Source organism: Desertivirga arenae, assembly GCF_017355785.1.
Lineage (GTDB): Bacteria > Bacteroidota > Bacteroidia > Sphingobacteriales > Sphingobacteriaceae > Desertivirga > Desertivirga arenae.
Genome location: NZ_JAFEWE010000001.1, coordinates 1 through 115,343, shown reverse-complemented (window position 1 = coordinate 115,343; position 115,343 = coordinate 1). Strand labels below are relative to the sequence as shown.

109 protein-coding genes, 3 tRNA genes and 2 riboswitches are annotated in these 115,343 nt (G+C 41.5%); of the genes, 68 read left to right on the top strand and 44 right to left on the bottom strand.

Annotation, left to right across the window (positions count from 1 at the left end; genetic code table 11):
• Positions 1-58 precede the first annotated feature (58 nt).
• The 4 genes from J4N24_RS00560 (at position 59) to J4N24_RS00545 (ending at position 4,705) form a co-directional block, all read left to right on the top strand.
• Positions 59-613, top strand: coding sequence for an HD domain-containing protein (locus J4N24_RS00560; protein ID WP_207531692.1), 555 nt, complete (start codon positions 59-61; stop codon positions 611-613).
• Positions 614-759: 146 nt separating this feature from the next.
• On the top strand, positions 760-2,703 hold the full coding sequence (locus J4N24_RS00555; RefSeq protein ID WP_207531691.1) for a DUF4914 family protein: 1,944 nt from the start codon (positions 760-762) through the stop codon (positions 2,701-2,703).
• Between the two features lie 187 nt (positions 2,704-2,890).
• Positions 2,891-4,117: an acyltransferase family protein gene (locus tag J4N24_RS00550; protein WP_207531690.1), complete on the top strand. Its 1,227-nt coding sequence runs from the start codon at positions 2,891-2,893 to the stop codon at positions 4,115-4,117.
• Positions 4,118-4,288: 171 nt separating this feature from the next.
• Positions 4,289-4,705, top strand: a complete 417-nt coding sequence (locus tag J4N24_RS00545; RefSeq protein ID WP_207531689.1) for a DUF6799 domain-containing protein — start codon at positions 4,289-4,291, stop codon at positions 4,703-4,705.
• 2 nt (positions 4,706-4,707) lie between these two features.
• Here J4N24_RS00545 and cobC read toward each other — a convergent pair whose 3' ends face one another.
• The 4 genes from cobC to J4N24_RS00525 are packed head-to-tail and all read right to left on the bottom strand — an operon-like array spanning position 4,708 to position 8,190.
• Positions 4,708-5,229, bottom strand: coding sequence for an alpha-ribazole phosphatase (gene cobC / locus J4N24_RS00540; RefSeq protein ID WP_207531688.1), 522 nt, complete (start codon positions 5,227-5,229; stop codon positions 4,708-4,710).
• Positions 5,211-5,999, bottom strand: a complete 789-nt coding sequence (cobS, locus tag J4N24_RS00535; protein WP_207531687.1) for an adenosylcobinamide-GDP ribazoletransferase — start codon at positions 5,997-5,999, stop codon at positions 5,211-5,213. The genes cobC and cobS overlap by 19 nt, the downstream gene beginning before the upstream one ends.
• Positions 5,999-7,678 (bottom strand): nicotinate-nucleotide--dimethylbenzimidazole phosphoribosyltransferase, encoded by a 1,680-nt coding sequence (gene cobT, locus J4N24_RS00530; protein WP_207531686.1) that lies wholly within the window; start codon positions 7,676-7,678, stop codon positions 5,999-6,001. Before cobT ends, cobS begins: the two co-directional genes overlap by 1 nt.
• On the bottom strand, positions 7,672-8,190 hold the full coding sequence (locus J4N24_RS00525; protein ID WP_207531685.1) for a bifunctional adenosylcobinamide kinase/adenosylcobinamide-phosphate guanylyltransferase: 519 nt from the start codon (positions 8,188-8,190) through the stop codon (positions 7,672-7,674). The genes cobT and J4N24_RS00525 overlap by 7 nt, the downstream gene beginning before the upstream one ends.
• A gap of 197 nt (positions 8,191-8,387) precedes the next feature.
• Positions 8,388-8,559: riboswitch (cobalamin riboswitch) on the top strand.
• 185 nt (positions 8,560-8,744) lie between these two features.
• Between J4N24_RS00525 and J4N24_RS00520 the strand changes: the two genes are divergently transcribed.
• Genes J4N24_RS00520 through J4N24_RS00505 form a run of 4 tightly spaced genes read left to right on the top strand, consistent with a single transcriptional unit; the run spans position 8,745 to position 12,294 of the window.
• Positions 8,745-9,560 carry an SDR family oxidoreductase gene (locus tag J4N24_RS00520; protein WP_207531684.1) on the top strand — a complete coding sequence of 272 codons (816 nt, stop codon included), beginning with the start codon at positions 8,745-8,747 and terminating at the stop codon, positions 9,558-9,560.
• 34 nt (positions 9,561-9,594) lie between these two features.
• Positions 9,595-10,191: a cob(I)yrinic acid a,c-diamide adenosyltransferase gene (locus J4N24_RS00515; RefSeq protein WP_207531683.1), complete on the top strand. Its 597-nt coding sequence runs from the start codon at positions 9,595-9,597 to the stop codon at positions 10,189-10,191.
• 22 nt (positions 10,192-10,213) lie between these two features.
• Complete coding sequence (locus J4N24_RS00510) at positions 10,214-11,293, top strand: FecCD family ABC transporter permease (RefSeq protein ID WP_207531682.1); 1,080 nt, start codon at positions 10,214-10,216, stop codon at positions 11,291-11,293.
• Complete coding sequence (locus tag J4N24_RS00505; RefSeq protein ID WP_207531681.1) at positions 11,293-12,294, top strand: ABC transporter ATP-binding protein; 1,002 nt, start codon at positions 11,293-11,295, stop codon at positions 12,292-12,294. Before J4N24_RS00510 ends, J4N24_RS00505 begins: the two co-directional genes overlap by 1 nt.
• A gap of 160 nt (positions 12,295-12,454) precedes the next feature.
• On the opposite strand, the gene J4N24_RS00500 is transcribed toward J4N24_RS00505, so the two are convergent.
• Positions 12,455-14,635: a TonB-dependent receptor gene (locus tag J4N24_RS00500; protein ID WP_207531680.1), complete on the bottom strand. Its 2,181-nt coding sequence runs from the start codon at positions 14,633-14,635 to the stop codon at positions 12,455-12,457.
• 42 nt (positions 14,636-14,677) lie between these two features.
• Complete coding sequence (locus tag J4N24_RS00495) at positions 14,678-15,862, bottom strand: ABC transporter substrate-binding protein (protein WP_207531679.1); 1,185 nt, start codon at positions 15,860-15,862, stop codon at positions 14,678-14,680.
• 27 nt (positions 15,863-15,889) lie between these two features.
• Positions 15,890-16,087, bottom strand: a riboswitch (cobalamin riboswitch).
• 101 nt (positions 16,088-16,188) lie between these two features.
• Between J4N24_RS00495 and J4N24_RS00490 the strand changes: the two genes are divergently transcribed.
• On the top strand, positions 16,189-16,893 hold the full coding sequence (locus J4N24_RS00490) for a hypothetical protein (protein WP_207531678.1): 705 nt from the start codon (positions 16,189-16,191) through the stop codon (positions 16,891-16,893).
• A 2-nt stretch (positions 16,894-16,895) separates the two neighbouring features.
• On the opposite strand, the gene J4N24_RS00485 is transcribed toward J4N24_RS00490, so the two are convergent.
• The 7 genes from J4N24_RS00485 to J4N24_RS00455 all read right to left on the bottom strand — a co-directional run bounded on the left by J4N24_RS00485 (position 16,896) and on the right by J4N24_RS00455 (position 28,631).
• Positions 16,896-18,809, bottom strand: a complete 1,914-nt coding sequence (locus J4N24_RS00485) for a magnesium chelatase subunit D family protein (protein ID WP_207531677.1) — start codon at positions 18,807-18,809, stop codon at positions 16,896-16,898.
• A gap of 108 nt (positions 18,810-18,917) precedes the next feature.
• Positions 18,918-23,198: a cobaltochelatase subunit CobN gene (gene cobN, locus J4N24_RS00480; protein WP_207531676.1), complete on the bottom strand. Its 4,281-nt coding sequence runs from the start codon at positions 23,196-23,198 to the stop codon at positions 18,918-18,920.
• Between the two features lie 146 nt (positions 23,199-23,344).
• The gene (locus J4N24_RS00475; protein WP_207531675.1) at positions 23,345-24,676 is read right to left on the bottom strand and encodes a cobyrinic acid a,c-diamide synthase CobB; all 1,332 of its coding nucleotides are present in this window, start codon (positions 24,674-24,676) and stop codon (positions 23,345-23,347) included.
• On the bottom strand, positions 24,676-25,224 hold the full coding sequence (locus J4N24_RS00470; protein WP_207531674.1) for an AAA family ATPase: 549 nt from the start codon (positions 25,222-25,224) through the stop codon (positions 24,676-24,678). Before J4N24_RS00470 ends, J4N24_RS00475 begins: the two co-directional genes overlap by 1 nt.
• Positions 25,217-26,158, bottom strand: coding sequence for an adenosylcobinamide-phosphate synthase CbiB (gene cbiB / locus J4N24_RS00465; RefSeq protein ID WP_207531673.1), 942 nt, complete (start codon positions 26,156-26,158; stop codon positions 25,217-25,219). Before cbiB ends, J4N24_RS00470 begins: the two co-directional genes overlap by 8 nt.
• Positions 26,137-27,156: a pyridoxal phosphate-dependent aminotransferase gene (locus tag J4N24_RS00460; RefSeq protein ID WP_207531672.1), complete on the bottom strand. Its 1,020-nt coding sequence runs from the start codon at positions 27,154-27,156 to the stop codon at positions 26,137-26,139. The genes cbiB and J4N24_RS00460 overlap by 22 nt, the downstream gene beginning before the upstream one ends.
• 2 nt (positions 27,157-27,158) lie before the next feature.
• Entirely contained in the window at positions 27,159-28,631 is a 1,473-nt protein-coding gene (locus J4N24_RS00455; protein WP_207531671.1) for a cobyric acid synthase, read from the bottom strand.
• Positions 28,632-29,330: 699 nt separating this feature from the next.
• Between J4N24_RS00455 and J4N24_RS00450 the strand changes: the two genes are divergently transcribed.
• Positions 29,331-30,158, top strand: coding sequence for a helix-turn-helix domain-containing protein (locus J4N24_RS00450; protein WP_207531670.1), 828 nt, complete (start codon positions 29,331-29,333; stop codon positions 30,156-30,158).
• A gap of 118 nt (positions 30,159-30,276) precedes the next feature.
• Positions 30,277-30,852 carry a DUF1572 family protein gene (locus J4N24_RS00445; protein WP_207531669.1) on the top strand — a complete coding sequence of 192 codons (576 nt, stop codon included), beginning with the start codon at positions 30,277-30,279 and terminating at the stop codon, positions 30,850-30,852.
• 169 nt (positions 30,853-31,021) lie between these two features.
• On the opposite strand, the gene J4N24_RS00440 is transcribed toward J4N24_RS00445, so the two are convergent.
• The gene (locus J4N24_RS00440; protein WP_207531668.1) at positions 31,022-31,663 is read right to left on the bottom strand and encodes a response regulator transcription factor; all 642 of its coding nucleotides are present in this window, start codon (positions 31,661-31,663) and stop codon (positions 31,022-31,024) included.
• Positions 31,664-32,263: 600 nt separating this feature from the next.
• A tRNA-Ser gene (locus tag J4N24_RS00435) sits at positions 32,264-32,348 on the bottom strand.
• Between the two features lie 278 nt (positions 32,349-32,626).
• Here J4N24_RS00435 and J4N24_RS00430 point away from each other — a divergent pair.
• A complete protein-coding gene (locus J4N24_RS00430; RefSeq protein WP_207531667.1) occupies positions 32,627-32,797 on the top strand; it encodes a hypothetical protein in 171 nt (56 codons plus the stop codon).
• Positions 32,798-32,843: 46 nt separating this feature from the next.
• On the opposite strand, the gene J4N24_RS00425 is transcribed toward J4N24_RS00430, so the two are convergent.
• The 9 genes from J4N24_RS00425 to J4N24_RS00385 form a co-directional block, all read right to left on the bottom strand.
• Positions 32,844-34,058: a GAF domain-containing sensor histidine kinase gene (locus J4N24_RS00425; RefSeq protein WP_207531666.1), complete on the bottom strand. Its 1,215-nt coding sequence runs from the start codon at positions 34,056-34,058 to the stop codon at positions 32,844-32,846.
• A 64-nt stretch (positions 34,059-34,122) separates the two neighbouring features.
• Positions 34,123-35,289, bottom strand: a complete 1,167-nt coding sequence (locus J4N24_RS00420; protein WP_207531665.1) for a hypothetical protein — start codon at positions 35,287-35,289, stop codon at positions 34,123-34,125.
• Positions 35,289-36,530, bottom strand: coding sequence for a YaiO family outer membrane beta-barrel protein (locus J4N24_RS00415; protein ID WP_207531664.1), 1,242 nt, complete (start codon positions 36,528-36,530; stop codon positions 35,289-35,291). Before J4N24_RS00415 ends, J4N24_RS00420 begins: the two co-directional genes overlap by 1 nt.
• 10 nt (positions 36,531-36,540) lie before the next feature.
• A complete protein-coding gene (locus tag J4N24_RS00410; RefSeq protein WP_207531663.1) occupies positions 36,541-38,592 on the bottom strand; it encodes an LTA synthase family protein in 2,052 nt (683 codons plus the stop codon).
• Between the two features lies 1 nt (position 38,593).
• Positions 38,594-40,021: a glycosyltransferase family 2 protein gene (locus J4N24_RS00405; RefSeq protein ID WP_207531662.1), complete on the bottom strand. Its 1,428-nt coding sequence runs from the start codon at positions 40,019-40,021 to the stop codon at positions 38,594-38,596.
• The gene (locus J4N24_RS00400; RefSeq protein WP_207531661.1) at positions 40,018-41,130 is read right to left on the bottom strand and encodes a HEAT repeat domain-containing protein; all 1,113 of its coding nucleotides are present in this window, start codon (positions 41,128-41,130) and stop codon (positions 40,018-40,020) included. Before J4N24_RS00400 ends, J4N24_RS00405 begins: the two co-directional genes overlap by 4 nt.
• A gap of 13 nt (positions 41,131-41,143) precedes the next feature.
• Positions 41,144-41,509, bottom strand: coding sequence for a response regulator transcription factor (locus J4N24_RS00395; RefSeq protein WP_207531660.1), 366 nt, complete (start codon positions 41,507-41,509; stop codon positions 41,144-41,146).
• Positions 41,510-41,717: 208 nt separating this feature from the next.
• Positions 41,718-42,992, bottom strand: coding sequence for a NupC/NupG family nucleoside CNT transporter (locus J4N24_RS00390; RefSeq protein WP_207531659.1), 1,275 nt, complete (start codon positions 42,990-42,992; stop codon positions 41,718-41,720).
• A gap of 74 nt (positions 42,993-43,066) precedes the next feature.
• Positions 43,067-43,663 (bottom strand): bifunctional nuclease family protein, encoded by a 597-nt coding sequence (locus tag J4N24_RS00385; protein ID WP_207531658.1) that lies wholly within the window; start codon positions 43,661-43,663, stop codon positions 43,067-43,069.
• A gap of 431 nt (positions 43,664-44,094) precedes the next feature.
• Between J4N24_RS00385 and J4N24_RS00380 the strand changes: the two genes are divergently transcribed.
• Together J4N24_RS00380 and chrA are read left to right on the top strand one after the other, a co-directional pair.
• Entirely contained in the window at positions 44,095-44,430 is a 336-nt protein-coding gene (locus J4N24_RS00380; RefSeq protein ID WP_207531657.1) for a CDC27 family protein, read from the top strand.
• Positions 44,430-45,629 (top strand): chromate efflux transporter, encoded by a 1,200-nt coding sequence (chrA, locus tag J4N24_RS00375; protein ID WP_369806181.1) that lies wholly within the window; start codon positions 44,430-44,432, stop codon positions 45,627-45,629. Before J4N24_RS00380 ends, chrA begins: the two co-directional genes overlap by 1 nt.
• A 62-nt stretch (positions 45,630-45,691) precedes the next feature.
• On the opposite strand, the gene dnaB is transcribed toward chrA, so the two are convergent.
• Positions 45,692-47,281, bottom strand: a complete 1,590-nt coding sequence (gene dnaB / locus J4N24_RS00370) for a replicative DNA helicase (RefSeq protein ID WP_207531656.1) — start codon at positions 47,279-47,281, stop codon at positions 45,692-45,694.
• A gap of 266 nt (positions 47,282-47,547) precedes the next feature.
• On the opposite strand from dnaB, the gene rlmB reads away from it, so the two are divergent.
• Positions 47,548-48,315, top strand: a complete 768-nt coding sequence (gene rlmB / locus J4N24_RS00365; protein ID WP_207531655.1) for a 23S rRNA (guanosine(2251)-2'-O)-methyltransferase RlmB — start codon at positions 47,548-47,550, stop codon at positions 48,313-48,315.
• Positions 48,316-48,317: 2 nt separating this feature from the next.
• Positions 48,318-48,884 carry a UbiX family flavin prenyltransferase gene (locus tag J4N24_RS00360; RefSeq protein WP_207531654.1) on the top strand — a complete coding sequence of 189 codons (567 nt, stop codon included), beginning with the start codon at positions 48,318-48,320 and terminating at the stop codon, positions 48,882-48,884.
• Positions 48,885-49,146: 262 nt separating this feature from the next.
• Here the strand turns inward: J4N24_RS00360 and J4N24_RS00355 are convergent, their stop codons facing one another.
• On the bottom strand, positions 49,147-50,373 hold the full coding sequence (locus J4N24_RS00355) for a CHASE3 domain-containing protein (protein WP_207531653.1): 1,227 nt from the start codon (positions 50,371-50,373) through the stop codon (positions 49,147-49,149).
• A gap of 189 nt (positions 50,374-50,562) precedes the next feature.
• Between J4N24_RS00355 and J4N24_RS00350 the strand changes: the two genes are divergently transcribed.
• Complete coding sequence (locus J4N24_RS00350; RefSeq protein WP_207531652.1) at positions 50,563-51,477, top strand: pirin family protein; 915 nt, start codon at positions 50,563-50,565, stop codon at positions 51,475-51,477.
• 71 nt (positions 51,478-51,548) lie between these two features.
• Here J4N24_RS00350 and J4N24_RS00345 read toward each other — a convergent pair whose 3' ends face one another.
• Positions 51,549-52,547, bottom strand: a complete 999-nt coding sequence (locus tag J4N24_RS00345; protein WP_207531651.1) for a YihY/virulence factor BrkB family protein — start codon at positions 52,545-52,547, stop codon at positions 51,549-51,551.
• A gap of 128 nt (positions 52,548-52,675) precedes the next feature.
• Here J4N24_RS00345 and J4N24_RS00340 point away from each other — a divergent pair, with 128 nt between their 5' ends.
• On the top strand, positions 52,676-54,157 hold the full coding sequence (locus J4N24_RS00340; RefSeq protein ID WP_207531650.1) for a sodium:solute symporter: 1,482 nt from the start codon (positions 52,676-52,678) through the stop codon (positions 54,155-54,157).
• Between the two features lie 8 nt (positions 54,158-54,165).
• Complete coding sequence (locus J4N24_RS00335; RefSeq protein ID WP_207531649.1) at positions 54,166-54,870, top strand: LOG family protein; 705 nt, start codon at positions 54,166-54,168, stop codon at positions 54,868-54,870.
• A gap of 81 nt (positions 54,871-54,951) precedes the next feature.
• Here the strand turns inward: J4N24_RS00335 and J4N24_RS00330 are convergent, their stop codons facing one another.
• Both J4N24_RS00330 and J4N24_RS00325 read right to left on the bottom strand, forming a co-directional pair.
• Positions 54,952-55,386 carry a nuclear transport factor 2 family protein gene (locus J4N24_RS00330; RefSeq protein ID WP_242691448.1) on the bottom strand — a complete coding sequence of 145 codons (435 nt, stop codon included), beginning with the start codon at positions 55,384-55,386 and terminating at the stop codon, positions 54,952-54,954.
• Between the two features lie 298 nt (positions 55,387-55,684).
• Positions 55,685-55,831: a hypothetical protein gene (locus J4N24_RS00325; RefSeq protein ID WP_207531648.1), complete on the bottom strand. Its 147-nt coding sequence runs from the start codon at positions 55,829-55,831 to the stop codon at positions 55,685-55,687.
• Between the two features lie 156 nt (positions 55,832-55,987).
• On the opposite strand from J4N24_RS00325, the gene J4N24_RS00320 reads away from it, so the two are divergent.
• Positions 55,988-57,478 carry an FAD-dependent oxidoreductase gene (locus J4N24_RS00320; protein WP_207531647.1) on the top strand — a complete coding sequence of 497 codons (1,491 nt, stop codon included), beginning with the start codon at positions 55,988-55,990 and terminating at the stop codon, positions 57,476-57,478.
• A 37-nt stretch (positions 57,479-57,515) separates the two neighbouring features.
• Here the strand turns inward: J4N24_RS00320 and J4N24_RS00315 are convergent, their stop codons facing one another.
• Entirely contained in the window at positions 57,516-58,874 is a 1,359-nt protein-coding gene (locus J4N24_RS00315) for an MATE family efflux transporter (RefSeq protein ID WP_242691447.1), read from the bottom strand.
• Between the two features lie 126 nt (positions 58,875-59,000).
• Here J4N24_RS00315 and J4N24_RS00310 point away from each other — a divergent pair, with 126 nt between their 5' ends.
• The 4 genes from J4N24_RS00310 to J4N24_RS00295 all read left to right on the top strand — a co-directional run bounded on the left by J4N24_RS00310 (position 59,001) and on the right by J4N24_RS00295 (position 61,609).
• The gene (locus tag J4N24_RS00310; protein WP_207531645.1) at positions 59,001-59,204 is read left to right on the top strand and encodes a hypothetical protein; all 204 of its coding nucleotides are present in this window, start codon (positions 59,001-59,003) and stop codon (positions 59,202-59,204) included.
• Between the two features lie 192 nt (positions 59,205-59,396).
• Positions 59,397-59,588 (top strand): hypothetical protein, encoded by a 192-nt coding sequence (locus J4N24_RS00305; protein ID WP_207531644.1) that lies wholly within the window; start codon positions 59,397-59,399, stop codon positions 59,586-59,588.
• A gap of 179 nt (positions 59,589-59,767) precedes the next feature.
• Positions 59,768-61,099, top strand: coding sequence for a M23 family metallopeptidase (locus J4N24_RS00300; RefSeq protein WP_207531643.1), 1,332 nt, complete (start codon positions 59,768-59,770; stop codon positions 61,097-61,099).
• Positions 61,100-61,102: 3 nt separating this feature from the next.
• Positions 61,103-61,609, top strand: a complete 507-nt coding sequence (locus J4N24_RS00295; RefSeq protein WP_207531642.1) for a 2'-5' RNA ligase family protein — start codon at positions 61,103-61,105, stop codon at positions 61,607-61,609.
• 86 nt (positions 61,610-61,695) lie between these two features.
• Here J4N24_RS00295 and J4N24_RS00290 read toward each other — a convergent pair whose 3' ends face one another.
• The gene (locus J4N24_RS00290) at positions 61,696-61,857 is read right to left on the bottom strand and encodes a hypothetical protein (protein ID WP_207531641.1); all 162 of its coding nucleotides are present in this window, start codon (positions 61,855-61,857) and stop codon (positions 61,696-61,698) included.
• A 278-nt stretch (positions 61,858-62,135) separates the two neighbouring features.
• On the opposite strand from J4N24_RS00290, the gene J4N24_RS00285 reads away from it, so the two are divergent.
• A complete protein-coding gene (locus J4N24_RS00285; protein ID WP_207531640.1) occupies positions 62,136-65,072 on the top strand; it encodes a glycosyl hydrolase 115 family protein in 2,937 nt (978 codons plus the stop codon).
• A gap of 62 nt (positions 65,073-65,134) precedes the next feature.
• Here J4N24_RS00285 and ribB read toward each other — a convergent pair whose 3' ends face one another.
• Complete coding sequence (gene ribB, locus J4N24_RS00280) at positions 65,135-66,271, bottom strand: 3,4-dihydroxy-2-butanone-4-phosphate synthase (RefSeq protein WP_207531639.1); 1,137 nt, start codon at positions 66,269-66,271, stop codon at positions 65,135-65,137.
• A 240-nt stretch (positions 66,272-66,511) separates the two neighbouring features.
• Here ribB and J4N24_RS00275 point away from each other — a divergent pair, with 240 nt between their 5' ends.
• Genes J4N24_RS00275 through J4N24_RS00265 form a run of 3 tightly spaced genes read left to right on the top strand, consistent with a single transcriptional unit; the run spans position 66,512 to position 69,511 of the window.
• Positions 66,512-67,516 carry a pectinesterase family protein gene (locus J4N24_RS00275; protein ID WP_207531638.1) on the top strand — a complete coding sequence of 335 codons (1,005 nt, stop codon included), beginning with the start codon at positions 66,512-66,514 and terminating at the stop codon, positions 67,514-67,516.
• 15 nt (positions 67,517-67,531) lie between these two features.
• Positions 67,532-68,458, top strand: a complete 927-nt coding sequence (locus tag J4N24_RS00270; protein ID WP_207531637.1) for an alpha/beta hydrolase — start codon at positions 67,532-67,534, stop codon at positions 68,456-68,458.
• Between the two features lie 30 nt (positions 68,459-68,488).
• Positions 68,489-69,511, top strand: a complete 1,023-nt coding sequence (locus J4N24_RS00265; RefSeq protein WP_207531636.1) for an alpha/beta hydrolase — start codon at positions 68,489-68,491, stop codon at positions 69,509-69,511.
• A gap of 4 nt (positions 69,512-69,515) precedes the next feature.
• On the opposite strand, the gene J4N24_RS00260 is transcribed toward J4N24_RS00265, so the two are convergent.
• Positions 69,516-69,695: a hypothetical protein gene (locus J4N24_RS00260; protein WP_207531635.1), complete on the bottom strand. Its 180-nt coding sequence runs from the start codon at positions 69,693-69,695 to the stop codon at positions 69,516-69,518.
• Between the two features lie 217 nt (positions 69,696-69,912).
• Here J4N24_RS00260 and J4N24_RS00255 point away from each other — a divergent pair, with 217 nt between their 5' ends.
• The 7 genes from J4N24_RS00255 to J4N24_RS00225 all read left to right on the top strand — a co-directional run bounded on the left by J4N24_RS00255 (position 69,913) and on the right by J4N24_RS00225 (position 74,508).
• A complete protein-coding gene (locus J4N24_RS00255; protein ID WP_207531634.1) occupies positions 69,913-70,464 on the top strand; it encodes an NADPH-dependent FMN reductase in 552 nt (183 codons plus the stop codon).
• A gap of 317 nt (positions 70,465-70,781) precedes the next feature.
• Positions 70,782-71,555, top strand: a complete 774-nt coding sequence (locus tag J4N24_RS00250; RefSeq protein ID WP_207531633.1) for a PASTA domain-containing protein — start codon at positions 70,782-70,784, stop codon at positions 71,553-71,555.
• Entirely contained in the window at positions 71,536-71,850 is a 315-nt protein-coding gene (locus tag J4N24_RS00245) for a rhodanese-like domain-containing protein (protein ID WP_207531632.1), read from the top strand. Before J4N24_RS00250 ends, J4N24_RS00245 begins: the two co-directional genes overlap by 20 nt.
• Positions 71,851-71,865: 15 nt before the next feature.
• On the top strand, positions 71,866-72,921 hold the full coding sequence (gene mltG / locus J4N24_RS00240) for an endolytic transglycosylase MltG (protein WP_207531631.1): 1,056 nt from the start codon (positions 71,866-71,868) through the stop codon (positions 72,919-72,921).
• Complete coding sequence (locus J4N24_RS00235; RefSeq protein ID WP_207531630.1) at positions 72,921-73,328, top strand: acyl-CoA thioesterase; 408 nt, start codon at positions 72,921-72,923, stop codon at positions 73,326-73,328. Before mltG ends, J4N24_RS00235 begins: the two co-directional genes overlap by 1 nt.
• A 3-nt stretch (positions 73,329-73,331) precedes the next feature.
• The gene (locus tag J4N24_RS00230) at positions 73,332-74,327 is read left to right on the top strand and encodes a YihY/virulence factor BrkB family protein (RefSeq protein WP_207531629.1); all 996 of its coding nucleotides are present in this window, start codon (positions 73,332-73,334) and stop codon (positions 74,325-74,327) included.
• A 96-nt stretch (positions 74,328-74,423) separates the two neighbouring features.
• A tRNA-Ser gene (locus J4N24_RS00225) sits at positions 74,424-74,508 on the top strand.
• Positions 74,509-75,065: 557 nt separating this feature from the next.
• Here J4N24_RS00225 and yiaA read toward each other — a convergent pair.
• A complete protein-coding gene (gene yiaA / locus J4N24_RS00220; RefSeq protein ID WP_207531628.1) occupies positions 75,066-75,533 on the bottom strand; it encodes an inner membrane protein YiaA in 468 nt (155 codons plus the stop codon).
• 127 nt (positions 75,534-75,660) lie between these two features.
• Here yiaA and J4N24_RS00215 point away from each other — a divergent pair, with 127 nt between their 5' ends.
• The 18 genes from J4N24_RS00215 to J4N24_RS00130 all read left to right on the top strand — a co-directional run bounded on the left by J4N24_RS00215 (position 75,661) and on the right by J4N24_RS00130 (position 97,606).
• Positions 75,661-77,163 (top strand): hypothetical protein, encoded by a 1,503-nt coding sequence (locus J4N24_RS00215; protein WP_207531627.1) that lies wholly within the window; start codon positions 75,661-75,663, stop codon positions 77,161-77,163.
• A 130-nt stretch (positions 77,164-77,293) separates the two neighbouring features.
• On the top strand, positions 77,294-78,982 hold the full coding sequence (gene ilvD, locus J4N24_RS00210) for a dihydroxy-acid dehydratase (protein WP_207531626.1): 1,689 nt from the start codon (positions 77,294-77,296) through the stop codon (positions 78,980-78,982).
• A 136-nt stretch (positions 78,983-79,118) separates the two neighbouring features.
• The gene (locus tag J4N24_RS00205; protein WP_207531625.1) at positions 79,119-81,539 is read left to right on the top strand and encodes a DUF4982 domain-containing protein; all 2,421 of its coding nucleotides are present in this window, start codon (positions 79,119-79,121) and stop codon (positions 81,537-81,539) included.
• Between the two features lie 113 nt (positions 81,540-81,652).
• Positions 81,653-83,704 (top strand): BatA domain-containing protein, encoded by a 2,052-nt coding sequence (locus tag J4N24_RS00200; RefSeq protein WP_207531624.1) that lies wholly within the window; start codon positions 81,653-81,655, stop codon positions 83,702-83,704.
• A 136-nt stretch (positions 83,705-83,840) separates the two neighbouring features.
• On the top strand, positions 83,841-85,109 hold the full coding sequence (locus J4N24_RS00195) for a dihydroorotase (RefSeq protein ID WP_207531623.1): 1,269 nt from the start codon (positions 83,841-83,843) through the stop codon (positions 85,107-85,109).
• A 2-nt stretch (positions 85,110-85,111) separates the two neighbouring features.
• Positions 85,112-85,771: a hypothetical protein gene (locus J4N24_RS00190; RefSeq protein ID WP_207531622.1), complete on the top strand. Its 660-nt coding sequence runs from the start codon at positions 85,112-85,114 to the stop codon at positions 85,769-85,771.
• Positions 85,772-85,775: 4 nt separating this feature from the next.
• Positions 85,776-86,351 carry a DUF4199 domain-containing protein gene (locus tag J4N24_RS00185; protein ID WP_207531621.1) on the top strand — a complete coding sequence of 192 codons (576 nt, stop codon included), beginning with the start codon at positions 85,776-85,778 and terminating at the stop codon, positions 86,349-86,351.
• A 27-nt stretch (positions 86,352-86,378) separates the two neighbouring features.
• Positions 86,379-87,347, top strand: coding sequence for a glycosyltransferase (locus tag J4N24_RS00180; protein ID WP_207531620.1), 969 nt, complete (start codon positions 86,379-86,381; stop codon positions 87,345-87,347).
• Positions 87,340-88,320 (top strand): glycosyltransferase family 2 protein, encoded by a 981-nt coding sequence (locus J4N24_RS00175; RefSeq protein WP_207531619.1) that lies wholly within the window; start codon positions 87,340-87,342, stop codon positions 88,318-88,320. Before J4N24_RS00180 ends, J4N24_RS00175 begins: the two co-directional genes overlap by 8 nt.
• Positions 88,317-89,114 carry a hypothetical protein gene (locus tag J4N24_RS00170; RefSeq protein ID WP_207531618.1) on the top strand — a complete coding sequence of 266 codons (798 nt, stop codon included), beginning with the start codon at positions 88,317-88,319 and terminating at the stop codon, positions 89,112-89,114. Before J4N24_RS00175 ends, J4N24_RS00170 begins: the two co-directional genes overlap by 4 nt.
• Positions 89,115-89,123: 9 nt before the next feature.
• Entirely contained in the window at positions 89,124-90,626 is a 1,503-nt protein-coding gene (locus J4N24_RS00165; protein ID WP_207531617.1) for a GH3 auxin-responsive promoter family protein, read from the top strand.
• A gap of 31 nt (positions 90,627-90,657) precedes the next feature.
• Complete coding sequence (locus tag J4N24_RS00160) at positions 90,658-91,824, top strand: 1-deoxy-D-xylulose-5-phosphate reductoisomerase (protein ID WP_207531616.1); 1,167 nt, start codon at positions 90,658-90,660, stop codon at positions 91,822-91,824.
• A gap of 77 nt (positions 91,825-91,901) precedes the next feature.
• A complete protein-coding gene (gene rseP, locus J4N24_RS00155; protein WP_207531615.1) occupies positions 91,902-93,224 on the top strand; it encodes an RIP metalloprotease RseP in 1,323 nt (440 codons plus the stop codon).
• On the top strand, positions 93,224-93,757 hold the full coding sequence (gene hscB, locus J4N24_RS00150) for a Fe-S protein assembly co-chaperone HscB (protein ID WP_207531614.1): 534 nt from the start codon (positions 93,224-93,226) through the stop codon (positions 93,755-93,757). The genes rseP and hscB overlap by 1 nt, the downstream gene beginning before the upstream one ends.
• A 12-nt stretch (positions 93,758-93,769) precedes the next feature.
• Positions 93,770-93,849: transfer RNA gene (locus J4N24_RS00145), tRNA-Leu, on the top strand.
• 1,112 nt (positions 93,850-94,961) lie between these two features.
• Positions 94,962-95,732, top strand: coding sequence for a hypothetical protein (locus J4N24_RS00140; RefSeq protein WP_207531613.1), 771 nt, complete (start codon positions 94,962-94,964; stop codon positions 95,730-95,732).
• A gap of 364 nt (positions 95,733-96,096) precedes the next feature.
• Positions 96,097-96,741 (top strand): hypothetical protein, encoded by a 645-nt coding sequence (locus tag J4N24_RS00135; protein ID WP_207531612.1) that lies wholly within the window; start codon positions 96,097-96,099, stop codon positions 96,739-96,741.
• A gap of 148 nt (positions 96,742-96,889) precedes the next feature.
• On the top strand, positions 96,890-97,606 hold the full coding sequence (locus tag J4N24_RS00130; protein WP_207531611.1) for a hypothetical protein: 717 nt from the start codon (positions 96,890-96,892) through the stop codon (positions 97,604-97,606).
• Between the two features lie 767 nt (positions 97,607-98,373).
• Here the strand turns inward: J4N24_RS00130 and J4N24_RS00125 are convergent.
• Positions 98,374-98,637, bottom strand: coding sequence for a DUF5675 family protein (locus tag J4N24_RS00125; RefSeq protein ID WP_207531610.1), 264 nt, complete (start codon positions 98,635-98,637; stop codon positions 98,374-98,376).
• A gap of 464 nt (positions 98,638-99,101) precedes the next feature.
• On the opposite strand from J4N24_RS00125, the gene J4N24_RS00120 reads away from it, so the two are divergent.
• The 4 genes from J4N24_RS00120 (at position 99,102) to J4N24_RS00105 (ending at position 101,309) form a co-directional block, all read left to right on the top strand.
• Positions 99,102-99,428, top strand: a complete 327-nt coding sequence (locus tag J4N24_RS00120; protein WP_207531609.1) for a hypothetical protein — start codon at positions 99,102-99,104, stop codon at positions 99,426-99,428.
• Between the two features lie 61 nt (positions 99,429-99,489).
• Positions 99,490-100,086, top strand: a complete 597-nt coding sequence (locus J4N24_RS00115; protein WP_207531608.1) for a hypothetical protein — start codon at positions 99,490-99,492, stop codon at positions 100,084-100,086.
• Between the two features lie 150 nt (positions 100,087-100,236).
• Complete coding sequence (locus J4N24_RS00110; protein WP_207531607.1) at positions 100,237-100,701, top strand: hypothetical protein; 465 nt, start codon at positions 100,237-100,239, stop codon at positions 100,699-100,701.
• Between the two features lie 134 nt (positions 100,702-100,835).
• A complete protein-coding gene (locus tag J4N24_RS00105) occupies positions 100,836-101,309 on the top strand; it encodes a hypothetical protein (protein ID WP_207531606.1) in 474 nt (157 codons plus the stop codon).
• Between the two features lie 183 nt (positions 101,310-101,492).
• On the opposite strand, the gene J4N24_RS00100 is transcribed toward J4N24_RS00105, so the two are convergent.
• The 3 genes from J4N24_RS00100 to J4N24_RS00090 form a co-directional block, all read right to left on the bottom strand.
• Positions 101,493-101,714: a hypothetical protein gene (locus J4N24_RS00100; RefSeq protein WP_242691446.1), complete on the bottom strand. Its 222-nt coding sequence runs from the start codon at positions 101,712-101,714 to the stop codon at positions 101,493-101,495.
• Positions 101,711-102,163 carry a DUF5675 family protein gene (locus tag J4N24_RS00095; protein WP_207531605.1) on the bottom strand — a complete coding sequence of 151 codons (453 nt, stop codon included), beginning with the start codon at positions 102,161-102,163 and terminating at the stop codon, positions 101,711-101,713. Before J4N24_RS00095 ends, J4N24_RS00100 begins: the two co-directional genes overlap by 4 nt.
• A 61-nt stretch (positions 102,164-102,224) precedes the next feature.
• Entirely contained in the window at positions 102,225-102,383 is a 159-nt protein-coding gene (locus J4N24_RS00090) for a hypothetical protein (protein ID WP_207531604.1), read from the bottom strand.
• 346 nt (positions 102,384-102,729) lie between these two features.
• On the opposite strand from J4N24_RS00090, the gene J4N24_RS00085 reads away from it, so the two are divergent.
• Positions 102,730-102,990 carry a type II toxin-antitoxin system RelE/ParE family toxin gene (locus tag J4N24_RS00085; protein ID WP_242691445.1) on the top strand — a complete coding sequence of 87 codons (261 nt, stop codon included), beginning with the start codon at positions 102,730-102,732 and terminating at the stop codon, positions 102,988-102,990.
• Positions 102,980-103,270 carry a helix-turn-helix domain-containing protein gene (locus J4N24_RS00080; RefSeq protein ID WP_207531603.1) on the top strand — a complete coding sequence of 97 codons (291 nt, stop codon included), beginning with the start codon at positions 102,980-102,982 and terminating at the stop codon, positions 103,268-103,270. The genes J4N24_RS00085 and J4N24_RS00080 overlap by 11 nt, the downstream gene beginning before the upstream one ends.
• 186 nt (positions 103,271-103,456) lie before the next feature.
• Here the strand turns inward: J4N24_RS00080 and J4N24_RS00075 are convergent, their stop codons facing one another.
• Complete coding sequence (locus tag J4N24_RS00075) at positions 103,457-104,389, bottom strand: hypothetical protein (RefSeq protein ID WP_207531602.1); 933 nt, start codon at positions 104,387-104,389, stop codon at positions 103,457-103,459.
• Between the two features lie 622 nt (positions 104,390-105,011).
• Positions 105,012-105,413, bottom strand: coding sequence for a helix-turn-helix transcriptional regulator (locus J4N24_RS00070; RefSeq protein ID WP_207531601.1), 402 nt, complete (start codon positions 105,411-105,413; stop codon positions 105,012-105,014).
• A gap of 168 nt (positions 105,414-105,581) precedes the next feature.
• On the opposite strand from J4N24_RS00070, the gene J4N24_RS00065 reads away from it, so the two are divergent.
• Together J4N24_RS00065 and J4N24_RS00060 are read left to right on the top strand one after the other, a co-directional pair.
• Positions 105,582-105,755: a hypothetical protein gene (locus J4N24_RS00065; protein WP_207531600.1), complete on the top strand. Its 174-nt coding sequence runs from the start codon at positions 105,582-105,584 to the stop codon at positions 105,753-105,755.
• 212 nt (positions 105,756-105,967) lie between these two features.
• A complete protein-coding gene (locus J4N24_RS00060; RefSeq protein ID WP_207531599.1) occupies positions 105,968-106,429 on the top strand; it encodes a YdeI/OmpD-associated family protein in 462 nt (153 codons plus the stop codon).
• Positions 106,430-106,726: 297 nt separating this feature from the next.
• On the opposite strand, the gene J4N24_RS00055 is transcribed toward J4N24_RS00060, so the two are convergent.
• From J4N24_RS00055 to J4N24_RS00045, 3 genes are all read right to left on the bottom strand, one after another.
• Positions 106,727-107,731, bottom strand: a complete 1,005-nt coding sequence (locus tag J4N24_RS00055; protein WP_207531598.1) for a VOC family protein — start codon at positions 107,729-107,731, stop codon at positions 106,727-106,729.
• Positions 107,732-107,822: 91 nt separating this feature from the next.
• Positions 107,823-108,680, bottom strand: a complete 858-nt coding sequence (locus J4N24_RS00050) for an SDR family oxidoreductase (protein ID WP_207531597.1) — start codon at positions 108,678-108,680, stop codon at positions 107,823-107,825.
• 250 nt (positions 108,681-108,930) lie between these two features.
• Entirely contained in the window at positions 108,931-109,515 is a 585-nt protein-coding gene (locus tag J4N24_RS00045) for a Crp/Fnr family transcriptional regulator (RefSeq protein ID WP_207531596.1), read from the bottom strand.
• A 163-nt stretch (positions 109,516-109,678) separates the two neighbouring features.
• Between J4N24_RS00045 and J4N24_RS00040 the strand changes: the two genes are divergently transcribed.
• The 6 genes from J4N24_RS00040 to J4N24_RS00015 all read left to right on the top strand — a co-directional run bounded on the left by J4N24_RS00040 (position 109,679) and on the right by J4N24_RS00015 (position 113,678).
• A complete protein-coding gene (locus J4N24_RS00040; RefSeq protein WP_207531595.1) occupies positions 109,679-110,209 on the top strand; it encodes a GNAT family N-acetyltransferase in 531 nt (176 codons plus the stop codon).
• Complete coding sequence (locus J4N24_RS00035) at positions 110,199-111,143, top strand: hypothetical protein (RefSeq protein ID WP_207531594.1); 945 nt, start codon at positions 110,199-110,201, stop codon at positions 111,141-111,143. Before J4N24_RS00040 ends, J4N24_RS00035 begins: the two co-directional genes overlap by 11 nt.
• Positions 111,140-111,931, top strand: coding sequence for a DUF6597 domain-containing transcriptional factor (locus J4N24_RS00030; protein WP_207531593.1), 792 nt, complete (start codon positions 111,140-111,142; stop codon positions 111,929-111,931). Before J4N24_RS00035 ends, J4N24_RS00030 begins: the two co-directional genes overlap by 4 nt.
• 245 nt (positions 111,932-112,176) lie before the next feature.
• Entirely contained in the window at positions 112,177-112,515 is a 339-nt protein-coding gene (locus tag J4N24_RS00025; RefSeq protein ID WP_207531592.1) for a hypothetical protein, read from the top strand.
• Positions 112,516-112,525: 10 nt separating this feature from the next.
• Positions 112,526-112,996 (top strand): hypothetical protein, encoded by a 471-nt coding sequence (locus J4N24_RS00020; RefSeq protein ID WP_207531591.1) that lies wholly within the window; start codon positions 112,526-112,528, stop codon positions 112,994-112,996.
• Positions 112,997-113,279: 283 nt separating this feature from the next.
• Positions 113,280-113,678, top strand: a complete 399-nt coding sequence (locus J4N24_RS00015) for a hypothetical protein (RefSeq protein ID WP_207531590.1) — start codon at positions 113,280-113,282, stop codon at positions 113,676-113,678.
• A 201-nt stretch (positions 113,679-113,879) separates the two neighbouring features.
• On the opposite strand, the gene J4N24_RS00010 is transcribed toward J4N24_RS00015, so the two are convergent.
• Positions 113,880-114,344, bottom strand: a complete 465-nt coding sequence (locus J4N24_RS00010) for a hypothetical protein (protein ID WP_207531589.1) — start codon at positions 114,342-114,344, stop codon at positions 113,880-113,882.
• Positions 114,345-114,726: 382 nt separating this feature from the next.
• On the opposite strand from J4N24_RS00010, the gene J4N24_RS00005 reads away from it, so the two are divergent.
• The coding region (locus tag J4N24_RS00005; RefSeq protein ID WP_207531588.1) for a recombinase family protein at positions 114,727-115,343 on the top strand (617 nt) is incomplete at its 3' end.

Genomic DNA, 115,343 nt, shown 5'->3' with positions numbered 1-115,343 from the left:
TTTTTGATGTTTTTACCCTTTAAATCGAAGGAGAGATCTGATATGCCTCCATACTTCTATGGAAGAAATACTTGAACAAGTACGCCGGTTTGCTGAGAGAGCACACGGAGAACAAACGCGAAAATACTCTCCTGAACGATATATCTTTCATCTTGTTAGGGTGACGGAGATGTGCAGGGAGTACAATCATAAATTGCCAGTCCTGGCAGCCGCTCTTCTGCATGATGTTCTGGAAGACACCCCTGTCAAAAAGGAGGAGATCAGGGTTTTCCTAAATGGCGTAATGGAAAAAAATGAAGTTGACTATACCCTGAAACTGGTGATGGAACTCACAGATATTTTTGTTAAAAAGGACTACCCTAAGTGGAACCGGCGATTAAGAAAGGCAAGAGAGGCTGAACGCATAGAGAAAACAAGTGCTGATGCCCAAACCATCAAATATGCCGACATCATCGATAATTGCCGGGAAATAACAGAGAAAGACCCTGAATTTGCTGCTGTCTTTTTAAGAGAGTGCAAGAATTTGCTGGCAAAGATCACTAAAGGAAATAGAGCACTGTATAACAAGGCTGTTAAAACCGTTAACGACTGTCTATGGGTGCTCTTAAGGTAAACAGAGGCAAGCCCTTCTATCATCCCTTTTAAAGTCACAACTATCGGTGATACAAATCATTTCCTAAACCTGAGTTCTTTCTTAAAATTGGAGTATTGAAGAGCAGTGTAAATCCTGACTTCCAGCCTGATCAATAATCTCTAATAATGGAAAAATCAATTTTTAAGAAACTTGTCTTACCCGATGAACTAAGTGCGATCCTTGAGTCTAAAGAGGTAATCCTGGCCGAAAGCAGGGAAGATTTGATTGATCTTTCCCTTGGGAGGATTAATGGAAATATTTATGAAGTTGTTTATGATACACCGGGCATCGGTAAGGTGATCGAAGCAACAGTTGTAAGGTGTAAAAACGGAATTTCAGTAAACTATACTGATCCATATCTTAGGAGACGCGATCCGGATTGTATGGTGATCGCCGACGACAGGCCAACGGATAAGCCAAAGTTTGTTGACCGGTATGGCTTTCCATTTGATGGTTTAAGAAAGGAAACATTTGACTGGCTTGACCAACAGGAAGAACTGATCATTGTGCCTTTTATGGCGGGGGGAGAAGAGTCTGGATATCCTGCTTTGATGGTTGGTCCGGCTAATGCAGGCTTTTTCGCTGCTGGATTGGCTGATCTTCAGGGTTTCATTCCAAGAAGTAAGATCACCTTTGAATTTAAGCCAAGGGCCATTATATATGTAGCTCCTCCTTTTAGACATACTCACTTTGCAGGGAAACAGGTTGTTGTTCATAATCGCCTTCATAAAATGCATGAGATGTTCGCCTATAACCTTTATCCCGGACCAAGTGCAAAGAAAGGTGTTTATGGAGTGCTGCTGAATATCGGCGAAGAAGAGGGTTGGACAACCTTACATGCCTCTGCAGTAAAAGTGATCACCCCTTATGAAAATGATTTCACGATCATGCACGAAGGAGCAAGCGGGGGTGGCAAAAGTGAAATGACAGCGGCTTCACACCGTGAACCGGACGGTCGATTATTATTAGGGGTGAACATAAAAAGCAAGGAGAAGTATTACATAGAAATCAAAGAGGAGTCTGAATTGCATCCCGTAACGGATGATATGGCTCTTGCCCTTCCATCTTTGCAGAATAATAAAAAGCTAGTGATCAAGGATGCTGAATATGGCTGGTTCCTAAGGATCAATCATATCACACAATACGGAACAGATCCGGAAATAGAACGGGCTACCATCCATCCGAAAGAACCATTAGTTTTCCTGAGTATGGACGGAAAACCTGATTCCACTTGTCTGATCTGGGAACATACGTTGGACGCGCCTGGTAAACCCTGCCCAAATCCAAGAGTGATCCTGCCAAGAAAGTCTGTTGAGAATACGATCGACGAACCAGTTGAAATAGATATTCGGAGCTTCGGGATACGTACTCCCCCTTGTACCAGGGAGAATCCCAGCTATGGTATCATAGGAATTTTTCACATTCTTCCCCCGGCACTAGCCTGGCTATGGAGATTGGTAGCGCCGCGAGGTCATGCTAACCCGAGTGTTACCAGTACAACAGGAGGAATGGTAAGTGAAGGTGTTGGGTCTTACTGGCCTTTTGCTACAGGTTTGATGGTGGATCAGGCTAATATACTGCTTGATCAGATCCTGAATACGCCATTGACACGTTACATCCTTATCCCTAACCAATACATCGGTGCTTATAAAGTAGGATTTAGTGGCCAATGGATCGCCAGGGAATACTTGTCAAGAAGAGGCAATGTGAGTTTTAAAAAAGAACCGCTTGTTGCTTCCAGATGTCCATTGCTAGGTTATGCGTTGGAATCGTTAAAAATTGATGGACAGATTGTGCCAAAGCATTTCCTTCAGATCGATCAGCAGAAAGATAACGGAGTTGAGGGATTTGATGCAGGAGCTGCAATTCTTACAGAGTTCTTCAAAAAGGAACTTGAGCAGTATTTAGTTCCCGACCTTCATCCTCTTGGCAGGAAGATTATTGAGACCTGCCTGAATGATGGAACATTACAGGACTACGTCGACCTGATTCAGCATCCGCTGGAAACTAAAAAAGTAGAAACGCCCTTGGATGGGCGTATTAATGAGACGATGGAGGTGAATTTATAATAATTTGGTAGTTTAATTGGGCGCCGGCTGTTTGCATTGCAGACAGCCGGTTTTTTTATTTCTCTGTTCATTGTTAACCGATGTTCCAACAGATATTGTAAAGGATAATGTGAAGTAAGTGCTGGTATAGAAGTCTTATCTTGGTAATAATAAAAATTGACCGATTTTTCTACCTATAATCAAATTTATGAATCAGAACTCCACTTTATCGGCTTCTCCGCGTCTTTATTATTTTGATTGGCTAAGGGGCATTGCATTTTTAATATTACTATTTGTTCATTGTGCAGAAGTATTTGTTAACTGGAACTTTTGGATCAAAAATGAGGAGACTTCGGATCTTGTAAGTTTCTTTACGGCTTTTTTCCTACCATGGCGTATGCCACTGCTTTTTATAATATCAGGAGCAGTGGTTTCATCTTCTTTCAAACGGAAGACTGTTGAAAATTTTCTTCAGGAAAGGTTTAAGCGCTTAATGGTTCCACTACTCTTTGCCATCTTTGTTGTGATTCCTCCGCAGATATACTTCATTAAAAAGTATCGGGGAAGTACAGAGTCCTTCGTCGAATTTTATCAAAGCATCCTCCAATTCAATTGGCATTTCTCTCCAAAAGGAAACCTGCATTTTATTCATTTATGGTATCTAGCTTACCTATTGGTTTACAGCCTTGTGTTTTTGCCTGTTCTTCTCTTTATGCGGACAGATAAGGGCAAGTATTATCTTAATCGAGTTGCCGGCATTTTCTCAAGGCCCTACATTATATTATTTCTGGGCGTACTGGTAAATCTTCCATACTATCTGTTCACCGCCTTTCAACCGCTTCCAGACTACCCGGCCCTGTTCCTGTATTATTTCCCTATTTTCATCTGCGGCGGTATACTTTGGTCGAATGATACTTTTCGTGGCAGTCTTTCAGGAAATGCTTATCTGGCGCTTCCCTTGGCTTGCGTTAGTACATTCATCCTCTACTACTTGTCTTATAGATCGGGCAACCCGGAGTTTTATTTCCAAAATCTGATACGAACAGATAACTTCCTTCTTTTCGCTCTCAAATCTTCAAATCAATGGTTTTGGATACTAACTTTTTTTGGTTTAGCTAAACGCTTTCTAAATTTTAATTCTTCTTCGCTGAGTTTTACTACTTCTGCCGTCTATCCCTTCTATATCCTTCATCAAACTTTTATTGTGGCATTCGGCTATTACATTATAAAAATGAATAGCTCTATTTTTTCGAAGCTTGCATTGCTGACGATTTTAACCTTTTTCTGTATGATAAGCATCCATCTACTTCTCTTGAAACGGATTAAATGGCTGGGTATGATGTTCGGGGTAAAGCCTGAAAAAAAGGAAAAACCTAGGGGAGTTATTGTTACGAAACGGGCATCGGCGAAACAGTGGGTTGTGTTTGAAGAATGAATGAGAGAAGGAGAGAAGGAGAGAAGGAGAGAAGGAGTGAATGAATGAATGAATGAATGAATGAATGAATGAATGAATGAATGGATGAATGAATGGATGAGAGAAGGAGTGACATTCATCATAGTGGGATCAACAAAGATTTCGTAAATTGGATGCATAGATTCTTTTGTCATGAAAAAGGTTGTTGCATTTATCATTCCTGTAATGTTTTTAGTTTACAATGCTGGAGCGACCGGGCTCGCTGTTCCTGGAGTAGAAACAATTGTAACAAATCTGGCAGGGTGTATCAGATTTCAGGAAACCCATTTGTTGTTTAAGGATGGAAAGGTTCATAAGGTCGAGAATGGAGAGTCGAAGGAGCTGCAGAAAGAGCAACAGCTAAACAACGGGACTGTGGTTTTTCCTGATGGAGCATACGAGTTGAAAGATAAAAAGCGATACATGTTATCAGATGGGGAATGTTTGGATATGAATGGAAGCCATTATTTGAATCAGAGGATGCTGAATCAAAAGAGGCCCATGTCTGCAGATGAATTGCAAAAGAGCAGGAATCAGAATGGAGAAAAGGGTGGGAGAGATAAACAATAATATCAGGTGCTGATGCAGACTACTTCCCCAAAGGAAATAACTCGCTCCCACATGTTTTCAATGGCTATCTGTCCCTCAATAGCTAGCAGGAGACGTATTACCCCACCATGTGTCACTACCGCAATTCTTTGCTTACCTGTAGCTTTGATCTCATCCCAAAAAGATTTCACCCGCTCTTTCATTTCAAGCATTGTTTCTCCTGCAGGAGGACGTCTGTTCATATAATCTTCCATCCAGATTTCACTCGCCATGCGATCAATCGTGTCCCATGTTTTGCCTTCCCATTCCCCAAAATGCAATTCGTATAGTCGCTCATCCAGGAGAGGCTTTGCTGAAATAGCGTGTGCAAGGTGGGAACACCGTTGTGAGGGGCTGGAGTAAACAGCTTCAATGTCTTCAGGGAGAATTGATCGTACGTTTATCATTTCCTCTTCGAAGGATTCAGCTAAAGGCAGGTCTGTCCTTCCGTAAATAAGTCCTTTTGTCAGCTGCGGTCGTGTGTGTCTTATAAGGTAAATTTCCATAAGGGAATAAGAAACAAATAGAAGCTAACTTCTGTGATCAATTGAACAGCTCCCAGGCAATCTCCTGTATATCCTCCGATCCATTTTCTGAAAAAATTTCTGAGGTAGGTTCTGATCAGGAAAAGAACCGGGATAAGTAGGAGCAGAAGGGGCTTTTCTGCAAGCCTTAGCAATAGTATAAACGGCAAGGCTGCCATGGTAGATGCTACCGTAAGATCTTTTAAAATATTCTTCTGCGAAACAAAGGAGGCTTTGCTATTCTCAGTCTCTCGCACATAATTATTCTTATAAATAAGGGTTGATGCGTTAAACCGACTGAAACTATGAGCGGAGACAATAATACTCAATTCGATAGACGGTTGATTTGAGCACAAATTTAAAATCCCTTCCAGTGCAAGGAACCTTAGAAGAAGGATAAGGCAAACTCCCAAAACACCATAAGCCCCAACCCTGCTATCTTTCATTATTGCCAATATTTTTTCTCTTGTCCATCCCCCGCCGAAACCGTCACATACATCGGCAAACCCATCTTCATGGATTGCACCGGTTAACAAAACAGAACTTACAATAGCTAAAATAACGGCAATAGGTCTGTCAAAGAGATAGTTACCGGCCCAAAATACTAAAGCACTGCTTATACCAGTTATCCATCCTATCATGGGGAAATACCGGATGGAGCCCGACAAATGGCTTTCTTCCAGCTGAACCTTACAAGGGATGCGGGTGTAATAAGAGATCGCTGCAAGAAAAGTCTTCAACTGTTTTTTCATCAACTTTTGTTAGAGACTGATGCACTTTCGAAGCTTGCCATTTCATTAAGGAATGCCACTGCACTTTTTAGTATTGGAAATGCAATGGCTGCTCCACTAGCTTCGCCAAGGCGCATAGATAAATGCAATAATGGCCTGGCTTGCAGATAATCCAATAAAAGCTTATGTCCTTTTTCGTCTGATTGGTGGGCAAAGATTGCATTTCTTTTTACTTCAGGGTCTATCAGGCAGGCACAAAGGAATGCACTGCTGCAGATAAAACCATCTACCAGTATGATCATTCCTCGTTTACTGGCTTCGATCATTGCTCCGGCAATTTGCATGATCTCAAATCCACCAAAATGCGCCATAAGGCTTTCTGCTTTGTCTTCACCTGAATAATTCTGTATTGCCGCCTCTAGTATCTCGATCTTTCTTTTTAGTTGTTCATCCAGAAGTCCTGTTCCTTTACCTACACAATCAGAGACCGGAATATGGCAAAGTACACTCATTAATACTGATGCGCTGGAGGTATTTCCAATTCCCATCTCTCCAAAGCCCACAGTATTGCAACCTTCGTCATAAAGGCTCTTAATTACTTCAGCACCTTTATGAAAACAAAGCTGCAGCTCTTCCTGACTCATAGCCGGGCCATGGAGAAAGGTTTGGGTTCCTTTTGCTATTTTATTGTCAATTATGCCCTTATTGCCAGGAAAGTCATAATTAACTCCGGCATCAACCACCTTTAAGGTGATTTGGTGCTGACGGCAAAACACGCTTACAGCAGCTCCCCCGGTGAGGAAGTTATTTACCATCTGGCTTGTTACTTCCGGTGGAAAGGCACTAACGCCGTGCTGGGCAATACCATGATCTGCAGCAAAAACGATAATGTGCGGGCGACTGATCTGTGGTTTGGTAGTATTTTGAATGAGTCCTATTTGTTTGGCCAGATCTTCCAATAATCCCAACGATCCTAAAGGCTTTGTTTTATTATCGATGAGATGTTGGAGCTCTTCTTCCAGGCTTCTTGAAGTTTCTGGTTTGTCTAAAGCTGATTCTCTGTAAAGTTCGGTTATTGGGCTTGTTGAATTGATTTCTACAACTACCGGCTGTGCCGACTTCATCTTCCAGCCCAATTGCTGCAGCATCGGCTGCTTGTCATAATCGGTTGCAGGCTTGCCAACGCAGAAATATCCCAGGGCTTCGATTTCGTCAGGCAGGTTAAGGATCTTTTTGAAATTATAGTAGTTCAATATGGAAACCCAGCCCATTGAGTACCCTTGTTCCGTAAGGGACAGCCAGATATTCTGGACCGCACATACTGCGCTGAACTTAATAGTTTCATTACTGGCAATAGTACCAATGGTAAAGTTGTTTAATACTGACCGGTCATATCCCACAACTAAACCAAGAGGAGCATCAAGAATACCCTCAAGCTTTAAAGAGGAATAGCTGGATTTTTGGCCCGGATCTGTGATGAGCTCAACGGCTTTCTGATTGTATTCTTCGAATAGTTTTTTGATCTCTTGCTTAACCTTGGCCGACCTGATCAGGTAAAATCTTGTAGCATCCGTTAATCCCACAGAAGGAGCGGCATGACCTGCTTCAAGGGCTTTACGTATAACTTCTTCCGGAACTTCTTCACTGCAGAAATGCCGGGTGTCTCTTCTTGAATGGAAAATTTCCTCTAAACTTAACATGGTTGCCTTCTTTTTAAATACAAGGGTAGTCCAGATACCATGAAAATAGCTTCCTCTGCTTTAGATGCTACATACTGATTAGCCCATCCCTGCAGATCTGCGAACTTTCTTCCAACTTCAGTATCCGCATGCAATCCCATTCCAAGCTCGTTAGAAATAATGATAAAAGTACCTTGTAGTTTGTCCAGTTGATCGATCTCGTTTTTAAAAGCTACAAGCGAATCGTCTATAGAATTATTAAAATCCATAAAAAAATTAGTGAGCCACAGTGTAACGCAATCTATAACCACCACTCTATCTTTGATAGGGAGATCTGCTATATTCTGGTAGCCCTCAAAGTTGATCCACTCTGATCCCCTTTCCAGCTGGTGACGTTCCACCCGCTTCCTGAAATCCTCGTCCCAGATCTTTGCCGTAGCAACGTAAACAGGATGGTCAGAAAGGCCAAGTGCAGTCTGTTGAGCAAAGGCACTTTTACCGCTTCGCACGCCTCCGCTGATATAAATGATCATGTCAAAACTGGTCTAATAGGTGAAAACTCCATTGTATCTTACTTTGATTGAACGAAGGTTAGATTTTCAAAGATAGAAAAGTATGACCCAGATTATGAAAGCAACATTTTTTTGATGTCTCTTTTATGTTGTATTGCAAGGCAGGTCGGTGCTGGTCCCCCTGATATATTCTTTCTGGTTTTAAGCTAAGTTTAAGTACCTTTACAGCCGTTATAGGTTTCCAAGAAGGAATTAATAGGGAATCCGGTGCAAGTCCGGAACAGTTCCCGCTGCTGTAAGCTTTATCAAATTTGCCATAATGCCACTGTTTAAACGGGAAGGCGGCAAGTAAAAGCAAGTCAGAAGACCTGCCATTAACGCAAAATTCATAGCTTTCGGGTAAAAAGCTGATGAGTAGATGCTTTTGCATCTATTGATGCCCCTGGTTATGAATGATTTTCAAATTTAAAATCATTCGATGAAAAGAATATTTTTTTCGTTTTCCACTCAGGCTTGTTTCACTAAAGTCAACCCGCCTGCGGTTCACGCTTGCAGCTATTTAAATCATCAGTTTTATGACCATTAGTCTTTTAGGCTGCGGTTGGCTTGGCCTTCCTTTAGGCGCCTTTTTAGTTGAGAAGGGCTATAAAATCAAGGGATCTGTTACTGATCCAATGAAATTTGAAAGTTTAAGGCGGGCAGGTATAGATCCTTTCAGGGTCGCTCTGACTCCTGAACTTGAAGCCGATCATCCTTCGATGTTTTTCAATTGCGATGTATTGATTGTAAACTTTCCACCCCGGAGGAGGGAGGATATCGAAGAATATCATCCGGAACAGATAAGGAACTTAATTAAGGCAATCCGGGAACACGGTATTCGGAAAGTATTGTTTGTCAGCTCTACTTCTGTATATCCTGATATAAACAGGGAAGTATTCGAAGCCGACGAGCTGGAACCTGTGAAAGGAAGCGGTAGAGCCTTGAAGATTGCAGAAGATTTATTGCAGCAGCAGAAAGATTTTGAAACAACTGTTCTGCGTTTTGCTGGACTGGTAGGGCCTGAAAGATTACCGGGAAGATTTCTTGCCGGGAAGAAGGATGTGCCGAATGGTACTTCTCCAGTCAATCTGATCCATCGGGAGGACTGTATTGAAATAATATATCAGATCATTAAACAAGAGGCATGGGGAGAGCTTTTTAACGCTTGTTCAGATATACATCCAACAAGGGCAGATTTTTACTCTTTGGCTGCTTTAACTATAGGTCTTGCGCCACCTCAATTTGCTGTTAATCCTCAAACCAGTTTCAAGATCATCAATTCAAACAAGTTGAAACAGCGATTAGGGTATGTGTTTAAATTTCCGGATCCTATGACGATGTTACAGGCGTAGCTCTTATCAATTAAAAAATAAGAAAATAGATATAATGAAGATTTATACCAGAAAAGGCGATAAAGGAACTACCGGGGTTTTCGGTGGCAAGAGAGAAGATAAAGATTCTCCCAGAATTGAATGTAACGGCGCTTTAGATGAAGCAAATTCGACTATAGGATTGCTTAGAGCTAAATTAGGCGCTGAACACGAATGGCAGCCAAACCTGCACCGTATACAAAAAGATCTGATGGATATGATGTCTCACCTTGCCCGTCCTTCTGATTCCACCAAGGAAAATACAAATCCGAAACCAGTGGATGGAGCAAGTTTTTGTGAACAATGGCTCGATGAACTTGAAGCAGGTATTACTTCTCCTTCAGACTATTTCCTTTTGCCAGGAGGTAATGAGATCTCTGCTCTTTGTCATGTTTGCAGAACGCAGATAAGACGAGGAGAAAGAAGGCTGGTTACTTTGATGAAGACAGATCCCGCTTGTGTAGAAGAATACATTATTTCGTATGTTAACCGTCTGTCTGATCTGTTCTTTACCCTTGCGAGGGCAGAAATGGACAAAGCAGGGGTTGCTGAAGAAAAATGGCAGTTGTTTTTATATAAAAGGAAGAAGAAAGCTGTAACAGAAGAAGGTTAGCGGTTAGATTGTAAAAAGATAAATGTCGGGCAAATTTACAGTAGATGAAGAGGTGCGAAGAAGTTCGAAAATCCGAAGCAGCCTTTTAGTTCCTCTTCTTATTCTTGCTTTAGCAATCTGTTTTATTGCAGATATTGCTTTTGGTACTATTTCTATTCCGTTCAGGGAAGTAGTAAGGATCCTATTCTCCGAAAAATCTCAAGACGAAGCCTGGTTATTCATTGTGCAGGAGATACGTCTACCGAAGGCGATAACTGCTGTATTAGTTGGCTGCGGACTCTCCGTTAGCGGTTTGCAGATGCAAACCTTGTTCCGGAATCCTCTTGCGGGTCCTTCCATTTTGGGTATCACTGCAGGAGCAAGTTTGGGCGTTGCCCTGATCATGCTGTCTGCCGGCACCATTACAAGTATTTATACGATCAAGGAAATGGGACTCTCGGGAAGCTGGCTTTTGATAACAGCGTCGACAGTAGGGGCAGCTGTTATAATGCTTGTTATCCTTGCTATTTCTGCTTCCTTGCGGGATAATGTTGTTATGCTGATTGTTGGCGTGATGATTGGTAATATTACCCTTGCGATTATAAGTATATGGCAATATTTCAGCTCGCCTGAACAGATCAAAGAATACCTGTTATGGACTTTCGGATCACTGGGAGGAGTAACTAAGCAACACCTTATTGTATTGGCTGTCGCGGTAGCAATTGGGCTTATTGTATCTTTTGCCTCCTCCAAATTGCTCGACGCTCTGCTGCTGGGAGAAAATTACGCGCGCAGTATGGGATTAACGGTAAATCGTGCCCGTTTACTAATTATTTGCAGTACCAGTCTGCTTGCGGGAAGTATCACTGCATTTTGCGGCCCGATAGGCTTTATTGGTATCGCTGTACCCCATTTGGCACGTGCCTTATTTAATACCTCCAACCACCGGATCTTGATCCCAGCCTGTTGCTTAATAGGCGTAGGCTTAATGCTTATTTGCGACATCGCATCTCAAATCGCAGGAAGTCAAACTGCTCTCCCGATAAATGTAATCACTTCCCTTATTGGCTCTCCGGTAGTAATCTGGGTGATTGTAAGGAATAAGAATTTAAGAGGGTTTTAATGGGAACGCTGCTGAACATAGATGGTCTTACTATCGGGTATAGGAACGGTAGTAAAAAAGTTAAGGTTGCGGGGCCTCTTAATATTGCAATGAAGGCGGGTGAATTGGTTTGTCTGCTAGGCCCAAATGGTGCGGGAAAGTCAACGTTAATCAGAACCATAGCAGGTTTGCAGGACCCCTTCGAAGGAACTGTTAAGATTGATGGAAAACTCCTGTCCGATCTCAAACCAATGGAGATTGCTACTAAACTAAGTGTGGTCCTCACAGATTCTGTAAGGTCATCCAACCTGGATGTTTACTCCCTTATTTCCCTGGGGAGAAATCCCTATTCCGGCTGGCTTGGACGATTGGGGAGAAAGGACCGGGAGGTTATTCAGAACGCTATCTCTGCTACTCATTTGGAGAACTTCCTGGATCGGAAGATGGGGCAGTTAAGCGATGGCGAATCCCAGAAAGTGATGTTAGCAAGAGCCCTTGCGCAGGATACGCCGCTTATTATTCTCGATGAACCTACCGCACACCTGGATTTGCCAAGCCGGATTGAGATGATGCGCTTATTACACCGTCTTGCCAAGGAAACTAATAAAGCTATCTTGGTATCCACCCATGAACTGGATCTGGCCTTACAGGTTGCCGATAAGATCTGGTTGCTGAAAAAGGACGGTAATGTTGATGCAGGGTTGCCGGAAGATCTGGTTTTAAACGAGGTGTTCGAAAAAGCTTTTGAGAAAAATGGAATCTTGTTCGACCGTGAAAGCGGAACTTTCAGCATTCACGAAGAAGGGCAAAGGAGTATCAATCTCAAAGGAAGCGGCGCCGCGGCCTTCTGGACCAAACGCGCCCTGATTAGGAACGGATTTGTGGTTGCAGAGAACCCTCAACTTCCGCTTATCGAAGTTGCAGCTCATGGCAATAGCTGGTTAATCAGAACCAATACCAGCAGTAGTGAATGCTCCTCTATAGAACAACTAATTGGGGAACTAAGAAAACTGGCTTTATAAATGCGCTTAAGTCTCAGCGGCTCGTTTTTAAAATAGGACCCGTAGAGACACTATAGTGATACTCTACCGATAGTTAAAACCCATCGGTAGAGCAATCCTGTTCTTCACGTTAAGCAAAGCGTCACAATGGCTGGATTAATGAACGAGAATCTTAGACTCTTTAAAAACTTAAACCGTACCTTAACGAAAAGCTTCTTCCCTGAAGGTTATAGCCTCTCTTTTCATAGTAATTCTCGTCGGTGATATTGTTTAAAAGTAAGGTGAAAGTATGCTTCCTCGCATAAGTGTAGCTGCCAGACAGGTCTACTGTCATGAAGGGTGGGTAGACAATCACTGGTGCTTTGCTATCACTGAAGATATCTGTACGTTTCCCTACGTACCGGTTGTTTAAGCGGAATGCTAAGCCTTTCAACGTGTTGTACTCGATACCAAAGTTTCCGGTGAACTTGGCCACATTGTTGATATCCTTATAGGTTGATCCGTTAGATCCTGCCGTTATTTCGGTTGCTTTGAAGTTATGCGTTGCATCCGCGTAGAAGCGTAAGGCGTAAGCGTTATTATGTAATGCACCTAAATCATATGAAACCTCCCATTCCAAGCCCCGGATAAAGGCCTTGTCAGCATTCACATAAGTAGTAATATTAGTGATTTGAGCCCCATCGGGTGTCTTTTCTCCCGCCGCCGCTGCAGAAACACTTTTTGTAATCCTATTCTTTACGTCTGTAAAGAAATAAGTGATATCTGCAGATAGTCCGAAATCAGTTTTGAAAACACGAACTCCGGCATCCCATGATACAGAACTTTCATTCTTCAGGTTTGGGTTGCCACGTGTCACATCTGTTTTACCAGCATTTGTATTTTCCGAATAGCCTGCTACATTATAAGCATCAGGGGTTACGAAAGCCCTGCCGAAGGTACCATGAACAGCAAGAGTTTTGAAGATGTTGAACTGCGTTGCTAAACTCGGACTAAAGAATGGATTAGTTTCTTTACCGGGACTATAATTTGTTAAAAACGGGGTGGATTTTACATCGTAAGTGATCAGGTCGTAACGGGCACCGGGGTTTATCAATAGTCTGTTGTTGAGGAAGCTTAGCTGAGCCTGTAAGTAGGCTGCAACTGATTGTAATTCATAGTTTGGAGAGTATGTTCCAATTTCCGTCTTATCTGTAAATCTTCTCGACTCGGTAGTGGCGCTCATATAATCAATGCCGGCTATCAGACTATGCTGATCCAGGGTATATATATCTTTCAACTGAAGCCCGTTCCATTTCGAAGTAGCCATGTAGGAAACATAAGGAGGGATAGAAACTCCGTTATTTTGAAGATCTTTGTTGGCACTATCTTCGGTGGTTAGATATCCTCTTATAGAAACCTGGTGATTGGCTACTTTTCCTGATACCGAAGCTTCTCCCATATACTTGTTGATGTCTTTACTGGAAGGCCGGGCATTGATGTAAGTGATATCGCTTGGAGCTTCAACATTTACCGCTGCAAATCGCTCTGCTTTCACATCAGCTCTCCAGTTATCAGAAAGTTTATAGCCAAAACGGATGTTCTCATTGTTATAGTTTACCCTTGTATATTCACGTTTTAATCCATCCGAACGTCTGTCGTCTATGTGCGCCGTGTCGCCTGTAAGGAAATTTTTGACAGCGACGTCGTATCCAAACCAATCCCGAAGCAGGTTATTCTTCCCAAGCTCCATATTCTTGTTACGGTCAAAAATATTGAAAGATAAGTCATAATCCAGGCGCTTATTAATTGAGCCTCCTGTACTTCCACCTGCTTTGAAAGTTTCATAAGAACCATATTCTGCAAACAAACTAGTCTTCGGTGCTCCCGTAGATTTTTTGGTGATCACATTTACCACACCACCCATTGCTTGAGAGCCATATAATGCAGAGGCAGGACCTTTTAGAATCTCCACACGCTCAACGTCAGAAGTGTTTATGGTTGCTATATTAGCTGTTCCAGCCGGTCTTCCATCTACCAGTAAGAGTGTTCTTTGATTTAGTCCGCTGAATTGAGGTCGGAACCCGCGTATACTAACACCCGCAGATAGGCCGGGATATTGGATGACGTTTACAGAAGAATTCTTTTTAATAATATCCGTCAGCTCTGACGAAGGTGTTAATGCAATTGCAGCTTTGCTGATAACAGTAATGTTTTGCGGGACCCTGTTCCTGTTGACCGGGTTTCTGGTCGAACTTACGATTACAGTGTCTAGTTGTTGCCTTGAGGATAAGATCTCTGAGGGATGATCCTGAGCCAGGGAATAGTTGAATTGACCACAGCCAAGAGCCAGCACAGCCAAAGACGAACGAAATTTGAACTTCATTGAATTGAATTAAAAAGTGGGTAACCCCAATAATTGAAATACTTATTGCAATTGTTTGTAATAGAAAAGCTTGTAGTTTGGCAGTAATTCGGGGTGAAGGATCTTAATAAGATCGGCAAGGATCAAATGAGGGTTCACACCTCCAGATTCCCAGTAATCGTTAGAGCCAACATCGTTAATTCTTTTGTTGTAATTGAACATTTTGCCGGATTTGAAAGGCCTGAACGAAGCAAAACGCTCGTCTTTAGCTATAATGTCCAGTTTAGAATTAACGTAGCCGATATTTAACCAGTAATCAGCCTTTAGTGCTACGGGAGCAACTGCCTCAAATGTTAAGGGTAAACTGCCTGTTCCTTTTTGTTTCGACCAGTGGTATGAGGCTGCTGCATCCAGGAACAGTTTAGTATTATAGCTATCAGCGTCAGGAACATTCCAGGTCCCCTTAAAAGGCATTCCTGTAATAACCAGTGGTCGCGTTTTAGCCTTTTTAGCTACCTGAACAAGTCTTGCATACTCTTTTTCTACCTTTTCGAACTTTTGGTTAACAACAGCCTCATTATTGGTGAGCGCTGCTACCAACTTTACCCATTCCATTCGCCCCAGGGGAGTGGTTTCTAGCCACTCATTCATTGCTAAAACAGCAACCTTAGCGTTCATCAAAGTTTGGTACTTGCTGAAACGAGCCGAAGGATTACCCATAACCATGAGAACGTCAGGGCGCATTGAAATGATCATTTCCTGGTTTAAGTCTCCATCCAAACCCACCTCTTTAACCTTTCCGGTTTTTATGTTCTTTCTGACCAGGGGAGAGGAAACATATTTGAAATTACCCTGACCGGTGATCAGATTAGCGGCTCCTGCAAATTCGGTGAGTGCGATGTGCATAGAAGACATCGTGATAAGACTTTTAACAGGGGTACGGATGATCTGTGTGTTTGAAAAGCCTTTTGGAACAGGGGCTTTACGATCGAGCAACAAATAACGAAGGGTATCGACCTGATCGTTATAATAATTAAGAATGCTTAATACCTTGTAATTGCCCCGATAGCTCAGTGCAAAGCCCTTAGCATATTTAATAGTGCTTTTTGGGGTGGCTTTTCCTGATTGGGCAAATAATGACAAAGGAGATAGCAGTACTAAAATAACCCCTGTTTTTACTGTCTGAATTGCGCCTTTCAGAAAAATCCCTTCCCTGACTGACTTGAAATGATTTTTGATTTCTAGCATATTCTCTGCCTTTCTTCCGAAAGCATTTATGAGTAATTATTCAAGGCAGGTCTTCTGACTTCCCCGAACTCTGCGCCTTCCCGTTGTACATTAGGATGTTTCAATAGTGGCATTTTTGCAGGTTCTTTCTGGGGGTTACAGCAGCGGAGACTGTTCCGGATTCTCACCGGTATTCCCTATTAAAGCGTTCTATATAGAACTGCTACCTTTTGCGCTGCAAATGTATGGTAATTTACCGGATAATTTAATATTAAAAAAAACGGTTATCTTGCCAGCCTTTTCAAAGCTGGATTCGACTTGCGTTTTTACGCTCTAACCTATAGAAAATGAGTTTATTAAGTATCAGCAGGCCTCTACTAGCCGGCGTTCTTCATTCTTTTGAGCCAGATCATGTTACGGCTGTTTCTGTGCTTGCCGCAGAAAACGCAGCAAGCAGGAAAAGGCTTTCATGGAGCGTTATGCTTCGTGCTTCGCAATGGGCCCTGGGGCATTCTGTTACCCTGCTCATTTTTGGTGGTATAGCTTTAATCTTCAAATCTTCCCTGCATTTTTTTGTTAGTGATATTTCTCAATGGGCGCAGATCAGTATAGGTCCCATTATGATCATCCTTGGCTTTCAGGCTATAAAGCGAAACAAGAAGATCGACCTGATGATGACCAGATATCAGGAGCAAAACCCTGGTTATGATAAGTCGTTCCATCACGTCCAAAAGGCTGATGATCAGGAGAAAAAGAAAGGACCTTTTAACCGGTCCTTTTGGGTAGGAATGCTTCATGGATTGGCTGGAACAGGAGGCGTTTTAACCTCTGCTTTAGTGATCGGTGCCTCCACTATGCAGGAATCAATCATGGTTTTAGTGATCGAATCCATCGGAATAATTATCACTATGGGAATATATAGTTATGCCCTTATCTCAACGATGAGCCGCTTTCTGCAAAAGAATATGATATTATTTAAATGGATGAACGGGATTGCCGGTATTGCATCTGCCGCCTTAGGCAGCTTCTTCATTTACGAGCTTTTTCGTTAACTTTATAAAACCTTTTTCACCACCGGAGTAAGATTGTCTGAATCAATATCGGCTAAAGAAATATATTCCAGGCCTAACGCTTCCGCCATTTGTTGAGCCCGGCCAAGCTGCAGGTAGTCAATGTCTGTATTAATTACCAAACCTGGTATTTCATCATTCTTAATACCCGCAGAAATAGTTAAAGTTTCTTCCCAGGGATCACCACCCGCCACCGGTACATTTGCTTTCCCATCACTTAGAATAACCAGTATCGGTTTTAATTCTTCTGCGGTACCAACCTTCTTCATTAATTGAAAAGCTGTTTGTAAGGCATGGGGGAGAGGTGTCCGGCCTCCGGTAGGCAGTTTCTGCAATGCTACTTCAGCTAGTTCAACGCTGCGGGTAGGTTGTAGTAATACTTTTGACTCTATTCCCCGGAACGCAATAACGGCTACTTCATCCCTTCTCTGATAGGCATCTTTCAAAAGGTTCAATACGGTGCCTTTTACTGCTTCCATTCGCTTATTTGCTGCCATAGATCCGGAAGCGTCAACAACAAAAAGGATTAAGTTTCCTGTTTTTCCGTTTCGTACCTTTTGTTGAAGGTCTTCCTTTCGCAATTCGAAGTTTTCGGGATCGCGATGGATTGCATGATAAATGGTAGGGTCAATTGCGATTTCTGTTAATGTTCCTGATCGTTCTGCTCTTGTATACTTTCCTTTTTTTGCACGGTCAACTAGACTTCGCTTACCTTCCTTAAGTTCATCCAGGCTGGTATTGATCTTTAATTCTATCCTTGGTATTGATTGTTGCTGTTGCGCATTGAAGGTGTGTTCCTCCGAACTGTCCTGATATGATCCAGAATCGTCCAACTCCGCTTCCTCAGATTGGGTATTCGTTTGGTGTTCGTCTTCGTGCCCGTTATCTTGTTTCGACTGCGACCGGCTGATCATATCGTCAAGTTTATCTTTGTTAAAGCCTGGGTCAGAAAAAGGTCTTTGGTGACTTCTATGTGCCAGCACTAGCTCTGCAGCTTCGCGGATGTCTTCTGCTGTTACTTCAGTACGACCATCTAATGCAGCTATCGTTTGTGCTGTCTTATACATCACTATATCTGCTCTAAGGCTTTTTACACCCATTCCCATAGAAAGTTCACTAATCAGTGTTAAAAGGTCGTCTTTTAGCTGCACCTGGGGTAGAAGTTCTTTAGCAGTAATAAGTTTACTGCGTAATGTTTCCTGTTCTTCTCTCCACCGCGAAATAAAGGTTGCAGGGTCACTTTCATAGGCCACACGCCGGCGAACAACTTCTGTGCGCTCTTCAATGCTTGCAGGGGCCTCTACATCCACCATTAATCCAAAGCGATCGAGCAGTTGAGGTCGAAGGTTCCCTTCTTCAATGTTCATAGTCCCGATCAGCGTAAATCGCGAAGGGTGACTAATCGATAGACCTTCACGTTCGATAGTATTAACCCCCATGGCTGCTGCATCAAGGAGTACATCCACCAGATGATCTGAAAGCAGGTTAACCTCGTCTATATAAAGAATCCCTTGATGGGCCGATGCAAGCAAGCCTGGTTGAAGCTTTTTTTTCTTTTCAATCAGGATGCCTTCCAGATCCAGCTGTCCCAAAACCCGTTCCTCTGATGCTCCCAGAGGTAGGTTGACAAAAGGGACCTGAACCAGTTCAAGCTCTTTTTCTATTTGCATACAGGCTTCACAAATGCTTAAAGGAGCGTAGTCGGGACAGTTAAACCTGCAACCAACGGTTTTGGAGATAGGAGGAACGATCTTCGCCAGTGCTCTTGCCGCTGTACTTTTAGCCGTCCCTTTATCGCCTCTAATCAAAACTCCCCCTATAGAGGGATTTACCGCACATAATAGAAGTGCTTTTTTTAATTTTTCCTGCCCTACTATTGCCGTAAAAGGATATATCATGTGCCTATTGCTTTTTAATGAGAGTTTAATTTGTTTTTACTTAACATAAAAATCTTACGGCTACTTCATCCTCCGTTTCGGAATTTGCTCTTGAAATTTTTATATTAGTTATGCTTCATTTTTCTCTTCCAGTATATTTTCGCTTTGAAGATAGATCTCCTGTAGCGATTTCAGGGTATCAGGATCAGGAGATTTCCACATGTTGCGTTGTGCCGCCTCCAGCAGGCGTTCTGCAATAGCATTCAGGGCCCAGGGATTATTCTGTTCAAAGAAGCCTTGCATGTCTTTATCTAGAGCATAGGTTTCTGCTACTTTTTCGTACATCCAATCGTCTGCAACCTGCGCGGTGGCATCGTAGCCGAAAAGGTAATCAACGGTAGCGGTCAGTTCCAAACCTCCTTTGTACCCATGCTTTTTAATACTCTCCAGCCACTTCGGATTTACGACCCTTGACCGGAAAACCCGTAATGCTTCTTCCCTGATGTCTCTGACAACCGCCCTTGAAGGGTCCTGGCTGTCGCCAAAATAGGCTCTCGGCCGGTGACCGGTTAAGCTGCGGATAGAAGCAATCATACCTCCGTGGAACTGCAGGTAATCATCACTATCGAAAATGTCGTGTTCCCGGTTATCCTGATTATGGAGAGCTACTTCGACCCCGGATAAACGCTGCTTAAACTCGTTCCTTGCGTCGGCTCCACTTACAGAAGAAGAATAAGCATATCCTCCCCAATTAATATAAGTTTGAGCAAAATCAGCGTCTGATTGCCAGTTACGTTCCTGTATCAAAGGGAGTATTCCTGCACCATAGCTTCCAGGTGGTGAACCGAAAATGCGGTAAGAGGCTCTTTGTTCAGCTTCTTCCAAACTGATATCCTCCTGCTGCAGTTCTTCCAGATCTTTCAAATAGTGTTTCCGGACAAAGTTCTGATCCAAGGGCTCGTCGATATTAATAACCAGTTGAACAGCCTGATCAATAAGTTCTATCAAGTGCGGGAATGCGTCCCGGAAGAAACCACTTATTCTCGTTGTAACATCTATTCTTGGCCGTTTCAATTCATCCAGTGGTATTACCTCAAGGCTTGTAACCCTTCTGCTTTCAGTTTGCCATACCGGACGAACTCCCAAAAGAGCCAGGATTTCAGCCACATCATCGCCTTGTGTACGCATTGCGCTTGTTCCCCAAATGCTTATTCCTACATTCTCCGGAAAGCGGTTGGTTTCTCTCAGGTGCCTGTCAAGCACTTCTCTCGCAAGCTGTTGACCTACTTCCCATGCTGTTTGAGAGGGAAGAGCTCTTGGGTCGGAGGTGTAAAAGTTTTTACCCGTTGGAAGGATATGCGCCATACCCCGTGTAGGAGCACCGCTTGGTCCGGCCGGGACGTAGCCACCGGAAAGGGCATGCAAAAGATTGCTGATCTCATCATAGGTCTGATCCAGGTTAGGAAGTATCTTTTCACAAATATACACCAGGATATGATGGATATCAGCAAGTCTTTCCGCTGTGGATTCGCCGAATGTTTCTTTTAGTACTATTGCAATCGCGTTTCTTCTAAAACCATGTTTTTTTAATAGAAGTAATAGGTGCTTTCCTGATTCATCTATTACTTCCAGGGCATCCGCAGCCGATGTAACCGGACGGCCGGCAAATCTTTTGAAACTTTCCGATAGCTCATCCAAACGTTTCCCTTTATCTGACTGCAATCTCTGAAAGTCAAGGTCAAAAAAGGATGCTATGGAAGCAGGAAGACTTGGGATACCGGGATTTGGTAGCCTGGTTAAGGCCAGAAGCATATCAACAAGAGCTTCATCTTGTGGCATTTCCCCTAAAACATGCAGTCCGCTCCGAATCTGCGCTGCACCTAATTCACATAAATATCCATCGATATCTTCGATCAAATGCGAGACGTCTTTTCCTTCCATTTCCGCCAGACTAACCGGTACACCTTCCGGTGTTAACTCATCATCCCACTCGTGAACATGGTCGCCATGATCCTTTCGAAGCAGCAGGGCAAGATCTTTATCCAGGTTTGCCTTCTGTATCAGCTCCCAGATCTGTCTTTGCAGAAGAGGTAGTTTTGATGGATCCAGTGTTTCCACCTGGTAGTATTCATCCACCAGCTGAGTGAGTTGAGCCAGTTCACCATAGGTATCTGCTGTTGTCATAGGCGGGGTAAGGTGGTCAATAACAACGGCATGTGCACGTCGTTTTGCCTGCGAACCCTCGCCGGGATCATTTATAATGAAGGGATAAAACAAAGGTAGATCTGCTAAAAACGCATCAGGAAAGCAGTTTTCGGATAGCCCGAGGCCTTTTCCGGGTAACCATTCCAAGGTCCCGTGCTTACCCACATGTACGATGGCATCTGCACCCCAGCCATCTCTCAACCAACGGTAGAAGGCATGGTAATGATGGGTGGGGGGTAAGTCGGGTTGATGATAGATCGCGTCGGCATCCATTCCATATCCTCGTGGAGGCTGAAGCGCGACAAGTGCATTTCCGTAATTAATGCCCGCAAAACAGATGTTATTATGATGTACATAGGTCTCACCCGGAGGGTTACCCCAATGTTTTTTCATTTTAATTCGCAAGGATTCCGGTAACTCCGAAAACCATTTGTTGTACGTTTCTGCATTTACTTTCCCAACCGCATTCCCAAGTTGTTCTGCAGAGAGGTAGTTCTCGTCGTACGAACAGCGATTGATCAATTCATGGATGATCTCCGTTCCTGTTTCTGGTAGTTCATCAATATCATAGCCTTCTGCCTGCATTGCCTGCAAAATAGACAGGAGGGATGCCGGTGCGTCAAGACCGACAGCATTACCGATCTGGGAAGCTTTGGAGCTTGAATTTGTAAACACAAAAGCAATTCTCTTTTCAGAATTTTTAAGATGTTTCAAACGGGCGAAGCGATAAGCGATACCGGCAACACGCTCAATCCGGTCATCGTGTGCTTCGTATCCTTTTGTTTCCCTTTCCTTTTCTTTAAATGAGATAGGTACAGTAATTATCCTTCCATCAAATTCGGGAATAGCAACATTCATTGCAGTATCAAGAGGGTTAAGTCCCCTTGTCGAGTTTTCCCAGGACCCTTTTGTCATCCCGCTACTAATAGCTTGCAGGATGGGAACATCAAGTCTGTTTAGGGGACTATCAGAACTACTAGAGTATTGGTCAGAATTCTGCATGGCGAAAGAAACCGTATTGATTAGGATATCAATTAGGGTTTCATCATCCCTGCGGAAGAAGTTAAAGGCTGAAGGCCAGTCGCTTTCCTGATCCTTAGCTTTCAGGGAGGAAGTGAAGACAGGCAATACATTCATACCCTTCTCTTCCAGGCTTTCTACAAGCTTGTCGATGAACGCCGTGTTCCCACTTAAGAAATGTGCACGGTAAAATGTAATTCCGGCCGTTGGGAGATCTGGATCGCAAATTTTTTCCCAATCTTCCCGGCTTGCATTTTCTGGAAGAGCAGGATGGTATATTCCATGATCGGGGAGCTCAACCGGAGCATCATATCCAAATCCTGTCAGCAATAAATGGTCGGATAGGAAATGAAGCAGGTTTGCCAGATTGATATGTCCACTCGCCTGCAGGTAGAGGAGCGTATCCTGGAGAATTGCAGGCGAAACTGTTGATATAGCGGCATATTCAGGATTAAGTTCGCCTGTTCCGCTAACAACAATTAATTGTTGGTTCCTTTCGTTAGCCCTTTTTACCAGTTCATTAAAACCCGGTATACTGCTTGGGCGACCCAGGATCCTCAAAATAATGATTTGCGCTGCTGCCAGTTCCCTTTCAAGCAATTGTGCCATATGCGCTTCTGTTTTGACAGCCTGCAGGTTCATACCTAGTGTTTTAGGGAAGTCGTCAGGTAACACCTGTATAGCACGGTGCAACGTTAGAAGATCTGTATCGGCATGGGTGAGGAATACGATGCCTTCTGACGGATCGGGTGCTTCTCCGGCAAGGGTATCAGTCTCGGATCCTTTCCAGGTATAAAACTGAAAAACATATTCATTCAGTTCAGCAGGAGGAACAAGGAAGCAATCCGCTTCTACCATGCTCTGGATATAATCAAAAATAGCTGTTACTTGCCAATCGCTGTTAATTGAGTGAAACCAGACCGAATTTCCGTCGAAAAGTAGAGTTGCAACGTTTGCCAGGGTGCAGGGACCAAGACAACCACCCTTGGTAAGATGCACAACGTTCCTAAGTTTTCGTTTCAGCCATTCATTCTTATAAAGATCAACTGGAACTGCTGCATATCCCCGGTCTGTCCTGCCGCAACAACAGGCATTATAGCAATAGGACAGGTGTCCTCTTCGTTGTACCAGATTTATAGATTTACCATCTGGACGGGTAATCCTTTGTCGCTTTATTTCTCTCATTGCGGATGTGTAAGCACCTTCTGTAAGAGCTGTTCAATTACAGAAGAGAGCAAAGGTATTAAGATTTACGATTTTAGATTTACGAATTACAATTGAGTAAGTGCTGGGTACTCTAGGTTTACGATTTTAAATAGGATTGATAAAGGTTAAAACGCAAACAAGTTATTTAGGAAGCCAGGATTTTCAGCCCAATAGAAATGGATGTAAGATGCAATTGTGGAATTTCTTCTGTAGATCTTAGAATCTACTTGAGCTCCTTTTGCATTTAGAATTTTGCAATTGGTAACTATAGCTTCGTTTGCAGCACTACAGTTGGAATAATGGAATTCATGACCTTTTATGGTTAAACCTTTTATTTCAATTTGCCTGTATCCTAAATGCAATTTCGGTACAGCCATAGAGGTCGTCAAAGGTAAGAATCCTACCATAGGGAGAACTTTACTTTCCTGATCAGTAATGGATTGACCTAAATACATCATCCCACCGCATTCAGCAAGTGTTCTTCCCCCAGCCTCACAGTAGGCTCTGATAGTAGAAAGCATTTCCTGATTCTGACTCAATCGTTCTAAATGAAGCTCTGGATATCCCCCGGCAAGGTATAAGAGATCACATTTAGGGAGGCGTTTATCATGTATGGGACTGAAAAAGCTCAGCTCACCCAAAGCTTTCAAGGCTTCCAGGTTCTCCTGATAGGTAAAATTAAAGGCTTCGTCCTTTGCCACAGCAATACGTATCCTTTCTTTGCTTTCTGAAACTGACAAGGCCCTCTCTGCAAATGCTGCAGGAGCAGGTTTTGATGTTAATTCAACAAGTCGCGCCAGATTAACTGTTTTCTCAAGTGATTCAGCAATCCTGCCGCATATTGCTGCAATGTCAACCTGGGTATCTATGCTCAACCCTAAATGTCTGGAAGGAATTTCAATGTTCTCCTGAGGGGGGAGATATCCTAAAGCTTCAACACCTGCATCTGTACAGGCATCAACCAGAAAGCTGTAATGAGAACTTGTTTTAACCCGGTTAAAAATAACTCCCGCCAGGTTGATGTCTTTACAGAAATTTTTAAAGCCATAGATAAGAGCCGCTGCTGAATAGGCCATTGCTTTTGCATCAACCACTAAAACCACCGGGATATCCAACATAATAGCTACTTCAGCTCCGCTTCCCTTCATTTTGTACGCCCCATCGAAAAGTCCCATTACCCCTTCTACAACAGCAGCATCAGCATTAGTTGTATACCTGGCATACAGGCCCTTTGCATGCTCAGCAGAAGCCATAAACATGTCAATGTTGATAGAATGCTGTCCGCTCGCTCTCCTATGCAGGATGGGGTCGATATAATCGGGACCACATTTGAAGGCTTGAACTTTTAGTCCCATATTAGAAAGAGCTTTAATCAGACCTAGTGTAAGTGTGGTTTTGCCAGAATTACTGGAAGGCGCGGCTATCAGAAATTGCGGTATCGATCGATCTTGTTCCATTACCTGGTTGCTGAAACAAAATTTTCAATATGTGACACTACAAGTTCTGCTCGTTCTTTAATACTTGCAGAAGGTAGCTCAATTAATTCGAACCCAAGCTCTTCATAGGTTTCCTTGATTGACTGGTACAACTGGCTTGCCTCTTCAAACGTTTGCCAGCGTTCGGTATCATTCACGTAGATACCTTCCCAGGGGGGTAGGATAAATACCTGAGGATGATATTGGCATTTGAACAAAGCCTGATAATACTTCGCATCAGGATCAATAGATGCCGCTTTGAGATAGGCAATAATATCAGGTATCCCACGATCAAAAAATGTGGCCTGCCCTTTCGGAGCTGCATGATACAGTGACTGCATTCTTTCCAGCGCTTTTTCGGCAAAGGCAGGAAGGTTAATCCATGGGAGGCATTCAGATCCTTTGGCCACTTCTTCGATGATCAGTTGTCTAGAAGCTTCTTCGGATACAGAAAATCCCTTCTCCTCTAATGCGTTGAGTAAACTCGTTTTTCCCGCTCCGGGGCCTCCCGTTATAATATATTTAGGCATGTAAAGCAAAACTTAATGCTGCTATGAGAATAATCATAAGTAAAGTACTGGTATGATTAATTCTTGCAGCGATATTAAAATCTCCGTGATCTATCTCTCTGTTATTTGAACCAATGAAGGGCTTTTCAACTAAAACACCATGATAAACATTCGGACCGCCAAAACGTATGTTCAATATCCCTGCAAGGGCAGCTTCCGGATAGCCCGAATTAGGGCTTTTATGCTTGCTCCCATATTTCAGTGCAAATTGAATAGCTCGCATACTCAGGGCTGAAAGCGCCATTAACACTGCAGTAAGGCGTGCCGGAATAAGATTGGCGACATCATCAAGCCGGGCAGAGAATTTCCCAAATTTTTCATAACGATCAGTCCTGTATCCAAGCATAGAATCCAGGGTATTGATCATTTTGTAAGTCATAAGCCCAGGTACTCCAGCAATTGCAAAATAAAAAAGGGGGGCAATTACCCCATCGCTTAAATTTTCGGACACTGTTTCAAGTACAGCTGTTCTTATTTGCTGAGGACTTAACCTGCTTGTATCGCGACCAACAATCCTTGAAAGCTGTTTTCGGCCTGCTTCGAGTCCCTCAAATTCCAAAACATGAAAAACATTTCTGCCTTCCTGGATTAATCCTTTATTAGCGAGCCCGTAAAAAACAAAAACACTGGCACTGATAAAATAAGCAATAGGATGGAGCTGAAATAACAGTTTTTGAAGGAAATAGAAGGATAGAAAACAAAGAGTGCAAAGGGATATTGCTAACAAGCACCCCTTTATGAATCTTCCTTTGCCTTTATTCAGGAGCTTTTCAGCTCTGTATATGGCATTTCCATAAACCCTTACCGGATGCGGAAGTTGCTCAGGATCGCCAAAGATGAGATCAAGAAGGTAGCCTGTAAATAGCGAGAAAACTAATAACCGGAACTCATCCATTCTTTCATTGCCTTGATTAAAAGTTCATTTTTATCTGCTTCTAAAGTCGCAAGCCGGAAATGTTTCGCTTCTAGAGTTTTGAAATTGCTGGCATCACGAATAAGAATGCCAAAATTATCAATTAAAAAGCGTTTTAAGTCGGCCGCTGTGTACTTTGGTGTTTCTGCAATGAAGAAATGGGTGCTGCTATCAAATACATTTATCCCCGTAGTTCGGAGCAACTCAGAGAACCGTATTTTCTCTTCTAATAATTGGTTTAAGGGAATCTGAATAGAATTGTAGTTGTCAAAGATAAATTTTCCGGCTTCTACAGCCAGTGTGTTTACAGACCAGGGATATTTCAAAGATCTCAATTTCTCAATGATCTCCTTTGCTGCGACAATATACCCTAGCCGTAACCCTGGTATAGCATAAGCTTTGGTCAGAGATCTTAATATGATGAGATTTTCAAGATGACTGGCCAATGAGATGAGTGAATCTATCGCAAGTGTAAATTCAATGAAAGCTTCATCTACAACAAATAGAACACCAGGATTTGCTCTGATTATAGCCTCCATATTTTGAATTGCATAACCAGTAGGATTATTTGGATTACAGATAAAAAGGATATCAGCGTTGATTATAAGATCTGCTCTCAGCTCCTCCCATCTGATAAAACTTATCTGATGTTCGTACATTTTGCAGGCATCCTGGTATTCAGCAAAGGCAGGAATCGTAATTGCCGTCTTTCTTCCTTCAAAAGCTTGTGCTACCAGGTAAATGCTTTCTGTACTGCCGTTATTGATTAGAAATGAATCAGCAGGAAGTTGATGGTGGTGACTTAACTTTTCTACCAGGCCCTCTGCTACCACCTCAGGATACTTGTTGATACTTGGCCATATAGAAAAGAGGTGTTCCTTAAGTCCCGCAGGTTCTCCGCCATACCACACGTTAGTACTAAAATCTGCCTGGATCTGCTTTTGATACAGGTATCCGTCGTCGCCGTGGCCGTGCAGCATGGTTAGCTTTCTAAAGTTTGATAAATGAACTTCATGTCGAGATGATTCCTGATCAGATCAGCCAGCCGGTTATATTGCAGATCTTTGAATTCCTGGTAGTCCATGATGTTTTCTAAGTCGGTGTATGGTTTTAGCAGATGATTAATTACTGCAGGATTATCAAGGATGCCATGCATATACGTTCCCCAGCATCGCTCGTTAAGAAAGTAGCCATCTACTCTGCCATCGCTGAGAAAATTAAGGGGACGTGCCTTCTCTGTGCTTGTTTCTCCCATATGGATCTCATACCCCAAACATTCATTATTCAGCTCTTGAAATCTGAAAGTAGACTGTTTAGTTACTTTTTCCGAATGCAGAATAGTCTTAACAGGAAGTATTCCAAGTCCTGCGGTAGAACTAATACTGCTTTCTATCCCGTAAGGGTCGTCTATAGATTCCCCTAGCATTTGGTACCCTCCGCAAATCCCTATAATGGTTTTACCATCTTTAAAGCCCTGCATAACAGCCTGTGCAACGCCATTATTTTTAATAGCTATCGTATCCTCAATGGTGTTTTTGCTTCCTGGCAGGATAATGATATCTGCCTTGCCTATTTCTTCAGGATCAATGGTATAGTAAACGCTAGCTCTCGGATCATTTTCAAGGCGACTGAAGTCAGTAAAGTTAGAGAGACGGTTTAAGAGAATAACAGCAATATTTACTTTATCCCCGGAGGCTTTATTCAGTTTCTGTTTTAGGGATACTGAGTCTTCCTCTTCAATCACAATATCCTTGAAGTAGGGAAGGATCCCGACCACAGGTACTCCGCAAAGCTTTTCGATCATAACCCTTCCTTCTTCAAACAAGGCACTATCGCCGCGGAATTTATTGATTATGATTCCCTTTATCAATGCTTTTTCCTCGGGTTCGAGTAATGCCATAGTTCCATATAAGCTCGCAAAAACTCCACCTCGCTCAATGTCTGTAACCAGGAAAGTGGCGGCGCCTGCTTCCTTTGCCATTCTCATATTGGTGATGTCACGATGCTTTAGGTTCAATTCTGAAATGCTTCCTGCACCTTCAAGTACTATAGGCATGTAATCAGAAGCTAAACGCCTAAAAGAGGCGGTGACTTCCTGGAAAAGCTTTTCGCGCCCTTCAGCCTTAAAATAGTCCCTGGCCGACATGTTTCCAACCGGTTTTCCATGCAGCACTACCTGCGAACTGGAATCAGATGTTGGTTTAAGTAGCACCGGATTCATATCAGTATGGCAAGAAATGCCTGCAGCTTCTGCTTGTACAGCCTGCGCTCTTCCAATTTCAAAGCCATCTGGAGTGGCGAAGCTGTTAAGCGACATGTTTTGTGCCTTAAAAGGAGCAGGAGAGAAGCCATCCTGCTTAAAGATGCGGCAGAAGCCCGCCGTGATCACACTTTTTCCAACATCGGAAGAAGTACCAACAAACATAATGGGTTTTAAGACTACCTTTTTTTCCATTTAAAGCTTTAGCTAAGCTGCGGCAAAAATAGAAAATTGAGCGCCGGTATCAGAATCAGGGGTGTTAAAAGTAAACTGTTTTTTGTTTTATCCTCTGACTCCTTGCAACTTACCAGATTTTTCTTCTGAAAATGTTTGTCCCAGGACCAGATCCTCTGTTTTGTTTTACAAAATGGTTATTTAAAATCGTTTCAAATTTTACTTTTAGTTAATTGATAGTTCCATCTACTTCGTACTTTCAGCCTTTATTTTCAGCTGTGAAGCCCATTTTAGACATAAATACCGTGCAAGAGGGGGATCTTTTGTACTATGGAGAAAGCTTATTTGTTGTATCATCACTCGATTATCAGGCTAATCTTATTTACATAAAATTCGAGGATGGCCAGGTTTTACCGAAAACTATTAGTGATTGGGAAAATTGCAAATTCTTTAGAGTAGGCTCTCAATAATATACCGGGTTCTTTGTACTAAAAATACTCCTTGCATTACCTGCATGAGAAATTTTAATAGCAATACTTTGACAATCTGGGCCGACTTTGTTGGCTTACGTTTTTTTATATTTGTACAAATTGTGATAAGGTTTAGGTTGCCCTGCTGCTCTCATAGCTACAGGGCTTTTTATTGCGATCAATTTTCTTTCAATAACAAATTCAAATAGCAGTTCCGGAAGGTTTCTATAATACTTAGCTTTACATTGCTATGGATAAAGACATCTTTACCTTACCTCAGGATTTCGGAATAGAAGTTACCGACTGCCGGATCTATTTTTATTCCAATAACAGGTCTTCCATAAGGAACAAAGTAATCTTTACCACAAATATGTTTTGCCTGTTGCAGATTGGAGTCAAAGAAGTTCAAACAGCAGAAGGTAAAGAATTGATCACAGATCGGGATATTCTACTGCTAAGCAGTGGAAGTACTTTAATGTCTGAGAGGGTTGCCGAGAATAAGGAATATGAAGCTATTCTTATTTTTTTTAGTAACAAGGTATTGTCTGACTATGCAGCAACAAGTCTGTGTTCAAAAACTAATCTTGATCAAGCCAAAGGGATCTGCAAATTCGAAAAGGATCCGTTCATCAATAACTTCTGTGAATCTTTGCAATTGTTGCGCAGACAGGGTAATTCAGAAATGGATGAATTAAAAGCTCGTGAACTTCTCATGTATGTGAGTGTAAGATACCCTGATCAGTTCAAAGCTTTCGTTCTCCAGGCCTTTAATGATAAGACGGAAATTAAGCTTCGACAGGTGGTAAGCCTGAATTTAAATAAAGGTTTAAGTATTGATGAGTTGGCGTTTTTATGCGATATGAGCGTCTCCACCTTTAAAAGACATTTCATGAGTACCTATAAAATGTCCCCTCAAAGATATTTTCAGCAGATGAAAATGGATAAAGCCCGCTTTCTGCTTTCCCTTCAGAAGCGACCTTCTGAGATTTATACAGAATTGGGATACGCCAACCTTGCAGCCTTTAGCAACGAATTTAAAAAGTATTTTGGCTGTTCTCCCAGTCAGTTTCCTGTTTAAATGAGCGACTAGAGAAAGTTGTTGACCTATTACAGTAACTATTTTTCTAAGTATTCCTGCAACTTTGAAAAGACTTCTGCGAGATAATTAAGACATGTTAAACTTGTTAAAAATCGTTATGGATAGCGGATACCTTGAGAGCGTAATAAAACAGTTCGAATATTATAAAATGCTTGGAGAGAAAACTTTTTCCCAGGTACCGGAAGAGAAATTGTTCTGGCAATACAATGAAGAGAGCAATAGTATTGCCACCATCGTAAAACACCTTTGGGGGAATATGTTAAGTCGCTGGACAGATTTTCTAACAAGTGATGGTGAGAAAGAATGGCGTGATCGTGAAGCTGAATTTTTTAATGATGTAATGAACAAGGATGATATGATCACGAAGTGGAATGAAGGGTGGAAAGTGTTTTTTGACACCTTGTACTCTTTAAGCAATGAAAATCTTGCACAGCTGATCTACATACGTAATCAGGGACATACAGTTATGGAGGCAATCAACCGCCAGCTCGCCCATTACAGTTATCATATTGGTCAGATTGTGTTTATTGGTAAGATGTGCGCGTCGTCCTGGAGTTCTCTTTCTATTCCTAAGGGGCAATCGGCAATGTATAACTCAGAGAGGTTCTCAGAGCCGAAGCAAAAAAAGCACTTCACCGACGAATATCTGGAAGATAAAAAAAAGGAAGAATAAAAGCCTTATGGAATTTTCTATACAAAAGTCTCTGCAAATACTACATAGTCCGGCTTTGAAGATTGGGAGTTAAGTTTACCCATTCACCTGAAAAGATACCGCTACAAGGAGTATTATTTCAATCACCTTATAGCAGTATTTTCAATTGCTGTAAAAGGGTACCCTTATTTTAAGCTGCCTCGATTAAGCCGCTTTTATACGCTACTTTGATCATCTGTGCTGAGTTTTTTACCCCAAGCTTACGGCTTAGGCTTAGTCTATGACCTTCTACAGTTCTACGACTTGTGAATAACTTGTCTGCTATCTGGTAATTAGTATAACCCTCTGCAATAAGAGTAAGAACCTCAAGCTCCCTGCTGGTCAGGTTTACCGCTGTATCTTCCGAATTTGCTAGCGGGCTCGTCTGCTTCATAAATTTAAGCCCGAGGACAGAACAAACATAAATCCGTCCTTTAGCAACCTGATCTACTGCGAAATGAAGTTCTTCAACGCTACAATCTTTTAGCAGATAGGCTTTTACACCTATTTCAAAAGCTTTTTTAACGGTTTGTTGATGATCATTATCCGATACTACTATTGCTTGTAGGTCCGGATGGCGGTAGTGTAGTTTCCGTAATCTCAAAATTTCGTCTTCCTGACTTAGGTCGCTTTCAATTACCGCAATACCTGCTATTCCTGTTTCTGCCATCAATATAACGTCTTCCAAAGAATTAGCATCTCTGATTATTCCAAGGTTTGTGTTTGTTTCCAGCAATCTTCTTAAAAGGTCTCTTTCCTCCTTTGGATTAATTGCTATTATTATGTTTTTCATGGTTTTGGTATGTATAGTTTTGCGTTTTTAATTCGGATGTACGAACTTCCATCTGGCTTTGAAGCTCTTCGATTGTGATCTGTTTTCCTTATTGCTTTTCAAGATTAGGGTGGTCTTAGCAAGTAAGAGATTATTGGGGATCATATTTTTAAAAAGTGCATTATTCATAGGGAATAGCTTTGTAGCAACAACTTGTAAGCTACCTTTCTGTTTCTGAAATGATCTAAACAGGTAGTTAAACGGTAGGGGTGGGGGTTTATACTTGTTTTGGGTACTTAGGAGAGTAGGAATGAGGAGATAAGGCTTTTGTTGCAGGGATTAACTTCGTTGATCCCTTAGAGGGGGTGGCTTCAAATCAAATGCTGGTCGCTACGCTCCCTGGCATTTTTTGTTTATCTGCTCGCCCGAGTAAACTCGGCTCACCGTAAACAAAAAATGCCACCCTTCGGGCAGCATTTTATTTGGCGGAGAGTGAGTGATTTCTCACTCGCTCGATGCCTGGCTATACCCGTTCGAGAGATAGTTCGAACCCAGGCCTACCCTTCTGGTTCGAATCCCTCCTAACGCACGAAAGGCATCCCATAAGGATGCCTTTCTTCGCGGAGAGTGAGGGATTCGAACCCCCGGACCTGTTACAGTCAACAGTTTTCAAGACTGCCGCAATCGACCACTCTGCCAACTCTCCGGGGGCAAAAGTACAAAAAAGGTGTTCACCTCCAAATTGAAAAATGCTTTTCTGCTTATTTAACACTGTGTTTTTCCCTAAATGCTTTAGGATCAATGTTAAATTTTTTTTAAATTATTCCTTCATCAACCTTATTTCCCGCATTATTGAACAAAGACCATTAGAACGGAATGCGATGAGCGCTTATGAAATAGTATTTTGAAGAGAACTTATTTTAAAAATTGAATTAATGTCCCCATCTTAAAGACAAGATCGTCATTGGGTAAATTATTAATATCATGAAAGAATTTGTTTTAATCTTTAGAAACAGTGCTAACCCTGGCGGTCAGCCTTCACCTGAGCAGATGCAGGAAATAATGAGCAATTGGATGAATTCAATAACTCTTAGTAATACGGAGAATGAAAAAAAATCGCTGAAAAAGGAAATATCTAAATTATCACCGTATTAAAAAAGCTTTAACTTCTCTTATTAAAAAAGTTAAAGCTTTTCTTCATTTATTTCTGCGGTTGAGGCAAGCTTATTTCGAAGATTGTTTCTTTTCCAGGAATAGAGTTTATGTTGAGGATCCCATCAAGGGTTTCTACAAGATGTTTCACAAGCGCCAATCCAAATCCAAAGCCTATTTCTCCTTCAGTTCCGTTCGTTGAACTTCCCTGACCTTTTACAACAGCATCGATGGACTCCTGACTTAGTCCAATGCCTGTATCCCTTACCTGGATAATAAGATCATTAGTATGCGTTCCTATTTTAAGTTTCAGATCAACCACAACTTGTCCACCCTCTGGTGTGAATTTAATCGCGTTCGAAATTAAATTGCCGATGATCTGAAGCAACTTGTTTTTGGAAAAAGGAATTACTTCTGTATCTGCCGCCGTATGAACTTCAAACTTGATGTTCTTGTTCATCGCTTGTGGCGTATACAGTTGTAAAAGCTTCTCTTTCAATACCAGTTGGTTATACTCGTCGGCCTTTAAGGCAGGTGCCTTTTCTAATTTCTTTTCAGAGGTAAGAATCTCATTAGCAAGGTCTAAAATGGAGCTGCTGCTTTTATTGATCAAATTAATGAATTCCATTACCTCTTCAATCTTGTTGCTGTCTCCTTGTTCTGCTATTATCTCTGTTAAGCCAATAATACCTGCTAATGGTCCTCTAACGTCATGAACAATACGTTTCTTCGTTTCATTCGATTCTTTTAAAGCTGCCTGAAGTTGTGCGATTGCTTTGAATGCCTTCAATCGGTTAACCACCTCCTCCGCTATTATTTGGAGCATCTCGGTTTTTTCAGGAGTTAATATTTTGGTCTCCTTATCCATTACACATAAGGCCCCAATATTAATTCCCTCCTTAGTTCTGAGAGGAATTCCATAATAGTATTTCAAGTGCGGGTCGCCTACGACATAAAATTTATTTTTGAAACGATCATCGGCCGTTAGATCAGATACTTCAAACTTATCAGTTTCTACAATAGTATATTGGCAAACAGATTCTTCCCTTCCCATCTGGTCCAACGAAATTCCATGACTTGAAATAGTCCATTGGGTATAGGTATCAATCAGATTCACCAGGGAAATTTCAGACCCTGCGATCTTTGCTGCTAATCTGGCCAAATTCTCAAAAGAGTCCTGAAGATTGGTGTAATCCAGATCAAATTCGGATAGGTTGATAATCCGTTCGAACTCATTAGCCGGTAGCGGGTATTTAATTGTCATAATTTAGCCAATAATAATTCTATAAATATACTGCTGCTTTTAGTTAAGCTGTTAATAATCTAATTTATTTCTTTAGCGAACTATAATATTCGGAAAGTACTTTATCCATCATAGGGTAATAAAATCGCCAGAAAAATCCTGACCTGTCTTCTTTATTATCGGAGTTATAGAACAAGGCACTAAAAAAGTCAATTCCTTTAAAATAAGAGCTGGTCATCGAAACCGGATTATCGCAAAAGTCGCCCGAGAAGTAGTAGAATTGGTAATCTGTTCCCTTATGGTAGATCACCGCTGGAATTTCTGTAGGAATACCATTGCGTTTTAATTCCTGACGCCCCATAGATGTCGTATTTATTTCAAAGTTTGCCGCGATAGTATTTATCCTTTTATCAGGAACGATAATATCAAACCAGAAAGGGTATTTAGTAAGATCGGGTAGATCAAGGTTTGCTTTCCCTGCCTCCCTTGATCTTATATAGGTCATAGCATCAGATAAGTGAATATCTTCTTCCAGAATCACTACTTTGTCGGAAGAACTGACAAAAGCAATTCCAGCTTTGTGAAATGGCCATTTACCCTGATGGTCCCGTTTGTAGTTATTGATCAACCATAACGGAAGTTCCTTATCCTTTACGGTATCAAGAACAGGAAAATAACGCGCCGTCCAGCCTGACCACCTCATTCCGAACATAGTTTCAAACTTCGCCCTGATATTATCTGGAGTAGGGGAGCCTATCGTATTAAATTCACTGAGGATAAGCTTGTGTTTATCTTTCATCAGTTGTAGAAAGTCGACATCCCGCTTGCTCATTCCGCCATATACAAGGCCCGATCGTTCTGTGCTTTGTTCACTTGTATACCATTCGTTTTTGTATATCCCGTAGGTGTCTGTAAAATAAGTGAGGTCTGCATCATCACTTAGCTGATCAAGGTTTTCGAGAGAGAATCTTTCAAGTCCTTTCAATTCATATTGATATTCGGCTTTCGGAAAAAAACCGAAATAGTCGTGTCCGGCATGATAAAGCTTACTTTGAGTTTTAGCAAAACGATTGTTGTTCAGCAGCCACGAAAAACTTACATGTTCTTGTCCTTTGCTGGTTAGAACCGTTTTATCAATAATGGCTGCCACCATTTTCTTTTTAGGAGTAAGGAGCCAGGCAAACCACATCCATAGCGGGATCAGCACTATAATGAGGAGGATTGCCGTTAACACTCGTTTAATGCTAAACATTAGAATCTTTTTTGATAACCTAAGCCTACGGTAAATTGGTTCCCTCTTGTATCCCTTCTATATTCCTGGTTTTGCCAGGATGCATTCAACGCCAAAACATTTGTACGGTTAAAAAGATGCCTGAAAGACCCCGTTATATTATTGGAACGAAGTTTATAACCTGTATTAAGCAATATATTATTGCTGGTTTCATCAGGAGAAATCCCTGTTCCTGCGCCAACACTAAAATAGTCGTCTGATCCACCGTAGTAATAGCGGAAGGTCAGTGCATAAGACTGAGATATATCATTTCCTGAAGGGGTAAGGTAGGTCCTGAAATTAAACCAATAGTTCTTCACGTATTTGCCGGCTGACAATGTATATACGGTTGTATTGTCAGTGAAATGAAGGAACCTTATACCGGCTTCCGCTTCAAACGAAGAAGGCAGGTTTGCATATAAGGAGAACCCCGCCCTGTATTTAGGGAATATCCCTACGTCGCCTGAATAGCCAGCTCCCACGTAGGCATAAAAAGTTTTAGAGATACTCGGATAAGCTTCTAATTCTACTTGTGTTCCGTTATCGGAAAAACGGTTTGCATAATTGAGCCGCGCTGTTACAGATCCTATTGGAGTTTGCCGGCCATAGTCTATACTTGCCAGATGCCATGGATCGCTAAACTGCTCGTCGAAGTATACAAAGTCATATCCTACACCTATTTTGTTTTTGGAAGAGTTTTCTTTCAGTCGTTCTGCCAGTGCCCTTGCTTCTGTATTTTTAGGATCTTTTTTCAGCAAGTAAGCTATAGTATTACTGGCTTCTGTCGGTTTACCCAGATCGTTCAGGATCTTAGATTTAATTAGTAAGAGATCTTTAGAATCAGGACTTGTGCTTAATCCGTTCTCGGCAATTGAAAGCGCTTTATTCGAGTTATTATTCCAAAACTCAAGACTAGCATAAGCGAAAGATGCATCTTCATTTCCTGGCTTACGCTGAAGTACCTGTTCAAATACTGCCCTTGCACTATCGGGTTTGTCATTCCAGGTATACACACGTCCTAAAAACACCTGTATATCCGTGTAATCCGGACTTTGTTTAAGAGCTCTTTTAGATAGTTCAATAGCTGTAGAGTAATCTTTTTTATCGAAAGCTGCCTCACGTGCCAGTTGAAAAAGCGAATCAGATGAAAGCTTTTCCTGAGCAGTCAGATGCTGCAGTGAAAACAGGATTGAGGCAATTATAATTAGATACTTTTTGCTCATACAATGCTTCTTATTTTTTTTGAGGAGAGTATTTCTGATAGATCGAGTCCGGAATCAAACTTTGTTTTAAAGCCATTTTATTGTTTTTGCTTTTGAACTCATTAAACTGGCTATTCAACCTCAACAATATATTTTTATCTTCTACTTTTTCTTCCTCCATGTTATTTGAAAGCTTATACACCATTTGCCCATTCAAATGGTAATCACCAGAAATATAGTCGTTAAATGCTGTCTTGGTTTGAATTAGGGGAGCCGAATGTACGTTTCTGAAAGAACGGCTGGTATCCAGCCCTTTACCAAGCCATGTATTGACAGAAGGAATATTCACCTGATAGTCTTGCCTTAAGAAGCTAAGCAGGCTAGGCGCAATATCAAAATGAGTTGACACCGATTCAATTTTAGCTGTTCTTTCCAACAGGGGAGAATAGATGATCAAAGGCACATGGTAGCGATCAATTTTGGAGCTCATCGGAATTTCGGGCATCCGGTGATCGCCTGTAATCAAAAATATAGTATTTCCGAAATCAGAACGTTTTTTATACTCATTGATGAACGATCTTAGAGCATCGTCGGTATACAAAATGCTGGAATATTGGTATTTATATGCCTGATATTCCTTTGTTTTTTCTGCGTTAAGCCCCAATTTCTGTATATGCTTGTCGAAAACCTTAAAGTATTTACCTTGCTCATTCAACAGAAAGGGACTGTGGGATGCTACAGTAAGAAGTATACTCATTTGAGGAGACCGGCTATCTGCAGGTCTTGAATTAAGATACCATTTATAAAGGTCTTTGTCGGTATATCCCCAGCTAAAACCATTTTGAGCCGGCAATTTCGAGTACCCGGAAGGGAAGCTTGCAATATCCTTTATCTCGTCTATCTTATTTTTTCTCAAGAACACATTCATCTTGTCAAAACGAGCATCTCCGCCGTAATAAAAGGAGGTCTGGTAGCCCGAACTCTTAAGAATAGTTAACAGTGATAAATGTTGTGGTGCTTTTTCTCCTAATTCAAGAAATCCATTTTTACCAAAAGGCAATGACGCCAGAATTGAGGGTAATGCAGCAAAAGTACGTCCTCCTGAACTAAGAAAGTTAGAAAAGTAAATACTTTTCGTAGATAAGGAATCCAGGAAGGGGGTAAAACTTCCAAGATAGGCATCGTCATTACTAAAGGCTCTCCCAAGACCCTCCACAAGAATTATTACAATATTCGGTTTCGTATTTCCTTTGCGAAAGAAAGGAGACAATACATTCGAGGTATCCCCCTTATGAAGAAATGGAAACTGTTTCCTGTCTACATAAGTAAAACCCTGTGGCTGCTTATCCATTGAATCGCTGAACATTCCCAAATAGCCGTCATCATAGATATCTGTTTCAACTTCACCTGGAAAGTAATGTTTATAAAGTTCGCCGTAAAAGAAGTCTGATTTATTGATGACGAGGTTATTCGTAAAGTCTGAGGTGAATGATGAGGGATAAATTGACGAAGAGAATCCGCTTAATAGAAAAATGAATGACACTAAGGGAATCATTAAGGCAAGCAGCTTTGATGGTCTTAAACCTTTCTTTAAACGATATAGCACAGTTACGATCACCGTTACGGCGATTAAGAAAAAGGAAAGCGACAGTAAGGAAAAAGCGCCCGCCGAACCAAGCGTTTGCATAATTTCCTCCCTCGAGTAGCCAAATACATCAGCTCCAAGAGGGATTAAAGCTTCAGAAAAATATCTTATTAAAGCAATTTCAATCAGCGTTATGATAGTGAAAATAACAATAAGTATTCCTTGCGCCAATTTAGGGCGAACCTGGTATACCAGGATATACAGCAGCCAAAAGAAAAACTGATACTTGAACCATAACCCTGTACTGTTGATCAAACCACCTATTAAGGATAAAAAGAATGGTTGGGGAAACTGATGAACAACACCGTTATAAATAAATTCAACAATCCTGATCACTAAAATCAGAATCAGTAATGTAAGGGAAATAGCCGCAAAATCTTTGCAAGCCAGATAAAATTTTTCCAGACTTTTATGCTTACTAGTAGTACCAGTCTTCATATTAACTCGTTTTTGGCTTTGCGAAACCTTGTCTTGTCATCTCCCCCCATGAATTCTTTTTCTGTACAAGGTCTATATTACCTTTGATGGCCGACCAGACAACAAATGGATGAAAAATAAATGGCTCAGCAATAGCTGTTAATATCAGCTTAAATATGTCCCTGGTCCTGTTATATTGGTTGTAGGTTATTACTTCGATGAAGATAGCAAACATGGAATATAAAAGTCCAAAGCTCAAAATGAAGGCAAACAGCGACAAGAATACAACCCAGTCTATTAGCCCGAAGATCGCAAAGAAGAATAAGGCTATGAATCCTACAAACTCAATGATCGGTGCCAGAAACTCAAAAAAGAACCAATAAGGGTAACTCACAAGGCCAAGAAATCCGTATTTGGGATTAAAGAACATTTTCCGGTGGAACCATAGAGTTTCAATAGTGCCACGAGTCCATCTGTTCCTTTGTCTGCCTAAGATCTGAAAGGAGTTAGGTGCTTCTGTCCAGCAAAGCGGATCAGGGATGTAGGTTACCTTGTAGGGCTCCTTCCGCTCTTCCATGTAACGGCGCATCCTTACTACCAGTTCCATGTCTTCGCCAACGGTTTTATGATTGTAGCCCCCACATTTAATTACAATTTCCTTGTCAAATGCTCCAAATGCTCCGGAAATAAGGAGCAGTCCATTCATTCTGCTCCAGGCCATTCTTCCTAATAAAAATGCGCGAATATATTCCAGGGTCTGCATACGCGGAATGAAGCTCTCAGGAAGGTTTATCTTAAGGATCTTCCCGTTTTTCACCACACAGTCGTTCACAATCCTAACTACTCCACCAGATGCTATTACTCTCTTGCCCGGATGTTCCATAAATGGAAGCGCCATTTTTAGCAGGGCATCTTGCTCTAAAATACAGTCAACGTCTATGCAAACAATGTAATCTTTAGAGGCAATATTAATCCCCACATTCAGGGCATCTGCTTTTCCTCCATTCTCCTTATCAACAACTATAAGCTTATTATATACCGGGTTATGGCTCCTGTAGACTCCTCGAACCTTTTTTGTAGATAGTTGCTCATTTACGAAGTGGTCGGTCTTGTAAAGGTTATAACCTTCAATTAGCTTCTGCAGGCAATCGTCTTTGCTACCATCATTAATAACTACCAGCTCCACATTATTGTAGTGGATAGATAGCAGCGATCTAACATTCTCTATTATGGTATTGCCTTCATTATAAGCAGGGGCAAGGATACTCAAACCCGGCAATTGGTCTGAGGATGCTAAGATCCTGTAGTCTGTGAACGTGTTCTTTCTCAAATGATCACGCGTTATACCGACTGAATAAAGGGCAATGAAAACGTAAGATGACAGGAGAGCTACAGAATACAATAATATCCCATAAGTGAAAAAGTCTACTATAAATGTTTGCCAACTCATTTCCTTAGTTCTCCTTTAATTTGTTGAATAATTTCAGTCCAGGGATATTCTGTACTTACACTTCTCGATTCCAGGTACTGCATATCTGCCACCCTCGCAATGGCTCGTCCGGCCGCCAGTCTTATCTCATTCTGATCCCTTGTGAATTCTCTTTCCAGGAATGGCAATTCCTTTTCGGTTCCAATATTTTGAAGCACCTCAAGGATCACTAACTGATTTCTAAGTCCTTCTGCATCATATAACTTTACCAGGTTGGCAGAAGTGTTTTCATCAAAGATTTCCTTCAGGGTTTTTATGGCATGGTATCTTACTTCTTCAGAGGGATGGGTTAGACAAAGCGCTACGCGGTCATGCAACTCAAAATGATGGTATCTGGCCGCAAGCTTTAATGAGAATATAACTACAGAGTTATTGGAGGAGCCTATCCACTTTCTAATATAATCAGATGCATTCTGATCCACATCTCCAAGTTGGTTGATCAACTGGATCTGTTGCCAGTCAGACAGGGGATAGGTTAGAAAGTCAAGAAAGTTAAGACCGGTAAGACCCGAAAATTTAACTACAGCATTTTGAGCTTCCATACGAACCTGCTCATTGCTATGATTCGTTAGTTCAAAAATCAGGTCGAACGATTTGTTTTGTCCCATTTCTGCCAACTCCTGAATCCCCATAGCTTTCAAATACCATCTGCGGCTTACAAGTTTCTGATAGGAATCGTTGCTCAGGTCGCATTCCTGGTATAGTAACTGAAGGTTATTAGCAGCAACGCCGGAAAAGTTTTTTTTAGCTCTGACAAGCTCCTCGATAAGAAGGTTCCTAAAGGTTTTAAGCTTTAAAAAACGTCCTGCCCCGGAAGTAAGGTTTCCAGCGAATTCCTGATCCTCATTGAAGAGCATGCGTTGTATCAGAAGGTCTGTTATCCTTGATAGGCGCTTTCTCAGGCGTTCCCTTCGATTCTTAAATAGTAAAGAGATCAGGATATATACCAGCAAACCAGTCATCAGTGCCAGTAAAAAAATAACCGCCTTGATTAAACTATGAGTTTCAGAACTTAAGAAAGAACTAGCATCAGGGAGTTGAATCGATATGGTAATTAGTGAATGACCCATGAAGGTGGATTAGTTATCTCACTGCATTCGCAAACATAAATCTTCTTACTCGGACGATTAGCTCATTCGGACTGAAAGGTTTTGTGATATAATCGTCTACTCCAAGTTTAAATGCTTCCAATACAACGTTTTCTTGTCCCATTCCCGACAAAATAATGATAGGTGTACTGGATTTTTGTCTCACAGCTCCGGCAATTTCCAACCCTGATGAATAGGGCATCATAATGTCGGTGATAATTAGATCTGGCGATGCTTCTTCAATTTTTTCTAATGCTTCCATTCCGTCTCTCGACACAATCACTTCATGCCCGTCTTTCTTTAACCGGTACTCTAAAGTTTTTAGCATTAATAAGTCATCCTCAGCAATAAGAATTTTCATTACGGTATATGTTTCAATTTAAGACGAAAGCTCTCTTCAAAATACGTCTAACCAAACCACTACTTCCGCCATAGGTGTAACATCAGTCATTACGGGAATGAACAGAAAAATGTTACGCCGCAAGATACTATCCTGGCTTGATTTAATAAAGGTTTTCTATGGACAAATGTTTCTTATATTATAAGCTTTACATTGTCTTTTAGTTGAATTAAAGCATTATTCCTGCAATAGTTGCAGAAAGATAGGAAGCTAAAGTTCCACAGATCAGCGCCTTAACACCAAGCTTTGCAAGATCAACGCGTCTTTCAGGTGCAAGCTCGCCAATGCCTCCCACCTGAATAGCGATAGAGCTGAAATTTGCAAATCCACATAAAGCAAAACTGGTAATTATTAAGGTCTTAGGATCAATCGAACCTTTAACTTTTGCCAAATCTAGATAAGCAACAAACTCGTTGATCACCATCTTGGTCCCCATTAAAGAACCTGCAGTATGAATATCTTTACCAGGAACGCCCATGGCCCAGGCAAAGACGGAGAACAGACTGCCAAGGATCTGATTTAAGCTGAGATGATTGATATCAATACCTATAAAGGATAAAGAAAGTCCCAGGTGACCAAGTCCAAGTCCTATCCATCCTAAAATATAATCTAATAATGCTATGATTGCAATAAAGCCGATAAGCATCGCAATCACGTTCAGACCAACCTTTAAACCGTCGCTAGCTCCATGTGAAATTGCATCAACAAGGTTAGCGTTAGTTTTCTTGATTTCCAACGACACTTGCCCTTTGGTTTCAGATACCTCGGTCTCGGGCCAAACTATTTTAGAGATCACCAGAGCTGCCGGTGCAGCCATAATACTAGCTGCGATCAGATATTCTGCAGGCACACCAAGCGCGATATATACGGCCATTACCCCGCCAGCGATACATGCCATACTCCCAGCCATAGAGGCAAGAAGTTCAGACATTGTCATACCCCGCAAGTAAGGCTTTATCATAATTTGGGCTTCTACCTGGCCTACAAATGCACTCGCTACGTTAGACAAGGCCTCTGCTCCTGAAACTCCCATTAATTTATAAACGATAAAAGCGAAGAACTTCACCACTCTCTGCATGATCCCTAAATAATAGGCCACGCTCACCAGAACGGCTACGAAGATAATAGTGGGGATAATACTAAAGAAAAACACAAATTCATTGCCCACTCCAAAGGCTTTTCCCATGTAATCGCGGTTTACAAGAGGGCCAAAAACGAAAGATGCACCAGCCTGGGAAAAATCAAGCACTTTAGTAACGGCAGCTCCAAGCCAGGCAAAAATGGTTTTTCCCACCGGAACTTTAAGAATAAAAACAGCAAGTAGAATTTGAATGGCAAAACCGGTAAACACTAAGCGGTAATTGATGGCTTTGCGATTATTTGACATTAGAAAAGCAATGGCAAAAATCAAGATAATGCCCAGCAGACCCGTAAATCTCTCCATGTATTGAACAAATAATTAATGTGTTGCGTGAAAATATGGAAAAGGTTCGGGTTTGGACTTATATTGTTAATATTTTATAATGCTTTTCGTTTTGTAAGTTCGTCTCTTATGCTGGCAGCTTTCTCGTAGGCTTCGTCAGCAAGAGCTTGTTGTAGCTTTTCTTTCAACTCCTCGTCACTTAAAGAAGAATAGCTGCCCTGCGAGCTAGGTGACTTCTCTTCTGTAGGAGATTCAATGTTTTCCAGGAATACGAAGTCGTTTCCTTCTATCATAATCCCCGCAGTGGCCAGAATAAATTCATAGGTATGTATAGGACATTCAAAGCGAACTGCAAGGGCAATAGCATCCGAAGTACGGGCATCGATCTCTGTAGTCTTTTTGCCGTCGTTACAAATTAACTTAGCATAAAAGATCCCATCTACCAGATTATAGATAATCACTTCTTCTATCTGTATGTTGTAGGATTGTGCGAAAGATTTAAAAAGATCGTGGGTTAAGGGGCGACTTGGAGTCATCTTTTCGATTTCAATAGCAATAGCCTGAGCTTCAAATCCACCTATAATAATAGGGAGGCGTCTTCTGCCATTTACTTCACCTAAAACAAGGGCATAAGCTCCTGATTGTGTTTGACTATATGATAAACCTACTATGTCTAATTTTATTTTCTTCATGATAGTTTTAAGCCTTCACGGCTTTAACCTGTTGCTTTTAATTCTTTATTTTCTATCAATTTTGGAACCAATTCGAGGTCACAACCTATTATTCCTAAATCCCTTAACTGATATTTAGTTTTTATTTTTTGCAATGGTTGTCATCCTTTTAATTTTCCGTTCTGCGGTTTGTAGAATAACCCCTTGTTTTTTAATGCTTTTTGCTGGAGTCGCAGCAAACTTCTAATCCTGGCCTTCTTTTGTAAATGATGCCTGTGATCCTGTCAACAAACTATAAAAATTAAAAGGCAGATGTTTCTACCCCGTATTTTTTGCAAACTTACGGAAAATTTTGCCTTTGAAATTTAACTCTACAAAATATAAAAATTATAGTACTTTGCCTGACCATCGAAAAACCGGCATTAAGGCCTTATTTTATTGAAATATAGCAAATGAGTGTAAGTCGTTTACAGAAATTACTTGAATTCCTTCAGAATGAACCCAATGATCCATTCCTGAAATATGCATTGGCAACAGAATATCTAACAGCGAATGATCCGGAAAAAGCGTTAAGCTATTTCGAAGATCTCAAAGATAATCATGAAAGCTATGTAGGTACGTATTATCACCTGGGCAGGCTTTATGAGAAGCTGGACCGGAAAGATGACGCCATTGCTACCTATCAGAAAGGAATGCAGGTAGCAAGAGCAGCCCGAGATAATCATGCATTAAGTGAGTTGCAGACCGTGTACAACTCGGCAATTGGATTAGATTACGAGGACGACTAGTGACAGCAAAGCAATTTCTCTTTATTCGCGACGCTACTTTATATACGCTTACGGCCTTTGGTGGAGCACAAGCGCATATTGGCATCATGCTAAAGGATTTTGTGAATAGAAGGCATTATATCACCGAGGAAGAATTGTTAGAGCTAAACGCACTAACCCAGGTTCTCCCCGGACCATCTTCCACACAAACGCTTATTGGTATTGCTTATAAAGTTGGAGGGGTATGGCTTTCCATTCTTACCTTTCTTATCTGGATCATACCATCAGCCACGGCACTTTGCCTGATTGCTATTTTTTATGAGCAGCTGGGGGAACAGGGGCGGTTTAAGCATATCCTTGATTATGTTAAACCGATAGCTGTTGGAATAGTAGGGTTTGCTGCCTTCTCACTGGCCAGGTCGGTTATTAAGTCTAAAGTATCTGTTTGGCTTGCTGGTGCTGCTGTAATAGTAACCCTAATTCTGAAGAATGCTTACGTTTTTCCAATGCTTATCCTCATGGGAGGGATCATATCTTCAGCTACGGAGGCAAGTGCCGAGGAAACAGAAATAAGGGTAAAGCTTTTCTCTCAGATCAACAAGAATAAGGTACTCTACTTTCTTGGAATTTTGCTGCTTTTTGCAGCCCTCGGAGCAGTGATTAATAAAACTTCTCCTTTTAGTTTACCAATTCGTTTGTTCGAGAACTTCTATCGTAATGGTGCCTTGATATTTGGAGGGGGGCATGTTCTGGTTCCTTTAATGTTCACGGAGTTTGTAGAGATGAAGCATTATTTGTCTGCAAATGAGTTTTTAACCGGATATGCAATTCAACAAGCCTTGCCGGGACCAACATTCTCATTTACCTCATTTCTGGGCTCAATGACCATGAAGAATGCAGGTGAAAATGTATGGGGACAAATTATAGGGAGTATTGTTGCGACCCTGGGCATTAATCTTCCCGGCTTTATACTGGTGCTGTTCTTTGTTCCTTTCTGGAACGACCTAAGAAGGATCGGCAGAATCAAAAAGTCATTATCAGGTATTAATTCGGTGGCGGTGGGTTTTATTATTGCAGCATTTATATTTCTGCTTCAACCTTTGGGAATAAACCCCATCTCCCTTAGTATTGTTGTCCTGACATTCCTCATACTAAATTATACAAAGATAAGTACTCCGGTCTTGATCATAGCAGGCGTATTATTAGGCATTTATTTTTAAGAGGTATTACTAAGGCTACCAGCTCACCGGATTAGTATTAGGTAAGCCGATAGCCTTAATAGTTAGAAAGGAGGTTCTTCATCCATGTCATCCATTCGTGATGGACGGATAATAAAATTATTTGGCTTGTCGAAATCTTCTGATGGAGCCATTCCTGCAAAAGGATTTGATGGAGCTCCCGAACCACCGATGGTTCCTGGCATTCCTCCTCCGAAATCTTCCTCAAGATCAGCAAACTTAACATACTTACCGATAAATCGAAGTGGTACTGTTCCTGTTTCACCGTGACGGTGCTTTGCGATGATTACCTCACCAACACCTGCTGTGGGTCTTCCTTCTTCGTCTTCTGTTAATCCGTAATATTCAGGACGGAATAAGAAAAGTACCATATCCGCATCCTGCTCAATAGAACCCGATTCCCGTAAGTCGGAGAGCATAGGTTTTTTACTGGCTCCGGGACGACTTTCAACGGCACGACTTAACTGAGATAGCGCCAATACTGCAACATTCAACTCTTTAGCTACTGATTTAAGGGCCCGGGAGATACTACCGATCTCCTGCTCACGGTTACCGCCACCCTTTCCTTCGGCTTTACCATGCATAAGCTGAAGGTAGTCAATGATGATCAGCTGAATGTCGTACTGGGCTTTCAGGCGTCGACATTTAGCCCGGAACTCGAAAATATTGAGGGCAGGGGTATCGTCAATAAATAAGGGCGCTTCTGTAAGGTTCCCGATCTTTGAGTGCAGTTGTTGCCACTCCCATTCCGCCAGATTCCCTTTACGAAGTTTTTCCTGTTCAATTTCAGCCTCACCAGAAATAAGACGATTCACCAACTGAACAGAGGACATCTCCAGAGAGAAAACTACAACAGGCTTGCCAAATTGTACTGCCGCGTTGCGGGCACAACTCAATACGAAAGCTGTTTTACCCATCGCAGGACGAGCAGCGATGATCACAAGATCGGAAGGTTGCCAACCGGATGTAACCCTGTCGAGACCTGTAAAGCCCGACGGGATACCCGTTAGTCCATCTGTTTTGTCGCGCAGTTTTTCCAGTGCCTCAAGTGATTCCCGAACGATATCATCCATCTTCCTTGAATCACGACGAAGGTTATTTTGTGCAATGTCAAATAAGTTTTTCTCCGCGTGGTCTAAAAGATCAAAAATGTCAGTCGTGTCTTCATAGGCATTAGTTATGATTTCTGAAGATATTCTGATCAGCTCCCGTTGGATATATTTTTGGGAAATGATACGTGCATGGTATTCAATATTTGCAGCAGAAACAACCCTGTTGGTAAGCTCGGTAATATAATATGCGCCGCCTATCAGCTCCAGTTCTCCCTGATTCCTTAACTGAGAGGTAACGGTTAGAATGTCTATAGGTGAAGATTTCTGAAAAAGCGCATGGATAGCTGCAAAGATCTTTTGGTGACTGTCTTTGTAGAAAACCTCAGGTTTTAAAATGTCAATTACAGCAGAGAGAGCATCCTTCTCCAGCATTAATGCTCCTAAAACTGCTTCCTCTAGATCGATAGCCTGTGGAGGAAGCTTGCCCATTCCACTGGCTATTGTTGTCAGGCGGCCTCTGCGATCATTTCCCGCGCCCGTTTTCCTGGAAGAATTGTAATTGGTATCCTTGTCCGAACTCATTCTACAAAGTTAAACATAAGCGGCTCTACTCCGAAAAGACTTTGTGAACAGCCTTGAATTACCGGCATAAAAATGTGTGGAAAAAATGTGTTATGTTTTAACATTTGTGTGTGGATAAAGTGTGGATATAGCAGAAAAGCAGCGAAATATAGCTACAAGTGTATTGTTAATAACTTTTGTCCATGTTAATAACGAAATGTTTTGCTGTTCAATGCCTGACCATAAGACAAAAAATAATCAGTACTTTGTCGCCAAAAATTTCATAAATGAATAATCATCCTCAAAGGCCAAAGAAAGAGGCAAATCAAATGGTGTTTGGTATCCGTGCCGTTATTGAAGCAATAAAAAGTGGCAAGGATATCGAAGCTATTTACGTGCAACGGGGTTTAGGCGGAGGTTTGCTCCTGGAACTGAAAGCATTGCTGAAGGAAACAGGTTTATCTTATCAACTGGTGCCAGTTGAAAAGCTTAACAGAATTACAACAAAGAATCATCAGGGAGTGATCGGGGTTATTTCACCTGTTACCTATCAGAAGATTGAAGATATTATTCCGGTAGTCTACGAGAAGGGAGAAACTCCTTTAATTTTAATCCTTGATGGTATTACTGATGTTCGAAACCTCGGTGCTATAGCCCGTACGGCTGAGTGCGTCGGGGTTCATGCTATTGTTGTTCCTTCTAAGGGATCTGCCCAGATAAATCCCGATGCAATTAAAACTTCTGCCGGTGCCTTATTCAAAGTTCCGGTTTGCAGACACGATAGTTTGCTTAAGACAGCCAAATTTCTGCAGGAATCAGGTCTGCAATTGGTAGCTTGTACGGAAAAAACGAACGATTACCTTTATAAGCCCGATTACTCGATGCCGACAGCTATCGTAATGGGATCAGAAGAGGATGGGATATCTGATGAGCTTATAAGAATTTCAGAGCACCTGGCGAAGATCCCAATGTTCGGTGAGATTTCATCTCTGAATGTTTCAGTTTCGGCTGGCATAATTTTATATGAAGCTGTACGACAAAGAGGAGGTTTTTAGTCTTGAAACGGAAAATAGTTGTAGCAATTACAGGTGCCAGTGGAGCAATCTATGCAAAGCTGCTTCTCGACAATCTGTTGAAGCTGGAAGATCAGCTGGAGCAGGTAGCTATTGTAATGTCTGATAACGCAAAACAGGTCTGGGAATATGAGCTGGATGAGGATTCGTATAAGAATTATCCATTCAGGTTCTATGAGAAGAACGATTTTATGGCCCCTTTTGCCAGCGGCTCCGCTAAATACGATACGATGATCATTGTTCCCTGCTCAATGGGCACTTTAGGGAGAATTGCATCAGGAGTATCGAATGATCTGACCACCAGGGCGGCAGACGTTATACTGAAGGAAAGGCGCAAGCTGATCCTGGTAGCTAGAGACACTCCTTTCAGTTTAATTCATATTAATAACCTTAAAACGGTTACCGAAGCAGGCGGAATTATTTGTCCTGCTATACCTTCATTCTATAGTAAACCCCAAACAATTGAAGAACTTGCTTCAACGGTAGTAAGCAGAGTTCTCGACCTGGCGGGTCTGGAAACTTCATCCTACAGATGGGGGGAAACGCATTAAAACATCCATGAGCTAAGCTCAGAAACGGAAGATGAAAGTTGATGGGAAGTTCTTTTGTCCGATCAAGAGCCAATGGACCTTCACAAAAAAAGGAAGTAACATGAGGTCACTTCCCTAAAAAAATTACACAATCAAAACGTCACCCTATATATATAAGTGTGTTGTGTTCTGATTGCGTTCCTTTACGGAGAAGATTTGTAATAGTTTCGGAATTTTTATCTAAGTTGCTGATAAATAAATTGTTGTATATTTTTCTATACAATTAGCAGTCGTCTACCTCAGCGAGCAACTCAGTATTCTTCAGCAGGCTTTGGACCTGTGATCTTGTTTGTACACTATTCATTACCACAGCGATATTATGAGATATTCTTTCAATAAACTTAGCAGTCGATTCGGGCATTTCGAGAAATCCAATTTCCATTACACCTTTAAGTTCACCTTCAAATAAAAGAGGCTGAATTAAAATTGTACGAGGTGAGCTCTCGCCTAAAGCTGATTTAATTTTAAGGTAACCTGGGGGAATGTTGTTTAGAATAAAAGTTTCATGACTTGAAGCTACCTGTCCCACTAGTCCGTCTCCCGGAGTAATTTCAATATGATAAAGATCAGGATCGAAAGCATATCCAGACTCTAATTCGAGATTGTTGTTTTCATTTAACCTGTAGATCGCTCCAATATTAGCATTGGTATAAATACAGAGGTTTTTGATGATTGCGTCACATAATTCTGAGATCTGTTTTTTTCCTCTCATGGCCTCATCAATAACTGTACTACCTTTAAGTAACCAGTTCTGGGTTTTATTTTCCTCGGATATCTCCTTCAGCTGCTGATTGGTTTCGAGGAGATTATCTTCAATGAGCTTACGTTTTTTGAAACTCTGCTGAATAAATTGAAACATTAGCAGGAATAAGCCGATAATAATTCCGCTTCCGATGAGAAAGACAATGAGGGTTTCTTTAACATTGGCGTCGCTGACCTTTCTGTTCTCAGCAAGATCCAGGTTCTCCTTAAACTTGATAGCATCGATAAGGCTTTGTACTCGATTTATAGTTCTATCCGAAAGCAGATCTGCTTTTGCTTTATCGAACTCGCCTGCATTAATACTCCAAAGGATGCTACTCATCACGTATAGTTTCTGAGAAACATGCTGTTTTAAAGAATCGACAAGAATCGATTGATAGGGATTGTCTTTTATCAATGAGCTTAACCGATCGATGGAGGGGTTTATTTTGCTCAGATTTTCATTATACGCATCTAAATAATAGCTATTTCCAGTAGCAGTCAAGCCTCTTACGCTACTTTCTGCCTGAACTATATTGATCAAGACCTGATTGGTAAATTTTATGACATCCTGGCTGCGGTCTACAGCGTGACTATCATTTTGTAATTCCTGAATGCGGTTGTAAGCAGTTAAAGCTCCTGAGAAAATAAAAAGCAGGGTGATGATAAAACCTGTAAGAACCTGCTGTTGAAACGAAAATTTTGGCATAAATCAATATTTAAAGCCCGCCAAAGAGAATGAAGTCCCGGTAGATGCAACAAAGCTAGGCCGGGAGTTTTAAGTTAATGTTAAGTAGAGGTTAATAGTGGAAGGTTCCGATTTATTACGAATCTTTTATCAGGTTTTGAAATGTTCAGTTAAAATGCGAACATTAGGTTTACATATAGGAATATTATTATGCTCGATATAGTTATTGAAGCCAGAAAAGCATCTATTGCCCCGGGAATGGAAGTGCGCCGTATCCTTCCTTTCAGATTAAAAAGAATGGTAGGCCCATTTATATTTATGGATCATGCCGGGCCGGTCAACATTTTGCCCGAATTAATGCCCTCCATAGATGTTTTGCCTCATCCCCATATCGGCTTGTCTACGGTAAGTTATCTTCTCGGCGGACAAGTTACCCACAGGGATAGCCTGGGTGTTGAACAAATTATTCGTCCGGGTGAGGTCAATTGGATGACAGCGGGTAGTGGAATATCTCATTCGGAGCGATTTGAAGATCCGGCTGTGCTTGCCGGTGGTAAGCTGGAACTGCTTCAAACCTGGGTAGCATTGCCCGAAAAGGACGAGGAATGTATGCCGGCCTTCAATAATTATAAGCCAGAACAACTTCCTGTATTTACTGATTCCGGTGTTTGGATGCGTCTTATCGCCGGCGATGCGTATGGTCTGAAGAATGAGGTAAAAACCCATTCCCCTCTTTTTTATCTTCATGTTGAATTGGAAAAGGATGCGCGCTTCGGCCTTCCTCCTGAACATAGTGAAAGAGGTGTATACGTGGCAAAGGGATCTATTGAAGTTAACGGACAAACTTATCTGCCCGGTCAACTGCTGGTGTATTCTAAAGGTATCGATCCTGTTATCATAGCGCGGGAAGCTTCAACCTTGATGCTGTTAGGAGGAGAGCCTTTAGGTGAACGGTTTATCTGGTGGAACTTTGTATCTTCCCGAAAAGAACGGATTGAACAGGCTAAGGAGGATTGGAAGCAGGGGCGGATATTACTCCCTCCAACAGACAATCATGAGTTTATCCCTTTGCCTGAGGATAGATCCCGGCCTTCGGCCCCACCCGCTCCCGAAGCATTATCATAATCTCCTTAATAAGGATAGTTACAAAAAACGGGAACTGTGTAAAGCTCCCGTTTTTAATACAGTCTTCAGTGTTATTCGGTTGCGAAACCTCTGTTCCCCTGACTGAATCCCCGTCTTTCAGAATTTTCTTTTTCTTGTTTATAACGGGTATATTCTTTTAGTACTTCATAATCGTCTTCGATCCGTATGGCATTAGCATTTGGTTCTATATTGTGTCCATAACGTTTAGCGTAAACCTGGGTAAACTCTGCTCCAAAGAATAGAATGATGCAAGAATAGGAAACCCAAAGCAGAACCAGAATGATCGAACCTGCGGCGCCATAAGTTGAAGCAGGCTTGGCCATTTCGAAATAAAGCGCAAGAGCAAACTTTCCAAGCACAAAAAGAAAGGCTGTAATAGCAGCTCCTACCCATACACTTCTCCATTCAATTTTCACATCGGGAAGGAAACGGAAAAGGAGAGCAAATAATAGGGTGATGATACCAAATGTGACCAGGAAATTAACTGCGTAAAAGATATAAAGGATGATATCCGGCATTCGCGCAGCTACATAATCAGTCACCGCAGTTAATCCAGCCGTAAGCACCAACGAGATTAATAGCAGGAAACCGATGGCGAGTATAACTCCGAATGAAGTGGCACGAGTTTTCAACAGCGTTTTAAAGCCTGATTTCTTAGGATCAGCTTTTACCTCCCAAACCCTGTTCAGCGATTTTTGAAGTGCAACAAATACTCCTGTTGCACCAAAAAGAAGGGTAGCAATACCTATGGCAAGTGCAATTCCATTATTTCCTTTTTGGTAGGAATTAGCTATCATCTCCTGTATTTGCTTAGCTGCATCCTGACCTATCACATCTCCGATTTGTCCCGAAAGTTGATTCTGCACGGCATCCTGCCCAAAGACACTTCCGGCTATTGTTATAATGATAATCAAAAGTGCTGGAAGTGAAAAGATGGAATAGTACGCAACGATTGCACTTAGATCAAAAGGCTCGTCGTCCATCCATTCCTTATAGGTCTCCTTAAAAAGCGAAGGAATATCGCGTATTTTAAATTTCTCAGTAGTCATAGCTGTAGATGTTGGTTGCTCAGAACGTTTCAAAAAGGATGCCTGATTTAGCTCCAAGCAAACTTATTTCCTTGCTACTTTCAACATAAATCATCTTAATACGTATATATTAGAGTTTTTAATTACGTATGTCGCCAATTGTACTTCTATCGTTTATCGTAGGATACTTTATCCTGTTAATAGTTGTAGCACACTTTACTTCAAAGGATTCTTCTGATAACTCATCGTTTTTCATTGCCAACAGGAATTCTAAATGGTATCTGGTAGCATTTGGAATGATAGGAACAGCCTTGTCGGGAGTTACCTTTATCTCAGTTCCGGGCGCAGTGGGGAAAACAGGATTTGGCTACTTCCAATTCGTGTTAGGGAATGCGGTCGGCTTTGTATTGATCGCAACAGTATTGCTTCCTCTGTATTACAGAATGCATCTGGTTTCTATTTACACTTACCTGGAGAGACGCCTTGGTTTCTGGAGCTATAAATCCGGAGCAATGATCTTTTTAATATCCAGAACTATCGGATCCGCCTTTCGTCTCTATCTGGTTGCCATCGTTCTACAAAAATTCATTTTTGATGCATGGGGTGTTCCCTTTGCCATCACTATTTTAATATGTCTCCTGCTCATCTGGCTGTATACTTACAGAGGAGGTTTAAAAACAATCATTATAACCGATACCCTGCAAACGGTATTTTTGCTTTCTTCAGTAGTTCTTTCTATTTATTTTATTTCAAAAAGTCTGGATCTTACAATAGGTGAGACCTTTGAGGCCGTTAAGAATAGCAGTTATTCGAAGATCTTCTTCTGGGAGGATTTCCTCGGGAGCAAGACCCATTTCCTTAAGCAATTCCTGGGTGGCATATTCGTTACCGTTGCAATGACAGGACTGGATCAGGACCTGATGCAAAAGAACCTGAGTTGTAAGAACATCGGCGAGGCCCAAAAGAACATGTTAACCTTCACTTCTATTTTCGTGGTTATCAATCTATTCTTCTTAAGTGTAGGTGCGCTTCTCTACATGTTTGCAGCAAAAAACAATATTGATCTTGCTTCATTCGCAACGCCAGACCATCTTTTTCCCGAAATTGCCCTTAATCACCTGAACATTATTCCTGCCATCATATTTATGCTGGGTCTTACTGCTGCAACTTTTGCTACCACAGATTCGGCCCTTACCGCTTTAACTACCTCTTTCTGTGTGGATTTTCTAAATTTTAACAAGGAGACCAATCAAAACTCGCCAAATCTTGTTCGTACAAGGCATATAGTCCATATTGCATTTTCGTTCTTAATGCTCCTGGTGATCCTGGGTTTTAAAGTTATTAATGACGATTCTGTAGTAAATGCTATATTTAAAGCAGCAGGGTATACCTACGGTCCGCTATTAGGACTGTTTAGCTTTGGAATGATAACGAAAAGGGATGTTGCAGATAAATTAGTTCCCTTCATCTGCATACTTTCGCCTGCACTTTGCTTTTTATTAGATTCAAATTCTTCTGCCTGGATAGGCTATGTTATTGGATTTGAATTGATAATATACAATGGCTTGATAACTTTTCTTTTATTATTATTAACAAGCAAGCCTGCTAAGATTTTAACAAACAATATTTAATAGGAATTATGACAGGTGACGATAAAATAAGAAGCGCGTTCGAAAATCAGGATTGGCACGAGATTAAGATCACAGATTCCTGGCAGATCTTTAAGATCATGGCGGAGTTTGTAGAGGGCTTTGAAAAGCTGTCAAAAATAGGCCCTTGTGTATCTATATTCGGTTCTGCACGTACCAGCCAGGATAATAAATATTATAAGATAGCAGAAGATATAGCACGTTTATTAACAGACAGGGGCTACGGGGTTATCTCTGGTGGTGGGCCTGGTATTATGGAAGCTGCAAATAAAGGCGCTTATGAAAACGGCGGTAAATCGGTCGGATTAAATATCGAGCTGCCCTTTGAGCAATTTCATAATAAGTACATTGACCGGGATAAGATCCTTGAATTTGATTATTTCTTTGTTCGCAAAGTAATGTTCATGAAGTACTCGCAGGGCTTCATCGTCCTGCCTGGTGGTTTTGGTACAATGGACGAGATGTTTGAGGCCATCACTCTTATTCAAACAGGTAAGATTGCCAGGTTCCCCATTGTCCTGGTAGGTTCTGATTATTGGAGAGGTTTATTGGACTGGGTTGAAAATCACATGCTGGACGCGAAGAATATCAGTCCGGAAGATTTGAACCTATATTCTCTGGTAGATACGGCAGAAGAAGCTGCCGAGCAGATCTTCACTTTCTACAACAAGTATGTCTTGAAGCCGAACTTTTAAATTTAGCTTATAAAAACAGGAAAGCCGTCTCAATAACATTGGACGGCTTTTTTATATATAGAACCAATCTATGGTGTATCTTTAATTGATAGAAGTGGAAATATTGGTAATACGCCATCCTTTTGCTGTATTTGCCAGACTTACTACATTAACCTTATTAAAGCCCTCATACTTCATTGTTACTTTCACTACAGCCTGGGTTGGATTCATCTCAAGAAACTTATAGTCAGTGGTACAGTTCTGTTCTGCATCCTGCGTGAATTTCAAAGACCAAAGAATATCGGATTTTCCATAATTAAGGATCTCATTATTTCTGGTAGTAGTCATTTTAACATCGTTATCGAATATTTCTGCGATACCTTTAACTTCTCCGTGACTAATTGCATTAATATATCTTTTGATGGTATAGTCCATTAATAATTTTTCACTTTTCTTGGTATCATCGTTATCATTGGCAAAAGCATTTGCAGTTAAGATGATCAATAAGGCAGTTGTAAGAGTTTTTAAAGTTTTCATTGTTTTGTATTTTAGAGAGTGAGTTTTACTGTTTTTTTCCTGTTTGATGAATCAAAGTTATAGTGGATAGTCGACCAGATAAATGATAATTAGGTTGACCGAATGTAGTTCTCGGTAGATAGGGGGAATTGGGCGGTGAAAAGGGATATAGGCCGAAGATATTCGGTGATTGGAGGTGGATAAGCAGATTCTGTGTCATAAGTTAAGCGTTTTAACCAATGACGCAGGAAAAAAACAAATGCTACACGAGGCTTAAAGAAAATAGCCTTAAAGAAAGGAATTTAACATTTTTTTACACTTACTCCTCCTCTTCTAAATCTCCGATGAAGTCATCATCATCAAAAATTTCATTTTCCGTCTGTTCTTCCCATGCTTCCAAATCTGTTTTTTCCTTTTCGGGATTAACGATCTCTTCTCTGGGATTGATGTCTTGTATGTTTTTCATACTAAGCCTAACAATTCCATGCTAAGGAAGGTTTAGCAGACTTCACTTTGAAAGTTTCCTAAGGGGCATTCCTCGAAAACATCTCTTTCCTGCTAAAAAGAAAAACTTTTAACCTGTTTTGCAATTATTCATAACAAATAACCTTTGAAAAAACGTATGGGAAACCTTTCAGTATGGCACGAAGAAGTTGAACTTACTTCATTTCCTGCTCTAAGCAAAGAATTTCATGTTGATGTAGCCATCGTAGGAGGTGGAATAACCGGAATAACTGCGGCATACCTTCTTTCTAAAGCTGGCAAAAAAGTAGCAGTTTTAGAAGCCCGGAAGGTGGGAGAAGGCTCTACAGGCTTTTCGACCGGGAACCTTTACGCCACTATTGGTGGCGAAGGAATGCATAAAATAGCACAGAAATTCGACGATCAAAAACTACGCGAAGTTGTTGAATCGCGCACCGCTGCAGTGGATCTTATAGAGCAGATTATTAAAGAACATAATATTGACTGTGATTTCAAACGGGCACCCTGGTCTCTGTTTACCGTAGAGGGTAAAAGCCAGAAGTTTGTTGAACAGGAGAGGGATGCTGCAATCAGGGCAGGATTACCTGTAGTAAGTTCAGTACCCTATACTGCTGAAGTAAAGGACGGATTTAGCGTGTTGAATCAAGCTCAATTTAATCCGCTTAAATACGTAGTAGGTCTTGCCAACAGGATCCAGTCGGATACTTGCAGGATATTTGAAAACTCAAGAGTAGTAAAGGTAGAAGAAGGGGAGATCTGTAACGTTGAAACGGAACACTCCCGTGTTACCGCAGACCACGTTATAATGGCTACGCATACTCCTAAAGGAATTTATATGGTTCATACCACACTTGGACCTTATCGGGAATATGCTGTTGCTGCAACCTTAAATGGAGATGAGCTTTCTTCCGGGATTTACTGGGATATGCAGGAAACCGAACATTACTCTGTTCGCACCTTTGATTCTGAAGAAGGAAAGATCGTGATGGTATTGGGAGAAATGCATAAAGTTGGTCAAAAAGAGGAAAACCTGGAATGTTTCCATAAACTGGAGGCGTTTTTAAGAAAACGCTTTGATGTTGGAGAGGTAGTTTACCGTTGGTCCGCCCAACAATACAAACCTGCTGATACTATTCCGTACATAGGTATAAGCACTGGTGACCGCAGAACTTTTATTGCTACAGGTTTTGCAGCAGATGGATTAACGTATGGAACGCTTGCTGCAATGATCATTTCAGACGAGATAACAGGATGGCAAAATAAGTGGAGCCATACTTATACGGCTTCAAGGTTAACTCCGATTGCTTCAGCTCCAAATTTTGCAAAAGAGAATATAAACGTGGCCTTCGAGCTGGTTAAAGATTGGTTAGCCAATGATGTTGAAAAATTCTCCGAGGTAAGAACTTACGAAGGGAAGATTATGGACATTGAGGGTTCTAAACATGCCGTTCATCGTGATGGTGAAGGAAAGCTGCATATTGTTTCAGCTGTTTGTCCTCATATGGGCTGTATTGTGCATTGGAATACGGCAGAACAATCATGGGATTGCCCCTGCCATGGAAGCCGCTTCTCTAAAGAGGGGGAAGTGCTGGAAGGTCCGGCAATTAATCCGCTTAAAAAGGTCGAGTAATATAAATATAGCAGGCAAGCATTCGTTTGCCTGCTTTTTATCTTTCTTCTGTTACCCGCTTCATAACGAGGTGGTAACGTGCGTAAAGCAGGACGGCCGAAACCAGCAGTCCCAGAGTCAGACCGAACCAAATCCCATTTGCGCCAAACTTTGTATGCAAGCCCAGAAAAAATGCAACGGGTAATCCAACAATCCAATAAGCAAGGAAAGTAATTAGGGTAGGGATATTAACATCTCCCAATCCCCGTAGGATCCCAAGTCCTACCACCTGCGCTCCATCAAAGATCTGGAAGAATGCCGCCAGCAACAGTAGTTGCGCTGCCACCGAAATCACATTGGTGTCTGAAGTGTAGATCCAGGGAAGATAGGACCTGAAAACAGAAAAGAAGATGGCACTGATAAGCATAAATAGCAATACAATGTGATAGCTTGAATTAGCAGAAAGCCGCATATTTGAAAAATCTTTCTTTCCAAGGTTTGTTCCTGTTTTAATGGTTGCTGCTGCAGAAAATCCACTGGCCATCATATAAGTCATGGCTGCAAGATTTATTGCAATCTGGTGTGCTGCTTGTTCAACTACTCCAATTGTACCCATCAAGATAGCAGCACCACTAAATGCGCTTACTTCAAAAGCATACTGCATAGCAACAGGAGCACCTATTTTTAAAATTTTTCCAGCTCTTTTATTACTAATGCGTTTGATATTAAAGCTTTTCAGGTATTCTTTAAAGTATTTGGATTTCAGGATGAAGAAGCCCATAGCTAAAGCCATTAATGTCCGGTCGATCAAAGTGCTTAAGCCTACTCCACGAACTCCCATAGGTTCAACACCAAACAAGCCTTTCACAAAGATGATCCCAAGGCAGATATTCAAAATATTTCCGACAATAGAAATCACCATCGATTGTTTTGTAAATCCCAGGCCTTCGGCAAATTGCTTAAAGGTGTTAAAGATCATCAGCGGGATAATAGACGCTCCGAGAAGTCCGAGGTAGGGCTTGGCTTCTTTTACAACATCGGGCGACTGATGCAGATAGTCGATGCTCAGAAGTAGTCCAAAATAGATTATTGCAAAGAGTAGTAATGCTGTGACGGCATTGATCAGTAAACTGTTAGACAGTAATTTGCCACATTCCCTAAAATTCTTCCTTCCGTTTTCCTGTGCTATCAAGGGGGTGAGTCCATAAGAAATACCGATTCCGATCACCATCACAACTGTAAAAATGCTATTGACGAGTGAAACAGCAGCCAGAGGAATAGTGCCGGCAAAGTGTCCTACGATCACACTATCTGCTACATGAACCAAAGTATGGCCCAATTGTGAGATAACCACGGGTAGAGCCAGATTGAGGTTGGAACGATAATGATCCTTATATAAAGAGTAAATTTTCTTCAAGGTAATTTTATTTTGGTATCGAACTTGCAAAGATACTGTAGCCTTTGCTAAGCAAGTGTCATTAAACAAAAGCATAAATTTTAACAGGCTGCTCGCAGAGGCTCGTTTAAATTAAAAGGAGGAGTAATGATTACAGCGAACGGCGATACCTTTTTAAGAGAGAATCCTACAGATTTTACCTGCAACATGTGTTACGGCAAAATAATGTATGTCCAGGTAATGGAAAGGCCGGTAAAACTGGTGGCTGATTTTTTTCAGTGCGACCGTTGTGGTTATAGGATAGAAACAAGGGAGATGCAGGAAGAGGAGTTTCCAGCGTTCTATGATTAATTCAAAAAAAGCTATCAGGCAGAAGTGTTGCTTCTGGCTGATAGCACAATCCTCAGTTATTTGAATTGCTCATAGTGTTTTTTGGTGATTTAATTATATTCAACTGTAATAGAGTGGTTTGAATGAAAAGTGATATCGGTGCAAAACATCCGGGGGCATTCTCTGTTGCTTTTCTTACCAATTCAAATCAACATGCCAAAGAAAACTAACCCTTACGATTTAAATTCGAACATCAACCTTTTTTTGAGGGAGCTTCCTGATGCAAAGACATCAATGCAATCAGTGTATTCTAAAGAACTTTCATTCGGCGAGAATAAAGTTGTGTTAGTTGCCCAGCAAATAAAAGGTGCAAACGGGATGACATGGAACATTAACGTTTGCTAGCCAAGGCAAGGAGGTATTCTCTGTAGTGAGCCGCCCATGAACATTACAGAGAATCGTCCTGTCGTAGGTACCTAACTTGCATCTCGTCAAAAAATAAAAGAACCTTTCACTAAAATAATCCTTTCATTTCCTGGTTTAATAGAAGCAATATTTTCATTAATATATTGAATATAAGTGCTATGAAAAACTTTAGGATCAATGCTCTTCCTCTTATATCTTCCGTACTTTTTTTAATTTTTTTTCTTGGTTCTTGTTCCGTTACAGGTCCCTCAGGAATATTCGGAAAGAAAAGTCCTCACGAACAGTATGGACAAAAACTTGCAGACGCCGGACTTAAGCAAACCGTATTGGGAAAGCTTTGGCTGCAGCAGGCCGAGGAAAGTTTGGAGAAGCCATTGCTAGTAACCATTCCCTATAAGGAAGCAGGCTACTTTCCGGCTGAAAAGCCACGGGCGGTCTCTTTGAAGTTCGAGACAAAGAGGGGTGAAAGGATATCAGTGAGCCTTCTTAAAAAGCCATCGACCAATTTTACGGTGTATGTGGATCTGTGGGAGGTAAAGAATAATCAAAATAAAAAGCTTGTTGCTTATGCCGATACCAATGCTGCCCCTTTTTCTTATGATATTGAAGATGAGGGCACTTACCTTTTACGATTACAGCCTGAGCTTCTTGTATCCGGAGAATATACTTTAACAATCGCTTCCGGACCCTCTCTGGCATTTCCTGTAGAAAAAGGAAATATAGGAAGTTTTTGGGGAGACGACCGCGACGGAGGAAACAGGAGACATGAAGGTATCGATATATTCGCAAAGAAAAGGACTCCCGCCCTGGCTGCAGCGGACGGGGTAGTTAGTCGCGTGGAAGAGAACAGGTTGGGAGGGAAGGTTGTCTTTCTGCGTCCTGAGAACAAAAATTTCAATTTGTATTATGCACATCTGGATGAGCAACTGGTAAAAGACGGGCAAAGGGTAAAGTTGGGAGACACTATTGGCCTCGTTGGCAATACCGGAAATGCGATTCATACAGCCCCTCACCTGCATTTCGGTATTTACACTTTTGGCGGTGCAATAGACCCGGTAAATTTCGTTAGGCCTGTTGATAAAAAACCTTCTCCTGTTACTGTGCCTGTGTCGAACATAGGCAAGTCATTGAGAACAAACGCTGCAAAAACTGCTTTTCGTGAAAGTCCCGGAACTTCCAAAGGGCAGTTGTTTGATCAGTTGAGTAAAAACACCTTAGTGCAGGTTTTAGCTGCTTCGGCCGGTTGGTATAAGGTAGGTCTTCCCGACGGGAGGGAAGGGTTTATTTCAGGCACCTCGCTTACTCCCCTTTCTGAACCTTTACGACGTATGAAAATTGAAAAGGAAGTAGCCTTGCTGGATAATCCGAAGGCGGAGGCTCCAAGAAAGATCCTTTTATCTACAGGGGCAACGGTAAACGTTTTAGGCAAGTTCAATGATTTCTACTTCATATCTTCAGAAAACAACCATGGTTGGATCAGTGTAGATTAGAGAATGTCTGTTCCCTTAATTTTAACATTAATCCTGGAGGAAGAACCCTCTGCTTACTTTACGTCCTTACGTGATGAATATTTCCCGGTAGAAAAGAACTTTCTCAAAGCTCATCTAACCTTGTTTCATCACCTTCCCGATATAAAGATCATAGATGAGGACCTATCAAACTACACCTTAGAACAGAATACGTTCATGCTCGAAACAAGTGGGCTGATGTTTCTGGGGATGGGCTTTGCTGTGAAGATGCAAAGTGCCGAGCTTGAAAACCTGCACGCTTCCTTGCAAAAAAAATGGTGGATGTATCTTACAAATCAAGACAGACAGAAATTACGACCTCATATTACCATCCAAAATAAGGTCTCTCCCGAGCAGGCAAGGGTTTGTATGAACGAGTTCCTGGATAGGTTTGAAGACCGTAAAGTTCCTTCAACAGGCTTAGCACTTTGGGAGTATCTGGGAGGGCCCTGGAAATTGAAAAAGGAGTATCCCTGGAAAGACTGGAAATAGAACTACCTGCATAAAAAAAGAGCTTTAGCATTGGCCAAGCTCTTTTTATGTGTTAGAATGATTAATATGAAATGTATATATATAGATCAGGCTACCAGTAGGTCATTATCCTGGGTGCTTGCCTGGTTGTTGCTTAGGAATTGGCCTTTTTCGGCTTTAAATCTCTTTAGATCTTGAATAAGGATCTCTCTTAATTCTTGGTCAAACTCTTTAGTTAATGAATCGGTGATATTAAGGGTAATGTCCATAGTCTTTGTTTTTATGACAGGAGTATTACCAATTCTGTGCCATCCAGAATTTAAGGTATTAAAGCGTAAAATCAGGTAAGAAGTGTATCTTTTTTAAGACAGCCGACTGGTTAATCCCGCTTAGAACTGTATAAAACGCGGGTCTCTACGATATTACCTTTTTTACAAATCAACTGTTCCTATTGGCTTTTCTTGCCTGCAATACCTTTATATTCGCCTTCGATATAACCAATTAAATGAGCATCGTCTGATTGATGTTCTTTCTTATATTGCTAATTATGTTAAATACGTTAACTCTTCGATTTAAGCCTGCCCCAATAAGGTTTTCCCTTTCACTTTTGTCATTATTATTTTTATTAGTTAGCCATGTTAAGGCTGGTGTATTTAAACTTGTTACACCCGAAACTAAAGTCTCTATTGTCTATGCAGTAGAGGATAGGAAGCTTGATTCGATCGCGGCAAACTTGCTGGCCAAAGATATCGAAAGAGTAACGGGGTATTTGCCGGGGGTCTCCACAAATCTCAGTACAGCTCAGGGAAATGTTATAATCATTGGTACCATTCAATCTTCTTTAATACGATCTTTCGACAAAAATCTGGCGAAAAGCTTAATTAATAAGTGGGAGTGCTTCGGCTATAAAGTGATCAGGAAACCTAATTCAAAGATCCTTAACGCTCTGCTGATTGCAGGAAGTGATTTAAGAGGAACGGCATATGGAGTATTTGGTATCTCAGAAAAAATAGGAGTGAGTCCCTGGTACTGGTGGGCTGATGCACATCCTGTTAAGCAGCCTGATCTCTCGCTGGAAATTGAAGATTATATATCTAAGGAACCGAGCGTAAAGTTTAGAGGGATCTTTTTGAACGACGAAGACTGGGGGCTTCAGCCCTGGGCCGCGAAGAATTATGAGTCGCAGGGAGTAAAAGATATTGGCCCTAAAACCTATGCACAGATCTTTGAATTACTTCTGAGATTAAAGGCCAATTTGATCTGGCCGGCGATGCATGAAAGTACGAAAGCTTATTATCACTATCCACAGAATAAAGAGATTGCCGCCGATTATGAAATAGTGGTCAGCTCATCCCATGCTGAGCCCATGCTAAGGAATAATGTTGACGAGTGGAACGCGAAAACCTCCGGAGCTTTTAATTATAAAACTAATAAGGCTAATGTTCTACGCTATTGGGAAGACCGGATCAAAGAGAGCAAGGGTAATAATGTCATCTATACTATGGGAATGCGAGGAGTACATGATAGTGGGATGGAAGGGGTAAAGACAGTTCAGGAAACAGTCCCCTTGCTGGAGCAGATATTTGCTGATCAGCGTGAGTTACTTTCAACACATATCCACCAGGATATAGAAAAAGTACCTCAAACTTTTTCTATTTATAAGGAAGTCCTTGACGTTTATGAGGCGGGACTAAAGGTTCCCGAGGACATCATCCTGAACTGGCCGGATGATAATTATGGATATATTCAGCGACTGGGTACTCCTGCGGAAAGGAAAAGAAAGGGCGGCGCTGGTGTATATTATCACGCTTCTTATTGGGGTAGGCCTCATGATTATCTATGGTTATCTAGCACTAATCCAGCCTTAATGCGTGAGGAAATGACAAAGGCCTACATTATGGATGCCCGAAAGATCTGGGTGCTTAACATCGGCGATATTAAGCCTGCTGAATATAACATGCAGCTGTTTTTGGATATGGCCTATAATGTTGATCCCTTTATGTCTGCTGGTTATGTCGCAAAGCATTCGGAAACTTGGGCCGGAAGTATTTTCGGAACCGCAAATGCAAAGGAAATTGCAGGGATACTATCAGGATATTATAAACTTGCCTTTGAAAGGCGTCCCGAGTTTATGGGCTGGAGCAGAACTGAACCAACTACTCCGGTTAATTACACAGCCTATGTCCACCATAGGTATGGTGACGAAGCAGAAAAAAGGATAGGGCAGTATGAAGCCTTGGAGAAAAGCGTTGCCTTGCTAAAACCGAAAATAAGTGCGTCTCTGCAGGATGCTTATTACGAGCTGGTAGAGTATCCCGTAAAAGGTGCTGCAAATATGAACAAGAAGTTCTTATATCGGGACAAGGCCTGGTTATATGCACTACAGGGTCGGGCCTCTGCTCAAAACTACGTTGATCTTGCACGCAAAAGTTACGATGAAATAGTAAAGGCTACCGATTATTATAATAATTCTTTGGCAAATGGGAAATGGAAATGGATGATGTCAATGAAACCAAGAGAGCTTCCCGTTTATCAGCTGCCAGCTTTTAACGCCGTAAAGGCTCAGGGGTCTTCATTGTTTATCGCACGGGTGGAAGGACTTAAAGACTCTGCACTTGTTGATGTACCAGAAACCCAGGAATTACCTGCTTTTAACCGGTATTTAAAAAAACGATACTTTATAGACGTATATCTCAGCGCTGATTCAAGCCTGTCTTACCAGGTAGAACCCTCTGCAAAATGGATCCGGGTAAGTAGAACCAAGGGCCTTTTATCTTCCAGAAATTCGTTCACAGAAGAGAGGTTATGGGTAGATATTGATTGGACAAAAGCACCAGAACAGCTGCTTACCGGAGAAGTGAATGTTAAAGCGCCTGGTAAGGAATATAGGATTAAGGTCACTGGGGATAATCGCCGGTTGTCTGCGCTTGAAAACTATGAAGGCTTTATTGAATCTGATGGCTACATCGCAATAGATGCTGCTAACTATACTAATGCACAGGAGCGTTCAGGCAGGAAATGGACAATCCTCCCAACGGCTTCAGCTGGCAGGAATTGGGTCGAAGCCCTGCCTCTTGATGCAAAAGTGGATACAGGAGAACAGCCGGTCCTTAAAAGCGCGGCACTTGAATTTGATTTCTATAACTTAAACTCAGGTCCCGCCAAATTTTACTTTCATACCATTCCTACGCATCCTTTGAACAATCAATACCAGATGAGATACGCAGTAAAAGTAGATGAGGGGCCGGTAAAGGTTTTGAATTTTAAAACGGTAGGCAGAAGCGAAGAGTGGAAAGAGAATGTGTTGCGCAACAATGCTGTAAAATCATTGGTCTTACCCAATCTTGCAGCGGGAAAACATAAACTAAGGGTTTATATGATAGACCCCGGAGTTATTTTTGACCGCATATATATAAGCTTAGATGGGCGTAAAAGTCCGTATAGCGCGGTAGAGCAAACTTATATAGGAAAGAAGAATAAATAGGAGGATTTAATTTGCAGACCACAGGAAGGTCTGCAAAGTCTATTTTAGCCCGGGCAGGATGATCAGCGTTTTAAGATCGGCTCTACATCTGTAATCTCAATCCCATATCCGCTCAGACCTGCCCGCTTCTTAGGATTGTCTGAAAGTAAACGCATTTTTGAGACACCCAAACTTCTCAGGATCTGAGCTCCTACTCCGTAGTCGCGTTGATCAATCTGTTGTTTCTTTGCTCCTGGTTTCACCTGAATCCCGTTCTCCGCACCGATGTAATTGTACAGCTTGTTGATCAGGGCTCCTCCGATGCTTTCCTGATTCATATAAACTACAACACCTTTCCCTTCCTGATCAATTATTTCCATGGATTTGTGAAGTAACTGGCTGCAGTTGCAAAGGCAGGAACCAAAAATATCCCCTACTATACAAGAACGATGCACCCTTACAAGCACTGGTTCTTCAGGTTTCCATTCTCCCTTTACTAAGGCAAGATGATGAGTCCCGTTATCTGTTTGTGTATAGGCAACCAGATCAAAATCACCCCAGGCGGTCGGCATTTTTACAGCCACTTCCTTTTTGATCAGGGTTTCATGCTGTAAGCGATATTCGATCAGATCTTTTATGGAGATGATCTTAATATTTAGGTCGGCAGCGATTTTGAGCAGATCAGGGAGACGAGCCATCTCACCGTCTTCTTTCATGATCTCAACAATCACTCCTGCTGGTTCTAATCCGGCCAAAAGTGCCAGATCTGTGGCGGCTTCCGTGTGGCCCGCTCTGCGGAGAACTCCACCATCCTTGGAACGCAAAGGGAAAATATGACCAGGCTTTCCCAATTCAGCAGGACGAGTCTCTGGATCTATAAGTGCTTGAATTGTTTTAGACCTGTCGGAAGCAGAGATCCCGGTTGTACAACCCTTCCCGATCAGATCAACGGAGATGGTAAAGTTGGTTTCATGGGTAGCAGTATTTTTACCCACCATCAGATCCAGCTGTAATTCATCACAACGGTCCTCGGTTAAAGGAACACAGATCAGGCCTTTACCATGGGTAGCCATGAAATTAACAACTTCAGGACTGGCAAAGCGGGCCGCTACCATGAAGTCGCCTTCGTTTTCGCGGTCATCATCATCCACAATAATGATCAGTTTCCCTGCTTTTACATCTTCAATTGCTTCCGGAATGGTATTCAATAGGTTCTCCATACAAGCAAAAATAAAGTATTTGTTTAAATTAACTTCATTACTTCCGGCAAGTCAATCCGGGAAGAGCAAGTGTATTGGTGGTCGTATTAAAAATTATACCCTTAATGCTAATTTTTAAACCCCTCATCTACCTAAGTGAACTAATTTTGGCTTTATTTGCATTCATTTTATAACCAACGTTGACATTGCATAAATTCTTGGCTATATGCATTGTTCCATGAACTCAATAGTATAACAATTATGATACGATACATTATTGCTACCTTCCTTTTATTTATTTCTATTTCTCCAATAAACGCCCAACAAAATTATCCATCTACACTCACCGTAGCTCAGGATGGAAGTGGCGATTATAAAACTATTCAGGCTGCTGTAAACTCGGTGCGCGACCTGGGACAGAAAAGAGTTAAGATCTTTATCAAAAAAGGGATTTACAAGGAGAAGGTAATTATCCCTTCCTGGAAAACTAATATCTCATTAATAGGCGAAAGTGCTGCGTCGACTGTTATTACTGGTAACGACTTTTCAGGAAAGCCTGTTCCTAATGGAAAAGACAATCTTGGACTGGAGAAATTCTCTACCTATACTTCCTATACCTTACTTGTTCAGGGTAATGATGTTGTTCTCGAAAATCTGACCATAGAAAACACAGCGGGAAGAGTAGGGCAAGCGGTGGCGCTTCATGTTGAAGGCGATAGAACGGTTGTAAAGAACTGCCGGATCCTGGGCAATCAGGATACCTTGTATACTTCTAAAGAGGAAAGCCGTCAATACTATGAAAATTGTGAAATAGAAGGAACTACAGATTTTATCTTCGGTGAAGCTACCTGCGTTTTTCAGAGCTGTACTATCCGGAGTTTAACGAATTCTTATATTACTGCTTCAGCGCAAAGAGAGGCTCAGCGATTTGGTTATGTATTTTTCGATTGTAAGCTTATAGCAAACGCCGAAGCTAATAAAGTCTACTTAGGTCGTCCATGGAGATCATATGCTAAAACTGTTTTTATCCGCACGGAGATGGGAGCACATATTATCCCCGAAGGCTGGAATCCCTGGCCAGGCGACAAGATGTTTCCAAATAAGGAAAAGACTGCGTACTATGCAGAGTATCAAAGTAAAGGACCTGGTGCAAACGCAGAGAAACGTGTGGAATGGTCGAAGCAGCTTTCAAAGAAGCAAGCTAAGCAGTACACCCTTGAAAACATTTTCTCTAAAGATCTAAACTGGATTCCAAAGGTTGACTAGCTCGCACCCATCGCCATGTTAAAAATCAGATTAGTTGTTCTGCTAGTTGTATTGGCCTCTCTTTCAGCTCATTCACAAGAGTTTATTCCGCTGTGGCCCAAGGGCAAAATGCCCAATTCGAAGGGGATGAAGATAAAGGATAGTATTGCTAATGAAAGGATCTTCAAAGTTGGTACTCCCGGCTTTTATGCCTTCTTTCCCTCAATTTCTGAGAATAAAGGAGCGGCGGTAGTCATTTGCCCGGGTGGGGGTTACGAACGTCTCGCCTATATTATTAGCGGAACTCAATTGGCAAAGTGGTTCAATACTATTGGAGTATCTGCCTTTGTTTTGAACTACCGCTTACCTAATTCTCCCGATCTTAAGCAAAGGGAGACCGGACCACTTCAGGATGCCCAAAGAGCAATTAAGCTAATTCGGGGCAATGCCGCAAAATGGGGGATAAAACCAGATAAAATAGGTGTTCAGGGTTCTTCCGCCGGAGGTCATTTAGCAGCTTTATCCAGCGTTTCTACGCTGGATGTTTCCCTTATTGGAGATAGCCTCGATAAAATATCTCCTAAGCCTGATTTTAGCATTTTAGTGTCTCCCGTAATAGATCTTGGTACTTACGCTCACAAAGGCAGCCGCAAAAATTTGTTGGGTGAGAACCCTTCTGAAGAATTGCTGAACCGGTACTCGCCGCATTTAAACGTGAGCTCTGCCACGCCTCCGGCTTTTATTGTCCATGCTTTTGATGATAAAACGGTGAGTCCTCACAACAGCTTGTTGTTCTATAAGGCCCTGTTAGAAAAGAATGTCCAATCTACCTTGCATATCCTCCCACAAGGCGGACACGCCATAGCCTTAAGAAATAATCCAGGCTCAACGGAACAATGGACCTCCCTGTGTGAAAGTTGGATGATAGAAATGAATTTTATTCCCAGGAGTCTCAAAGATTAGTTTTAACTATTGTTTTAGATACTATTTCAAATGATCAGGTTTCCTTCCTCCTTCACTAGTAAAAGAATATGTCTAGGGTTTCTAATAGCAGCATCTGCTTTCAATGCGAGAGTTATTGCCCAGGTAAATCCGGAAATCCCTCGCGATACATCGTATAATGTAAGGAAGGTTTACAACCAGATCAAAAAAAACTTCCCCTATGCTACACCAGCAATTGATGAGGTCCCGGCAGCGGTAGTCGCCGAGCGAAATGTAGTATACGCTACCTTAGCTAATACCCCTTTTGGTAAGAGAGATCTGCATGCAGATATCTTCAGACCTGCAAAAAAAGGGAAATATCCTGCAGTCATCATGGTGCACGGAGGAGGATGGCGCTCGGGAGATAAATCCATGCAGGTACCTATGGCTGAAATGCTGGCGGCAAAAGGATTTGTAACCATTCCAGTAGAGTATCAGCTTTCTCTTGAGGCTACTTACCCTGCTGCAGTACATAATATAAAGGCTGCGGTACGGTGGATAAAAGCAAATGCCTCAAGATATAATATCGATACCGCTAAAGTTGCTATTTCCGGCTGTTCTGCTGGTGGGCAACTTGCTTCCCTTGTAGGACTTACTAATGGTGTGGAGAAGTTTGAGGGAACTATGGGGACTAATACTTACTCGAGTGCTGTTCAGGCAATCATAGATTTTGATGGAGCTATAAGTTTTATGGCTCCATCATCCTTGAATTCAACAAGGTCAAAAAATTCTCCGGATGTACAATGGCTTGGTGGACTATTTGCTGAAAAGCCTGAAATCTGGAAAGAAGCCTCTCCAGGATATTGGGCAACGGAGAGATCGGTGCCAATGCTTTTTTTAAACAGCGGCCTTTCTCGTTTCCATGCAGGGCAAGACGAATTGATTGGCCAGCTTAAGGAATGGGGGATCTATCACGAAGTCTATAAGTTTAATGTGAATATGCACCCTTTCTGGTTGTTCCATCCCTGGGCAGATGAATCTGTTAACTATATGGCGGATTTCTTAGATAAAGTATTTAAAAAGCCAGCTAAATAGCGCCTTAGTCTGCATGCTCTTCCTGATGCTTTTTCTGATACTTCCGGTTCTGGAAGTAATAAGCAAGGTAGCAGGAGACTATTGCTGTAGAAAATAATAGTATTGGATTTTCGGAAGCAGGAGCAGTAATAAAAGCATTAATTCCAGCAAGCAGGGTTATAACAGTTAGTATTTCTTCCTTCATAAAACATATTGTGCATTTCAAAAATAGAATCTTCAACATTTTTTAGCCGTCCAGGGAGAGGTATAGTTTTCAACGCGACCCAAGTTTTCCACCATGGCGGGGACAAGTTGCAGTAACTCTGATTTTTATATGAAGTTCAGGGAAATGTAATTTGCTACAGAGTAACGTGAAACTTTAGTCGCCTTACGCTATGTTTGATCTTTAACAGATCTCAACGATGGCGCACAGCAAAACTATTTTATTTATTATCGGGAGTGCAAGCCTGAACTCAGCAAACGAAAAGCTGGTTAACATAATAATTCAACTATTGAATCCTTTGATACAGGTAGAAGTTTTTAAGGACTTAAAGAACCTGCCGCATTTCGAGCCTGAGCAGTCTTCTGATCACCCATCTGAGGCCATAAAAGAATTCCGGAGCCGGGTAGAAAGAGCAGATGGGGTGATCTTTAGCACGCCAGAGTATGTCTTTAGTATCCCTGCCGGCCTAAAGAATGCTTTAGAATGGTGCGTGGCAACAACAATATTCAGTGATAAGCCTGTAGGAGTTATAACAGCTTCAGCCCAGGGACAAAAAGGGCATGAGGAATTGCAGATGATCATGCAAACCCTTGGGGCAGAATTGAAGGACGAGACCTCATTACTGGTCCAGGGTATAAAAGGAAAAATAAATTCGGGAGGTGAGGTGACAGATGCAAAAACGAAAGAGGAGCTGTCGGATTTTGTTAAAGCATTTAGTGAACTTCTCGTATCAAGAACCGATAGATCTTAGGGAATTCCTGCATATGAAGCCTTAATCATTGAAAGTTTTATTTTTTTTGGGGGCAATTAGAGAAAAATGATACCTTAGATCATCTAATCCAACCTGCACAATGAAAAGAAAATTTACCTCATTAGACAAAGTCCTTTTTGTCTTTTCCCTGATCCTATGTCTTTCTTATATTCTTTTGCGTATGCTGGCCGTCTTTAATTATTTTCATGCCCAGCGCTGAATATATTCCTCCAAATACTTTCTGCCCTTTTTCCGAATACTTGCCGTTGCAGGTTTTTTGACTTAAGTTTGGAACTTATTTGCGATTGCTCAAATAAATGAACAAGTTTTTAGCTTACCTCAGAACAGATACCTTTCGAAAAAACCTGATTATTGCTATTGTTTCAATAATAGTTTTTCTACTGGTTATATTTTTCAGTCTACGCTTTTATACCAGACATGGTGAGGGGCAACCTGTGCCCAAGTTGAAGGGTATGCAAGTAGATGAAGCTATTGAATTGCTGGAATCACAGGGATTTAACTACCAGGTTGACTCCGTGTTCCAGGTAGGCAAAGCGCCAGGACTTGTCATCGAGCAGGATCCTGATGTCAATACGAATGTAAAAGCAAACCGTACTATCTATCTTACCGTCATCACAAAGAATGCTCCTGAAGTTGGTTTCCCTAATATTTTCGAAATGACCTTCCTCGAAGCCAGAGCTGTTTTAAGTAATTATGGGATAAAAATCGGAGATACCTCCTATACATCTGATATCGTAAGGGATCGGGTGCTTGAGGCTTCTTTGAAAGGACGCTCGATATCAGCAGGACAACAAGTTGCGAAAGGTTCCGTTATTAGCCTGGTATTGGGAGATGGTAAGGGAGCCAGTGAAGTGGATCTCCCAGATCTTGCCGGAAGCACCTTATCCGAAGCAACATTCGCCTTGAAGGGCTCCTCTCTTGGAGTTGGAATGGTAACTTACGAAGGGGAGATCAGCGATACTACCGGAGCCCGGGTGATAAGACAATATCCTTCTGTTGATAGTTTGAGCAAAGTTAGTATTGGATCAAAGGTTGATTTAATTTTATCCAATGGAACGCCAGTTAAGTGATATAGCTCCTGCAGAGCTTAAAGAAAGACTTCAGCAGGGAGAGGATTTGAAGCTGTTAGACGTAAGGGAGCAGCTGGAATATTTTACCTATAACATCGGTGGAGATAATCTGCCTCTTGGAAATTTACTTAGAGATATTGATGATCTGGAGTATAGCCGGGACGAAGAAATAGTAGTGATCTGCCAGCGCGGTATAAGAAGTGAAACTGCGTGTAAACAATTATCCCTTGCCGGGTTTACTAAGGTGAGGAATTTAACAGGTGGGCTTCTCGCCTACAGAAGAATCGTAGAATAAAAAATTAATTTAAGAATGTCTGATCAAAAATCAGGAAGACTAAGTCAGAAGTGGAAAGTAATCATAGCGCTGGCTGCAGTAGTCTTATTGGCTTTAGGGGTTACTCTGTTTAACTATTACATGAAGTTTTTTGGCCCAAGCGTTACCGATAATGCCGAATATCTGTATATCCGTACGGGTTCAACGTTCGATGATGTATACAAAAGCATCGAAGGCCAAGAGATGGTAAAAAATCCTGAAGTCTTTAAATGGGCGGCAGAAAAGATGGGTTATCCGGCCGTAGTTAAACCTGGAAAGTATAAGCTGAAACAGGGTATGAGCAACCGGAACTTCATCAATATGCTCAAAGCCGGAAACCAGGAACCTGTAGAACTGCGCTTCAAAAGCTACCGTATAAAAGAGGATTTTGCCAAGTATATTTCATCCCAGCTCGAAGCTGATTCTTCTTCTTTAGTTCGTTTATTAGACTCGACAGCGTATATCAGCAAGTATGGATTCAATAAGGATAACGTTTACGCTGTCTTTATTCCCAACTCCTATGAAATGTATTGGAATACATCGGCAGAGAAGTTTTTCAATAAGATGTATGAAGAATACCAGAAGTTCTGGACCCCTGCACGAAAAAGCAAAGCAGAGGCCATTGGTTTAACTCCTGTTCAGGTAAGTTCTCTTGCAGCTGTTGTTGATGCTGAAGCCCTTTACGATGCCGAGATGCCAACTATTGCCGGACTATACATGAACCGTTATAAGAAAGGTATTAAGTTACAGGCAGATCCAACTGTTATTTATGCCAACAAAGATTTCACTATTCGTCGCGTACTGAACAAACACCTGTTAAAGGATTCTCCATACAATACGTATATTTATAAAGGTCTTCCTCCGGGTCCTATTATGATGCCAAGTATCAATGCAATAGACGCGGTGTTAAACTACAAAAAGCACAATTTCATTTACATGTGTGCGAAGGAAGATTTTTCGGGCTATCACAACTTTGCAGTAACGCAGGCAGAGCATCAGGCCAATGCAAGGCGTTTCCAGCAAGCTCTTAACGAACGTAACATCAAAAAGTAATGTTCAGTCACGAAACTAAGGTCAGAGTAAGGTACGGTGAGACCGATCAGATGGGTTACATGTATTACGGTAACTACGCTGAATTTTACGAAGTTGCCCGCGTCGAATCCTTAAGAAGTTTGGGAATGACCTATCGTTCTATGGAAGAAGATGGAGTAATGATGCCGGTACTTGAAATGCACGCGAAATACCTTAAGCCAGCATTATATGATCAGGAAATTACGATCAAGACTCAGATTGAGAAGATGCCGGGCGTAAAGATCCATTTTAAGTACTATTTCTACAATGAAGAACAAGAGCTTATTCATGAGGGCGAAACCACACTTGCTTTCATTGATATGAAACGAAACAGGCCCTGTATGCCTCCGGCTCTCTTTCAGGAGAAGATGAAGCCGTTTTTTGAATAAATTATGAAAGGCGTTCACAAATTTCTTCTTAAAAACCGTCTTTATTCAAGTTTTATTGAATGGACGAAAGCATTTGTGATACCCGGTTTCGGTCCACTGCCTTTATATACTATCTGTTCATTTTTCTTTCAGGAAATAGCGAGAGATTCTCTGGCTAATAAGGCCTCGTCTTTAGCCTATAGTTTCATGCTGGCTATTTTTCCGACGATCATCTTTATCTTCACTCTTATTCCTTATATCCCGGTAGATGGTTTTCAGAACCAGCTGATGAACCAGCTGAAACTCGTTTTCCCCACTTACAGTTATCTGGCAGTAAGGTCAACGCTGGAAGATATTATTAACAAACAGAATGGGGGAGTACTCTCTTTCGGTTTCGTGGCTGCACTGTTCTTTGCCACTAACGGCATCACTAACCTGATGAAGGCGTTTAATAAGTCGTCATTGATCATTGAGTCCAGAGGTTGGTTAAGGCAGCGATTGGTTGCAATTGCCCTTACCTTTGTCCTCTTCTTTGCCTTGGTGATCGGTCTCGGTATCATTACCTTCTCGGAGGTGGCTATTGCAAAGATCCAGAAGGAATTTGCATTTAATAAAGCCTTCTACGTTTTCCTGGTGGCCGCTGTGCGTTGGTTTATCCTGATCGCCATTTATTTTGTCACTATTTCTATTTTATACCGGTATGGTCCCGCCCACACCAAGAAGTGGAAGTTATTCAGTCCCGGTGCCTGGTTAGCCAGTGCTCTAGCCTTATTTACCTTCTGGGGGTTCGGGTTCTATATAAACAATTTCACCAATTTTAATCGCCTCTACGGATCGATCGGTACCATCATCGTTGTGATGATCTGGTTATATTTAAATTCCTTTATTATTCTGCTTGGATTCGAATTTAATGCAAGTATTGATCTTTCCAAGCGGAGTATCAAGATTGTGAAGCCTCTTTTCAACTCGTTCAGACGCGAACCAGTAGAGGAAACCATCACAAAAAACACCATCCGGTAAAAATATCAAGCTGGTTTTCAGAAGCATTAGCTCTAAAATTAAAAAAATAACACATCCCATTTTGGAGATGTGGTTGAGAATTGTACTTTTGCCCCCGGAGAGTTGGCAGAGTGGTCGATTGCGGCAGTCTTGAAAACTGTTGACTGTAACAGGTCCGGGGGTTCGAATCCCTCACTCTCCGCGAAGAAAGGCATCCTTATGGGATGCCTTTCGTGCGTTAGGAGGGATTCGAACCAGAAGGGTAGGCCAGGGGTTCGAACTATCTCTCGAATGGGTATAGCCAGGCATCGTGCGAGTGAGAAATCCCTCACTCTCCGCCAAATCAAATGCTGCCCGAAGGGTGGCATTTTTTGTTTACGGCGAGCCGAGTTCACTCGGGCGAGCTGATAAACAAAAAATGCCAGGGAGCGTAGCGACCAGCATTTGATTTGAAGCCACCCCCTCCAGGGATCAACGGAGTTAATCCCAGAAATTCCAAGATCTACTAAAATGCCAGGGAGCGTAGCGACCAGCATTTGATTTGAAGCCACCCCCTCCAGGGATCAACGGAGTTAATCCCAGAAATTCCAAGATCTACTAAAATGCCAGGGAGCAGAGCGACCAGCATTTGATTTGAAGCCACCCCCCTCAGGGATCAACGAAGTTAATCCCAATGCCTCGGGTCGAACCGACCAACAAAAAACAAAAACCCCCGCCACACCTTGCCATGCAAGCCGACGGGGGGAAGCAACCGCTACGTTACAGATCTTTATCCTCTAACAACTTTGCGTCGCGGGTATTCTTTTGCACAGCGATAGCAGAAAACATACTCAGGCAGAAAGCCATGGCGTAAAACCCTTTCTCACTGAGAGTGATATCCGCATTCCATAATCCGACAGTTAACAAAGCCATCGCGGCAATGGTGGCGAACCAGCTAATGCCATAGTAAAGGTCGGTAACAGCAAGCCCTTCAGCTTTGTCCCGCACTGTTTTTTGTACCGATATCACTGCAAATAAGCCAAATAATAAAATAGTAAAGTAATAGCCTTTTTCGTTCAGCTCCATTCCTGCATTCCATAAGCCGATGCAGTATCCTATAGTTCCTGTTAATAAAGCAAACCAAGAAGCTCCAATAAATGCCCCTGTAGGTTTAAAGGGGTTTTGAGTTCTTTCTGCATGTTTTGCGTTCAATGAGTTTTCTTCAGTTCTGTTGTGTAGCGATTCCATATTTATTTTGTTAATTATTATGAATCAAATGTCGGCTGAAAAAAGGAGCTGTAAAAAGCAGTTTAAGGCAAATGCTGACGATATATTTCCGTGATTTTATACTTTTACCTGCGCTAATTCACCTCAAATGGACCCGATTCAAGAGTTAATAAACTTACTTAGTAGCTATGATAAAAAGCTTTTTAGGCAGTTTTTAGAACGGAAGAACAAAAGAGAAGATGTTAAAAACCTTGACTTGCTCAATTTATTAGAAACTGACGATATAGAAGGTTTAACCAAGCTCTATGAACCAGGGAAAAATAAGGATGCCTATCATGCTTTACGAAAAAGGCTGCAGGACTCTTTATTACTCTTCCTATCGCAAAAGACCTTCGAAAGCAACCAGTCAGAGGCCTATGAGGCACTCCGGCTGCTGGTGGTAGCACGATTCCTGCTGGAAAACGATGTAGCGAAGGTAGCGTTCAAATGCCTGGATAAAGCTGAACGTTTGGGGGAGCATTTGGAGCAGTTCAATCTGTTGAATGAGATTTTGCTTCTGAAGCTCCAGTACGCGCATTTACCAGGGGCAGAAGAATTAGAGGCCCTGACCATCCGCTTCCTGAACAACCAGTCGGAGATGCAGCGTGAAGCTAAGCTCAACATGGCCTATGCTTTTCTACGGCAGGAACTGCAGGAGATACACCTTAAAGGCAAGGTGGTGAATCTGACCGCTTTGATAATAAGAACGATAAGGAAGTATAAGATCTCTGTGCAGGACCTCATGACATATAAGGCCGTTTACCAGATCCTTTTCATTGCCAATGAATATGCGGCTATACAGCAAAATTATAGCCTGATCGAGCGTTTCATAGATCGAACAAATAAATTCCTGCAAAATCAGCAGCAAACCAGAAAAGCCTATTTTTTTTACCATATCTCCATCCTGTATTTTTTAGCGAACTTCCATCTCCGGCAGAAGGATTTTGGCGCAAGCATGTCCTACCTTAAGGAGATGAATGCCCTTATGGTGGAAGACGAGCGCTATTTCACCATCTTTCATTTACGACATCAGTTACTTACTGCCCTTAACCTTTTCTTTACCGGTGATGCGGATAATGCCGTCGCCCTAATAAAAGGATCACTTTCCAATACAAGGCAAAAGTCTAAAGCGGAAGATGTTGAGGACCTGCGGATATGCCTTTCCATGTTCTTAGCGCTCCGTAATGACCGGGGATGTTTGAAACAGCTGACTTTACTAACCCAAAGCGACTCCTGGTATGAAAAGAAAATGGGCATGTTATGGACCATCAGAAAGAATGTAATGGAGATTTTAGTCCATGCCCAATTCTCTAACATAGAACTTGCCATGTCCCGATTAACCAGCTTCCGTCGCCGGTATAAGAAGTATTTGCAAAGGACTTCAGAAGAACGCGTCCTGCTGTTTCTAAAGCTGGTGGAAAAATACCTGTTGAATCCCGATGTGATCTCTGATCCAGCTTATAGAAAGGCTGTTTTAAACCAGCTCCACAACGAGGAGAACCATGACATTTTTACCTTAAGCTTTATTACATGGCTGATGGCAAGGTGGGAGAAGAAAGCACCTTATGAACTGGTGCTGGCACTTTTCGACGAGAACAAGGAACCTAAATAATAAACTCAAGCTTTCCGGATAAAACCGTTCTAACAATCTTCCGATTTTGACGCAGGTCAATGTTTTTGAAAATTATTTGCAGCAACTTTGTCCCGGTAAAATTATTTAGCATTCATAATAAAGATCAATAATGAGAAGTGATGAAGTAAAAAAAGGGTATCAAAGAACACCTCACCGTTCATTATTCAGAGCTACGGGCCTGAAAGACGAAGATTTTGACAAACCCTTCATCGGGGTAGCAAATTCTTTTATAGAGATCATTCCGGGGCACTTTTTCCTGAACAAGGTAGCAGAAATCATTAAAGAAGAAATCAGAGCAAATGGTTGTGTTCCTTTTGAGTTTAATACCATCGGCGTGGATGATGGTATCGCCATGGGACACGATGGAATGCTATTTTCATTGCCCAGCAGAGAGTTAATTGCCAGTTCGGTAGAAAGTGTGATGAACGCCCATAAGCTGGATGCGATGATCGCCATTCCTAATTGTGATAAGATCGTACCTGGTATGATCATGGGGGCGCTGCGGGTAAATGTCCCAACTGTATTTGTGAGTGGAGGACCGATGGCAAAGGGATACAAAAAAGATGGGACGCCTATCGATCTTGCTACAGCCTTCGAAGCGGTAGGAAAGCACGAAGCCGGTAATATGAGCGATGAAGAGCTCAAAGACATCGAGTGCAATGCCTGTCCCAGCGGAGGAAGTTGCTCAGGAATGTTTACAGCAAACTCGATGAACACGCTGATGGAAGCCATGGGAATAGCCCTTCCTGGAAATGGAACTATCCTGGCACAAACACCTGAGCGGGAACAATTGTACAGGGAAGCGGCAAGAAGGATGTGCGAAATTGCTAAGGATGAGGCTGCACGTGAAAAGTTCAAGTTGAAGAACATCCTGAACGAGAACGCCATCAGAAATGCCTTCGCAGTAGATATGGCGATGGGCGGAAGTACCAATACCGTTTTGCACATGCTGGCCATTGCCAATGAGGCCGACGTAAACTTCCAGCTGAAAGACATTAATAAGATCTCCAAAAACGTTTCTCATATCGCTAAGATCTCTCCAAGTCTTACCACCGTTCACATGGAAGATATCAACCGTGCCGGAGGAGTAAATGCCGTGATGAAGGAGATGACCAAAAGGGGCAACGAGGTTTTGATCGACAACCTGACCATCAGCGGACAGACGCTGTTCGAAAAGATAGCGGATGCTCAGATCAAAGATGAGAATATCATTCATACCATAGACAACCCTTATAGCGCTGTTGGAGGTTTAGCCATCCTTTACGGAAACCTGGCGGAGGAAGGTGCGGTAATTAAAACTGCCGGCATTACAGGCTCGAGGGTTTTTACAGGAAAAGCAGTTTGTTTTGACGGACAGCCGGAAGCCATTGCAGGTATCCTGATGGGAAAAGTAAAAGCCGGTGATGTAGTGGTGATCCGTTACGAAGGACCCAAAGGAGGACCGGGTATGCAGGAGATGTTAACACCAACCAGTCTGATCATGGGAATGGGATTAGGAAGCTCAGTAGCACTGATCACAGACGGACGTTTCAGCGGGGCAACCAGGGGTGCTTCAATTGGTCACGTTTCTCCGGAAGCTGCTGAAGGTGGAATGATCGGCCTGGTTAAGGACGGCGATGAAATTCATATTGATGTAGATAATTATATCCTTTCTGTAAACCTGACCGATGAAGAGATCGCTAAACGTAAAGCGGATTTTGTTCCCGTAAAGAAAACGCTTACTTCAAGATGGCTGGGTCAATACAGAGCCTTGGTGACCAATGCAAGTAACGGAGCGGTTTTAAAGACCGATCTGTAAGCAGCTTTCTCCAATAATAATAACATGAAAGATCCCGCCAGGCAGCGGGATTTTTTATTTCAGGGCAATCTAATTTTCCTAACCCGCTGTCCCAAGGCTTATTATTGTTATTATTGCCTCAATTATTCCTAAATAAATGAAACGCGAGGGTTTATTTTTTCTGTTAGTCCTGCTCTTTCAAGTATCATTTGCCCAGCAAAGACAGGAGATTGAGCTGAATCAGGGCTGGAAGTTCTACAAAGGACAAAATGCTTCGGCATCTCAAAAAGAATTTAATGATAAAAAATGGTCTACCGTAACCGTACCACATGATTGGGCTATTTATGGTCCTTTCGACAAAGAAGTAGATAAACAAGTAGTGGCTATTTTACAGAACGGAGAGAAGGTGCCGACCGAGAAAACAGGTCGCACCGGGTCCCTTCCTCATATTGGGGATGCCTGGTATAGGAATTACTTTACCGTCCCCGGTTTTCAAAAAGGCAAGCGTGTGTTTATCCAGTTTGAGGGTGCCATGAGCGAACCGAAGGTTTATGTAAATGGTACTAAGGTGGGCGAATGGAATTACGGCTATAACTACTTCTACTTCGATATTACCGATCAGATCCAGAATGGAAAAAATACACTGGCGGTAAGTTTGTCCAACAAGCCACTATCTTCCAGATGGTACCCGGGCGCAGGACTATTCAGAAAAGTAAAACTGATCGTGAAGAACGAGGAGAGTATCGAGCACTGGGGAACCTTTGTAACCACGCCATTTGTCTCTGATACACAGGCAAAGGTAAATGTGAAAACAAAGGCAGCAGGAAAAGACCTGAGCCTTGAAACGACTATTCTTGATGCCCAGGGTAACACCGTAGCCACTAATAAAACAAGCGCCATCTTTGGGAAAGAATTTGAACAGAACATTGCTGTTCAAAATCCTAAACTCTGGAGCCCTGAAAGTCCCTACCTCTACACGGCAGTATCCCGTCTTTATTCCGGAAATACCCTTAAAGATGAGAGCTCTACGCGCTTCGGCATCCGGCAGATCAATTACGATCCTAAAACAGGCTTTAGTTTAAACGGGAAAGTCAGGAAGTTCAAGGGGGTGTGTTTGCATCATGATCTTGGTCCTCTTGGCTCAGCTATTAATGTTTCTGCTTTGCGCCGGCAGTTGAGGATCCTGAAAGACATGGGCTGCGATGCTGTTCGTAGTTCGCATAATATGCCATCCCTGGAGCAGCTTCAGCTTTGTGACGAGATGGGTTTAATGTTCCTTGCCGAAACTTTCGACGAGTGGGCTAAGCCGAAGGTCAAGAATGGCTACGCCAGGTTCTTTGATCAGGATGCAGAGAAAGATGTGGTTAATCTTATCCGTGCCACCCGCAATCATCCTTGCATTGTGATGTGGAGCTCCGGAAATGAAGTACCTGATCAGTTCGGCGCAGAAGGAGTAAAGAGAGCAAAATGGCTTCAGGAGATCTTTCACAGGGAAGATCCCACACGTCCGGTAACGGTGGGTATGGATCAGGTTAAGGCTACCATGGCTTCAGGTTTCGGAGCATTACTCGACATTCCCGGATTAAATTACCGTACTCATTTATACGAAGATGCCTTCAAAGCATTTCCTCAGGGATTAATTCTGGGTTCAGAAACTGCTTCTACGGTAAGCTCCAGAGGAGTTTATAAATTTCCTGTGGTTAAAGCAGCAGAAAAGCGCTACGATGACCATCAATGTTCCTCCTATGATATGGAGTATTGCAGCTGGTCTAACTTACCAGAGGATGATTTTATCTTACAGGATACTAAGCCCTGGGTGATCGGGCAGTTTGTATGGACGGGATTTGATTATTTAGGAGAACCTACCCCCTATGATAGCTACTGGCCTTCACGCAGTTCTTACTTCGGGATAAATGACCTGGCAGGCTTACCTAAAGACAGGTTCTATCTGTATCGTAGTCAGTGGAATACAACAGAGAATACCCTTCATATCCTTCCTCACTGGAATTGGGAAGGACGGGAAGGACAGGTAACACCCGTTTTCGTTTACACCAATTATGACAGTGCTGAGCTGTTCTTGAACGGGAAAAGCATGGGTGTGCAGAAAAAGAACGATTCCTCTCCTCAGGCAAAATATCGCCTGATGTGGATGGACCTGAAGTATGAGCCAGGAACCCTAAAAGTAGTTGCCTACGATAAAGCAGGAAAAGCAGCAGCCGAAAAAACAATAAAAACCGCCGGAAAACCTGCCCGGATCGTATTAGAACCCGACCGCAAAGTGATCGATGCAGATGGTAATGATATATCCTTTGTAACCGTGTCTGTAGTAGATAAAGATGGAAACGCATGTGCAACAGCAAACAACCAGTTGAATTTTAAGGTTAGCGGCAACGGAACCTACAGGGCGGCCTGCAACGGTGATGCCAGCTCCCTCGAGCAATTCCACCTGCCAACCATGAAATTATTCAGTGGTAAGCTGGTGGTATTGGTACAGTCGACCAGCAAGGCTGGCGACATTCAACTTAGGGTAGAAGGAAAGGGATTGCAAGCCGGCATAATTGATCTTAAATCAAAATAACAAGACCTAACAAGGCGGTTTATCACCGCCTTGTTCATTTCCTCTTCCGGCAAAAACAATCCTTTTCCTCTTTCAGACGTTAATGTCAATCAAAACCTTAATTTTGAAGACTGATGAAATTCCTTTTTCCAGGATTCCTTTTTGCGTTATCTGCCGTATTGATCCCGGTGATCATACACTTCTTCAATTTCAGGAGGTACAAAAAGGTTTATTTCAGTAATGTAAGGTTCCTAAAAGACATTCAGCAGCAAACTACCTCTTTCAGAAAGCTTAAAAACTACCTGCTTCTCGCTCTGAGGATATTAGCCATTGTTTTTCTCGTACTTGCCTTCGCTAAGCCTTATATTCCTTCAGGCACAGATCAATTGTCCAATCAGCAGGATGTTGTCAGCATTTTTGTGGATAATTCTTACAGTATGGAAGCGGTAAGCACAGAGGGAAGGCTTTTGGATGAAGCGAAAAGACGGGCAAGGGAAATCATTTCCGCTTATGATCCAAATACCAGGTTTCAACTTTTAACCAACGATTTTCAGGGAAAGCATCAGCGCTTATTGTACCGGGAAGAATTTCTGGAAGCACTGGAAGAAGTTGAGGTAGGGCCTTTAAACCGGAATTTAGGGCAGGTGATCAGCCGCCAGGAAGAAATGCTTGGTTCCGAGCCTCATGCAACAAAGACGGCCTATATTATTTCAGACTTCCAGAAAAACCTTCATAGCGGCCAGAAGCTAAAAACAACATCCGGAACGGCTATTCGCCTGGTTCAGCTTAAAGCCAATCCTCAGCCAAATATTTCAGTTGATTCTGTTTGGTTTAGTTCTCCTGCGCATAAGGTGGGGGAGACAGAGCAACTCATTATCAGTCTTCGTAATAATTCAGACCAGCCTGTAACAAGTGCTTCCTATAAAGTGATGATCGATGATGAGCAAAAAGCCCTGGGAAGTATGTCGATTGCGGTAAGGGGAACAACAAAAGATACCGTGTCCTTTAGCGGTTTATCAGCCGGCTGGAAAAAAGGAGAGATAAGCCTGAAAGACTATCCAATAGTTTTTGACGATAAATCCTATTTCAGCTTCTATGTAGAGCAACAGATGAGCATCCTGGAAATAGATGATCAGGGGCCCAATAAGTATTTAAAAGCGCTTTATCAGTCAGACCCCTTTTTTAATCTGAGCAATAGCTCATCGGGAAATATCAATTATTCATCTCTCGGAAACTATCCGCTCATCATTTTAAACAATCTCAGTACTATTCCTTCAGGTCTGGCACAACAGCTAAGCGCCTATGTAAAAGAGGGAGGAACATTGATGGTATTCCCTTCGGTAACAGCAGATGTTTCCGGATTACAGACGCTGACAGCAAGTTTAGGGACAGACCGGCCAATAGAAATACTGAGTCAGGAGCAGCGGGTAACCGCTATCAATTTACAGCATAAAGTATTTAAGGGAGTCTTCGAAAAACTTCCCCGGAATATAAATCTTCCTGTAGCTAAGAAATACGTTCGGTACGGGCAGGGAGGCCGTACTTCCCGTCAGGAGATATTAAGTTTTCCTGGCCGTGGTAATTTTCTCAGCGAGTACAGAACAGGTAAGGGGAGTGTATACCTGTCGGCAGTAGCCCTCGAAGAAGAAAGTGCAAATCTGGTTCGCCATTCTGTTTTTGTTCCCTTGATGTTCCAATCGGCCTTCCTCAGTCTCCGCGAGCATCGTTTGTCGTACACTATCGGGAAAGATCAGTTCCTCGAATCGACACCTGTTTCACTTAGCGCAAATCAAACCTTAGTGCTGAAGAAAGAGAACTTTGAGGCTATTCCAGATCTTCGTCAGACAGAAAGCCTTACCCGTATTTTTATTGCCGACCAGGTAAAAGAGGCCGGGATCTATGATCTGCTAAAAGGAAACCAGCTTATAGCCCGGTATGCCTTCAACGATAATCGCTCCGAATCAGATATGAGCTACCTCTCAGAAAAAGATCTGGAAGGCCTGTTTACGAATACGAAAGTCAAAATATTCACACCAGGAAAAGAGTCTGTAAGCGATGCAATAAAAGCAGTAAATAAAGGTGTGCAGTTGTGGAAACTTTGCCTAATTTTGGCACTGATTTTTCTGGCGCTTGAAATCCTTCTGCTAAGATTTTACAAACCAGCAAAAACAGCGATACAAGTTTAATGAACTTATTCATTTTCAGAGATACTATCATCAGAAGTTGTATGTCACCTGACAGGTTTCAGAAGCCGAAACCATTAAATGTCGTTAAACTATTATTGTTCCCGAATCTAATATCTCAAATCTCAGATACTATTTAATGAAACCAGTACTCTTTCGCTCAGCAACTATTGTACACCCAGGATCAGAATTCAATGGTAAAAAAGCCGATGTTTTAATACGGGATGGAAAGATCTCCGGGATAGCGGAAACTATTGAAGCGGATGAAGATGTTGTGTTGATCGATGCTGCAGGTAAATACCTTGCCCCTGGTTTCTTTGATCTGAACGTTAACTTCGGTGAACCCGGATTTGAAACGAAAGAGGGATTGATCAACGGGATCCTGGTAGCTGCAGCAGGCGGATTTACCGGGGTAGCAGTACAGCCTTCTACCGAACCGCCGGTACACACTAAAAATGAAGTTTCTTATATCATCAATACCACCCGTAACGCTCTTGTAAAGGTCTACCCGGTAGGCTGTATCAGTCAGGGCAGGGCAGGTGTTGACCTGGCGGAACTTTTTGATATGCGCTCGGCAGGAGCTGTAGCTTTTTCAGATGGAACGAAACCAGTAGCCGATTCCGGACTGATGAGCCGCGCATTAATGTACGCCAAGGGATTTGATGGATTGATCTTTTCTTTTCCTGAAGACAGATCTATTGCCGGAAAAGGTAAGATGAATGAAGGAGTGGTAAGCACCTATCTGGGAATGAAAGGGATTCCTGCCCTTGCTGAAGAAGTTCATATTTCACGCGACCTTTACCTGGCGGAATACAATGATTCGCCGGTGCACTTCAGTACTATTTCTACAGCAAACAGTGTTGAGCTGATCCGCAAGGCCAAGAGCAGGGGACTTAAAGTAAGTTGTGATGTAGCCGCACATCATCTTGTGCTTACCGACGAAGAGCTGAAGGGCTTCGACAGCAATTACAAAGTAAAGCCACCATTACGCTTACAAAGTGATGTGGACGCCTTAATTGCCGGTTTAAAAGACGGTACCATTGATGCCATCGTTTCACAGCATACCCCTCACGAAATCGAATTTAAAGATGTAGAGTTTGAAATCGCATCTTACGGAATTATCGGACTTCAGACCGTTTTGCCTCTCGCCATAAAAGCTGGATTAAGCACTGAAGAGATCGTAGATAAACTTGCTGTCAGACCACGCCAGGTACTTAACCTTCCTGTACCTTCATTTGCAGAAGGAGAGGAAGCAAATTTCGTATTATTTGATACAGAGCAGGAATGGGAATACAATACAGAAACCAACCGCTCAAAGGCTGTGAATTCACCCTTTATTGGCAGCACACTTAAAGGCAAAGTAATTGTTACAGGGAATAACAATCAGTTATTCAGCAATACCTATTAAAAATGGACAAACAAGTAGAAAATGCAATTGCCGCTTCATTAAAGCAATTTAACGGAGACGCATCAACCGAGTTTAAAAATATTATCACCGGAGTATTTGAGGGTGATAACGACTTCATGTCAAAAGTTGAAGCTTTAGATAATGCTTTTGATGATGCCCCTCAATTCGATCCCCTTCGCGAAGTGTTCTTCGACCTTCTGATGGTTAACTTCTTTGCTGAAGATGTTGACAAGCTTGAAGAAGATTACCTGGAATCGAAAGAATGGGAAGAGATTGAAGAAGAGACGATCGACAGAGGCTCAGAGCTTTTAAATGTATTGCTGTACATCCGCGAGTGTAAAGACGAAGACATCAAACCAGAACTGGAAGACTTTCTGAAAGAATTCTTATTGGTGGATGAAGATGAGTTCCAGGATGAATACCGTATCTATGAAGACATTATCGCCCACCAGATCCTGATGGAGAGCAATTATTCAGAGATCGGCCGCGTAGCTAAAAATCTGGATGATTCTTCGGAGATCAAAGATTTTTTCTATCCTATCATGGGCTTCTTCTATCAAAACAATCCTTCGGAAGAAGATATGTCAGAATACCTTAAGCACAGCGAGGACCCTGAATTCGATGGAGCAGTGTACAAACTGGTAGTTGGTTTTAATCAATAAAGAAATGATCGATAAAAGATCAATGCAAAAACAGGCGGCTGTTTACGGTCTGCTTTACGGGGTGGTTATTCTTATCATCGGCATTATTGCGCTTTACTGGATAGCTTCCACCAGGGCAATGCCCGTAATCATAGCTTCACCTGTTTTGCTTTCTTTTGCCATTCCTGTCGGACTGGCTATATTTTTTACCCTCAAACTTCGTAACTATGCAGGCGGATACTGGTCTATGCGTGAGGCAGCCAGCGGGATATTTATCATGTTCCTAACCGCCTACTTTATTTATTCCCTGGGTAATTACGTCTACGCTCACAAAGTAGATAAGGGGATCACCGAAAGGGTACAGCTAAATATCGTCAAGGTAACTACTGATTTTGCCAGTAAGCAGAATGTGCCTACGGAAGAGCTGGATGAAAAGATCGATCAGATAAAAGAAAGTATAGAGGCAGGTAAGAATCCTACCGTAGGACATATTATACAGGGAATTTTCTTCTCTATCATTATCATCTTTGTAGCTGCATTGATCTTTGCTGCTATCTTTAAAAAGGAACCTCCTGTTTTTGCAAAGAGTGTTTCCGAATAATAATAATATTAAGGTTTTTCAGAACGAATGGATATATCGGTAGTCGTACCTCTTTATAATGAATATGAATCGCTTCCCGAACTGGTTGACTGGAACAAGAGGGTTTTGGAAGCAAATGGTTTTTCGTACGAGATCATCCTGGTAGATGATGGAAGTAACGATAGTTCATGGGAGGTAATAGAACAGCTACAGCAAGAGAACGACCGTATCCGCGGGATTAAGTTCCGCCGTAACTATGGCAAATCTGCTGCCCTTAACGTAGGATTTGAAGCTGCTCAGGGCGATGTGGTGATCACCATGGATGCCGACCTGCAGGACAGTCCCGATGAAATACCTGAACTGTACCGCCGTATAAAGGAAGAAAAGTACGATCTGATCTCCGGTTGGAAAAAGAAACGTCACGATCCTTTAAGTAAAACAATTCCCACCAAGCTTTTCAATTCGGCAACCCGTAAAATGTCGGGTATCGATAACCTGCATGATTTTAACTGCGGACTGAAGGCTTACCGTAAGGATGTCATAAAAAGCATCGAGGTGTATGGCGAAATGCACCGTTATATTCCTGTATTGGCTAAATGGGCCGGGTTTAGGAAAATAGGGGAGCAGGTGGTTGAACACCGCCCTCGTAAATACGGAACAACAAAATTTGGTTTAAGCCGCTTTGTAAATGGTTTCCTCGATCTGCTTTCGATCTTTTTCGTAGGCAAGTTCGGAAAGCGACCCATGCACTTTTTCGGAACCATGGGCGTCTTAAGCTTTTTTGCGGGCCTGATCATTACTATCTGGCTGATCGCTGATAAACTTATTCAGATCGCTCAGCACCAAAAATATCGCAACGTAACCGACCAGCCGCTGTTCTATATAGCCCTGGTAGCCATAGTGGTAGGTTTTCAATTATTTCTGACCGGCTTCGTAGCCGAACTGGTATCCAGAAATTCGGCAGAAAGGAATAATTACCAGATCGAGAAGATAACTCCTCAACCATTACATGTCTGATCTCTTTTTTTCGATAATCATTCCCTTATATAACCGGCCTCAGGAAATTAAGGAGTTGCTGGAAACGCTAACGAAGCAAACGTATAAGAACTTCGAGGTTCTGGTAGTTGAAGATGGCTCAAAGCTACCTGCCAGAGAAATCGTAGAAAGCTATTCATCTTCTCTTAGTATCTCTTATTATGTTAAGCAGAATGAAGGGCAGGGCTTTACCCGCAACTTTGCTTTTGCAAGGGCCAAAGGCGATTACTTCATTGTGTTTGATTCAGATTGTCTGATCCCCGAAGATTATTTACAGAATGTAAAAGCACATCTGGATAAGGACTGGTTGGATGCCTTCGGTGGTCCCGATGGGGCACACAGCTCTTTTACTCCTGTACAGAAAGCGATCAGTTATTCTATGACCTCACCCTTTACAACAGGCGGGATACGTGGAAGTAAAAAGAATATGGGCGGACAGTTCCATCCCCGGAGCTTCAACATGGGAATAGCGAGAAAAGTATGGGAAGCAACCGGAGGGTTTTTAATCACAAGACTGGGTGAAGATATTGAATTCAGTATCCGGATCCACTCGATGGGCTTCAAAATAGGCCTTATCCCTGATGCCATTGTTTTCCATAAACGACGCACAAATTTTAGTCAGTTCTATAAACAACTGCATTTTTTCGGCAGGGCCAGGATCAATATCTATAAGTTTTTTCCCGCGCAACTAAAGCTGGTTCACTTTTTTCCGGCAATGTTTACTTTGTTTCTATTTTTTACACTTATTCTTAATATTTTTAGGCTCCCTTTAGCGAACGTGTGTAACCCCATATTAGCCGTATTTACATTGTTAATATATTTTCACTCCTTAACGGTAAACAAATCTCTAAAAGTTGCTTTTCTAAGTGTAATTGCAGCGTTTGTTCAATTGACTGCGTACGGGTTAGGGTTTATGCAAGACTTTGGGAAAAGAATTATTCTTAGACAATCATGATCGAATTTTTAAAGGAAAGTACTTTTGCAGTTAATGATGTTCTACAGGTAGCCTGGAAAGTTCTTAAAAAGGAATATTTCAAAATTGTGGGTTTAGGCCTCATTATGTTCCTCCTTTTTCACCTTTCCGGAGTGCTTGCCTATTTCTTTGATTCCTATAATTTCGGGATCAAGGTGCTGCTATTCCTTTTTTTCGTTCTGGCCTACTTTGGCTTTCAACTTACCCTGTTCCGTTTTATCTTGCGGGTGCTCGATGAAGACAGGGAGGATGTATTTATTAAAGATTCCTTTCCAACAACAAAGCAAATTATCAGATTCCTGGTAGCAACCTCGTATTTTGCTATCTGTATCTTTCTCGTTTTTATCGCCATAACGATCATCTTTCTTCCCCTATATATCCTTGTTCCTGAACAGTTCAGAAATATGGTCTTGCAGGTGGGTTATTCACTAGGTGTGCTTGGAATCCTGTTCACCTGGATCAGAGTTTCATTCTTTCCCTTTTTCATTATAGATCAGGATGCTTCTTCCTTCAAATCTCTTCGCTTTAGCCTTGCTATAACCAGAGGAAACTTTACTAAGATTCTGCTACTGCTCGCATGCCTTGCCATTTTTCAAATACTATCATTTTTATTCGCTAAATATGAAGGAGATTTTATTATTTCAGGGGCAATTAACCTTATAAATTCTCTGTTGGTTATTCCATTGTCGAGTGTGGCCCTTGCGGTAGCTTATCGCAGGATGATGACGGAGTACGAGGGAGACCAGGACCCGGAGATTTTAGAAAATATAATCTAAGAAAGACGTATGGGATTAAAATCGGCTTTAAGTAAGCCATTTGCCTATTTTGCAGTACGGGCAGTAGAGAAATGGAAATACAATGCGGTTGAGGTACAGCAAGAGGTTCTTCAGAAATTATTAGAAAGCGCAAAAAATACTGCCTTCGGCAGGGATCATAAATTTTCAGAGATACGTACTTACGATGACTTTAAACGTAAAGTTCCGGTAAGGGATTACGAAGACCTGAAGCCTTACGTAGAACGTGTAGTGAAGGGAGAGGAGAACGTGCTATGGCCGGGCCTTCCTGCTTATTTCGCAAAAACTTCGGGAACCACTTCTGGGGTTAAATACATTCCGATCTCTAAAGAGTCGATGCCCGAGCATATTAAGGCTGCCCGGAACGCGCTCCTAACCTATATTCACGAAACTGGGAAAGCTGATTTTGTAAACGGCAAGATGATCTTCCTGCAGGGAAGTCCTGTTCTTGATACCAGTTACAAAGTTCCCACAGGCCGTCTTTCCGGCATCACCGCACATCACGTTCCTCAATACCTTCAAAAGAACAGGCTTCCATCTTACGAGACCAATTGTATTGAAGACTGGGAGGAGAAAGTGGACGCGATCGTAAAGGAGACCATTAACGAAGACATGCGTCTGATCTCTGGGATCCCACCCTGGGTACAGATGTATTTCGACCGTTTGTCGCAACGCTCAGACGGAAAAAAGATCAAAGATATTTTCAAGAACTTCAGCCTGTTCGTTTATGGCGGAGTGAACTTTGAACCCTACCGGGCTAAAATGGAAGAGTCGATCGGTAAGAAGATCGATTCTATAGAAACTTATCCCGCTTCTGAAGGTTTTATAGCCTATCAGGATTCGCAGACAGAAAAAGGCTTGCTGCTGCTGGTCAACTCCGGTATTTTCTATGAATTTATTCCCTCAGAAGAATATTTTAATGAGAACCCTACACGGATCAGTTTGAAGGACGTAGAACTAGGTAAGAACTATGCCATTATCCTGAACACTAATGCAGGGCTGTGGGGCTATAGCATAGGGGATACTGTAAAGTTTGTTTCTAAGAACCCTTATAAGATCATCGTATCGGGAAGGATCAAGCATTACATCTCTGCCTTTGGAGAGCACGTTATTGGAGAGGAAGTAGAACATGCCTTGCTATCGGTTGCGAAAAGCGAAGGCGTAGAGATCACCGAATTTACCGTTGCTCCTCAGGTAACAGATCCGGAAGGAGGATTACCTTACCACGAGTGGTTTGTAGAATTTGCAAAAGCTCCTGCAGATATGAATGCATTCAGGCTGAAAGTAGATGAAGCCCTTCAGAAGAAGAATGTCTATTATTTCGATCTGATCGAAGGAAAGATATTGCAGCCCCTGGTCATTCGCTCCTTAAAACCCGATTCCTTTATCAACTATATGAAGGCCGAGGGGAAATTAGGCGGACAGAATAAAGTTCCCCGTTTGTCGAACGACAGGAATATTGCGGAAAGCTTGAAAGCCTACGTGGTATCGTAATACCGGGATTATATTTTAAAGGATATTATTATTGAAAAACATAGCAATACTTGGTTCCAGTGGTAGTATAGGAACACAGGCTTTAGAGGTAGTCAGAGAGAACCCTCAGTTATTTAAAGTTTCTGTATTAACAGTCAATAAAAGCGCAGAACTGTTGATCCAGCAAGCTCTGGAATTTCTTCCGGAATATGCTGTGATCGTAGAGGAAGCTCAATTTACTACTGTAAAAGAAGCACTGGCCCATACCTCTATAAAGGTTTTAGCTGGGGAAGAAGCACTTTGCGAAGTGGTCCAATCACCCCAGATAGACATCGTACTGACGGCATTAGTAGGGTTCTGCGGATTAAGGCCAACCATAGCTGCGATCAAAGCCGGTAAAGATATCGCGCTGGCCAATAAGGAAACCCTTGTTGTTGCCGGAGATATTGTTACCGCCCTGGCTAAGGAATACAAGGTGAACATCCTTCCCGTAGATTCGGAGCACTCAGCCATCTTTCAGTGCCTGGTGGGAGAAAGTTCCAATCCAATAGAAAAGATCTACCTTACCGCCTCTGGTGGCCCTTTCAGGGGAAAAGACAGTACGTTCCTGGCTACAGTGACTAAAGCTCAGGCCTTAAAGCATCCCAATTGGGTGATGGGTGCCAAGATCACCATCGATTCGGCAAGCCTGATGAACAAGGGCCTGGAAGTGATCGAAGCCAAGTGGTTGTTTGACCTGGAGGCAGATCAGATCGACGTTATCGTTCATCCCCAATCCATCATTCATTCTATCGTTCAGTTTAACGATGGTTCTATGAAAGCACAGATGGGTTTGCCCGATATGAAACTCCCTATTCAGTACGCTCTGGCTTACCCTTCAAGAATAAATAGCAGTTTCGAGCGTTTTGACTTTCTGAAGTATCCACAGCTTACGTTCGAGCAACCGGACAAGAAGACTTTCCGGAACCTGGCCATCGCATTCGAAGCTCTGAGAAAAGGCGGAAATACTGCTTGTGTGATCAATGCAGCCAATGAAGTTGCCGTGGCAGAATTCCTGAATGATCAGGTGGGCTTCTTAGAGATGAGCGAGGTGATTGAATCGTGTATGAATAAAATCGCTTATATTAGTCAGCCTACTTTAGAAGATTATCTGGCGACCGATAAGGAAACCAGGGTGTACGCTAAAGAATTGGTACAAAAATCAAAGGTTAAGTATTAAATAAACACGTTACCTCCGGCTAAGGCAGGGATGTAACAAAACACTCGGATAAAAATCCAAAAACGAAAAGATATTAAATGGACGGTCTAGTTATGGCAGGCCAGCTTCTGCTGGGTTTATCAATATTAATTATTTTACACGAGGCAGGGCACTTTTTTGCGGCCCGCGCATTCGGTATTAAAGTAGAGAAATTTTATTTGTTCTTCGACGCCTGGGGCTATAAGTTATTCAGCTTCAAGCATAAAGATGTAGAGTATGGTATCGGATGGCTTCCATTAGGCGGCTATGTAAAGATTGCCGGAATGATCGACGAATCGATGGATACCGATCAGTTATCCGGCCCTCCTCAGCCCTGGGAGTTCCGCTCCAAACCAGCGTGGCAGCGTTTGATCGTTATGCTTGGTGGTATTGCGGTAAACATCGTGCTGGGTATCTTCATCTTCTGGATGCTTACCTTCAAAGCCGGAGAAACCTATATCCCGAACGATCAATTGGTGAACGGATTGGTACCCGGTAAAATAGGGAAAGAGATTGGTCTTCAGGCAGGGGATAGGGTCGTGGCCGTAAATGGCAATCCGATCAAGCGCTTCGACGAAGTAACCAGTTCAAAAGTATTAATGGGTAACAGTCAGCTTACCATTGAGCGTAACAACACTACTAAAACCATCGCTGTTCCCGGTAACGTATTAGAAAAAGTAGCAGATTACGGCATAGGCGAATTTGTAACACCACGTATGCATGCCTGGGTTGGTGATGTAGTAGCAGGTGGAAATGCCCAGAAAGCAGGTTTAAAAGTTGGGGATAAGATCATTGAGGCCAACAACAAGCCGCTGCAATACCTCGACGAGTTAAAGACAGAGCTTGCTGCGGCTAAAAATCAAACCATAGCCCTTAAAGCCCTTCGCGGTACAGATACCGTGAGCCTTAACCCGGCCGTAGATTCAGACGGACAGATCGGTTTTGCGGCAGACGTGAAAGATCTTCCTCAGCAAACCCAGATGTACGGACTGTTCGAATCGCTTCCAATTGGGGCTTCCAAAGCCTGGGGAGCCTTTATGGACAACGCCCGTGGTATCGGTAAGGTAGTAACCGGACAAGTGAAGGCTCAGAAAGCATTTACAGGCCCTGTAGGGATTGCGAATATGTTCGGTGGCCAATTTGATGTGCTGAAGTTCTGGAGCCTTGTAGGTCTTCTTTCGATGGCTTTAGCGTTAATGAACCTTTTACCTATCCCGGCACTGGATGGTGGCCATGCTACCTTCCTGATCATCGAGATGATCAAAGGCAAACCATTAAGCGATAAATTCATGGAGAAAGCACAGGTTGTAGGTTTCTTCATCCTAATTGCCCTGATGGTATTCGTTTTAGGTAATGACATTCTGAAGCACGTAATTAAATAATGAACTACTTTGAGTTTTATGAGTTGCCTGAAGCATTTCATGTAGATGAAGCCCAGGTAAAACGGAAATTCTATTCCTTAAGTAAGGAGTTTCATCCCGACTTTTACGTGAACGATACGCCCGAGAAGCAACAGGAGATCCTGGAGCTCTCTACGCAGAACAATAAAGCATTCCAGGTACTCTCTAAGCCAGAGAAGCGCCTGGAATACATCCTTCAGTTGCACAAGCAGATTGCAGAAGGAGATAAGTACCAATTGCCCCAGGAGTTCCTGATGGAAATGATGGAAGTGAACGAAGAGCTGATGGAGCTGGAGTTCGATCCCAATGCCGAAGCCCTGGAAAAGCTGCAAAGACAAGTATTATCCATAGAAGAAGAGCTGCTTTTAGAGCTGGATTCCTGTACAACCAGGTACGATAAAGAAGAAAAACAGAGCGAAAAAGAATTATTCCTTCTGAAAATCAAAGATCTATACTACAGACAAAAATATTTGTTGCGAATAAAGGAGAGTTTAAATACCTTTGCTCACCGCTAAGCAAATAGCAATGCCCAGATGGCGGAATTGGTAGACGCGCTGGTCTCAAACACCTGTGGGAAACCGTGCCGGTTCGACTCCGGCTCTGGGTACGAAAGCCTGATACGAAAGTGTCAGGCTTTTTTGTTTTTGGGGTTTTTGCTTTGTGCCACGTATTATTGTTTTGGCATCTCTGAAATTGGGCCAACCAGGGATCAAGATGTACTGGTCTGAGCGTCGCGCTCAGACCCACCGCGCTGAAACGAATGGATCAAAATAAAACTACTTAAGTTAGAACTAAAACTCTTAGCGGTATTAAAAGCCGTTCGGATGCTTTGAATATTTATAAATTATAATAAATTGTTGCACTAAAAGGAAATATAGACGCAGGTGGTGTGCCTATATTTTAGTTGTATGCTATTGCAATGAGACGAGGCCTAATCATAATAGTTTTAATTCTGACTGCTTGTACATCAAAGCCGATTAGGCGACCAGAATTACTGACTTTTTTTGAGTTAAAGAATAAGGGCAAGATAGCAATGTCCATAACGGCTGACAAGGAACTATACCGACTCGGAGAAATACCGAAAATAAGTGCAATCATTCAAAATGCGAGTGAAAGTGAAGTTGAGCTTTTACCTAGACTGGCTGGTTCGGATTTAGGCTCTCGATATCCAGTTGCTAAATACTCAATATATCGAAATGATAGCTTGGTATTGGATTCGAGCTTACGATGTGGGAATGAGGATGGCTTGCCCAGTTCATTTTTTCTGTGTTTAAGACCAGGGGAAACCTTTGATCCTAATTTACAGGCCAAGGAAACCTATCGAGATCGGCTAATTAATGGAGAGGCTTTCAAACATAGAGGTAAATATAGAGTGCGCTTCTTTTACTCAACGAATCAAGACACCTTAGATCGTTGGATTGGGTGGAATTCGAGTTTAGACCTCTTGACTCTAAGCGAGGCTGAATACGAGAATAAAGTTAATGGGTATCGTTCTCATTTTCTAAATATGCCTAAGGTAGATCTGAAAAGCAACGTGCTGCACTTTGAAATACAATAGAAACAGCACACAACATCGGCTCTGTTGCGGTTGCGGCTGACGGGGTTTATGTTATTTCGCAGCTATCTATTACATTAGTGCTGGCTTTATAATGACCTGCAATTAATGCCGCGACAGCAACAAGCCTTAACCGTTAGTTATGGGCAATAGCAAGAGTCAAAATGCTTAAAAAAACGACACTTTTTTACTCGACAGTAATCTCTATAATTTCCGGGTTGCTTTTTGGCTGTAAAGAAAAAAATAAACTTGTTTTTGAGATATCTAGTCTAGTCTCGATTGACCGCGTGGATACATTAGAGGTGCTCGATAGTGGAGGCATTTACATACTTGGTCTAGTGAGAAACGGCCCTCTTGGAGATTTTTCCTACGATTTGGGGCTGGCGAAACATTTAAATAGCGGAAAGCAAATGGTCTATGAGGCGAAGATTAACCCAAACATTTTTAGGATTTTTAAAGAGTATCTAGCATTTGTCGACAAGGAGCATGCCTCTGCAAATATTGGATGGTACTACGTCAAAAATGGCCAGATTCAAGATTCTCTATTAAGATTTAATGAAATTAAGGACTCTATAAGATCAATGGTCTCCAAAGATGCTAACATTGTGGAAAACAGAGGAAATATTGATGCCTACTTCAAGAAAAACCAGAAGAAGAGCTTCAAATATGAAGATTTTATACTTACCAAGAGACGAGCGCACCTTGAAAATCTCGAGTACGGACTCTACATGCTTGATAAAGGGATACTTAGGAAGGTCTCAGATAATGCAGAAGATATATACAATAAGAGTGCGGGAACTTTCTATATCCCCTCACCTGGATTAGGGATAACAAACAAATGGGAAAAGAAAAGAGTTCTTCAGGCACTTGATTCCATCTCTAAAAGTTCAAAATTGGCGTCAAACTTTACAGTCGACGAAGAACGAACTCGCTAAAAGCTAAAGCGCGTAACAGAACCTTGTTGCTATCGCTGGTTTCTGGGGTGCGTTTTATTTCACAGCTTTCTGTTACATAATTGCTACCTTGAGGTGACATGCAATTAATGCCGCGCCAGCAACAAGCCTAGACGTTAATGGCAAGTTCTATACTGGTCTGAGCATCTCCTCAGACCACATCCGCTCTGCTACCACTAATCAAGCGTAAACTAAAACTACTTAAGTTAGTACTAAAACTATTAGCGGCACTATAAGCACTTCGGATGTTTTAATTATTAATAACTTATAATAAATTGCTGCATTAATAGAAAATATAGACGCAGGTGGTGTATCTATATTCAAGTTACCTGTTATTGTAAAGACCTTGGCACTCGTACTGACCATCCCTCTATTGATTGTTTATTGTTATCTTCTAATTCGCTGGGAGAAACTAGTGCGTTGGAGGCTAGATGAACGACCTTCTAAGACTATTAAAAACATCCATTTTGTAGGACTATCAATAATAAGTGGAGTCGGACTTCTTTACGGTGCATTTGATCTTGGACTCAGAGGTTTATGGACGACAAGATTTGTCATTTTACTGACTTTATTAACTGGGTGTTTCCTTCATTTTATTTCTTCAACATCTGCTGTTAGGAAGTTTGAACGAACTTATTTTAAAGCTTTTGCGTTTCTTCCAGTTATTGTAGGTGGTTTATTCTTAGTTCCCTTTTTAGGCGTTGTTTTGGTTCTTTCCCTTGGAGGACAACTTATTGAACCGGCAAATGAAGTATATTATCAAGACAATAAGCTTCGAATACAATCAACTTTTATCGGTGTACTAGGCCCTCCAAGAATCGACGTGTTTGAAAAGCACTTCTTGTTTGAAAAACATTTGTATCGGTCCGACTTTAATGCCTTCGATTTCAAATCAGTGCAGGTAAATTACGACAGAGATTCAACGCGCCTTCACTTCATGCTTGAGGGTTATGAATCGATAGAACGAAAGACTGTCAGTTTTGAGCCGTAAAGAACAACAACAGGTAACATCACCTTGTTGCTATTGCTGGTTTCGGTTTATGTTATTTCGCTGCTTTCTATTACATTAGTGCTGGCTTGAACTTGTCGTGCAATTAATGCCGCAACAGCAACAAGCCTCACACGTTACCTGCCACTTCATGAGAACGGACCACCACGACATAAAAATTAACATTAAGCTCGGACAGGATATTTTCGAGAATTTACCCAACGACATCCGGCCAGGTTGGGCGGGACTTGTTTTATCTCGGTTTGACAATTACATAAAAGACATTCCAACTTCAATCCTCGAACTTTTTCCGATGATTGACGATAAAGACTGCTGGAAGGAAGCCCACAAACAATTTTCTAAAATCAGAACATTCGGACTTGAAAATGAAAACTATCTACCCAAATATCTAAGACTTGCGGAGCTTGTTGCTAAAGTGACTTACAATGCATCAGGGCAACCAGCGCCATTTGACAGCGATAGCGGGCACTTCATTTCAAGTTTGGCCCTTAAAGCGACAGAATATTTTGCAGACGACAGACTTGAAGAAGAAGTGAAGTCAGCCCTTTTGCTATTTAGCCGTAACAATAAGTTTAAAGGCAACTTAATCGCAGCAAAGGACCTTTTACTTTATAAAAAAATCGACGACATACTTTGGTTCGACTGGGACCCAATTGGAATTAACGACATGGCGCGTAGAGATGAATATCAAAGCTACGTGCCTGAAATTTTTGGACTTCTAAAGTCAAACGCAAGCAGGCAAGAAATTGCTAATCGACTTCATAAACTTGAAACTGAAAATATGGGAATGCGTGGCACTATTGAATCCTGTTTGGTAATAGCTGACAAAATATTAAATGCAAAATGACCGAAAAAAAGCAGCAGGTAATATCACCTTTGCAAAAATGGCGGGTGACGTAGTTCTCGAAATTTTCTACATTTAGGTAAGTTTTGTGCCGGGTGACAATTAGGTGCCTTCTATCCGCCATCTTCGCAAAAGCCTTAACCGTTAAACGAAAGTGTGAAAACATGAAAGTCGAGCATTTCAAAGTGACTGGGCCTTCAATTAAGGACAGATAGGGGGGGAATGGTTTCCAATGATGGACGCCGCAGGACTTAGACATTCCGACTGGGTGTTTTCTACTGTCATGCTGAAATCTGGTTGTAACTAAAACTCAAAAACCGATGGAGCTCCAACCAAGTCTCATTGGCTAAAACAACCCTCACTCTATTCCCTCTCCACTGCAGTCGTCGAAACCGCATATGCTACCACTCCAGCAGTTACCAAATAACGCGCTACCGTGGTCAGAACTGCTGGCAAAGCTACTGGTACTGTTAATAGGGCTGTTCCTGCGGCTCCGGCAATCAGATCTGCCTTTCTTATTTTGCGGAAAAATTTGGGGGTGGGGGACTTGATCCTCCATTTAAGGTTCAGTTTGTGTTCATCATCGTTGAATTTTGTTTTCTATAATTAGGTCTGTTGTTCTTTTTCTCCAAGGCGACGAGGAGCTGAGGATATACCAGGCGATAGGCCAAGCCGGATTGCAGCACGATATAGTCGCCATCAACCATAGTCCAATAATGCCCTGCAAGTAAACAGCCATTCGTGTTATCGATATAATTGCCTACGTGAAACTATACCAGGCTGAAGTTGCGGATGCCGCAGATCTTAATCATCCGATTAGGGATATCGGGATAGTTCTTTTTGTACCGCAGATCCATGCCGTCGATGGTATTAAGCTTCAACTGATATTCACCTTCGGGAATGCTGGTTTTTCCGCCAATTTTCTCTTTACGGATCTTATTTTCCAGAAAATAGCATTTGAAGATATCGTTGAGGTAAAAGTAACGGAGGATACTGAACTTTCCCTCAGCTACTCGAATTACTTTAATTTCCATTATGCTGGAGTTGTTGATGGGGTAATAAGGTTGTTTCGGCATCTCTTGAACAGGTATCGAGGGAGCCCGGCAACATAATTTAAGCCCTGAGAATTATTTCGCAATTTTCAACCCTTGAAAGACTCTTTTCCCAATATCCCTAACATTGCAATTAATTTATCACAAAAAATGTATTGGTAAAAACAAACAGAACAAGCTGCTGGGATCAAAAGATTTGAGAAGTAATGGCAAATATTTATTTTTGAAAGGAACATAATGCTTCCAGTATAGTGCTACGTAAAACCTTATCGCAAATGAAATTTCAACGAACTCTTTTATTTCATCTCTTATTTATTTTCACCTTAACCCTCTTGAGCTACCAGAAAATGGAAGACTATACCTACATCGGGACTTTCTCTCAACCCTAATTTGGTTCAGAATATAGGTTACAGGTAAGTCTTAATTTTTTAATTACAGTGAAGGTGATGAAGTACCTCCTTTTTTTACTTTTTCTAGTTACTGTAAACCCAATGTTTGCTCAAAAAGTAACAAGACAGATGGTCGACAGCGCATTCAGAAAACTTGATGTAAGGTTCCAACAAAAAAGGAAAGTGCTTTATGTAATAAACGGTGTTCCTCTAGACAGCCTCGAAGTTGAAAATACACTGAATAAATATGACCTGAAAAAACTTGTAAAGCTAACCTATATTACTTGCGAGGAATCGGGCTTATATCATTGTAATAATGATATTGCTGTAATACAATTTGTAAATAAGCAAAAGGGTAATATTAAGCATAGGAAGCGGAATTGAAATTGAAGGATTCAGGACTAAGGATAAATTTGGGGAATAGGAGAAGTACAAACTGTATAATATGAACACAACAACTATTTACTCAATAACAGCCGGACTTTTATCGCTATTGTTAATTCGTACAAGTCCAGTCTGGTCCAGAGAAATTGGCGGCTTCTGGAATATTCTGTTTTTTCTAATCATTTGCATTCTTCTAATAATCTTATTAGTCGATTTCATTAAAGGGCTGGTTAAACTGTTTAAAAACAGAAAAGCACTAAAATTGAACCTTTTTTTTCCGATCCTTATTGCACTAGCGGTATTTCTTGATCTACAATACAACCTATTTAAAATTGACCTCACTTCTCTTTATGGAAAGACCACGTTTAGAGCTTGTTTCGAGGGCACTCAAAATCAAGCTACTTTCGAGTTAAAGGGAAAAGACCGTTTTGAACTCCATTGGACTGGTGTTTTTTTTTACGACAAATATTACGTTGGTAGTTACAGAAAGACCGGAGACACTTTGTTTTTAACATACAAGACTGACAAACCAATGCGCTTTGGAGAAAAAGTATTGATGGATAATACATCCCAACGCCTGGTAGTGATTAAAAGCAAAAGTGACAGTTCCCAGTTTAGCGTTCCTTTCTATTATGGATATTGCAAAGGGCTCAATTAAAACAACAACCGGTAACAAAAACTACTTGCCATGCAGGTTTTGTTGCTTTTTGAAAGTTCCGGTGTTTCCAATATCTTTAAATCAATCTTGTACGAGTGTTGCAGTTATTCCGGCACCTTAACAAGTAAAACAATTAGCAACACCTACATAATGACAATTTCGTTTGACCTCGACGACTTACTTATTCCAGGAGTAAAGACTTTTGTAACCGAGAGGAGAACGTGGCTGCAAAGACTTTTAGGAATTGAACAGATTAGATACGGAGCTATTGACCTTTTTAGGGAGCTGCAAAGACAAGGTCATTCTATTTTTATTTACACGACCTCATTCCGCTCAACCAGTAAAATAAGGCTTATGCTTTTTTCTTATCGAATCTCAGCTAAAAAAATAATAAACCAAAGTCTTCATGAACGAGTATTGAGAGGAGATCGAAAAAGGACTTCTAAATTTCCACCTGCGTTTGGTATTGACATTCATGTAGACGACTCCGCTGGACTAAAAATTGAAGGAGAGAGATATAACTTTGCCACTATAATTATCGCCGAGGACGATGACAAATGGAAAGAAACTGTACTCGCGGGACTAAAAAGTTACAGCGGTCAACATCATGTTTGAATTAAGCCCGGGCGACGTGATACTCAAAGTTTTCTGCCTTTTAATTACATTAGTGCTGCTCGACACGAAAGTGCTTTTAAGCGGGCACGATATAAACTCTTAAACATTATAGCCAATTGTAAAAAGACTACCTGATGTCGAAATACAGTCCTTTAATTTTGATACTTCTTATCTCAGGAATTTTGGGGACCTTAATATTCAGAAGTTGTCGTTACGACTGGAATCCTCATTATATAGGCAATAAAGATGTTACTGTCGACAGGAAGTTGTATTCACCAGACAGAAAAATTGCTGTGGTATATTACACGCTCGATGTAGGTGTGAGAGGTACCCGGTCGTATAAATCTCTGCTTGCAGATGATGACTATGACAACGACCTTATTAGGTATACTTTGCCACCAGAAATAGTTGTTTTAAATTGGGCGGGTAACAGAACATTGAACGTAAGATATGACCCTAATGAGATATTTAGGTTAGGAGGCTCCTATACAGAAATTGACTTTAGTAAAGACACAATAGTAATCAACGGCGTATCACTAATAAATAAAAAAAGGATTAACGAAAACAGAGATAGCGTTTTTTATGAAAACTCTGGGAAATACCAGTAAGAACAACTGGCTATAACATAGCCTGTGGTTGCTTCAGTCGGGAAGGTGATTAACGAATGTTCAGGCAAACTAGTTGATACAAATGCTACCTTATGTGAAGAAACCCGGTCAGAATTTTTGGTTGTAACTAAAACTCAAAAACCGATGAAGCTCCAACCAAACCTCATCGGCTAATACACCATACTACTCCCTCTCCACCGCAGTCGTCGAAACTGCACTTGCCACCACCCCAGCAGTAACCAAATAACCCGCTACCGTCGTCAGAACTGCCGGCAAAGCTATCGGAGCTGTTAATAGGGCTGTTCCTACGGCTCCGGCAATTAAGCCTGCCTTTCTTATTTTGCGGAAAAACTTTGGAGTGGGGGACTTGATCCTCCTTTTAAGGTTCTGTTTTGTGTTCATCATCGTTGAATTTTGTTTTCTATTATTAGTTTGTTGTTCTTTTTCTCCAGGGCTGCTAGGAGTTGTGGATATACTAGACGATAAGCGAGGCCGGACTGCAGCACAAGGTAGTCGCCATCCACCATGGTCCAATAATGCCCGGCAAGTAAACAGCCATTCGTGTTATCGATATAATTGCCTACATGAAAGTATACCAGGCTGAAGTTTGGAATGCCGCAAATCTCAATCATCCCTTTATGGATGTCGTGATAGTTCTTTTTGTACCGTAGATTCATTCCGCCGGTGGTATTTAGCTTCAGCAGATATTCTCCTTCGGGAATGCAGATTTTTCCGGCGATCCTTTCTTTACGGATCTTATCCTTCAGCAAATAGCATTGGAAGATATCGTTGAGGTAAAGGTGACTGAGGGTACTGAACTTTCCCTCAGCTACTCGGATAACTTTTATAGCCATTATTCGGGATTTGTTGTTGAAGTGATTTGCACCGAGCCAGCGTAAAAGGAGTAGGTTGTTTTTATCCTCTTGAAAAGGTGCTAATTGCGAACACTTCTGCTGTCGTTTCCTTAGGGCAGTTTTCAAATACCACATCCCCCTCAGCTTTCTCTTCATCAAATTCTGCTTCCTCAATTACCCAGTGATCATATTCCGGAAGGTAGACCAGCAAATGGACCATTTCCATTCTTTCATGAGCCCAGGGGGAGTGAATGTTAATTCCTTTTGTCTTTTGCTTCAGGGCTCCAGGCGATGAGGTTGAACCTCTCCCTGAATTTTGAGCGGAGGTTGCCGTATGCTTGTTCCAGCTCTACGGCCGAGAGGTTGGTGCTTACGTATGTTGGAATGCGTGGGTGGATCAGGAAATTCGACCAATCAACAATTAGGAAAGCAAATATTTTGAAACTAGTAACTTATAAGTGACTTTTGCGATTTAATGAAAGTAAGAGAAGTTATAGCTTTAAAAATTACTTTGAGAAATTTCTTATCGACCAACCGAAAGAAGTCAGGATAAAATTTTCAAGATAATGGAAGCTATTGAAACTCTCGAAAGGGTTCCGTCGAACTATTTGAAATTTCTGGTTGGAACCAACGGCCTCTATGAAGCAAGAATACAACTTGGTTCAAATATTTGGCGAGTATTCTGTTTCTTCGACAATGATAGATTAGTGATTTTGCTGAATGGCTTTCAGAAGAAAACCCAGAAGACACCGAAAAGCGAGATTGAAAAGGCCCTTAATTTAATGGCGGAATACTTTAACACTAAAGCGAAAGAAGATGGAAACTAAAAATTGGAAAGAAATTAAGGACACGGTTTATGGCGCCAAAGGCAGCAAACGACGTGATGAATTTGACAGAGATTTTGAAAGCTTTAAAATTGGACTATTACTTCGGAAGGCCCGAGAAGATAAACATTTAACTCAATCTGAACTTGCTGACCTCGTGGACAGAAAGCGAGAGTACATTTCAAGAATTGAAAATAATGGGAGCAACTTGACCTTGAAAACTCTCTTCGACATTGTGGAAAAGGGCTTAGGAGGCAAAGTGAAAATATCAATCGAATTATAAAAAAGCACTGGCAATAACAAATAGTTTGCAATAGCCCCCCGACGATCTTTTGTGACCGCTCGCCGTCGCAAACCATCATGGTTATAGGCTAACTTAATAGACATGGAACCAAGACTACTAACATCACTACTTGCCTGCTGCTTAGCTTCTTTTTACTTCTTTACTCTGCCTAAATAACAGTACTATCTAGAACCGTACGTCCCCTTTAGGTAAGTCTGGCGGTACCGGAGCTTGCTTCACTGCAGATTTTGAAGAAGATGTTTTCGCTTTTTCAGCTTTCCTGCGCAGCCAAGCCATTTGTGCAAGGCTAAAATGACCCTGGTAGGTCATTGGAAGATTCTTGTACGGAGGAGGATCGTTTTTCACTACTGCATTTGTTTCCTTTTCTGCTGGCTTTGGCAATTGCCATAAATTCAAAATCTCTCCAGGGCTCCATTGTACAGTATTTATTGTTTCCATTACATCTCCAAAACCCGGTTTATAGCCAAAAATAGACATACTTACTGCCACTAGTCTTCCTTTGGGCAAAGTCTCGTCAAACACTACTGCTCCTCCTTCAAAAGCTTGATTATAGGTTATCCTTATTTCTTTAGCAGCAATATGACTATACACTCTCTCTTTAAAATCAAATGCAATAACAAGTAATCGGATGCCATATTCCTCTGCGTATGGTGCTTTAATATCCTTTTTAGCAATTGGAGGAAGGTTTACAATAATCTTATTTTCTTCATTAAGCTCAGCAGAAGGCCTTAATTTGAGGACTTTATCTAGTGGAGAGTTATTGTTAAATTGGAACCCCTTTAAAAAGCTTAAATCGGCATCATGAATATCCCTTTCGCCTACTTCTTTTGACGATGCGAAAACAGCGCTTCTTACGGCTTTCGTAAACCGGTTTATCATTCCACCATCATAAGCTTTATAAGCCCAACTGAAAGCTTCGCGGATCACTCTTGCTGTGCTGCTGCACATGCCGAATTCTAAACTTGCTTCTTTTGAATTAAGTGTTCTTTTAGCTTTTCTTTTTGGTTTTGATTGAATTACCTTGATGTCTCGCCACATGCGGTAAACATTGGGGCCGACCGAACCGTGAATATCTCCTTTTTTATCAATTGTAGCCATAAGGGTGGTTTTTTTAAAGTTAAAATATTATTACTTTTGATTACAAAAATAACCAGTAAGAGCCTGTCTGTCAATGAAAAATAGGGTGATTCTCGTCACTTTTATCTTCTCTTCCCAAGCATATTTGTAAGTAGTCGGATTAAACCCAGGTTGAAGTAAAGTGGCTACCATGTTCTGTATGTAAGTAATTTAAACCTACCGTAAGGCTTTAATTTGTCCACGTTTTCTAAGAATAGGTGGACTTAATATGGGTTTAATAAGGATTCAATGAAGACTCATAAAGAAGAAGGCCAGAAGCAGGGGGGAGGAGGGTTACTGACGTACCACGGTAAACTAGGTTCTGGAAGATAAGGAAGAATTTTTTGTGGTTTGGCGCTAGGGAATATTTTTATTCGATTGCTCAGCCCTGTTGAAGAACGGGCTTCTGTTAAAACTATTGACCCTTAATTAAAGTTTCTATTTGGCGTTCCCTTTCAAAAACTCAATTTTTTCACGTTCACTTTGCAGAAAACGCTCATATAACTTTCTATACTCTTCTACCAAATCACAGCTCATATCGATAGGAGGAAGAGTTGTTCTTGATCGAGCCTGCACCGTCATGCAATGTACACGAAATTACGAACTATTTCTGATTCCCTTTTAAGATTTCAATCTTCTCCCTTTCGCTTTGTAGAAGACGTTCGTAGAGTTTTTTATTTTCTTCTAGAGCTTCAAGCCATTTTTCGATGGGATTAATATTGAAGGTACCGACGCTATTAATAAAGGCGTGCTGATGAAATGTATTGGAAATAACGTTTATTGCTTTGTCAACATCAAAATGCTTAATTGCCTCACTTGTTACCCCTAGCACCTTTGCCACTTTTTCCAGTAATTCATCTTCAATTGTTTCACTTGCCTCTATTCGGGAAACGGTTTGTTGACTTACCCCCAACTCAAACGCCATGGAATCTTGTTTAATGGACCGAAGTTCTCTTAGGCGAGCTATTTTTCTTCCAATATGTGAAGGCTTTGATGACGTTTCCATATTTCAAATATAGAATATTTTCTAATGTGTTAAAGTTAGCTGCAACCTATCAGCGCTTCTAAATATCCTTTAAGAGGAACTATGTTCCGATTGAAGAACTTGTCGTCGTTAAAAAGGAAGAAGGAGCCTATTAAGTAAACGACAATCTGGATGTTATTAAAGGATAAAATGGGGAAGATAAACCGGAATGGATTCGAAAAACGACCGAATATTATCGTTGGAACGGTAACAAGCTTAAAAAGATCAAGACTATCCAAGATCCCGGAAACTTACGGAAACCTAAATACTAGGCAATTATCAACTGATGATGTTTTTGAGGTTGTCTCAAAAGAGGAGGAATAACAAACGAGAAGGATATTTTATTAGTCTTCTAAATTTTAATTCCTAATTGTGATCATAACATTGTATATATGGAGGAGGTTGTGTAAAAAAAACACCGTTAAAATGCATTTCAGGTGAAGAACCGGAAGTTGAGGGTTCAGCATTAATGAATTTAATATTTGGGTATATTCACAATTAAATTTGCTGCACAATCGCTTAAAATACAATTTGTAATGGAAAAGTTAATCGTCGATTCTGAACTACTGCTGCAGAAATTTCCGGGGAAGGGAGGTTGGACCTATGCAGAAATCCTTGATGTTTCTCTAACCATCAAATCCAGTTTCGGCTGGGTAAGAGTAAAAGGTCGCGTTGATCATATCGAAATAAAGGATTGCAACTTAGCGCCAATGAAAGGCGGTAAACTTTTTCTGCCCGTAAACGCGCAGCTTCGTAAAAAGCTTGGAAAAGAAGCTGGAGACGTCATTAAGGTGATACTTTTCGAGAACACATCGCCGGTTGAAGTTCCCTCAGAATTACTTGAATGCTTAAAACTAGAAGAACAATCGTATCAAAAGTTTGAGAAGCTCTCTGCCAGTTCTAAGAAGGAATATTTGAAATGGATTTACTCGGCTAAAAATGAGGATACTAAAGCTGAAAGGATTAATGAGATGATTAATAAGCTCTTTTTGATGTAAGGGTTGAACCAGCAAAGATGCACACCGGGAAATCAGAATTGATAAATGAGACCTTTTAAACGAAGCCAGGACTAATAAACAGTAAGAATGGCGGAAATGATAATAGTTGATTATATCTTTCGAGTGGCTGCAGTTTTCATAATAGAAAGAGTAGGTCCAGAAACTCATAAAATTCTGAACCTGAATAGATAGTAGCAATTTTAGAGGCTACAGAGTAGGTTCAAAAAATGTGATGCAAGCACTTTGTCAACTATTTTAGACACCTTTTATATATATCCGAGAACACAAATTTTAAAGCTATTTTTCTTCCTTGTCAACAAAAACGTAAAGCTTCTTCACTAATCCATTTTCTATTACGAACAGATCCATTCCCTCAATAATATTGGGTTGACTGTCATTTCCGAAGCGCCAGTAGACGCGAATGATGTTGTTGTGGCTGCTGAAAGTTTTTGCTTCTCTGAATTGATAGTCGGGGTGGAGCTGATGTAGCTTCTCAATAAAATCATTCACATCATTTAATCCCCGAAGTATAAAATGGCGGTCTACCATTTCTAGCTCATCAGAATAAACCTCTTTAATATATGAACTTCTTTTATCACTATCTTTTTCATTCCATAATTTTAGATGTGCTTGAACGAGCTGTCTGGCCTGTTGTTCAGTAAGGGCTTCAACTTGCAGAGTGCTTGTTCCTCCTTTTGTTTCTCTGGCAGGCGACCACAACCTGATAGCTGGATTTTCTTTCTCATAAGCCTTCCCATTAGGATAAGATACCAGCTCCATTCTTGAGCCCCAGGGCGTTTCAAAATACACCCAGCTTTCTCCGGCAGTGGGTCCTTCGGTGGTAAAGAATGGATCAGTTAAAACCTTCACATTCTTCGAACGCAGATATTGCACAGACGCATTTATATCGTCGGTGTAAAAGGCAATATGGGAGGCAGATATAGCATCAGCGCCTGGCTGTTTAGCCTTTTTTATTGTAGGGTGATATTCAAATACTTCAATACTTGCTCCCGTTCCTGCATGGAACATTTTAATCGTTACAGACGCTGTACTTTTGTCTATACCGGTCAGATCTTTCCATGCTGCATTAAGTGGAATGGGGCCAAGTTGGGTTACTGCTTTAAATCCAAAGATCTCTGAAAAGAAAGTCTCCGCCTGCTTAAGATTGGGTACATTGATCCCTACATGATCTACTCCTTTGAAGAATGTTTCCTGTGCCTGGGCTGAAGATTGTGCAGCTCCCAGTCCAACTGCGCCGGCTACTAATAATTTATTGGTTAGATTATTTATGGTCGTTTTCATTGTGTATGATTTTTAGAAGACGCAGCGATCGGGTAATTCTGATTGCTGCATCCATTGATAAAATTTGATTAATTGTACAAATACGATTTCTTTAGCCTTGGTACTTTGCCAACCATTTCTCTTTGATGTCAGCACGCATTTTTATAAATTCAGCGTCAGTTCCTTCGGCGATAGCATCTAAAGGAAAACGAAGTGGGCGGCTTCCCTTCTCGTAATTAACAAGCTCCAGAATGCCATCAGCAATGGTTTGAGGATTCATATTATATGCAGACATCTTAGTGTAGAAAGCAGTTCCGAGGGCATTGAACTTTTGCTGAGCTGCTTCTCCATATTCGGCAACGATATCAGCTTTGTCGGCATGAACCCCAGTTTTAACTCCTGTGTTCATCTCCGTTGGGTATACCCCTGGCTGGATACTAACATTTTCTATCCCATAGTCACGAAGCTCCTCCTGAATGCCTTCCGTAATGCTTTCGACCGCGAACTTGGATGCCAGGTAAGGAACCATGAATGGAAGTGTATGGCCGCTGGCACCAGAGGTGATGTTGATGATAAGTCCGTTCCTTTCTTTTCTCATGGCCGGAAGGACCGCCTGGTAAGTTCTCAGAACGCCGTAGAAATTAACTTCAAACATGTTTCTGATCTGGTCAAGAGAGTAAGCCTCTAAAAGCCCGTAACCTGCCACGGCTGCATTATTTACCAATACATCAATTCTCTGATAGTTTTCAAGTACAGTGTCTACTGCCTGTTTAACAGAAGTGTCACTGGTAACATCTATTTCAACAACTTCAATGTTTGGCACACTGGAAAGCTCTTGAGCTGCTTCCGCATTTTTTCCATTTACGCCTCTCATTCCCGCTACAACCTGATGGCCTGCCTTTGCTAAAGTGATTGCTGTTAATTTGCCGAATCCTGTGCTTGTACCTGTGATAAAAATTACCTTTTTCATATTTTTTCGTGTTATTATTTGTTGTGATTGAACATTACAAAGGTTGTTTTTTGGGCCAGGCTGACATTTGACATTTCGTAAGAAAGCAATTGATAAATGTCAAGGGATGAATAGGTAGGGGAATAAAAAAGCCCTGACTGATGTTGCCAGGGCGGTCTATGTAGAAATAAGATTCGTATCGTCATTCAGTACCTTTAGAGCTCCAAATGTTTTCCGTTGGGGCTAAGAAATAATTCGAAATAAGTCAAAGCTATTTAACTTTTTTAACCGACTGATTTCGTACGCGGCTCAGTGTTTCGGGAGTTATCCCCAGGTAAGAGGCGATCATACTTTGAGGCACTCTGTTGGCTAATGCCGGATATTTGTTTACAAAATTCAGGTACTTTTCTTCAGCAGAATAACTTATAGCTGCATGTATGCGATTTTGAGAAGCTATAAAACTGTGTTGCAGGATGGAATTTACCATATTATTGAATGGAGGAATCTCCTGGCATATCTTGTCAAAATTCTCTTTGGTGATCAACAGAATCTGACTATCCTCAATAGCATCAATGTTAAAGCGAGAGGGTTCGCCGGATAATAAGCTTTCACGGTCTCCCAGCCACCAGTTCTCAATTGCAAATCCAATGATATGTTCATATCCTTTATCGTCCAGGGAGTAGGTCCTAAGGCAGCCACTGCAAACAAAAGCATTGTATTTCCAGATATCACCCTCCTGCAGCAGGTATTGTCTTTTTCGCAGCTTTTTAATAGTAGATAAAGACTGAATATATTTAGACTGGTCTTCTGATAATTTTATTTTACTGTTTAAGTAGCTTTGAAACACTTCGTACATGTTGTAAAATAAACAATAATTGCAGGAATATAAAAGCTGTTGGAGGTGTAGTGAGCTTCGCCTGGCAATCCTTAGCATTACAGGACAGCGTTGGGAAGGTTGAGAATATATTTTGCAAGATTTTTACACCATAACGATTATGTTCTTTCATTACCATTGCATAATGAACACAAGTATAATTGGCTATCAAGGAGTATCACTTCGAACATTAACCGAAGCAATGGCTGACGCTCTTTCAAGAGAAGCAAACGACAGTCAGATCGGAAAATATCTAAGAGACATTTTCCCTTATCCCTATACGCCGGAGCATGCTCAATCATTTATTGAGCTTCAGCGAAATAATAAAGCGCTATGCTGTCTGGCCATTTTCTCGGGGGAAAACTTTGCTGGTATAATTAGTTTCACTTTTCAGGAGGACATTTATAGACATTCGGCTGAGATCGGATTTTGGTTAGGAAAGAGATTTCAAGGTAGAGGCATTATGACCGAAGCGGTAAGGCTGGGTAGTGAATATGCATTTAGAGACCTAAATATAATAAGACTGTTTGCGGCCGTATTTGAGCCAAACATCGCCTCGAAACAAGTGCTGGTAAAGAACGGTTTCCAAATGGAGGGCAAACGAAGGAAAGCGGTTATAAAGAATAAGGAATTTGTAAATGACTATCTTTTTGCAAAATTGAAGGATGATGAATGAAAAAATAGCCACTAACATCCAGGGTAAACTAGGCATCGACCTGATTGATATTATGGTTAATAAGCTGTCAGGGTCGGAGCTAAATTCATTATTGATGAAGGTTTTTGCAATGCGTGCAAATCAGATCTCGCCGGGGGAACTCCTAAAAAGCTACCAGAGCAACAGGTTTGCAAAACCCGCTGAAACCAACTTCATCAAATTACTTCACACTTCGGCAACAACCTTAGAATTTCTTCTTGAGAAAGGTTTTGTACCGAAACAACTCTCTCCTTTGGTTCCGCTCGGCACGTGCTCTGTCCTGGCAACCGTAGATCAAAACAAGGTGGTATCAGCAACGCGTAATGGCGAAATTTTATCTGATGCTACCAACGCAATGGCCCTGGATATTGCAGACCAGAAAAGAAAGTTAAGGGCACAAGGGCAACCAGATAGCATAATAAAGCACAGCACAGTTCAACGTCATATGCGAGCTCAGTTCACAAATATAAAAGGCTTTGACCCTCATTTTACCATTGGATGCCTGGTAACCTCAGGAAGGGATAAGGGAAACTTTAACTTTGAATTCGCTGCAATCAAAGATCACCTTTCCACGCTGACTGAATTGTTAATTGAGGTATTCAAGGTGGATGAACTTTACGTAAAGCTACAACCGCGGGGCTCCTATAATGATAGTTTTATACCCAAGCTGACTAATTATCTTACATCGCAGCTTCAGAGCACTCAACTAATCATTGATTCTGACTCAAAGCCCAACAACTATTATCTTGGTGTCCAGTTCAAAGTTGTGATAAAAAAATTCGGGAGGGAGTTAGAGATCGCTGATGGCGGTTTGGTAGACTGGACGCAAAAGCTTCTGAATGACAAAAAAGAGCGATATTGTATTTCGGGCTTCGGCCTTGAACTACTTAATAAACTAGAAGAAGAGCTGATATGAATCGTGTTATATTTGAGAATGATCCAAGTTCTTACATCAAATTCGCTTATCCCCGGCGCTCCCTTCAACGTGTTGTAGAGTATTATTTCGAGGTTCGATCAGAGGATGAGGCAAATATCTTTGGACTTCCTTCTGCTAACTCGCTATTAGCATTTCAACTGGAAGGAAATTCCAGAAGTAGAAATGAGAAAACAGGGCAATGGATTTCAATTCCTCGCATTGCACTGCTTGGAAATTCAAGCACACCTTTTACCGGCAACTTTCCTGGGTCAAGCGCAGTTTTTTATGTAAAACTTAAACCATTGGCCAAATTTACGCTATTTGATTTTCCCGGTAACGAATTGTTGAACAACCAGGTAGATGTGGAATCTGCACTTCAAAACTTTAGCGGGTGCAGATTTCAGGAGCAAACGGATTTCCAGTCGCGCGTAAGTATTATTGAAGATTATTTAGAACGTGCTGCTGATCCGAAACGGCTTTCCTATCAACAACTTTACGCTGAATTGCTATTGCAATCTTTTTCGGACACGAATTATGTCAAACAGCTAAACATAGAGCATTTATGCTTTAAACTTAACCTCACTTATTCCTCCATGCGAAGGTATTGTTTAGATGCACTTGGTGTTTCACCCAAGTTCTTCCAGAAATCCCTTCGCTTCAAGGCGGCATTAAGGAACTACAAACATCACGGTTCGAATTTCAACACCGATGATTTCGGGTACAACGATTTTTCGCACTTCTATAAGGATGCTTGGCAATTAACAGGCAGAGGGCCTGCGGCCTTATAAAGCTGTTAGAGAGGAAGTCTATTGTTTTTTCAACCTATTACCCTTTTAATAAAAACGAACCAGGCAAAAGAGCTTTGGAGAAGCGGACATTTAACGATGGTTAAAATGGAATTTCAAATTGTCTATTATCGCAATTTATTAACCTGAATTTTAAATCAAATACTTAAACAGTAATTATCCTTGTTCTGCAAATCCTGCATCTATTAGGCCATAACGGATATTTTAACTTTTACTTATTATCATAAATGAAAAATCATTTAACCTTTTCACTGTCAATAGCTTTGCTTGCTATTTCAACAACTGCTTGTAAAAAAGAGGCTGATTCGAAAACTTACTTTGGAACAGTAAGGGCTGAAATAGTAAGCTGTACTGGACCGACTGGGCGACCATACATAATTGATGTGCTTGATAATGAAAAATTGGACTCCGTAGCCACACTTACTCTTCCAAGCAGTTATAAGGCGGTTGGAACGGCTATTAAATTCAAGATTAGGGAGCTTGAAACTAGTGATTACTTTATGATTTGTACTACCAATATTATAGCCCCCAAACAGGTGATTGTTTACGAAGTATCTGAAAATTAAACCACAATATATGAGGAAAATTACTAATTACCTTTATTATCACGTTGCTACTTGCATAATCTCTAACAAAAATTTTGTGAGTCGGTCTGTCTCTTTTTGTCTTCTCCTTTTACTAATTACTTTCACTAATTTAGGTTGTAAAAAGAAGGAGGATGCAGCTTGTGGATGCGATAGTGAAGCTATCGCAGAAATTGGTCAAGTAAGTGGAAAATTGTCTTACAAGAAGCAACTGGAACCAGCCGACAACTTTTATAATAATAGATATTGGGTGGGTGAGTTTGCCTATGGAATGAGCTTTTCCTATATCATTTGCAATGAATCTCTTTTGACTTCGGAAATGAAGAACTTAAAAAGCAGCTCAGGAGAAACAACATTAAAAGTGAAATTTTCTGGAAAAGTTAGATCTCTGTGTCAGCCTACCATGAATCCATCTGAAGTTACTATCCAACATATAACATTAACCCAAATCGAGTTAAATTAATAATTACTGATGTAGTTTGCAGCGGAGTGTGCCGTTTCTTAAATTGATAAACGCGAGTTTACGCTGTTGTAAAACCGGTACAAACATTAATTATAAAACCACCGATAAAATGGACTTTTATGAAGGGCAGCTTCAAACACCAATTACGGAAAAAATTATTCAAACTAACATCTTAAAATTACTAATCATAAATCTTGGCGGTTCTCGCCTGCATATAAATGCCTGAAAACGTGAATTAAAAAGAATAAATTTTAATTACATTGTGTTAGCTAAATAAAAGGTTATGGGCAAAATTAAAAAGGAGAACGAAATAGAACCAAAACCCAATATCATAACTACAAGAGTCATTTCAGTATCTGAGGAAGAAGAACAAGCTCCCCCTCCACCTCCGAGCAAGGTAGAAACGAAAGAGTATTCTAATATTAATTCAGGTCTTCAAGATGATATAGAAACCTATGTAGGAATTTCTCCCGGAGTTATTATAGATGAATTCGAACCCGTTCCTCCCCCAAATGATATGCACACCAGATCCGACCAGGAGGTTATCGCTTGGTTGAAAGAAAATGATTATAAAGATTTAGACGATAAAGACGTTGAAATATCACGAACAGCAGAATATTTAATTATTTCCATATCCTCTGAAGATGCAACTGATACGATACGTTGTAAGATAAGGGATTAAGAAAATGGATAGCCTATAAGTCGATCCTGATCAAAATTTCCTTGTTTTTTCTGCTTTAGATAAAGTAGGTCAGTTCAGATGAGGTGTTCACAACGACGCACCTCTGTGTTATTTCAACTCATAAATCCACAAATCGAGGAGGTTGTGTACAAAAAACGACCGTTAAAATGGATTTTTGATCCTTAAAGAATTACAGGCTCACTATCTAGCTTTCGTGAAATAGAAGGAAACGGGGTCTGCCCCATAACTTTTCAATATTAATGTGTCATTAGCAATTTCTTTGACAATATAAATGTTAGGATAGCCTCGTAAATCCTTAAAATTCATTGTGAATGTGGGAACTTTGTTGGTATATATTCCGGAATCATTTATCCATTCAATAGCGGTATTCGTATAGGTTACATTGTTTGTCGTAATTCTAATTGAATCACCGTGAGGGAATTTGAAATAGCTATTCTCATAATTCTGGATGCAAATACTGCAAATACCTCCCTTTCCATAATGTAATTGCCAATTTCCTTGAATATAACTTTTGATAATAGAAAGAGGCTTATCGTATAGAGTTATGCTAAGACGCTTCTGATCTTTGTCCTTTTTACAGCTCGTTGAAAAGAGTAAGGTGAGTGATAGTAAAATTATATAAGAGTAATAGGTAATATTTGTCATAGCAAGATAATTATGATAACGAATATAAGAATTTAAGCACCTCTGCTATCCCGGCAAGGTTTCTGTATAAAGCCCAGACGATCTTCTTTTTATTGCCCAACATCTATGAAGCTCGGAAACAATGAGCGATGAAGCAGTTGTTTACAGCACACTTAAATATAAAACTTCTTAACCTACTACCACAATATTATTAGCCCACTTACGATAATAGCAGAAGTTCCTGGTTGTAATATACTAAATCTAGTAGTTCAGAAAAACGAACGATAAAATGGACTCTATGACTGCAGTCCTTTTCCTTACCTTTTAATTCTATTACTAGTTCATTAATATCGTATACAAAAACAAATTCCATTATATTGCAAAAGAAACGTTAAAGTGTACAATGCAAATAGGTTATGTAAGGGTATCGAAGAACGAGCAGAATTTAGATCTTCAAGTGGAAGCTTTAAAGAATGCAGGATGCGAACAGATCTTTAAAGAGAAGATTAGCGGAGCGGAAAAAGAGCGACCTCAATATCTAAAAATGATTGAAGGTTTGCGCAAAGGTGACACTGTTACTGTTTGGAGAATTGACCGGCTTGGAAGAACTACTCTGGAATTGATAAAGCTAATGGTGGAGTTCCGGGAAAAGGGTATTGAATTTAAAAGTATTGTTGAAGGTATAGACACATCCACCTCGATGGGGAGGATCTGGTATATGTTAAGTTCCATCTTTGCCGAAAACGAAAGAGAGATCATTAGGGAACGGACAAAGGCTGGACTTGCTTCTGCAAAAGCCAGGGGCAGAGTTGGAGGCCGACCTAAAGGTCTGACAGAAGATGCAAAGAAATTAGCGGCCACAGCTGCCACTCTTTATAACACCACAAACCTTTCCACTGCCGAGATTTGCAAGATGCTGAATATTGGCAGTAAAACAACCCTGTATCGATATTTGAGGTATGCTGGTGTTGAAGTGAATGGTTGGGAGAAGAATAGTGTAGGTGATAGGAAAGAAAAATG

What these genes read in the sequence shown, in the direction of transcription:
- J4N24_RS00560 (WP_207531692.1), top strand. Translation starts at nt 59, where the DNA reads ATGGAAGAAATACTTGAACAAGTACGCCGGTTTGCTGAGAGAGCACAC.
- J4N24_RS00555 (WP_207531691.1), top strand. Translation starts at nt 760, where the DNA reads ATGGAAAAATCAATTTTTAAGAAACTTGTCTTACCCGATGAACTAAGT.
- J4N24_RS00550 (WP_207531690.1), top strand. Translation starts at nt 2,891, where the DNA reads ATGAATCAGAACTCCACTTTATCGGCTTCTCCGCGTCTTTATTATTTT.
- J4N24_RS00545 (WP_207531689.1), top strand. Translation starts at nt 4,289, where the DNA reads ATGAAAAAGGTTGTTGCATTTATCATTCCTGTAATGTTTTTAGTTTAC.
- cobC (WP_207531688.1), bottom strand. Translation starts at nt 5,229, where the DNA reads ATGGAAATTTACCTTATAAGACACACACGACCGCAGCTGACAAAAGGA.
- cobS (WP_207531687.1), bottom strand. Translation starts at nt 5,999, where the DNA reads ATGAAAAAACAGTTGAAGACTTTTCTTGCAGCGATCTCTTATTACACC.
- cobT (WP_207531686.1), bottom strand. Translation starts at nt 7,678, where the DNA reads ATGTTAAGTTTAGAGGAAATTTTCCATTCAAGAAGAGACACCCGGCAT.
- J4N24_RS00525 (WP_207531685.1), bottom strand. Translation starts at nt 8,190, where the DNA reads ATGATCATTTATATCAGCGGAGGCGTGCGAAGCGGTAAAAGTGCCTTT.
- J4N24_RS00520 (WP_207531684.1), top strand. Translation starts at nt 8,745, where the DNA reads ATGACCATTAGTCTTTTAGGCTGCGGTTGGCTTGGCCTTCCTTTAGGC.
- J4N24_RS00515 (WP_207531683.1), top strand. Translation starts at nt 9,595, where the DNA reads ATGAAGATTTATACCAGAAAAGGCGATAAAGGAACTACCGGGGTTTTC.
- J4N24_RS00510 (WP_207531682.1), top strand. Translation starts at nt 10,214, where the DNA reads ATGTCGGGCAAATTTACAGTAGATGAAGAGGTGCGAAGAAGTTCGAAA.
- J4N24_RS00505 (WP_207531681.1), top strand. Translation starts at nt 11,293, where the DNA reads ATGGGAACGCTGCTGAACATAGATGGTCTTACTATCGGGTATAGGAAC.
- J4N24_RS00500 (WP_207531680.1), bottom strand. Translation starts at nt 14,635, where the DNA reads ATGAAGTTCAAATTTCGTTCGTCTTTGGCTGTGCTGGCTCTTGGCTGT.
- J4N24_RS00495 (WP_207531679.1), bottom strand. Translation starts at nt 15,862, where the DNA reads ATGCTAGAAATCAAAAATCATTTCAAGTCAGTCAGGGAAGGGATTTTT.
- J4N24_RS00490 (WP_207531678.1), top strand. Translation starts at nt 16,189, where the DNA reads ATGAGTTTATTAAGTATCAGCAGGCCTCTACTAGCCGGCGTTCTTCAT.
- J4N24_RS00485 (WP_207531677.1), bottom strand. Translation starts at nt 18,809, where the DNA reads ATGATATATCCTTTTACGGCAATAGTAGGGCAGGAAAAATTAAAAAAA.
- cobN (WP_207531676.1), bottom strand. Translation starts at nt 23,198, where the DNA reads ATGAGAGAAATAAAGCGACAAAGGATTACCCGTCCAGATGGTAAATCT.
- J4N24_RS00475 (WP_207531675.1), bottom strand. Translation starts at nt 24,676, where the DNA reads ATGGAACAAGATCGATCGATACCGCAATTTCTGATAGCCGCGCCTTCC.
- J4N24_RS00470 (WP_207531674.1), bottom strand. Translation starts at nt 25,224, where the DNA reads ATGCCTAAATATATTATAACGGGAGGCCCCGGAGCGGGAAAAACGAGT.
- cbiB (WP_207531673.1), bottom strand. Translation starts at nt 26,158, where the DNA reads ATGGATGAGTTCCGGTTATTAGTTTTCTCGCTATTTACAGGCTACCTT.
- J4N24_RS00460 (WP_207531672.1), bottom strand. Translation starts at nt 27,156, where the DNA reads ATGCTGCACGGCCACGGCGACGACGGATACCTGTATCAAAAGCAGATC.
- J4N24_RS00455 (WP_207531671.1), bottom strand. Translation starts at nt 28,631, where the DNA reads ATGGAAAAAAAGGTAGTCTTAAAACCCATTATGTTTGTTGGTACTTCT.
- J4N24_RS00450 (WP_207531670.1), top strand. Translation starts at nt 29,331, where the DNA reads ATGGATAAAGACATCTTTACCTTACCTCAGGATTTCGGAATAGAAGTT.
- J4N24_RS00445 (WP_207531669.1), top strand. Translation starts at nt 30,277, where the DNA reads ATGGATAGCGGATACCTTGAGAGCGTAATAAAACAGTTCGAATATTAT.
- J4N24_RS00440 (WP_207531668.1), bottom strand. Translation starts at nt 31,663, where the DNA reads ATGAAAAACATAATAATAGCAATTAATCCAAAGGAGGAAAGAGACCTT.
- J4N24_RS00430 (WP_207531667.1), top strand. Translation starts at nt 32,627, where the DNA reads ATGAAAGAATTTGTTTTAATCTTTAGAAACAGTGCTAACCCTGGCGGT.
- J4N24_RS00425 (WP_207531666.1), bottom strand. Translation starts at nt 34,058, where the DNA reads ATGACAATTAAATACCCGCTACCGGCTAATGAGTTCGAACGGATTATC.
- J4N24_RS00420 (WP_207531665.1), bottom strand. Translation starts at nt 35,289, where the DNA reads ATGTTTAGCATTAAACGAGTGTTAACGGCAATCCTCCTCATTATAGTG.
- J4N24_RS00415 (WP_207531664.1), bottom strand. Translation starts at nt 36,530, where the DNA reads ATGAGCAAAAAGTATCTAATTATAATTGCCTCAATCCTGTTTTCACTG.
- J4N24_RS00410 (WP_207531663.1), bottom strand. Translation starts at nt 38,592, where the DNA reads ATGAAGACTGGTACTACTAGTAAGCATAAAAGTCTGGAAAAATTTTAT.
- J4N24_RS00405 (WP_207531662.1), bottom strand. Translation starts at nt 40,021, where the DNA reads ATGAGTTGGCAAACATTTATAGTAGACTTTTTCACTTATGGGATATTA.
- J4N24_RS00400 (WP_207531661.1), bottom strand. Translation starts at nt 41,130, where the DNA reads ATGGGTCATTCACTAATTACCATATCGATTCAACTCCCTGATGCTAGT.
- J4N24_RS00395 (WP_207531660.1), bottom strand. Translation starts at nt 41,509, where the DNA reads ATGAAAATTCTTATTGCTGAGGATGACTTATTAATGCTAAAAACTTTA.
- J4N24_RS00390 (WP_207531659.1), bottom strand. Translation starts at nt 42,992, where the DNA reads ATGGAGAGATTTACGGGTCTGCTGGGCATTATCTTGATTTTTGCCATT.
- J4N24_RS00385 (WP_207531658.1), bottom strand. Translation starts at nt 43,663, where the DNA reads ATGAAGAAAATAAAATTAGACATAGTAGGTTTATCATATAGTCAAACA.
- J4N24_RS00380 (WP_207531657.1), top strand. Translation starts at nt 44,095, where the DNA reads ATGAGTGTAAGTCGTTTACAGAAATTACTTGAATTCCTTCAGAATGAA.
- dnaB (WP_207531656.1), bottom strand. Translation starts at nt 47,281, where the DNA reads ATGAGTTCGGACAAGGATACCAATTACAATTCTTCCAGGAAAACGGGC.
- rlmB (WP_207531655.1), top strand. Translation starts at nt 47,548, where the DNA reads ATGAATAATCATCCTCAAAGGCCAAAGAAAGAGGCAAATCAAATGGTG.
- J4N24_RS00355 (WP_207531653.1), bottom strand. Translation starts at nt 50,373, where the DNA reads ATGCCAAAATTTTCGTTTCAACAGCAGGTTCTTACAGGTTTTATCATC.
- J4N24_RS00350 (WP_207531652.1), top strand. Translation starts at nt 50,563, where the DNA reads ATGCTCGATATAGTTATTGAAGCCAGAAAAGCATCTATTGCCCCGGGA.
- J4N24_RS00345 (WP_207531651.1), bottom strand. Translation starts at nt 52,547, where the DNA reads ATGACTACTGAGAAATTTAAAATACGCGATATTCCTTCGCTTTTTAAG.
- J4N24_RS00340 (WP_207531650.1), top strand. Translation starts at nt 52,676, where the DNA reads ATGTCGCCAATTGTACTTCTATCGTTTATCGTAGGATACTTTATCCTG.
- J4N24_RS00335 (WP_207531649.1), top strand. Translation starts at nt 54,166, where the DNA reads ATGACAGGTGACGATAAAATAAGAAGCGCGTTCGAAAATCAGGATTGG.
- J4N24_RS00330 (WP_242691448.1), bottom strand. Translation starts at nt 55,386, where the DNA reads ATGAAAACTTTAAAAACTCTTACAACTGCCTTATTGATCATCTTAACT.
- J4N24_RS00325 (WP_207531648.1), bottom strand. Translation starts at nt 55,831, where the DNA reads ATGAAAAACATACAAGACATCAATCCCAGAGAAGAGATCGTTAATCCC.
- J4N24_RS00320 (WP_207531647.1), top strand. Translation starts at nt 55,988, where the DNA reads ATGGGAAACCTTTCAGTATGGCACGAAGAAGTTGAACTTACTTCATTT.
- J4N24_RS00310 (WP_207531645.1), top strand. Translation starts at nt 59,001, where the DNA reads ATGATTACAGCGAACGGCGATACCTTTTTAAGAGAGAATCCTACAGAT.
- J4N24_RS00305 (WP_207531644.1), top strand. Translation starts at nt 59,397, where the DNA reads ATGCCAAAGAAAACTAACCCTTACGATTTAAATTCGAACATCAACCTT.
- J4N24_RS00300 (WP_207531643.1), top strand. Translation starts at nt 59,768, where the DNA reads ATGAAAAACTTTAGGATCAATGCTCTTCCTCTTATATCTTCCGTACTT.
- J4N24_RS00295 (WP_207531642.1), top strand. Translation starts at nt 61,103, where the DNA reads ATGTCTGTTCCCTTAATTTTAACATTAATCCTGGAGGAAGAACCCTCT.
- J4N24_RS00290 (WP_207531641.1), bottom strand. Translation starts at nt 61,857, where the DNA reads ATGGACATTACCCTTAATATCACCGATTCATTAACTAAAGAGTTTGAC.
- J4N24_RS00285 (WP_207531640.1), top strand. Translation starts at nt 62,136, where the DNA reads ATGTTAAATACGTTAACTCTTCGATTTAAGCCTGCCCCAATAAGGTTT.
- ribB (WP_207531639.1), bottom strand. Translation starts at nt 66,271, where the DNA reads ATGGAGAACCTATTGAATACCATTCCGGAAGCAATTGAAGATGTAAAA.
- J4N24_RS00275 (WP_207531638.1), top strand. Translation starts at nt 66,512, where the DNA reads ATGATACGATACATTATTGCTACCTTCCTTTTATTTATTTCTATTTCT.
- J4N24_RS00270 (WP_207531637.1), top strand. Translation starts at nt 67,532, where the DNA reads ATGTTAAAAATCAGATTAGTTGTTCTGCTAGTTGTATTGGCCTCTCTT.
- J4N24_RS00265 (WP_207531636.1), top strand. Translation starts at nt 68,489, where the DNA reads ATGATCAGGTTTCCTTCCTCCTTCACTAGTAAAAGAATATGTCTAGGG.
- J4N24_RS00260 (WP_207531635.1), bottom strand. Translation starts at nt 69,695, where the DNA reads ATGAAGGAAGAAATACTAACTGTTATAACCCTGCTTGCTGGAATTAAT.
- J4N24_RS00255 (WP_207531634.1), top strand. Translation starts at nt 69,913, where the DNA reads ATGGCGCACAGCAAAACTATTTTATTTATTATCGGGAGTGCAAGCCTG.
- J4N24_RS00250 (WP_207531633.1), top strand. Translation starts at nt 70,782, where the DNA reads ATGAACAAGTTTTTAGCTTACCTCAGAACAGATACCTTTCGAAAAAAC.
- J4N24_RS00245 (WP_207531632.1), top strand. Translation starts at nt 71,536, where the DNA reads ATGGAACGCCAGTTAAGTGATATAGCTCCTGCAGAGCTTAAAGAAAGA.
- mltG (WP_207531631.1), top strand. Translation starts at nt 71,866, where the DNA reads ATGTCTGATCAAAAATCAGGAAGACTAAGTCAGAAGTGGAAAGTAATC.
- J4N24_RS00235 (WP_207531630.1), top strand. Translation starts at nt 72,921, where the DNA reads ATGTTCAGTCACGAAACTAAGGTCAGAGTAAGGTACGGTGAGACCGAT.
- J4N24_RS00230 (WP_207531629.1), top strand. Translation starts at nt 73,332, where the DNA reads ATGAAAGGCGTTCACAAATTTCTTCTTAAAAACCGTCTTTATTCAAGT.
- yiaA (WP_207531628.1), bottom strand. Translation starts at nt 75,533, where the DNA reads ATGGAATCGCTACACAACAGAACTGAAGAAAACTCATTGAACGCAAAA.
- J4N24_RS00215 (WP_207531627.1), top strand. Translation starts at nt 75,661, where the DNA reads ATGGACCCGATTCAAGAGTTAATAAACTTACTTAGTAGCTATGATAAA.
- ilvD (WP_207531626.1), top strand. Translation starts at nt 77,294, where the DNA reads ATGAGAAGTGATGAAGTAAAAAAAGGGTATCAAAGAACACCTCACCGT.
- J4N24_RS00205 (WP_207531625.1), top strand. Translation starts at nt 79,119, where the DNA reads ATGAAACGCGAGGGTTTATTTTTTCTGTTAGTCCTGCTCTTTCAAGTA.
- J4N24_RS00200 (WP_207531624.1), top strand. Translation starts at nt 81,653, where the DNA reads ATGAAATTCCTTTTTCCAGGATTCCTTTTTGCGTTATCTGCCGTATTG.
- J4N24_RS00195 (WP_207531623.1), top strand. Translation starts at nt 83,841, where the DNA reads ATGAAACCAGTACTCTTTCGCTCAGCAACTATTGTACACCCAGGATCA.
- J4N24_RS00190 (WP_207531622.1), top strand. Translation starts at nt 85,112, where the DNA reads ATGGACAAACAAGTAGAAAATGCAATTGCCGCTTCATTAAAGCAATTT.
- J4N24_RS00185 (WP_207531621.1), top strand. Translation starts at nt 85,776, where the DNA reads ATGATCGATAAAAGATCAATGCAAAAACAGGCGGCTGTTTACGGTCTG.
- J4N24_RS00180 (WP_207531620.1), top strand. Translation starts at nt 86,379, where the DNA reads ATGGATATATCGGTAGTCGTACCTCTTTATAATGAATATGAATCGCTT.
- J4N24_RS00175 (WP_207531619.1), top strand. Translation starts at nt 87,340, where the DNA reads ATGTCTGATCTCTTTTTTTCGATAATCATTCCCTTATATAACCGGCCT.
- J4N24_RS00170 (WP_207531618.1), top strand. Translation starts at nt 88,317, where the DNA reads ATGATCGAATTTTTAAAGGAAAGTACTTTTGCAGTTAATGATGTTCTA.
- J4N24_RS00165 (WP_207531617.1), top strand. Translation starts at nt 89,124, where the DNA reads ATGGGATTAAAATCGGCTTTAAGTAAGCCATTTGCCTATTTTGCAGTA.
- rseP (WP_207531615.1), top strand. Translation starts at nt 91,902, where the DNA reads ATGGACGGTCTAGTTATGGCAGGCCAGCTTCTGCTGGGTTTATCAATA.
- hscB (WP_207531614.1), top strand. Translation starts at nt 93,224, where the DNA reads ATGAACTACTTTGAGTTTTATGAGTTGCCTGAAGCATTTCATGTAGAT.
- J4N24_RS00140 (WP_207531613.1), top strand. Translation starts at nt 94,962, where the DNA reads ATGCTTAAAAAAACGACACTTTTTTACTCGACAGTAATCTCTATAATT.
- J4N24_RS00130 (WP_207531611.1), top strand. Translation starts at nt 96,890, where the DNA reads ATGAGAACGGACCACCACGACATAAAAATTAACATTAAGCTCGGACAG.
- J4N24_RS00125 (WP_207531610.1), bottom strand. Translation starts at nt 98,637, where the DNA reads ATGGAAATTAAAGTAATTCGAGTAGCTGAGGGAAAGTTCAGTATCCTC.
- J4N24_RS00120 (WP_207531609.1), top strand. Translation starts at nt 99,102, where the DNA reads ATGAAGTACCTCCTTTTTTTACTTTTTCTAGTTACTGTAAACCCAATG.
- J4N24_RS00115 (WP_207531608.1), top strand. Translation starts at nt 99,490, where the DNA reads ATGAACACAACAACTATTTACTCAATAACAGCCGGACTTTTATCGCTA.
- J4N24_RS00110 (WP_207531607.1), top strand. Translation starts at nt 100,237, where the DNA reads ATGACAATTTCGTTTGACCTCGACGACTTACTTATTCCAGGAGTAAAG.
- J4N24_RS00105 (WP_207531606.1), top strand. Translation starts at nt 100,836, where the DNA reads ATGTCGAAATACAGTCCTTTAATTTTGATACTTCTTATCTCAGGAATT.
- J4N24_RS00100 (WP_242691446.1), bottom strand. Translation starts at nt 101,714, where the DNA reads ATGATGAACACAAAACAGAACCTTAAAAGGAGGATCAAGTCCCCCACT.
- J4N24_RS00095 (WP_207531605.1), bottom strand. Translation starts at nt 102,163, where the DNA reads ATGGCTATAAAAGTTATCCGAGTAGCTGAGGGAAAGTTCAGTACCCTC.
- J4N24_RS00090 (WP_207531604.1), bottom strand. Translation starts at nt 102,383, where the DNA reads ATGGTCCATTTGCTGGTCTACCTTCCGGAATATGATCACTGGGTAATT.
- J4N24_RS00085 (WP_242691445.1), top strand. Translation starts at nt 102,730, where the DNA reads ATGGAAGCTATTGAAACTCTCGAAAGGGTTCCGTCGAACTATTTGAAA.
- J4N24_RS00080 (WP_207531603.1), top strand. Translation starts at nt 102,980, where the DNA reads ATGGAAACTAAAAATTGGAAAGAAATTAAGGACACGGTTTATGGCGCC.
- J4N24_RS00075 (WP_207531602.1), bottom strand. Translation starts at nt 104,389, where the DNA reads ATGGCTACAATTGATAAAAAAGGAGATATTCACGGTTCGGTCGGCCCC.
- J4N24_RS00070 (WP_207531601.1), bottom strand. Translation starts at nt 105,413, where the DNA reads ATGGAAACGTCATCAAAGCCTTCACATATTGGAAGAAAAATAGCTCGC.
- J4N24_RS00065 (WP_207531600.1), top strand. Translation starts at nt 105,582, where the DNA reads ATGGGGAAGATAAACCGGAATGGATTCGAAAAACGACCGAATATTATC.
- J4N24_RS00060 (WP_207531599.1), top strand. Translation starts at nt 105,968, where the DNA reads ATGGAAAAGTTAATCGTCGATTCTGAACTACTGCTGCAGAAATTTCCG.
- J4N24_RS00055 (WP_207531598.1), bottom strand. Translation starts at nt 107,731, where the DNA reads ATGAAAACGACCATAAATAATCTAACCAATAAATTATTAGTAGCCGGC.
- J4N24_RS00050 (WP_207531597.1), bottom strand. Translation starts at nt 108,680, where the DNA reads ATGAAAAAGGTAATTTTTATCACAGGTACAAGCACAGGATTCGGCAAA.
- J4N24_RS00045 (WP_207531596.1), bottom strand. Translation starts at nt 109,515, where the DNA reads ATGTACGAAGTGTTTCAAAGCTACTTAAACAGTAAAATAAAATTATCA.
- J4N24_RS00040 (WP_207531595.1), top strand. Translation starts at nt 109,679, where the DNA reads ATGAACACAAGTATAATTGGCTATCAAGGAGTATCACTTCGAACATTA.
- J4N24_RS00035 (WP_207531594.1), top strand. Translation starts at nt 110,199, where the DNA reads ATGATGAATGAAAAAATAGCCACTAACATCCAGGGTAAACTAGGCATC.
- J4N24_RS00030 (WP_207531593.1), top strand. Translation starts at nt 111,140, where the DNA reads ATGAATCGTGTTATATTTGAGAATGATCCAAGTTCTTACATCAAATTC.
- J4N24_RS00025 (WP_207531592.1), top strand. Translation starts at nt 112,177, where the DNA reads ATGAAAAATCATTTAACCTTTTCACTGTCAATAGCTTTGCTTGCTATT.
- J4N24_RS00020 (WP_207531591.1), top strand. Translation starts at nt 112,526, where the DNA reads ATGAGGAAAATTACTAATTACCTTTATTATCACGTTGCTACTTGCATA.
- J4N24_RS00015 (WP_207531590.1), top strand. Translation starts at nt 113,280, where the DNA reads ATGGGCAAAATTAAAAAGGAGAACGAAATAGAACCAAAACCCAATATC.
- J4N24_RS00010 (WP_207531589.1), bottom strand. Translation starts at nt 114,344, where the DNA reads ATGACAAATATTACCTATTACTCTTATATAATTTTACTATCACTCACC.